Annotated in this window: 106 protein-coding genes, 1 tRNA gene and 2 pseudogenes; 76 read left to right on the top strand and 33 right to left on the bottom strand. The window is 68.4% G+C overall.

The features are described 5' to 3' along the window. Positions 1–141 precede the first annotated feature (141 nt). The 4 genes from ppk2 to ABD206_RS09035 all read left to right on the top strand — a co-directional run bounded on the left by ppk2 (position 142) and on the right by ABD206_RS09035 (position 4102). Entirely contained in the window at positions 142–1047 is a 906-nt protein-coding gene (gene ppk2, locus ABD206_RS09050; RefSeq protein ID WP_344071710.1) for a polyphosphate kinase 2, read from the top strand. 56 nt (positions 1048–1103) lie between these two features. Continuing rightward, positions 1104–1784 (top strand): PhzF family phenazine biosynthesis protein, encoded by a 681-nt coding sequence (locus tag ABD206_RS09045; protein ID WP_344071708.1) that lies wholly within the window; start codon positions 1104–1106, stop codon positions 1782–1784. A gap of 31 nt (positions 1785–1815) precedes the next feature. After that, entirely contained in the window at positions 1816–3036 is a 1221-nt protein-coding gene (locus ABD206_RS09040; RefSeq protein ID WP_344071706.1) for a serine hydrolase domain-containing protein, read from the top strand. A 154-nt stretch (positions 3037–3190) separates the two neighbouring features. Next, positions 3191–4102: a siderophore-interacting protein gene (locus ABD206_RS09035; protein WP_344071704.1), complete on the top strand. Its 912-nt coding sequence runs from the start codon at positions 3191–3193 to the stop codon at positions 4100–4102. Between the two features lie 15 nt (positions 4103–4117). On the opposite strand, the gene add is transcribed toward ABD206_RS09035, so the two are convergent. Genes add through ABD206_RS09020 form a run of 3 tightly spaced genes read right to left on the bottom strand, consistent with a single transcriptional unit; the run spans position 4118 to position 6975 of the window. Then, entirely contained in the window at positions 4118–5152 is a 1035-nt protein-coding gene (add, locus tag ABD206_RS09030) for an adenosine deaminase (protein WP_344071702.1), read from the bottom strand. A 38-nt stretch (positions 5153–5190) separates the two neighbouring features. Then, positions 5191–5871, bottom strand: coding sequence for a DUF4386 domain-containing protein (locus ABD206_RS09025; RefSeq protein WP_344071700.1), 681 nt, complete (start codon positions 5869–5871; stop codon positions 5191–5193). Between the two features lie 48 nt (positions 5872–5919). After that, on the bottom strand, positions 5920–6975 hold the full coding sequence (locus ABD206_RS09020) for an NAD(P)-dependent alcohol dehydrogenase (RefSeq protein WP_344071698.1): 1056 nt from the start codon (positions 6973–6975) through the stop codon (positions 5920–5922). A gap of 70 nt (positions 6976–7045) precedes the next feature. On the opposite strand from ABD206_RS09020, the gene ABD206_RS09015 reads away from it, so the two are divergent. Then, positions 7046–7744 (top strand): TetR/AcrR family transcriptional regulator C-terminal domain-containing protein, encoded by a 699-nt coding sequence (locus ABD206_RS09015; RefSeq protein WP_344071696.1) that lies wholly within the window; start codon positions 7046–7048, stop codon positions 7742–7744. Positions 7745–7747: 3 nt separating this feature from the next. On the opposite strand, the gene ABD206_RS09010 is transcribed toward ABD206_RS09015, so the two are convergent. The 3 genes from ABD206_RS09010 to rhaI all read right to left on the bottom strand — a co-directional run bounded on the left by ABD206_RS09010 (position 7748) and on the right by rhaI (position 12498). Continuing rightward, a complete protein-coding gene (locus tag ABD206_RS09010; protein ID WP_344071694.1) occupies positions 7748–9169 on the bottom strand; it encodes a rhamnulokinase in 1422 nt (473 codons plus the stop codon). Continuing rightward, complete coding sequence (locus tag ABD206_RS09005; RefSeq protein ID WP_344071692.1) at positions 9166–11202, bottom strand: bifunctional aldolase/short-chain dehydrogenase; 2037 nt, start codon at positions 11200–11202, stop codon at positions 9166–9168. Before ABD206_RS09005 ends, ABD206_RS09010 begins: the two co-directional genes overlap by 4 nt. A 129-nt stretch (positions 11203–11331) precedes the next feature. Further along, positions 11332–12498, bottom strand: coding sequence for an L-rhamnose isomerase (gene rhaI, locus ABD206_RS09000; protein WP_344071690.1), 1167 nt, complete (start codon positions 12496–12498; stop codon positions 11332–11334). 136 nt (positions 12499–12634) lie between these two features. Between rhaI and ABD206_RS08995 the strand changes: the two genes are divergently transcribed. Continuing rightward, entirely contained in the window at positions 12635–13753 is a 1119-nt protein-coding gene (locus tag ABD206_RS08995) for a glycerate kinase (RefSeq protein WP_344071688.1), read from the top strand. A 13-nt stretch (positions 13754–13766) separates the two neighbouring features. Here the strand turns inward: ABD206_RS08995 and ABD206_RS08990 are convergent, their stop codons facing one another. Next, positions 13767–13949, bottom strand: coding sequence for a hypothetical protein (locus ABD206_RS08990; protein ID WP_344071686.1), 183 nt, complete (start codon positions 13947–13949; stop codon positions 13767–13769). Positions 13950–14028: 79 nt separating this feature from the next. Between ABD206_RS08990 and ABD206_RS08985 the strand changes: the two genes are divergently transcribed. From ABD206_RS08985 to ABD206_RS08975, 3 genes are all read left to right on the top strand, one after another. Beyond that, complete coding sequence (locus ABD206_RS08985; RefSeq protein WP_344071682.1) at positions 14029–15030, top strand: LacI family DNA-binding transcriptional regulator; 1002 nt, start codon at positions 14029–14031, stop codon at positions 15028–15030. 111 nt (positions 15031–15141) lie between these two features. Continuing rightward, on the top strand, positions 15142–17001 hold the full coding sequence (locus ABD206_RS08980) for an ABC transporter ATP-binding protein (protein ID WP_344071681.1): 1860 nt from the start codon (positions 15142–15144) through the stop codon (positions 16999–17001). Between the two features lie 83 nt (positions 17002–17084). Continuing rightward, the gene (locus ABD206_RS08975; protein ID WP_344071679.1) at positions 17085–18095 is read left to right on the top strand and encodes a LacI family DNA-binding transcriptional regulator; all 1011 of its coding nucleotides are present in this window, start codon (positions 17085–17087) and stop codon (positions 18093–18095) included. On the opposite strand, the gene ABD206_RS08970 is transcribed toward ABD206_RS08975, so the two are convergent. Together ABD206_RS08970 and ABD206_RS08965 are read right to left on the bottom strand one after the other, a co-directional pair. Next, entirely contained in the window at positions 18081–18698 is a 618-nt protein-coding gene (locus ABD206_RS08970) for a hypothetical protein (protein WP_344071677.1), read from the bottom strand. The two genes, ABD206_RS08975 and ABD206_RS08970, sit on opposite strands and share 15 nt — an antisense overlap. Next, positions 18691–19662: a sugar-binding transcriptional regulator gene (locus ABD206_RS08965; RefSeq protein ID WP_344071675.1), complete on the bottom strand. Its 972-nt coding sequence runs from the start codon at positions 19660–19662 to the stop codon at positions 18691–18693. The genes ABD206_RS08970 and ABD206_RS08965 overlap by 8 nt, the downstream gene beginning before the upstream one ends. 136 nt (positions 19663–19798) lie before the next feature. On the opposite strand from ABD206_RS08965, the gene ABD206_RS08960 reads away from it, so the two are divergent. The 17 genes from ABD206_RS08960 to ABD206_RS08880 all read left to right on the top strand — a co-directional run bounded on the left by ABD206_RS08960 (position 19799) and on the right by ABD206_RS08880 (position 35307). Continuing rightward, positions 19799–20455, top strand: a complete 657-nt coding sequence (locus ABD206_RS08960; RefSeq protein ID WP_344071672.1) for an SIS domain-containing protein — start codon at positions 19799–19801, stop codon at positions 20453–20455. After that, entirely contained in the window at positions 20452–21909 is a 1458-nt protein-coding gene (gene xylB, locus ABD206_RS08955; RefSeq protein ID WP_344071670.1) for a xylulokinase, read from the top strand. The genes ABD206_RS08960 and xylB overlap by 4 nt, the downstream gene beginning before the upstream one ends. A 14-nt stretch (positions 21910–21923) precedes the next feature. Continuing rightward, on the top strand, positions 21924–22574 hold the full coding sequence (locus ABD206_RS08950) for a transaldolase family protein (RefSeq protein ID WP_344071668.1): 651 nt from the start codon (positions 21924–21926) through the stop codon (positions 22572–22574). Between the two features lie 49 nt (positions 22575–22623). Beyond that, positions 22624–23679, top strand: coding sequence for an NAD(P)-dependent alcohol dehydrogenase (locus ABD206_RS08945; RefSeq protein ID WP_344071666.1), 1056 nt, complete (start codon positions 22624–22626; stop codon positions 23677–23679). Then, the gene (locus ABD206_RS08940) at positions 23676–25175 is read left to right on the top strand and encodes a sugar ABC transporter ATP-binding protein (RefSeq protein WP_344071664.1); all 1500 of its coding nucleotides are present in this window, start codon (positions 23676–23678) and stop codon (positions 25173–25175) included. Before ABD206_RS08945 ends, ABD206_RS08940 begins: the two co-directional genes overlap by 4 nt. Beyond that, a complete protein-coding gene (locus tag ABD206_RS08935; protein WP_344071661.1) occupies positions 25175–26230 on the top strand; it encodes an ABC transporter permease in 1056 nt (351 codons plus the stop codon). Before ABD206_RS08940 ends, ABD206_RS08935 begins: the two co-directional genes overlap by 1 nt. Before the next feature lie 55 nt (positions 26231–26285). Continuing rightward, entirely contained in the window at positions 26286–27281 is a 996-nt protein-coding gene (locus ABD206_RS08930) for a sugar ABC transporter substrate-binding protein (protein ID WP_344071659.1), read from the top strand. 66 nt (positions 27282–27347) lie between these two features. Further along, complete coding sequence (locus ABD206_RS08925) at positions 27348–27950, top strand: nucleoside/nucleotide kinase family protein (RefSeq protein WP_344071657.1); 603 nt, start codon at positions 27348–27350, stop codon at positions 27948–27950. A 57-nt stretch (positions 27951–28007) separates the two neighbouring features. Continuing rightward, positions 28008–28775 carry an SDR family NAD(P)-dependent oxidoreductase gene (locus ABD206_RS08920; protein ID WP_344071655.1) on the top strand — a complete coding sequence of 256 codons (768 nt, stop codon included), beginning with the start codon at positions 28008–28010 and terminating at the stop codon, positions 28773–28775. An 84-nt stretch (positions 28776–28859) separates the two neighbouring features. Beyond that, positions 28860–29576 carry an L-ribulose-5-phosphate 4-epimerase gene (locus tag ABD206_RS08915; protein ID WP_344071653.1) on the top strand — a complete coding sequence of 239 codons (717 nt, stop codon included), beginning with the start codon at positions 28860–28862 and terminating at the stop codon, positions 29574–29576. Further along, positions 29573–31174 carry a xylulokinase gene (locus ABD206_RS08910; RefSeq protein ID WP_344071651.1) on the top strand — a complete coding sequence of 534 codons (1602 nt, stop codon included), beginning with the start codon at positions 29573–29575 and terminating at the stop codon, positions 31172–31174. Before ABD206_RS08915 ends, ABD206_RS08910 begins: the two co-directional genes overlap by 4 nt. 46 nt (positions 31175–31220) lie before the next feature. Then, a complete protein-coding gene (gene araA / locus ABD206_RS08905) occupies positions 31221–32723 on the top strand; it encodes an L-arabinose isomerase (RefSeq protein WP_344071650.1) in 1503 nt (500 codons plus the stop codon). 48 nt (positions 32724–32771) lie between these two features. Next, positions 32772–33719 carry an aldose 1-epimerase family protein gene (locus ABD206_RS08900; protein WP_344071649.1) on the top strand — a complete coding sequence of 316 codons (948 nt, stop codon included), beginning with the start codon at positions 32772–32774 and terminating at the stop codon, positions 33717–33719. A gap of 43 nt (positions 33720–33762) precedes the next feature. Continuing rightward, on the top strand, positions 33763–34152 hold the full coding sequence (locus tag ABD206_RS08895; RefSeq protein ID WP_344071647.1) for a DUF5684 domain-containing protein: 390 nt from the start codon (positions 33763–33765) through the stop codon (positions 34150–34152). A 2-nt stretch (positions 34153–34154) separates the two neighbouring features. Continuing rightward, positions 34155–34529: a DUF5684 domain-containing protein gene (locus tag ABD206_RS08890; RefSeq protein ID WP_344071645.1), complete on the top strand. Its 375-nt coding sequence runs from the start codon at positions 34155–34157 to the stop codon at positions 34527–34529. A gap of 66 nt (positions 34530–34595) precedes the next feature. Then, positions 34596–35147 (top strand): asparagine synthase, encoded by a 552-nt coding sequence (locus ABD206_RS08885; protein WP_344071643.1) that lies wholly within the window; start codon positions 34596–34598, stop codon positions 35145–35147. 87 nt (positions 35148–35234) lie between these two features. Beyond that, positions 35235–35307, top strand: a tRNA-Arg gene (locus ABD206_RS08880). A 102-nt stretch (positions 35308–35409) separates the two neighbouring features. Here the strand turns inward: ABD206_RS08880 and ABD206_RS08875 are convergent. Continuing rightward, positions 35410–35853, bottom strand: a complete 444-nt coding sequence (locus tag ABD206_RS08875) for a MarR family winged helix-turn-helix transcriptional regulator (RefSeq protein WP_344071641.1) — start codon at positions 35851–35853, stop codon at positions 35410–35412. Between the two features lie 42 nt (positions 35854–35895). On the opposite strand from ABD206_RS08875, the gene ABD206_RS08870 reads away from it, so the two are divergent. Together ABD206_RS08870 and ABD206_RS08865 are read left to right on the top strand one after the other, a co-directional pair. Continuing rightward, on the top strand, positions 35896–37707 hold the full coding sequence (locus ABD206_RS08870) for a DUF2207 family protein (protein WP_344071639.1): 1812 nt from the start codon (positions 35896–35898) through the stop codon (positions 37705–37707). 87 nt (positions 37708–37794) lie between these two features. Further along, positions 37795–39051, top strand: a complete 1257-nt coding sequence (locus ABD206_RS08865; RefSeq protein WP_344071637.1) for an MFS transporter — start codon at positions 37795–37797, stop codon at positions 39049–39051. Between the two features lies 1 nt (position 39052). Here the strand turns inward: ABD206_RS08865 and ABD206_RS08860 are convergent, their stop codons facing one another. Both ABD206_RS08860 and ABD206_RS08855 read right to left on the bottom strand, forming a co-directional pair. Then, positions 39053–40096, bottom strand: coding sequence for an isopenicillin N synthase family dioxygenase (locus ABD206_RS08860; protein WP_344071635.1), 1044 nt, complete (start codon positions 40094–40096; stop codon positions 39053–39055). 309 nt (positions 40097–40405) lie between these two features. Further along, positions 40406–41101, bottom strand: coding sequence for an HAD family hydrolase (locus tag ABD206_RS08855; protein WP_344071633.1), 696 nt, complete (start codon positions 41099–41101; stop codon positions 40406–40408). Between the two features lie 81 nt (positions 41102–41182). Between ABD206_RS08855 and ABD206_RS08850 the strand changes: the two genes are divergently transcribed. Beyond that, a complete protein-coding gene (locus ABD206_RS08850; RefSeq protein WP_344071631.1) occupies positions 41183–41764 on the top strand; it encodes a phosphoribosyltransferase family protein in 582 nt (193 codons plus the stop codon). 12 nt (positions 41765–41776) lie between these two features. Continuing rightward, on the top strand, positions 41777–43063 hold the full coding sequence (locus ABD206_RS08845) for an amidohydrolase family protein (RefSeq protein ID WP_344071629.1): 1287 nt from the start codon (positions 41777–41779) through the stop codon (positions 43061–43063). 9 nt (positions 43064–43072) lie between these two features. Here ABD206_RS08845 and ABD206_RS08840 read toward each other — a convergent pair whose 3' ends face one another. Then, positions 43073–43726, bottom strand: coding sequence for a TetR/AcrR family transcriptional regulator C-terminal domain-containing protein (locus tag ABD206_RS08840; RefSeq protein ID WP_344071627.1), 654 nt, complete (start codon positions 43724–43726; stop codon positions 43073–43075). Positions 43727–43834: 108 nt separating this feature from the next. Here ABD206_RS08840 and ABD206_RS08835 point away from each other — a divergent pair, with 108 nt between their 5' ends. Beyond that, positions 43835–44806, top strand: a complete 972-nt coding sequence (locus ABD206_RS08835) for an NAD(P)-dependent alcohol dehydrogenase (protein ID WP_344071625.1) — start codon at positions 43835–43837, stop codon at positions 44804–44806. Positions 44807–45220: 414 nt separating this feature from the next. Here the strand turns inward: ABD206_RS08835 and ABD206_RS08830 are convergent. Both ABD206_RS08830 and ABD206_RS08825 read right to left on the bottom strand, forming a co-directional pair. Beyond that, positions 45221–46030 (bottom strand): annotated as a pseudogene (locus tag ABD206_RS08830) (RNA polymerase sigma factor); the annotation flags it as partial. Positions 46031–46033: 3 nt separating this feature from the next. Beyond that, entirely contained in the window at positions 46034–46396 is a 363-nt protein-coding gene (locus tag ABD206_RS08825; protein ID WP_344071623.1) for a YciI family protein, read from the bottom strand. Between the two features lie 165 nt (positions 46397–46561). Between ABD206_RS08825 and ABD206_RS08820 the strand changes: the two genes are divergently transcribed. Both ABD206_RS08820 and ABD206_RS08815 read left to right on the top strand, forming a co-directional pair. Further along, on the top strand, positions 46562–47395 hold the full coding sequence (locus tag ABD206_RS08820) for a formate/nitrite transporter family protein (protein WP_344071621.1): 834 nt from the start codon (positions 46562–46564) through the stop codon (positions 47393–47395). 29 nt (positions 47396–47424) lie between these two features. After that, positions 47425–48246, top strand: coding sequence for a Cof-type HAD-IIB family hydrolase (locus ABD206_RS08815; RefSeq protein ID WP_344073516.1), 822 nt, complete (start codon positions 47425–47427; stop codon positions 48244–48246). A gap of 9 nt (positions 48247–48255) precedes the next feature. On the opposite strand, the gene ABD206_RS08810 is transcribed toward ABD206_RS08815, so the two are convergent. Beyond that, positions 48256–49224 carry a DNA-3-methyladenine glycosylase family protein gene (locus tag ABD206_RS08810; protein WP_344071619.1) on the bottom strand — a complete coding sequence of 323 codons (969 nt, stop codon included), beginning with the start codon at positions 49222–49224 and terminating at the stop codon, positions 48256–48258. A 136-nt stretch (positions 49225–49360) separates the two neighbouring features. Then, the gene (locus ABD206_RS08805; protein ID WP_344071617.1) at positions 49361–50050 is read right to left on the bottom strand and encodes a winged helix-turn-helix domain-containing protein; all 690 of its coding nucleotides are present in this window, start codon (positions 50048–50050) and stop codon (positions 49361–49363) included. 340 nt (positions 50051–50390) lie between these two features. On the opposite strand from ABD206_RS08805, the gene ABD206_RS08800 reads away from it, so the two are divergent. The 5 genes from ABD206_RS08800 (at position 50391) to ABD206_RS08780 (ending at position 57258) form a co-directional block, all read left to right on the top strand. Further along, positions 50391–50687, top strand: coding sequence for a GNAT family N-acetyltransferase (locus tag ABD206_RS08800; RefSeq protein ID WP_344071615.1), 297 nt, complete (start codon positions 50391–50393; stop codon positions 50685–50687). A 161-nt stretch (positions 50688–50848) separates the two neighbouring features. Beyond that, positions 50849–52003 carry an exonuclease SbcCD subunit D gene (locus ABD206_RS08795; RefSeq protein WP_344071612.1) on the top strand — a complete coding sequence of 385 codons (1155 nt, stop codon included), beginning with the start codon at positions 50849–50851 and terminating at the stop codon, positions 52001–52003. Further along, positions 52000–54996, top strand: a complete 2997-nt coding sequence (locus ABD206_RS08790) for an AAA family ATPase (RefSeq protein WP_344071610.1) — start codon at positions 52000–52002, stop codon at positions 54994–54996. The genes ABD206_RS08795 and ABD206_RS08790 overlap by 4 nt, the downstream gene beginning before the upstream one ends. A gap of 60 nt (positions 54997–55056) precedes the next feature. Next, positions 55057–56559, top strand: a complete 1503-nt coding sequence (locus tag ABD206_RS08785; protein ID WP_344071608.1) for an MFS transporter — start codon at positions 55057–55059, stop codon at positions 56557–56559. A 90-nt stretch (positions 56560–56649) separates the two neighbouring features. Further along, positions 56650–57258: a hypothetical protein gene (locus ABD206_RS08780; protein ID WP_344071606.1), complete on the top strand. Its 609-nt coding sequence runs from the start codon at positions 56650–56652 to the stop codon at positions 57256–57258. A gap of 97 nt (positions 57259–57355) precedes the next feature. On the opposite strand, the gene ABD206_RS08775 is transcribed toward ABD206_RS08780, so the two are convergent. After that, positions 57356–59422, bottom strand: coding sequence for an NAD(+) synthase (locus tag ABD206_RS08775; protein WP_344071604.1), 2067 nt, complete (start codon positions 59420–59422; stop codon positions 57356–57358). Between the two features lie 83 nt (positions 59423–59505). Here ABD206_RS08775 and ABD206_RS08770 point away from each other — a divergent pair, with 83 nt between their 5' ends. Both ABD206_RS08770 and ABD206_RS08765 read left to right on the top strand, forming a co-directional pair. Then, entirely contained in the window at positions 59506–63087 is a 3582-nt protein-coding gene (locus ABD206_RS08770) for a TM0106 family RecB-like putative nuclease (protein ID WP_344071602.1), read from the top strand. Positions 63088–63097: 10 nt separating this feature from the next. After that, positions 63098–64102 (top strand): magnesium and cobalt transport protein CorA, encoded by a 1005-nt coding sequence (locus ABD206_RS08765; RefSeq protein ID WP_344071600.1) that lies wholly within the window; start codon positions 63098–63100, stop codon positions 64100–64102. A gap of 15 nt (positions 64103–64117) precedes the next feature. Here the strand turns inward: ABD206_RS08765 and upp are convergent, their stop codons facing one another. Beyond that, the gene (gene upp, locus ABD206_RS08760) at positions 64118–64750 is read right to left on the bottom strand and encodes a uracil phosphoribosyltransferase (protein ID WP_344071598.1); all 633 of its coding nucleotides are present in this window, start codon (positions 64748–64750) and stop codon (positions 64118–64120) included. Positions 64751–64813: 63 nt separating this feature from the next. Here upp and ABD206_RS08755 point away from each other — a divergent pair, with 63 nt between their 5' ends. Next, positions 64814–65278, top strand: coding sequence for a nucleoside deaminase (locus ABD206_RS08755; protein WP_344073514.1), 465 nt, complete (start codon positions 64814–64816; stop codon positions 65276–65278). Here ABD206_RS08755 and ABD206_RS08750 read toward each other — a convergent pair. After that, positions 65256–65771 (bottom strand): alpha/beta fold hydrolase, encoded by a 516-nt coding sequence (locus tag ABD206_RS08750; protein ID WP_344071596.1) that lies wholly within the window; start codon positions 65769–65771, stop codon positions 65256–65258. The genes ABD206_RS08755 and ABD206_RS08750 overlap by 23 nt on opposite strands. 77 nt (positions 65772–65848) lie before the next feature. On the opposite strand from ABD206_RS08750, the gene proC reads away from it, so the two are divergent. The 3 genes from proC to ABD206_RS08735 are packed head-to-tail and all read left to right on the top strand — an operon-like array spanning position 65849 to position 68778. Continuing rightward, on the top strand, positions 65849–66688 hold the full coding sequence (gene proC, locus ABD206_RS08745) for a pyrroline-5-carboxylate reductase (RefSeq protein ID WP_344071594.1): 840 nt from the start codon (positions 65849–65851) through the stop codon (positions 66686–66688). A gap of 46 nt (positions 66689–66734) precedes the next feature. After that, positions 66735–68090, top strand: a complete 1356-nt coding sequence (locus ABD206_RS08740; RefSeq protein WP_344073512.1) for a TrkH family potassium uptake protein — start codon at positions 66735–66737, stop codon at positions 68088–68090. Next, a complete protein-coding gene (locus tag ABD206_RS08735) occupies positions 68083–68778 on the top strand; it encodes a potassium channel family protein (protein WP_344071592.1) in 696 nt (231 codons plus the stop codon). Before ABD206_RS08740 ends, ABD206_RS08735 begins: the two co-directional genes overlap by 8 nt. Positions 68779–68804: 26 nt before the next feature. Here the strand turns inward: ABD206_RS08735 and ABD206_RS08730 are convergent, their stop codons facing one another. Beyond that, the gene (locus ABD206_RS08730) at positions 68805–69476 is read right to left on the bottom strand and encodes a potassium channel family protein (RefSeq protein WP_344071590.1); all 672 of its coding nucleotides are present in this window, start codon (positions 69474–69476) and stop codon (positions 68805–68807) included. Then, positions 69469–70905: a TrkH family potassium uptake protein gene (locus ABD206_RS08725; RefSeq protein ID WP_344071588.1), complete on the bottom strand. Its 1437-nt coding sequence runs from the start codon at positions 70903–70905 to the stop codon at positions 69469–69471. Before ABD206_RS08725 ends, ABD206_RS08730 begins: the two co-directional genes overlap by 8 nt. 78 nt (positions 70906–70983) lie before the next feature. On the opposite strand from ABD206_RS08725, the gene ABD206_RS08720 reads away from it, so the two are divergent. Beyond that, on the top strand, positions 70984–71391 hold the full coding sequence (locus tag ABD206_RS08720) for an ArsR/SmtB family transcription factor (protein WP_344071586.1): 408 nt from the start codon (positions 70984–70986) through the stop codon (positions 71389–71391). 38 nt (positions 71392–71429) lie between these two features. Here ABD206_RS08720 and ABD206_RS08715 read toward each other — a convergent pair whose 3' ends face one another. Then, a complete protein-coding gene (locus ABD206_RS08715; protein WP_344071584.1) occupies positions 71430–71873 on the bottom strand; it encodes a hypothetical protein in 444 nt (147 codons plus the stop codon). A gap of 199 nt (positions 71874–72072) precedes the next feature. Here ABD206_RS08715 and ABD206_RS08710 point away from each other — a divergent pair, with 199 nt between their 5' ends. Further along, on the top strand, positions 72073–72171 hold the full coding sequence (locus tag ABD206_RS08710) for a 30S ribosomal protein bS22 (protein WP_003792170.1): 99 nt from the start codon (positions 72073–72075) through the stop codon (positions 72169–72171). 50 nt (positions 72172–72221) lie between these two features. On the opposite strand, the gene ABD206_RS08705 is transcribed toward ABD206_RS08710, so the two are convergent. After that, positions 72222–73457: a mechanosensitive ion channel family protein gene (locus ABD206_RS08705; RefSeq protein ID WP_344071582.1), complete on the bottom strand. Its 1236-nt coding sequence runs from the start codon at positions 73455–73457 to the stop codon at positions 72222–72224. 23 nt (positions 73458–73480) lie between these two features. On the opposite strand from ABD206_RS08705, the gene ABD206_RS08700 reads away from it, so the two are divergent. From ABD206_RS08700 to ABD206_RS08685, 4 genes are all read left to right on the top strand, one after another. Further along, positions 73481–73780, top strand: a complete 300-nt coding sequence (locus ABD206_RS08700) for a glutaredoxin family protein (protein ID WP_344071580.1) — start codon at positions 73481–73483, stop codon at positions 73778–73780. Continuing rightward, complete coding sequence (locus ABD206_RS08695) at positions 73777–74079, top strand: Dabb family protein (RefSeq protein WP_344071578.1); 303 nt, start codon at positions 73777–73779, stop codon at positions 74077–74079. Before ABD206_RS08700 ends, ABD206_RS08695 begins: the two co-directional genes overlap by 4 nt. A 69-nt stretch (positions 74080–74148) precedes the next feature. Continuing rightward, positions 74149–75210 carry a lactate/malate family dehydrogenase gene (locus ABD206_RS08690; protein WP_344071576.1) on the top strand — a complete coding sequence of 354 codons (1062 nt, stop codon included), beginning with the start codon at positions 74149–74151 and terminating at the stop codon, positions 75208–75210. Beyond that, positions 75207–75662, top strand: coding sequence for an ACT domain-containing protein (locus ABD206_RS08685; protein WP_344071574.1), 456 nt, complete (start codon positions 75207–75209; stop codon positions 75660–75662). Before ABD206_RS08690 ends, ABD206_RS08685 begins: the two co-directional genes overlap by 4 nt. A gap of 3 nt (positions 75663–75665) precedes the next feature. Here the strand turns inward: ABD206_RS08685 and aspS are convergent, their stop codons facing one another. Next, positions 75666–77009, bottom strand: coding sequence for an aspartate--tRNA(Asn) ligase (gene aspS / locus ABD206_RS08680; protein WP_344071571.1), 1344 nt, complete (start codon positions 77007–77009; stop codon positions 75666–75668). Between the two features lie 57 nt (positions 77010–77066). Between aspS and ABD206_RS08675 the strand changes: the two genes are divergently transcribed. From ABD206_RS08675 to ccsB, 6 genes are all read left to right on the top strand, one after another. Then, positions 77067–77546, top strand: coding sequence for a DUF6264 family protein (locus ABD206_RS08675; protein WP_344071568.1), 480 nt, complete (start codon positions 77067–77069; stop codon positions 77544–77546). A 72-nt stretch (positions 77547–77618) separates the two neighbouring features. Then, positions 77619–78248 (top strand): histidine phosphatase family protein, encoded by a 630-nt coding sequence (locus ABD206_RS08670; RefSeq protein ID WP_344071566.1) that lies wholly within the window; start codon positions 77619–77621, stop codon positions 78246–78248. Beyond that, a complete protein-coding gene (locus tag ABD206_RS08665) occupies positions 78245–78853 on the top strand; it encodes a TlpA family protein disulfide reductase (protein ID WP_344071564.1) in 609 nt (202 codons plus the stop codon). The genes ABD206_RS08670 and ABD206_RS08665 overlap by 4 nt, the downstream gene beginning before the upstream one ends. Further along, the gene (locus tag ABD206_RS08660) at positions 78853–79608 is read left to right on the top strand and encodes a cytochrome c biogenesis CcdA family protein (protein ID WP_344071562.1); all 756 of its coding nucleotides are present in this window, start codon (positions 78853–78855) and stop codon (positions 79606–79608) included. Before ABD206_RS08665 ends, ABD206_RS08660 begins: the two co-directional genes overlap by 1 nt. After that, a complete protein-coding gene (gene resB / locus ABD206_RS08655; RefSeq protein WP_344071560.1) occupies positions 79589–81280 on the top strand; it encodes a cytochrome c biogenesis protein ResB in 1692 nt (563 codons plus the stop codon). Before ABD206_RS08660 ends, resB begins: the two co-directional genes overlap by 20 nt. Before the next feature lie 46 nt (positions 81281–81326). Further along, on the top strand, positions 81327–82391 hold the full coding sequence (gene ccsB / locus ABD206_RS08650) for a c-type cytochrome biogenesis protein CcsB (RefSeq protein ID WP_344071558.1): 1065 nt from the start codon (positions 81327–81329) through the stop codon (positions 82389–82391). 20 nt (positions 82392–82411) lie between these two features. Here ccsB and ABD206_RS08645 read toward each other — a convergent pair whose 3' ends face one another. Together ABD206_RS08645 and ABD206_RS08640 are read right to left on the bottom strand one after the other, a co-directional pair. After that, on the bottom strand, positions 82412–84517 hold the full coding sequence (locus ABD206_RS08645; protein WP_344071556.1) for a YhgE/Pip family protein: 2106 nt from the start codon (positions 84515–84517) through the stop codon (positions 82412–82414). Further along, a complete protein-coding gene (locus ABD206_RS08640) occupies positions 84514–87279 on the bottom strand; it encodes an MMPL family transporter (protein WP_344071554.1) in 2766 nt (921 codons plus the stop codon). Before ABD206_RS08640 ends, ABD206_RS08645 begins: the two co-directional genes overlap by 4 nt. 149 nt (positions 87280–87428) lie before the next feature. On the opposite strand from ABD206_RS08640, the gene ABD206_RS08635 reads away from it, so the two are divergent. Then, positions 87429–88067, top strand: coding sequence for a TetR/AcrR family transcriptional regulator (locus ABD206_RS08635; RefSeq protein ID WP_344071551.1), 639 nt, complete (start codon positions 87429–87431; stop codon positions 88065–88067). A 17-nt stretch (positions 88068–88084) separates the two neighbouring features. On the opposite strand, the gene ABD206_RS08630 is transcribed toward ABD206_RS08635, so the two are convergent. After that, on the bottom strand, positions 88085–89083 hold the full coding sequence (locus ABD206_RS08630) for an o-succinylbenzoate synthase (protein ID WP_344071544.1): 999 nt from the start codon (positions 89081–89083) through the stop codon (positions 88085–88087). 53 nt (positions 89084–89136) lie between these two features. On the opposite strand from ABD206_RS08630, the gene ABD206_RS08625 reads away from it, so the two are divergent. Then, on the top strand, positions 89137–89934 hold the full coding sequence (locus ABD206_RS08625) for an LLM class F420-dependent oxidoreductase (RefSeq protein ID WP_344071527.1): 798 nt from the start codon (positions 89137–89139) through the stop codon (positions 89932–89934). A 21-nt stretch (positions 89935–89955) separates the two neighbouring features. On the opposite strand, the gene ABD206_RS08620 is transcribed toward ABD206_RS08625, so the two are convergent. Further along, a complete protein-coding gene (locus tag ABD206_RS08620; protein ID WP_344071525.1) occupies positions 89956–90357 on the bottom strand; it encodes a glucose-6-phosphate dehydrogenase in 402 nt (133 codons plus the stop codon). Between the two features lie 133 nt (positions 90358–90490). On the opposite strand from ABD206_RS08620, the gene ABD206_RS08615 reads away from it, so the two are divergent. Genes ABD206_RS08615 through ABD206_RS08605 form a run of 3 tightly spaced genes read left to right on the top strand, consistent with a single transcriptional unit; the run spans position 90491 to position 93585 of the window. Continuing rightward, positions 90491–91411, top strand: coding sequence for a 1,4-dihydroxy-2-naphthoyl-CoA synthase (locus tag ABD206_RS08615; RefSeq protein ID WP_344071523.1), 921 nt, complete (start codon positions 90491–90493; stop codon positions 91409–91411). A 13-nt stretch (positions 91412–91424) separates the two neighbouring features. Further along, complete coding sequence (locus ABD206_RS08610; protein ID WP_344071521.1) at positions 91425–92561, top strand: AMP-binding protein; 1137 nt, start codon at positions 91425–91427, stop codon at positions 92559–92561. A gap of 25 nt (positions 92562–92586) precedes the next feature. Continuing rightward, positions 92587–93585: a 1,4-dihydroxy-2-naphthoate polyprenyltransferase gene (locus ABD206_RS08605; protein ID WP_425561185.1), complete on the top strand. Its 999-nt coding sequence runs from the start codon at positions 92587–92589 to the stop codon at positions 93583–93585. Here ABD206_RS08605 and ABD206_RS08600 read toward each other — a convergent pair. Beyond that, on the bottom strand, positions 93541–93885 hold the full coding sequence (locus ABD206_RS08600) for a DUF4229 domain-containing protein (protein WP_344071518.1): 345 nt from the start codon (positions 93883–93885) through the stop codon (positions 93541–93543). The genes ABD206_RS08605 and ABD206_RS08600 overlap by 45 nt on opposite strands. A 101-nt stretch (positions 93886–93986) precedes the next feature. Here ABD206_RS08600 and ABD206_RS08595 point away from each other — a divergent pair, with 101 nt between their 5' ends. From ABD206_RS08595 to mgtE, 3 genes are all read left to right on the top strand, one after another. Then, positions 93987–94391: a PLDc N-terminal domain-containing protein gene (locus ABD206_RS08595; protein ID WP_344071516.1), complete on the top strand. Its 405-nt coding sequence runs from the start codon at positions 93987–93989 to the stop codon at positions 94389–94391. Further along, positions 94388–96166, top strand: a complete 1779-nt coding sequence (menD, locus tag ABD206_RS08590) for a 2-succinyl-5-enolpyruvyl-6-hydroxy-3-cyclohexene-1-carboxylic-acid synthase (protein ID WP_344071514.1) — start codon at positions 94388–94390, stop codon at positions 96164–96166. The genes ABD206_RS08595 and menD overlap by 4 nt, the downstream gene beginning before the upstream one ends. A gap of 62 nt (positions 96167–96228) precedes the next feature. Next, the gene (gene mgtE / locus ABD206_RS08585) at positions 96229–97572 is read left to right on the top strand and encodes a magnesium transporter (protein WP_344071512.1); all 1344 of its coding nucleotides are present in this window, start codon (positions 96229–96231) and stop codon (positions 97570–97572) included. A 2-nt stretch (positions 97573–97574) separates the two neighbouring features. Here the strand turns inward: mgtE and ABD206_RS08580 are convergent, their stop codons facing one another. After that, entirely contained in the window at positions 97575–98849 is a 1275-nt protein-coding gene (locus ABD206_RS08580) for an isochorismate synthase (RefSeq protein WP_344073506.1), read from the bottom strand. Positions 98850–98907: 58 nt separating this feature from the next. Here ABD206_RS08580 and ABD206_RS08575 point away from each other — a divergent pair, with 58 nt between their 5' ends. The 5 genes from ABD206_RS08575 (at position 98908) to ABD206_RS08555 (ending at position 104400) form a co-directional block, all read left to right on the top strand. Beyond that, positions 98908–99678: a demethylmenaquinone methyltransferase gene (locus ABD206_RS08575; RefSeq protein ID WP_344071510.1), complete on the top strand. Its 771-nt coding sequence runs from the start codon at positions 98908–98910 to the stop codon at positions 99676–99678. A gap of 9 nt (positions 99679–99687) precedes the next feature. After that, the gene (locus ABD206_RS08570; RefSeq protein ID WP_344071507.1) at positions 99688–100743 is read left to right on the top strand and encodes a polyprenyl synthetase family protein; all 1056 of its coding nucleotides are present in this window, start codon (positions 99688–99690) and stop codon (positions 100741–100743) included. A gap of 55 nt (positions 100744–100798) precedes the next feature. Further along, entirely contained in the window at positions 100799–102172 is a 1374-nt protein-coding gene (locus ABD206_RS08565; RefSeq protein ID WP_344071505.1) for an FAD-dependent oxidoreductase, read from the top strand. After that, positions 102169–103374, top strand: a complete 1206-nt coding sequence (locus tag ABD206_RS08560; RefSeq protein ID WP_344071503.1) for a multidrug effflux MFS transporter — start codon at positions 102169–102171, stop codon at positions 103372–103374. Before ABD206_RS08565 ends, ABD206_RS08560 begins: the two co-directional genes overlap by 4 nt. Positions 103375–103467: 93 nt before the next feature. After that, complete coding sequence (locus ABD206_RS08555; RefSeq protein ID WP_344071501.1) at positions 103468–104400, top strand: oxygenase MpaB family protein; 933 nt, start codon at positions 103468–103470, stop codon at positions 104398–104400. 2 nt (positions 104401–104402) lie between these two features. On the opposite strand, the gene ABD206_RS08550 is transcribed toward ABD206_RS08555, so the two are convergent. Continuing rightward, positions 104403–105815, bottom strand: a complete 1413-nt coding sequence (locus ABD206_RS08550; RefSeq protein ID WP_344071499.1) for an MFS transporter — start codon at positions 105813–105815, stop codon at positions 104403–104405. A 141-nt stretch (positions 105816–105956) separates the two neighbouring features. On the opposite strand from ABD206_RS08550, the gene ABD206_RS08545 reads away from it, so the two are divergent. From ABD206_RS08545 to ABD206_RS08515, 7 genes are all read left to right on the top strand, one after another. After that, entirely contained in the window at positions 105957–106655 is a 699-nt protein-coding gene (locus tag ABD206_RS08545; protein ID WP_344071497.1) for an IclR family transcriptional regulator, read from the top strand. A gap of 127 nt (positions 106656–106782) precedes the next feature. Further along, positions 106783–108519, top strand: a complete 1737-nt coding sequence (locus ABD206_RS08540; protein WP_344071494.1) for a bifunctional 3-(3-hydroxy-phenyl)propionate/3-hydroxycinnamic acid hydroxylase — start codon at positions 106783–106785, stop codon at positions 108517–108519. Next, complete coding sequence (locus ABD206_RS08535; RefSeq protein ID WP_344071492.1) at positions 108516–109307, top strand: 2-keto-4-pentenoate hydratase; 792 nt, start codon at positions 108516–108518, stop codon at positions 109305–109307. Before ABD206_RS08540 ends, ABD206_RS08535 begins: the two co-directional genes overlap by 4 nt. A gap of 7 nt (positions 109308–109314) precedes the next feature. Beyond that, on the top strand, positions 109315–110280 hold the full coding sequence (locus ABD206_RS08530) for an acetaldehyde dehydrogenase (acetylating) (RefSeq protein ID WP_344071490.1): 966 nt from the start codon (positions 109315–109317) through the stop codon (positions 110278–110280). Next, positions 110277–111356, top strand: coding sequence for a 4-hydroxy-2-oxovalerate aldolase (gene dmpG / locus ABD206_RS08525; protein WP_344071488.1), 1080 nt, complete (start codon positions 110277–110279; stop codon positions 111354–111356). The genes ABD206_RS08530 and dmpG overlap by 4 nt, the downstream gene beginning before the upstream one ends. Continuing rightward, positions 111353–112228: an alpha/beta fold hydrolase gene (locus ABD206_RS08520; protein WP_344071485.1), complete on the top strand. Its 876-nt coding sequence runs from the start codon at positions 111353–111355 to the stop codon at positions 112226–112228. Before dmpG ends, ABD206_RS08520 begins: the two co-directional genes overlap by 4 nt. Before the next feature lie 33 nt (positions 112229–112261). Beyond that, positions 112262–113209 carry a 3-carboxyethylcatechol 2,3-dioxygenase gene (locus ABD206_RS08515; protein ID WP_344071482.1) on the top strand — a complete coding sequence of 316 codons (948 nt, stop codon included), beginning with the start codon at positions 112262–112264 and terminating at the stop codon, positions 113207–113209. Between the two features lie 126 nt (positions 113210–113335). On the opposite strand, the pseudogene ABD206_RS08510 reads toward ABD206_RS08515, so the two are convergent. Continuing rightward, positions 113336–113550: pseudogene (locus ABD206_RS08510) on the bottom strand (HNH endonuclease); the annotation flags it as partial.

Here is a 113550-nt window from a genome sequence, read left to right as displayed (position 1 = left end):
TTCGGCGTAGCGTGGATCGTTGCCGGTGCAGACACCGATCGACGCCGCGTGCATGATTGTTTCCCTACCGGCTACTTTGCGCAGACAGGATGCTCGCATCGGCTGCTGCGACCGGTGCAGCGAAGAACGGGGAGGCAGGCCATGGAGGACGTACCCGCCGAGGGGATGCGCGAGTACATCGAGCACCTGCGGCACTCCGGATATTCGGTGCGGGAGGGCCACACGGCCGATCCTGACCTCATCGATCCCGAGGGTAACCCGGTGTACACCTGGCAGGAGGGATATCCCTACCCGGTGCGTATGGAGCGTGACGCGTACGAACTCGAGAAGTATCGGCTGCAGGTCGAGCTGCTCAAGTGCCAGTACTGGATGGAGGACACCGGCCGGCGGGCGATCCTGCTGTTCGAGGGACGAGACGCCGCGGGCAAGGGCGGCACCATCAAGCGGTTCACCGAGCACATGAATCCGCGGACGGCCCGCGTGGTCGCGCTGTCCAAGCCGAGCGACCGTGAGCACGGGCAGTGGTATTTCCAGCGATACATCCAGCACTTTCCGACCGCCGGTGAGATCGTGATGTTCGACCGCTCCTGGTACAACAGGGCCGGTGTCGAGCGGGTGATGGGCTTCTGCAGTCCCTGGGAGTACGAGACCTTCATGAACCAGGCGCCCGCGTTCGAGCGGATGCTGGTGGAGTCGGGCATCCACCTCACCAAGTTCTGGTTCTCGGTCTCGCGCACCGAGCAGCGCACGCGCTTCGCCATCCGCCAGCTCGACCCGGTGCGCCGGTGGAAGCTTTCCCCCATGGACATCGCATCGCTGGATCGGTGGGAGGCGTACACCGCGGCGAAGGAGGAGATGTTCAGCCGCACCGACAAGCGCTACGCGCCGTGGACGATCATCCGCTCCAACGACAAGAAGCGTGCACGCCTGAACGCGATGCGCTACTGGCTGAGCCAGTTCGACTACGAGGACAAGGACACGTCGGTCGTGGGAGTCCCCGACCCCCTCCTGGTGATGCGCGGTAAGCAGGAAACGGCAGACGAATAGCCCGATTCCGCTCCTCGGTTCGCTCGACGCTCCCGGTCCTGTGAGAATCAGAGGTTATGAGCGTCATGGCGAGTGTGGTCAACGTCTTCGTGGACGAGGTCGGCGACCACGGCAATCCGCTCGGGATCGTCTGGGCCTCCGCCGCGACCAAGAAGCATGAGGCGGAGATCGCGGCAGACCTCGGGTTCTCCGAGACGATCTTCATCGACGAGATTTCGCAGGATGTCGCTCACGTGCGCATCTTCACTCCGGCCGGTGAGGTGCGCTTCGGCGGACATCCCGTGGTCGGCTTGGCCTCGTGGTTGCACGAGGCCGGGGACGACATCCGCACCATCAGCTGTGCCGTCGGGTCGGCCCGGGTCCGCGTCGAGGGGGAACGCGTGTTCGTGAACGCGATGCCCGAGTGGACCACCAACTTCGTGCTCGAGCGACTCTCCAGTCCTGAGGAGGTCCTCGCCGTCGATCCGGAGGCCTACAGCGAGGGCACGTTCTGCGTGTGGGCATGGATCGATGAGGAGGCGGGGGTGGTGCGTGCGCGCGTCTTCGCCCCCGACCTCGGCATCCGTGAGGATTCGGCCACGGGATCAGCCGCGATCCGCCTCACAGCCGAGCTGGGTCGCGACCTGCAGGTCGTCCAGGGGAGTGGCTCGGTGCTCTACACCCACCGCCGCAATCTCGGCCGCGAGATCGAGGTCGGTGGACGCACCTCCCCGGAGCGGCTGGTCGAGCTGGCCTGAGCCGACCCCGAGGCTCTGCCATGATGGCCGCATGAGGACCCGCCGCAGGATCGTCGCCGCCGCCGCGCTCGCCGCCGCCGCGATCCTGGGGGCCGGGTGCGCCGCGCAGCCGAGCGCCTCGACGTCGCCGGATCCCGAGACGGTGGCGGCGATCGAAGAGACCGTTGCCACGTTCTTCGCAGACCATCCGGTGAACGCCGTCATCGTCAAGGTGACCGCGGGCGAGCAGGAGCTTTACCGCGCGGCACTCGGTGAATCGATGACGGGGGTGCCCGCCACACCGGAGATGCACTTCCGCAACGGCGCGGTGGCGATCTCGTATGTCGCCATGGTGCTGTTGCAGCTGGATGACGAGGGTGTGCTCTCCGTCGACGACCTCGTATCGCAGTACCTCCCCAGCGCGCCCTACGCCGACGAGGTCACGCTGCGCGAGCTGGCGCAGATGACTTCCGGCATCCAGGACTACGTCCCCGTCCTACAGTTCCAGGACGATCTGATGGCCGACCCGTTCCACCTCTGGACCGCCGACGAGCTTCTCTCGTATGTCGCCGACGAACCTCTGTGGTTCGAGCCCGGAACCAACTTCGGCTACTCCCATGCCGGATACGTCATCCTTGGCCACGCGCTGGAGGCGGCCACCGGAGAGACGCTGAGCGCACTCATCCAGGAGCGGATCCTCGACCCGCTCGAGCTGACCGGCACTCACGCGACCCTCACCGCAGAAATCCCCGAGCCGGCGCTGCACGCCTTCTCCTCCGAGCGGCGTGGCTTCTTCGGCGTCGCTGAGGGCGTCCCCTTCTCCGAAGAGAGCTCCTATTGGAGCCCATCGTGGACGATCTCTCACGGCGCGGTACAGACATCCACCATCGATGACCTCAGCACGACCATTCGCGCGATCGGCACCGGCGCTCTGCTCTCGCCCGAGGCGCACGAGGCGATGGTGTCGACCGCGCTGCGCGGATTCGGGGAACCGGTCGAGGGGTGTCCCGGCTGCTTCACGCAGAGCGAGGGGTACACGTACGGGATCGGCCTGGTCAACACCGGCGACTGGATCATGCAGAACCCCCTCTTCAGCGGGTACGCCGCCGTCACGGCGTACCTCGCGTCCGAAGACATCGCCATCTCGGTGGCGGTCACGTTCGCCCCCGACGCCTTCGCCGCCGATGGCTCCTATCCCAACCTCGCGGACACCCTCTTCCGCGACCTCGGCGCGGTCCTCGCCCCCGACGACGCCCCGCCCGTCCGCCGCTGACGTAGTTTTTCGTCGAACCCACACGCTCGTTGCGAACCCACACGCTCGTTGCGAACCCACACGCTCGTTGCGTGATGAACGTGTGGATTCGCACGCAACGTATGGATTCGGCAAGAGTCGGTCCCGGCGCGCGCTGGGCGCCTAGCCTGGAGGGATGGCAGAGAGCGTGCAGGATGCGGCGGGGCGCGGTGGCGCAGGGCGACCGATGGGCGGTGGCCGACCGGGCGGTCCGGGAGGACGACCCCGCGGCGTGCAGCGGGTCTTCGAGGTTGTGCGCACCGAGCGCGTCGCCCCCCAGCTCGTCCGGGTGCACCTCGGTGGTGACGCGTTCGACGGATTCGTCGAGAACGCGGGTCCCGAAAAGCTGGCACTCGCCGACAAGTACGTGAAGTTCCTGTTCGCCCGGCCCGAGCTCGAGCTTGAGCCGCCCTACGATCTCGATGCTCTGCGCGCGAGGCTGGATCCGGCGGACATGCCCGTGCGGCGCACCTACACCGTGCGCGCGGTCGATCACGAGGCGAAGACGATCGCGGTGGACTTCGTCGTCCACGGCGATGCCGGACTCGCCGGTCCCTGGGCTGCCTCAGCCCAGCCCGGCGATCGGGTGGCGCTGTCGGGCCCCGGTGCGAAGTACACGCCGGCGTCGGGTGATGTCTTCCATCTGCTCGTCGTCGATGACGCCGCCATACCCGCTGTCGCGGTGGCGCTCGAAACGATGTCGGCGGATGCTCGCGGCGTGGCCTTGATCGAGGTCGCCGACGCCGACGCCCACGTGGAGCTCACCGCTCCTGCGGGCGTCGAGGTGCGCTGGCTGCACCGTGAGGGTGCGGGCTATGGCGAGCCGCTGGTCACTGCCGTCCTCGCCCTGCCGCAGCCGGAGGGTGAGGTGGACGTCTTCGCCCATGGTGAGCGGGAGGCGATCAAGCGCATCGGCGCGCACCTGCACGAGAGTTGGGGCATCGAACGTCCGGCGATGTCGTTGTCGGCCTACTGGGCGTTCGGTCGCTCCGAGGATGCCTTCCAGGCGGAGAAGCGGTCTCCGGCCGGTCAGATCTTCGCCGACTGAGTCCGCTCCCGCCGTTCAGAGCGCGTCGAGCTTCTGCTGTACCCGGCGCGTGAGCGCCAGTTTGTCGGTGGCATCCAGCCAGGATGCCTCGACGGCGTTCCAGGTGAAGCGCTCGAACTGTGCGCGTCCGTAGCCGAGTGCGCGAGCGAGGGCACGGTAGTCGTTCACGGCATCCGTGCCGAACATGGGCGGGTCGTCGGAGTCGATCGTGACGAGGAGTCCGGCATCCACCATCTGCGCGATGCGACGGTGCGAGCCGTCGCCGCTGCCCGAATAGCGGCCGATGTCGGAGCTGACGGGTGTGCAGGTGAACGGGATGCGCTCTTCGACACACCGCCGGGTGATCCGCTCGTCGTCGACGACGTGATAGCCGTGATCGATGCGCTCGCCGCCCAGCTGATCCAGGATCACCTCGACGTGCGCGGGCGGTCCGGACTCGGAGTGGGCCGTGCGGCGCAATCCCGCGCGTCCGGCCAGCTGGAAGGCCTCGACGAACCGTGCCGGCGGGCCGATCAGCTCGGAGTAGTCCAGGCCGATGCCGATCACCTCATCCATCGGGTTCGCGATGATCTCTTCGACCAGCTCCACCGCAGAGGCCGCCGTGTCGTTGCGGCACAGGCCCACGATCATCCGACTCGTGATGCCGGTGTCGGCCTCGGCTTCGCGCATGCCCTCCCGCACGCCCTCGATGATCGTCCGGTACGGGACACCGGGGTGTCCGGGAGGACTCAGGAAGATCTCGCGGTGCACGACGCCGAGCGCGGCTCCGCCGTCGGTGAGGGTTTCGTAGGCGACCCGGCGGAAGTCGTCATGATCGCGCATGACGGAGCCGGCGACGTCCAGCACCCGGAGGAACTCGTCGAGATCCTCGTATGAGCCGTGGTCGTACAGCGACGCCTCGTCGCGGCCGCCCTCGACGGTCACGCCGTGCTTCTTTGCGAGGTCCAGCACGGTGCGGGCAGACACGGCGCCGATCAGGTGGTTGTGCAGCGACACCTTGGGGATGGCGAGAAGCATCGCCTCGGTTCGCTCATCGAGGGGTGCGTCCATGGCGGCGTGTCTTTCGTTGAGGGGGACTGTCGTGTCAGTCAAGCACGGCGCGCGGCCAGGAGCAGCCAGATCGTGAAGGTCAGCTCAGCCACGATCGAGGGGATCGCCACGATCGCGAGCATGATTCCCGAGACGGCGGCGTAGTCGGTCATCACCACGTGCAGCAGGGTGTCCAGCGCGTACGCGGCTCCAGCGATCATCAGGATGACGCCGATGAGTCGTGGTGCGATCCGAGAGCGCACGATGAGCGCGCCCAGCAGGACGAGGTGGATGCCGAAAGCGAGCAGGCCGACGAACCAGGCGAAGTCGAACGCGGCGAACATCATCAGCGCGACGTCGGGGCTGAGATCAGTGGTGCCGAGGCTGATCTCGAGGCCCAGGAACATGAAGACTGTTCCCACTCCGAGCATCACGGTGTACGCGATGCGGAACCATGCCGCCAGCAGCGAGCGGGCTCGTCCTGCCGGCGCGAACAGCACGTACAGGCCCCATGCCACGGCCACGTCGATCGCGAAGATCGCGACGAACGAGGCCAGACCCAGTCGGAAGAGTCCTTCCTGTGCACGAATGCTCTCGACAGTGGCGACGGCGTCGGTGGGATCGACCATCCCCTGCTTCACGACGAAGTTCGCGAAGATCGCGAGGACGAACAGAGCGAGGTAGCCGATTCCGGCGACGAGGGCCGCGGTGCGGCGGGTGGTGTCGGTGAGGGTGTTCATGGGAGTCCTCCGTGAGGCGGTCGTTGGGGTGTCGGTAGGTGTGGGGGATCAGTCGGCGATGTGGATGACGGCCTTGCCGCGAACGCGACCGGCAGACAAAGCGGCGATCGCAGTGGCGACCTCATCCAGCGGGTAGATGTGGTCGCGATCCACTGTCGAGCGCAGGGTTCCGGCCGCGACGAGATCGGTGAGTTCGGGAAGGAGCGCCCCGGATTCGTCCGAGAGAAAGAAGCCGAGCCGGCGCCGGGTGAATGCGGAGCGCAGTCGTGCGCCGAACTGGCGGTGGATGCCGCCGGTGAGCGATCCGCCGTCCTCGCCGCCGACGATGACGAGCGTGCCGGTGGCGGTCAGGGTGCGCACCAGACGGCCCAGCGGCAGACGGCCGTTGATGTCGATGATCACGTCGTAGCGTTCGGTGAGGGTCGTGACATCTGTCGTCGCGTAGTCGATCGTGTGCGCGGCGCCGCACGAGCGGACGAGGTCGGCCTTGGCGGCGCTGGCGACACCGGTGACCTCGGCGCCGGCGGCGGCAGCGAGCTGGACGGCGTAGCATCCGACTCCGCCGGAGGCGCCCGTGACCAGCACCCGCTGGTCAGCCCGCACCCGACCGTGCGTGCGGACGGCTTCGAGCGCCGCAAGACCCGAGACCGGCAGCGCTGCGGCTTCGTCGAAGCTCACCCCCTCGGGCATGCGGGCCAGCGTGGTCGCGTCCGCGACCGTGTACTCGGCGAAGGTGCCCGCTGCGGTGCCGAAGACGCGGTCGCCGACGGCGAAGGCTGTGACGTCGGTGCCCACCGCGGCGACGGTGCCGGCGACATCCATCCCGGGAACCGGCTGACGCGGGGTGGTCATGCCGAACATGGGGCGAACGATGTAGGGCAGGCCCGCCATGATGTGCCACACGCCGCGGTCAAGGCCCGCGGCGTGGACGCGAACGAGCACCTGATCGGCGCCCGGGGCGGGCATCGGCGCGCGGTCGAGGTGCAACACCTCGGTGTCGCCGTACCCGCGCTGCACGATGGCGGTCATCGTCGCGGGAACGGTCGAGGGGATGTCGCTTACGCGCGGTGCGGATGACGGGGAAGCGGTGCTCGTGCTGGTCATGTGAGTCTCCTGTGCGGTGTTTCGTACTTAGTACGACGATGGAGAGGACTGTATTCTTACTAAGTACGAAATGTCAACTCTTCGGGAGGAGGTGCGCGGGATGCCACAGCAGCCGGGCACGCAACGGGTCTCTCTCGACCGCGGACGGATCATCGCCGGGGCGGTCGAACTGGCCGACGAAATCGGACTCGAACCGCTGACGATCCGCAAGCTCGCCGACCGCCTGGGCGCGCGGCCCATGAGCCTTTACCATTACGTCAACAGCAAAGACGACATCGTCGACGGCATGGTCGGTCGCGTGTTCACCGAGGTCGGATTGCCCGCCCCGGACCTCCCGTGGCAGGACGCCATCCGCGACCGTGCGCGCTCGCTGCGCGCGGCTCTGCGTCGGCACCCGTGGGCGATACCGATCATGGAGTCCCGTCGGACCCCCGGGGTCGACATCCTCGAGCATCACGATGCGGTGCTCGCGATCTGGATGCGCTCAGGTCTTCCCATGCCGGCCATCGCGCACGGCGTCGCGATCATCGACGCGTTCGTCTACGGCTTCGCCATGCAAGAAGCGGCCCTCCCTCTCGGCGAGAGTGGTGGTGATCTCACGGAGGCCGGTGAGGACATCGTCATGCCGCTGTCCCCGGATGCCTATCCCGCGCTCGTGAAGTTCACGATGGAGCACGTCATGCAGCCCGGCTACAACTTCGGCGACTCGTTCGAGGTGGGCCTGGACATCGTCATCGCGGGTGTCCGGGGAATGGTCGACGTGTCCTGATCGTCACGCGCGCGGCGAGTAGCGGCGCGGCGCGTGGGTGCGTGCGACGAGGTCGCGCAACGACTCGAGAGACCCGTCGACCACGCCCACCGCCCGGGCTTGCACAAGGATGTTGCCGAGCGCTGTGGCTTCCACCGGACCGGCCAGAACTGTCATTCCGGCGCGGTCGGCCGTGCGCTGGCACAGCAGCTCGTTCAGTGCCCCGCCCCCCACGATGTGGATCGTCTTGGCATCCACATCGCCGAGCGAGGCCGCGGTATGCGCGGCATCGGCAAAGGCCTGCGCCAGGGACTCCACGATGCTGCGGGTGTACTCGGCGCGCGTGCGCGGGGCGGGCTGAGCGTGCTCGGCGCACCACTCGGCGATGCGCGCCGGCATGTCGCCGGGAGGCGCGAATCGTGGATCGTTCACATCGAACACGGGGACCGCAGTGGTGACCTCGGCAGCTGAGTCGAGCAGGGTGGGAAGGTCGACCTGGTGTCCCTCGCGCTCCCACTGGCGCACGGCCTCCGAGAGCACCCACAGGCCCATGACGTTGTGCAGCAGACGTACCCGGCCGTCCACACCGCCTTCGTTCGTGAAGTTCGCGGCAAGGGCCTCGGGCGTGAGCACCGGGCGCTCGACTTCGACGCCGACCAGCCCCCAGGTGCCGCACGAGATGTAGACGGCCGAGTCGGCCTGCATCGGCACCGCGACCACGGCCGAAGCGGTGTCGTGCGATCCTACGGCGGTGACGGGGATTCCTGCGGGCGCTCCGCTGCGCTCGGCGACAGCGGGCAGCAGCGTACCGATGCGCTCGCCTGGTGCGATCAGCGGGCTGAGGATGCCGCGCGGGAGCCCCAGCGCATCGAGGAGGGCGGCATCCCACTCGACCGCGCCGGCCCGCACGAGACCCGTGGTCGACGCGTTCGTCAGCTCGGTGCGGGTCTGCCCGGTGAGCCAGAACGCGATGAGGTCGGGGATGAGGAGGGCCGTGTCTGCGAAGCCCAGGACATCCGGCGCCTCGGCGGCGAACTGGTAGAGCGTGTTGAACGGCAGGAACTGCAGGCCGTTGCGCGCGAACAGCTCCGCGTGCGAGCGCACCGCGTGCACCGCCTCGACACCGCGCGCGGTGCGAGCATCCCGATAGTGGAATGGGTTCCCGAGCATCCGCCCATCGCGCAGCAGCGCGTAGTCCACCGCCCACGAGTCGATGCCGATCGAGCGGATGTCCTCGCCGGTGTGGAACGCCGTGCGCAGGCCCTCGGAGGCCGCGCCGTAGAGGCTGAGCACATCCCAGTGCATGCCGTCCGCGACATGCACCGGGATGTTGGGGAATCGGGCGACCTGCTCGGCGGTCAGCGTGTCGGAACCGACTCGACCGACGAACACGCGACCGCTCGTCGCCCCGAGGTCGATGGCGGCGACAGCGCCCGAGGTGCTCATCGCAGGAACGCGGCGGCGACGCCCGAGTCGACGGGAATGTGCAGGCCGGTGGTGCGGGAGAGCTCCGGCCCGGTGAGGACGTACACCGCGTCGGCGACGTTCTCGGGGACGACCTCGCGCTTGAGGATCGTGCGGTTCGCGTAGAACTGGCCGAGATCCTCTTCGTTGACCCCGTAGGTCGCGGCACGGTTGGCGCCCCAGCCGGCGGCGAAGATGCCCGAGCCGCGGACGACGCCGTCGGGGTTGATGCCGTTCACGCGTACGCCGTGCTCGCCGAGCTCGACGGCCAGCAGGCGGACCTGGTGTGCTTGGTCGGCCTTCGTCGCCGAGTATGCGATGTTGTTGGGCCCGGCGAAGACCGAGTTCTTCGACGAGATGTAGATGACATCCCCGCCCATGCCCTGGTCGATGAGCGCCTTCGCGGCGGCCTTCGACACCAGGAACGAGCCCTTGGCCATGACATCGTGCTGCAGGTCCCAGTCCTTCTCCGTGGTCTCCAGCAGCGGCTTGGACAGGGAGAGCCCGGCGTTGTTGACCACCAGGTCGATGCCGCCGAAGGCGAGGAGGGTCGCATCGATGGCCGCCTGGACTCCGTCCGCGTCGGCGACGTTGGCGGCGACGCCGATCGCGACATCCGTCGAGCCGAGTTCGGCCGCCACGGCCTGCGCCTTCTCGAGGTCGAGGTCGGCGACAACGACACACGCGCCCTCGGCGGCCAGTCGCGTCGCGATGGCCTTGCCGATGCCGGATGCCGCGCCCGTCACGAACGCGATGCGGCCCTGGTGGGTCTTGGGCCTGGGCATCCGCTGGAGCTTTGCCTCTTCGAGCGCCCAGTATTCGATCCGGAACTTCTCGGCATCCGAGATCGGAGCGTAGGTCGAAAGCGACTCGGCGCCGCGCATGACATTGATCGCGTTCACGTAGAACTCGCCGGCCACGCGGGCCGTCTGCTTGTTCGCGCCGTACGAGAACATGCCGACGCCGGGGACCAGAACGATGAGCGGGTCGGCGCCTCGGATCGCGGGCGAGTCCGCGGTCGCGTGGGCGTCGTAGTACGCCTGGTAGTCGGCGCGGTAGGCCTCGTGCAGCTCCTTGAGCCGGGCGATCGAGTCCTCGACGGTGGCATCCGCAGGCAGATCCAGCAGCATCGGCTTGACCTTGGTGCGCAGGAAGTGATCGGGGCAGCTCGTGCCCAGCTCGGCGAGCGCGGGCGCCTTCTCGGATGCGAGGAAGTCGAGCACCGCGGCACTGTCGGTGAAGTGTCCGACCATTGGCTTGTCGGTCGAGGCGAGCCCTCGGATCGTTGCGGCCAGCGCCGCGGCCTTCGTGCGGCGCTCCGCCTCGGGCAGCGCGTCGAATCCGGGGCGCACGGCGCCGAACGGATCGGCCGCGCCGTGCTCGGCGATGTAGGCGGCGGCGGTCTCGATGATCCACAGCGAGTTCGCCTCGGCCTCATCGGACGTGTTGCCCCAGGCGGTGATGCCGTGACCACCCAGAATCGTGCCGATTGCCTGCGGGTTTTCGGCCTTGATGGCGGCGATGTCCAGACCCAGCTGGAAGCCGGGGCGACGCCAGGGAACCCAGACCACCTTCTCGCCGAAGATCTTCGCGGTCAGCTCCTCGCCGTCCGCGGCGGTCGCGATGGCGATACCCGAGTCCGGGTGCAGATGGTCGACGTGCGCGGCATCCACGAGACCGTGCATCGCGGTGTCGATCGAGGGGGCGGCGCCGCCCTTGCCGTGCAGGCAGTAGTCGAAGGCCGCGACCATCTCGTCCTCGCGGTCGAGGCCGGGATAGACATCCACGAGGGCCCGCATGCGGTCCAGCCGCAGCACCGCCAGGCCCTTCTCCTGCAGCGTGCCGAGATCGCCGCCTGAGCCCTTGACCCACATGAGCTCGACGGGCTCGCCCGTGACCGGGTCGGTCGCGGTGCCCTTGGCCGACGTGTTGCCGCCGGCGTAGTTCGTGTTCTTCGGGTCGGCTCCCAGGCGGTTCGAGCGCGTGATGAGCTCTGTCACGGTCGGGTTCGTCATGTTCGATGTCCTTGGTCTGTGGGGGTGTACGTCTGTGATGTCATGCGCGAGGGGTCGCAACACGCCGTCTCCGAGTCGGGCGCAGCGGCGTGTCGTGGCCCCTCGCGTGGAAGTGCACCTTCGGCGAGGTCAGGCGCCCCAGCCGGCCTGGGCGCCGCCGACGCGGTCCGCGGCGATCTGCTGCTGGTAGCCGGATGCTGCGTATGCCGCCATCGGGTCGGCCGGGAGTCCGCGCGAGAGGCGCCATTCGGCCAGCGCCGGGCGCACGTCGGTGTAGAAGGCATCCATGAACACTGCGTTGGCTGCCAGCACATCGTTGGCGCTCTGCGCGGCATCCAGCGCGGCGCGGTCGACGAGCAGGGCTCGCGCCGTCATCTCCTGAACGTTCAGCACCGAGCGGATCTGGCCGGGGATCTTGTCTTCGATGTTGTGGCACTGATCGAGCATGAAGGCCACGTCGGGGTTGTTCAGGCCGCCGCCGCGGATGACCTCGAAGAGGATCCGGAACAGCTGGAACGGGTCGGCGGCGCCCACGATGAGGTCGTCGTCGGCGTAGAAGCGTGAGTTGAAGTCGAACGAGCCGAGCTTTCCGAGCCGCAGCAGCTGCATGACGATGAATTCGATGTTCGTGCCGGGGGCGTGATGGCCGGTGTCCAGGCACACCATCGCCTTGTCGCCGAGCGAGGCGACCTGGGCGTACGAGGTCCCCCAGTCAGGCACATCGGTGTGGTAGAACGACGGCTCGAAGAACTTGTACTCGAGCACGAGTCGCTGCTCGTCGCCGAGGCGGGCGTAGATCTGCCGCAGCGAGTCGTTCAGGCGGTCCTGGCGTGCCCGCATGTCGTTCTGGCCGGGGTAGTTCGACCCCTCGGCGAGCCAGATCTTGAGGTCGCGCGATCCGGTCTCGTGCATGATGTCGATGCACTCGAAGTGGTGATCGATCGCCTTCTGGCGGATGCGGTCATCGTGGTGGGTGAGGGCGCCGAACTTGTAGTCCTCGTCCTGGAACGTATTGGAGTTCACGGTGCCGAGTGCGACCCCGAGAGATTCGGCGTGGCGACGCAGATCGGCGTAGTCCTCGACCTTGTCCCAGGGGATGTGCAGGGCGACGCTCGGTGCCAGAGCCGTGTAGCGGTTGACCTGCGCGGCATCCGCAATCTTCTCGTAGGGGTCACGGGGTGTGCCGGGGGTTCCGAAGACGCGGAACCGGGTGCCGGAGTTACCGAAGGCCCACGAGGGCAGCTCGATGCCCTGACCTTCGAGCGTCGTGAGGATGTCGGGGGACAACGTCGTCATGGGTGTCGCTTTCACGGGAAGCGCCAGCTGGCGCCGAACTGATCTCGAATCGAGTCAAACTGAATCGTTTCAACACATGGTACGCGAATGTCGGGGACTCCACAACCGTGGGCGCCGCGTCCGTACACTCGCGAGCATGCCCCAGAATCCCGCGAACCGCCGCGTCGTGGTCGCGCTCGACAGCTTCAAGGGGTCGATCTCGGCGCCTGACGCGGTCGACGCGCTCGAGGGCGGGTGGAGCGCCCGGCGCCCGGACGACGACCTGGTGTCGCTCCCGATGGCCGATGGCGGCGAGGGCACACTCGCCTGCCTGGCGCGCGTGTTCCCGGATGCCGCGCGTATCCCCGTCGATGTCGTCGGCCCCGACGGGGTACCCCTCCGCGCGAGCTGGTTGCGGATCGCGGATGGGGACGGGACCACGGGCGTGGTCGAGCTGGCGTCTACGTCGGGCATCGAACTGCTCGGGGACGCGCGCCGGCCGTGGGATGCCGACTCGGGCGGTTTCGGCGCCGCGATCGCCGCCGCCATGGATGCCGGTGTCGACAGGTTGGTCCTCGGGATCGGGTCCAGTGCCTCCACGGACGGCGGGGCGGGCGTGCTGACCGCGCTCGGAGCGCGAGTGCAGGATGCCGCGGGGCGGCCGATTCCGCCCGGCCTGGCGGGGCTCGCACACGTCGACCGAGTGGATGTCGGGACGCTGCGCGCGCTGCCTCCGGGCGGTGCGACGGTGCTCTGTGATGTCACCAACCCGCTCTGCGGGCCCGCGGGAGCCGCCCCGGTCTTCGGGCCTCAGAAGGGGCTTCGCGGCGGCGAGATCACGGCGGCCGACCGGCTGCTCGGGACGTGGGCCGAGCGGTTCGGTGTGGATCCCTCGACGCCCGGCGCCGGCGCGGCGGGCGGCGTCGGCTTCGCACTTCTGGCGTGGGGTGCGCGCCTCGTGCCCGGGGCAGCGGCCGTGGCATCGTTGACGGGCTTCGACGAGCTCGTGGATGCCGACACCGTCGTGCTCACAGGGGAGGGCGCCTTCGACGCGTCATCGGCGCGCGGAAAGGTCCCCGGGCACGTCGCTGCGCGTGCCGCCGCGCGCGGGGCACGGACGATCCTCGTCGCGGGCCGGATCTCGGCGGATGCCGACGTCTCGCCCTTTGCCGAGGCCTTTTCACTGGCGGATCTCGCCGGCTCGTCCGAGGCTGCGCTGGCCGAGCCGGCGCGCTATCTGCGAGAAGCCGGCCGGCTCGCGGCATCCAGCTTGTGAGCACTCGCCCCTGTCAGGCCGGACCGTTCTTGTCCATGTAGCTTGCGGTGCTGGGACGGTGGACCATGAGGATGAAGGCGATGCAGACGCTCAGGATGCCCGCGACGAACACGGGCCCGTTCCATGACTCAAGAGTGAAAGCCAGACCGAACAGGTAGAACCCGAAGAGGAAGAAGATGCCGTACAGGATGATCATGCGCGCCTCCGATGCCGATGAGGTCGAGCCTAGCGAGGCCAGTGTCTGTGCGGAATAGAGTCGAGCGTGAGGTGATCGTGTGGCGGTGGGTGTGAAAGACGTGGCGGCTGCGGCCGGAGTCTCGGTCGGCACCGTCTCCAATGTCCTCAACCAGCCCGAGAAGGTCGCGCCCGCGACGGTCGAGAAGGTCCAGCGCGTGATCGATGAGCTCGGGTTCGTCCGCAACGACGCCGCCCGGCAGCTGCGCGCCGGCCGCAGTCGCAGCGTTGGGCTGATCGTGCTCGACATCGGCAACCCGTTCTTCGCGCAGGTTGCGCGTGGTGCCGAGGCGCGCGCGCAGGAGGCGGGGCTGTCTGTTCTGATGGGGAGCAGCGATGAGTCGACGGAGCGTGAGTCGCGCTATCTCGATCTCTTTCGCGAACAGCGCGTCAACGGAGTCCTCGTGACCCCGGTCGACGAGGGCCGTGCCGCCTACGCCCGTCTCGCGGCCGCGGGCGTCCCCGTGGTCCTGCTCGACCGGGATGCTCCCGACGGGGTGCTGGGCTCGGTGTCGGTGGATGACGTCGAGGGCGGGCACCTCGCCGCGGCGCACCTTCTGGAGCTGGGACGTCGTGCGCTCGCCTTCGTCGGCGGGCCGGACTCGCTCCGGCAGGTCGCCGATCGCCTCGAAGGTGCCCGTCGCGCCGTCAGAGGCTTCGCGGATGCGCGCCTGGAGGTTGTCGGCGTGCCCGCGCTCTCGGTGCTCTCGGGTCGCGAGGCGGGCGAGCGGATCGCCGCGCGGTCCCGCGAGGACTGGCCCGACGCGATCTTCTGTGCCAACGATCTGGTCGCTGTCGGCATCCTGCAGGCCTTCGCGCTGACCGGCGCGGTCCGTGTTCCCGAGGACATCGCGCTCATCGGCTACGACGACATCGATTTCGCCGCGGCCGCGGTGGTGCCACTCACCTCCGTTCGCCAGCCCGCGTGGCAGATGGGCTACACCGCCGTCGACATGTTGCTGCGAGACCCGGACGACGTGCAGGTCGAGCGCCGGGTGCGCTACCGGCCCGAGCTCGCCGTGCGCACCTCCACCACGGGCTGACATCCGCGGACCTTGACCTTTACATGCAACCAGGCATATAAATGTCAGAGTGCATGTAAATAATCGCGTGCACGTCGGACTCGATGTCGCGCGGCGGCGCAGGAGGTGGCGATGAGCCTGGGACGCGGAAACTTCGGCGGCGGCTTGAGCCGGGGCGCGGACGAGCGCACGCTGCGCGAGCAGAATGCGCAGGCGCCCGTGATCCCGCACCTGGGGCGGCGCACGCTGGCACTGTTCGCGCCGTACCGGATGCGGCTGGCCGTGACGGCGGTGCTGGTGATCGCCAGTGCCGCGATCGGCGTCATCCCGGCGCTCCTGATCGAGCAGGTCTTCGACGACGCACTCTTCCCGCCGGGTGGGTCGCCCGACATCCCGCTGCTCTTCCAGCTCGTGGGGCTGATGATCGGCCTGTTCGTGGTGGCGGCGGGACTGAACGTCCTGCAGACGTGGCTCACCTCCGCGGTCGGCAACCAGGTGACCGGCGATCTGCGCGTGCGGCTGTTCCAGCATCTGCAGTCGATGGATCTCGCGTTCTTCACGCGGACGAAGACCGGTGTCATCCAGTCGCGGCTGCAGAACGACGTGGGAGGGGTCGCGAACGTCCTGACCAACACCCTCACGACGATCCTCGGCAACACGGTCACGGTGATCGCATCTCTGATCGCCATGGTCCTCATCGACTGGCGTCTGACCATCGTCGCGGTCTTCATGCTGCCGATCCTCGTGTTCGTGCAGCGCCGTGTCGGTCAGGTGCGTGCACGGCTGGCCGCGCAGGCGCAGGAGTCGCTGTCGGTGCTGACATCCATGACCCAGGAGTCACTGTCGGTGTCGGGCATTATGCTCACCACCTCGTTCAACCGCAGCGCGTACGAGACCGGCCGATACTCGGAGGAGACCGCGCGGCAGGTGCGCCTGCAGGTGCGCCTCGCGATGAGCGGTCAGGGATTCTTCGCCATCGTCAGCGTGATCATGTCGGCCGTTCCCGCGGTGATCTACCTCGTCGCCGGCCTGTTCATCACCGGCGGGGTCGACATCACCGCCGGCGCGATCGTCGCGTTCACCGCCGTCCAGGGCCGCCTGCTCTTCCCCCTCACCGCCCTCATGCGCGTGGCGTTGGATGTGCAGACCTCCATGGCGCTGTTCGCGCGCATCTTCGAGTACTTGGACCTCGTACCGGCCATCACCGATGCCCCCGACGCGATCGAGGTGGCCGACGCACCGGGGCCGCTCGGGCGCATGGAATTCCGCGATGTCACGTTCAGCTACCCCGGAGCAGCGAAGGAGACCCCGACGCTGCACGATGTCTCGTTCGCGGTCGAGCCGGGTCAGCACGTCGCGTTCGTCGGAACGAGCGGTGCCGGAAAGACGACGATCCTCTACCTCGCGCCGCGGTTGTACGAGGCGACCTCGGGTGCGGTGCTGTTCGCAGGAGCGGACGTACGCGGACTCCGCCACTCGTCGCTGCTGGACCACGTGGGAATCGTCGCCCAGGAGACCTACCTCTTTCACGCCTCGATCAGAGAGAACCTGATGTATGCGCGTCCGGATGCTTCGCAGGACGAGCTCGAGGATGCATGTCGCGGTGCGCATATCCACCACGTCATCGAATCCTTCCCCGACGGCTACGACACGATCGTCGGCGAGCGCGGCTACCGGCTGTCGGGCGGCGAGAAGCAGCGCATCGCGATCGCACGCGTACTGCTGAAGAACCCGCCGGTGCTGCTGCTGGACGAGGCGACGAGTGCGCTGGACACGGTGTCGGAGCGGGTCGTGCAGCAGGCCCTTGACGACGCGGCGCGGGGAAGGACCACGCTGACGATCGCCCACCGCATCTCGACCGTGAAGTCCGCCGACGCGATCCACGTCGTCGAGGCGGGCCGCATCGTCGAGTCCGGCACGCACGAGGAGCTTCTGGCTGCTTCCGGTGCGTACGCACGCCTCGTCGAGCACCAGGAGCGTCTCGTGGGCTGAGTTCGCCACTGGTTTCGGCAGGGGGTGGGAGGGGCAACGCCGAGTACGCTGTGCCTCCGGGGCCAGCGTGGAGGGGAGGCGCGATGACGGATGCCACAGCACCGCGCCCGGCGGGGGTGCGAGACGTCGCCCGGGTGGCGGGCGTCTCGACGCAGACCGTCTCACGGGTGATCAATGACCACCCCAATATCCGTGTCGAAACGCGGGAGAGGGTACTGGCGGCGATAGCCGAGCTCGACTATCGCGTGAACAACGCCGCGCGCACGCTCGGGACGGCATCCACGCGCACCATCGGTGTCATCGCCTCGGATGCCGAGCTCTACGGCCCGGCGGTGGCGATCGCGGCTCTGGAGCAGGCCGCGCGCGACGGAGGGCGCTGGATCGCGACCGCGCATGCAGATGCCTCAGACCCGCTCGCCGTGGCCGATGCCGCGCAGAACCTGCTCGCCCAGGGCGTCGACGGGATCATCGTCGTCGCGGCGCACGCGCGCACGCTCCCGGTGCTGGAGGCGGCCGACCTCGGTGTCCCGTTCGCGGCCATGCACGCCGGATCGGGCGCGGACGCGCAGGCCGATGCCGCAGCGACCGTCGTCTCTCATCTCGTCGACCTCGGCCATCGCCGCATCGGCCGACTCGCCGGGCCCGAAGACTGGCTCGAGGAGTCGGCGCGTGCCACCGGCCACACGCACGGCCTCGAGGCACACCGCCTGCGTTCGGCGGCCCTCTGGCGCGGCGACTGGTCGGCGCGATCCGCTGCGCACGTCGCTGCGCAGGTCGCGCTCGCCGTCCGGACGGGTGCGGTGACGGCTGTCGCCGCAGCCAATGACCAGATGGCTCTCGGGCTGATCGCCGGACTGCGCGCGCAGGGTATCCGCGTGCCCGAGGATGTCAGCGTCACCGGATTCGACGACAATCCGGATGCGGCCTACTACGTCCCGGCGCTCACGACGGTTCGCATCGACATCGCAGGAGAGGCGCAGCGCTGCGTTGGCGAGGTGATCAGCGGCACGGTTCCCGTGACGTCGGCGAATGCCCTCTCGGTGGCCGATGCTCCCAGACTGGTCGTGCGTGATTCCACGTCAGGTGCGACGTAGGAGGTCGCTCCAGCGCCTCTCGCCCCCCGGCCCGAACAGATCTCCACCCACCGCGAGCCAGGTGGCACCGGCATCGACGGCGCCCTCCGCGAACTCGCGGCGGATGCCGCCGTCGATGCCGATGGGGCGCGCAGAGTCGCGATCACGAAGCGCCGCCACGCGGGCCAGGGTGCTCGGGTCGAATGCGCTCCCCGCCTGCCCAGGTGTGATGGACATGCACAGTGTCGCGATCTGGTGGGGGACCTGCTCGATCGGCGTCTGCGGAGAAATCGCGAGCCCCGGGCGACTGCCGCGTGCGGTGACCCGGTCGATGCACGCGCGCCAGCCCTCACTTTCCACGTGGACGATCACCAGATCGCAGAACTCCGCCCAGGCATCGACCTCCCGGAGCGGTGTCGTCGCCATGATGTGCGCCTCTGCGGCGCAGCCCGTGGCCTCACTGATGGCGAGAGCGTCATCGGGACCGAAGCCCCCGGCCGCTGCGAACGCGCCGTCGGACATGTCCCAGTGCAGACGTCGCATGCCGGCGGCCGCCAGCCGGGATGCCTCGCTGAGCTGGGTCTCCGGGGGCACCGACCAGAGAGAGCCCGCGACCTCAAGCATCCATGCCCGTGAGGACGGCCTCGGCCAACGCGTGGTCGGTGACGAGCTCGCTGATGAGTCCGCCTCGCGCCACGGCGCGGATCGCGTCTGCTTTGGCCGATCCACCTGCAACCGCGATCACCCGGGGGATGCGCTTGAGCTGATCGAGTGAGATGTTCACGCACCGCTCTTCGAACGTCGGATCGACCGGTGTCCCGTCTTCCTTGAGCAGGATGCCGGCGATGTCAGCGACACACCCGCCCGCGATCGCGTTCGCCAGCGCATCGATGGGGAGGACATCCTTGATCTGGCTATCCGGCGGATCCCACGCGCCGACCGACAGCACCGCGGTGGTGACTTTGGGGAACAGCTCCATGGCTGCCCCGATATCGGGGTGGCTGCGAAGGCCCACGGCCGTCTCTCTGTCCTGGACGTAGAGCGGCGAGAAGATCGGGTACACACGACCGCCGGAACGACGTGACACCTGTCGTGCCACCTCGATGGGCGACGAGCTGATGTCGCCGGCGACCACGCCCGTGAGCTGAACGATCGAGATGCGAGGGACGTGCACGAGCTGGCTGGTGGTGGCAAGGAGCGTGCGTCCCCACGTGACGCCCAGGACTTCGTCGGGCGCGAGCGTGTCGCTCAAGAGTGTTGCCGCGGTCGCACCGATCTGCTCACGGACCGCGTCCTCGTCGCCGTGTGAGCGCACCACGTGGCATGACCGGATACCGAGTGCGGCGCCAAGCCGTGCGGCCAGCGCCGTGTCGGGCAGGCCTCGGTCGTTGATCGTGATCGACACGACCCCCTCATCGCGCGCTCGTGTGAGCAGCCGCGCGACCTTGAAGCGTGAGATCTCAAGCTCGTTTGCGATCTCGACCTGGGATTTATCGTCAAGGTAGAAGGCGCGCGCAACGGCAGCCAGGAGCGCCCGATCGTCTCCCGCTCCGCTCAGATGAGCGTCAAAGTTACGATTCTGTGACATATGAGCACGCGCCTTCGTCGTCCGGTGTCAGCAATGCATATGCTCAAAAGCGTACCGCACCGGCTCATATGAGCGCAGCTGTGCGGGTTCGGGCCTCAATGGAGAGCTCGGGGAAACAAGCAACAAGGGAGTGGCAGTGGGCGTCAATGACGGCATCCTCTCGGTCGCGCGGGAGCGTCTGGCAGCGGAATCCCGTGCCGTTCAGGCCGTCGCAGACATGCTCGATGAGACGTTCATCGCCACGGCATCGCTCATCCTCTCGTGCCGCGGCAAGCTCTTCATCGGCGGTTCCGGAACATCGGGGACCGTCGCGCGACGGATGGCGCACATCCTCTCGGTGAGCGGGACGCCCTCGATCGCCTTCTCTCCCATGGACAGCCTCCACGGCTGGTCGGGTGCGATCGAGTCCTCCGATCTCGTCCTACTGATCTCCAAGGGTGGCGCCTCGGACGAGGTCGTCTCGTCCGCGCGCATCGCACAACAGCGTGGCGCCAAAGTGATCTCCCTGACGGCCGGTCACGGCACACCTCTCGCGCAGATCGCCGATCTGAGTGTCGTCGTCACCGTCGCGACGCAAGCTGAACTCGGCGGAATCGTCGCGACCGGCATCACGATGGCGCAGTCCGCCTGGGGCGACGCGCTCGCCGAGGTCCTGATGCGCGGTCGTGGATACACCTGGTCGGAATTCATGACCACCCATCCCGCCGGCGCCGTGGGGCAGCTCTCCGACCTGCCTCCCGACCCGGAGCCGCTCGCGGTGCCGGTCGTCGTCGAGAGGGCGGCCCAGCGATGAGAGACGTGGTCCTCGGAGTCGACAGCTCCACCCAGTCATGCACCGTCGAGATGCGCGACCTCCAGACGGGTGAACTCCTCGCGACCGGACGTGCGCCGCACCCGGCGACCTATCCTCCCGTCAGTGAACAGGACCCGGGAGCGTGGTGGCACGCACTGATAACGGCCGTCGGCTCGGCGACGAGTGGGCAGGATGTCAGAGTCGTGGGAATGGGCGTCGGCGCCCAGTGCCACGGTCTCGTCGTCACCGACGTGGACGGAGATGTCATCCGTCCCGCCAAGCTCTGGAACGACACCACCTCGGCTGCGCAGGCGCGGGCCATGGTCGAGCGTTGTGGAACCGAATGGTGGGTCCAGCAGATCGGTATCGCGCCGTCCGCCGCGATCACGATCACCAAGATCGCTTGGCTGCGCGAGAACGAACCGGATGCCTACGCGCGGATTCGCAGCATCGGCGTGCCGCATGACCACCTCACGCGTCTGCTGAGCGGTCGCCATGTCACCGATCGCTCCGATGCGTCGGGCACCGGCTACTTCTCCGCCGACACCATGCGGTGGCGCACCGACATCCTCGACGACGTCATCGACCCACGGGACTGGGACAGCATGTTGCCCGAGGTCCTCGGTCCGAACGACGCCGCCGGAACCGTCACTACCGACGCCGCGGCGGCGCTCGGCATCGCCTCCGGAGGAGTCGTCAGCGCCGGTGGCGGAGACCAGCACCTCGCCGCACAGGGCATCGGTCTTCGCCGGGGCGACATCGCCTACAGCCTCGGGACCTCGGGCGTGGTCATCGCCACCAGCCCCGACCCGGTCCGTGATCCTTCGGGGTCCGTCGACGGCGTCGCCAACGTGACCGGTGGATACCTCCCGTTGGTGTGCACCCTCAACTCGACGAAGGTCACCGACATGGTCGCGCGCCTGCTGGCGGTCGACCACGATGAGCTCGGCCGCCTCGCTCTGGCCGCGCCCCTCACCGCGGATCGCCCCGTCTTGGCGGCGTACTTCGACGGAGAACGTTCGCCGCGGATGCCGTGGGCGCGGGGCATGCTCGCCGGTCTCTCGAGCGCCACCAGCCGTGAGCAGCTCGCGCTCGCGGCCTTCGAAGGTGTGGCGTTGGGGCTCGTCCGCGGCGAACGGCTTCTCGCCGCGCACGGGGTTGAGGTGACCGGACGGACGATCCTGCTCGGCGGCGGCGCCCGGTCGGCGGCCTACCGACAGGTGATCGCAGACCTCACGGGCCGGGAGGTCTGCACCGTGGACGCCCCTGAGGGCACTGCTCGCGGCGCTGCGATCCAAGCCGCCGCGGTCGCTCGCGGTGACACCGTCGCGCACATGACGGAGCTGTGGCAGCCCGAGGTCGTCTCCACGACCGCGCCGCGCGCAGACCGCAATGACATCTGGGACCGCTACCTGCAGCTCGCCGAGCTCCAGGCCGACGGCACGAGCTACTGAGAGAGGCCGAGGACATGCTCTACATCGACAGCGCTGACCGCGAGCGACTCGCCCCTCTGCTTCGGACCGGGCTCTTCGCGGGAGTGACGACGAACCCGCTGATCCTGTCGCGGGCGGGTCTCACATCGGCGGATCTTCCCGAGCTGCACGCCTGGCTCGTGTCCCAGGGATGCACCCGGTTCTACGCGCAGGCCACAGGAGCGACTCTTTCGCACGTGCGTGAGAACGCCGCCGCGGTCGCCGCGCTCGGAGCCGACATCGTCATCAAGCTGATGGCGAATCGCGAAGGGTTCACTGTGGCGCGGGAACTCGCCGCGGAAGGCCGCGAGGTGCTCATCACCGGTGTCTATCACCCGTCTCAAATGCTCTTGTCTCACGCCGCGGGCGCCCACGAAATCGCCCCCTACGTCGGACGTGCGAGCGAGCACGGACGTGACGGTCTCGACCTTGTCGCGCAGATGGCGCGCATGTCCGCCCACTCAGATGTGCGGATCCTCGCCGCGAGCATCCGCAGCGTCGATCAGATCGCCCAACTAGCGGCGGTCGGAGCCGACGACCTGACCATCTCGACCGATCTGGCCGAGCAACTCTTCGACGACGCCTTGACCGGCGCCGCCGCCGCAGATTTCGAGACGATCGCGAACGCGATGACGGTCTCCGCCTGATGTGCCGCCGCCCCGCGCCGGTGCGAGTGAACAGAGAGAGGAAATGACGATGAGCGAGACGCCTTCGACAATGACCGTGAGCGTGCTTCGCGGTGTGAAGGACCTCGTGCTCGAGGAACGCCCCGTCCCCGTGCCCGACCGCGATCAGGTGTTGATCCGCGTCGCCAGCGTCGGCGTGTGTGGCTCCGACGTGCACTACTACGAACACGGTCGGATCGGTCCGTACATCGTGGAGTCGCCGCTGATCCTCGGCCACGAAGCCAGCGGGACGATCGTCGCTGTCGGTGCCGATGTCGATCCCGCTCGGATCGGGCAGCGCGTGGCCATCGAGCCGCAGCGTCCCTGCCGCACGTGCGACTTCTGCCGATCGGGGGCGTACAACCTCTGTCCGCAGATGGAGTTCTATGCGACTCCGCCGATCGATGGCGCCTTCGCCGAATACGTGTTGATCCAGGACGACTTCGCGTACGATATCCCCGACAGCATCAGCGATCACGCGGCGGCGCTCATCGAGCCGCTGTCTGTCGGGATCGCAGCCGCGCAAAAGGGCGGCGTGAAGGTCGGTGATACGGTGCTGATCGCCGGCGGCGGCCCCATCGGCATCATCGCCGGACAGGTGGCGCGCGCGTTCGGCGCGGTCGACGTGGTCATCGCCGACATCAACCCGGCCCGCCGCGAGTTGGCCGCCACCTACGGTCTACGGACTGTCGATCCCGCCGCCGAGTCCACGGCCGATCTGGACGCGCACGTCTTCATCGATGCGTCCGGCGCGACGCCGGCGATCGTGAACGGCATCCGGTCGACCCGATCGGGTGGCACCGTCGTTCTCGTCGGCAGCGCCGAGGAGATCCCCCTTTCGGTGCCCGAGGTCGCGATGCGTGAGCTCAACGTCACGGGAACCTTCCGCTATACGGGAACCTGGCCGATCGGCCGCGCCCTCCTCGAGAGCGGGCAGGTCGAGCTCGACTCGCTCGTCACCCATCTCTACGGCATCGAGCAGGTCGAAGAGGCGCTCTCAGGAGACGGTGCCATTGACTCGCTCAAGCGCATCGTCCTGCCCGGCGTCCGCTCGGTCGCCGTCCCGGCCGTTGGAGGTGCCGCATGACGGACGCGTTGCTGTCCGTTCGCGGAATCTCCAAGTCCTTCCCCGGCGTCAAGGCCCTCGACGATGTGTCGTTTGACGTGCGTCCCGGAACCGTGCACGCGCTGTGCGGCGAGAACGGCGCCGGCAAGTCGACTCTGATGAAGATCATCAACGGGATCTACCAACCCGACACGGGTTCGATCTCGCTCTCGGGGCGCGAAGTGCGCATCAAGAACCCGATCGAGGCGCGCGCCCAGGGCATCGCGATGATCGCGCAGGAGCTCAACTATGTCCCCGATATGACGATCGCCGAGAGCTTCTTCGTGGGACGGTTGCCGATGAAGTTCGGCAAGATCGACTGGCGTTTCATCAAGAAGGAAGCCCGCCGACTGCTGAAGGAAGAGGGCCTCGACTTCTCGATCAACCGACGCCTGGGCACGCTCACGGTCTCCGAGATCCAGACCCTCGAGATCGTTCGTGCCGTCTACCACAGCGCCGACGTGCTGATCATGGATGAGCCGACCTCGGCCATCGCGCACAAAGAGGTCGAGTCGCTCTTCCGGAAGATCCGCTCGCTGCGCGAACAGGGCAAGGCGATCATCTACATCTCGCACAAGATGGACGAGGTTTTCGAGCTCGCCGACGACATCAGTGTGCTGCGCGACGGCACGGTCGTCAGCACGCAGGCGGCTGACGCGATCACCCCCGCGCAGGTGATCGCCGAGATGGTCGGCCGTGATCTCGACCACCAGTCGTATCCCAAGGAGGTCGTGGAGATCGGGGAGACGGTGTTCAAGGCGACCGGGCTGTCGGCCGAGAACATGTTCGAGAACATCAACCTCGAGATCAAGGCCGGTGAGATCGTCGGCCTGGCGGGGCTGATCGGTGCGGGTCGCAGCGAGGTCATCCGGGCCATCTTCGGGCTGGACAAGCTGGACAAGGGCGAGATCGAGGTCGACACCCAGACGGTCAAGATCAAGAACCCGACGGAGGCCATCAAGGTCGGCGTCGCCATGCTCTCGGAGGACCGTCGCCTGGTCGGCATCGTTCCTCAGCTGAGCATCATGAAGAACGCCACCCTCGCGAGCCTCGGGCGCATCATCCGTGGCGGGTTCACCCGCAAGCGCGAAGAGGAACGTTTGGTCACGGAGTACTTCGCGAAGATGAACGTGAAGGCACCCAGCATCCAGACGAAGATCGCCAACCTCTCGGGCGGAAACCAGCAGAAGGTCCTCTTGGCGCGCTGGCTGATCTCGAACCCGAAGGTGATGCTGCTCGACGAGCCGACGCGAGGAATCGATGTCGGTGCCAAGTTCGAGATCTACAAGATCATGACGGAGCTTGCCCGCCAGGGGCGCGGCATCCTCATGATCTCCTCCGAGCTTCCCGAACTCATCGGGATGTGCGACCGGATCTACGTGATGTCGGCCGGTCACCTCACTGCGGAACTGACTCGCGACCAGTTCTCGCAGGAAACCATTCTCACGTACGCCATGAACGAATCCGAGGTGTCCTGATGTCCGCGCTGACCAAGCTGAAATCGATCGAAGTGAGCAGGTTCTCGATCTACATCATTCTCGCGCTGGTGGTGATCATCGCCTCGGTCCTGAGCCCGAACTTCCTGAATTCGGACAACATCTTCAACGTCCTGCGCCAGGTCGCGGTGATCACGATCCTCGCCTACGGCGCGATGACACTGATCATCGGCGGAATGATCGATCTGTCCGCCGGTGCCGTCATGGCATTCGCCGGGGTCGTTTCCGTGCTCGTATACAAAGCGACCGACAATATGGTCATCGCGGTGTTGGCCGCAGTTGCGATCGGTCTGATCTGCAACCTGATCAACGCCTTCATGGTCGCGACGCTGCACACTCCCGCGTTCATCGTGACCCTCGGCATGATGCTCATGGCGCGCGGCGCGGTGCTCGAGCTCACGCAGGGACAGAACGTCCTGCAGCTCGGCGACTTCGTTCTGCTGGGACAGGGGAACCTCGGTCTGCTGCCGATTCCGGTGCTGATTCTCGCCGCGATCACGATCGTCATCTGGTACCTCATGAACCAGACACGCTACGGCCGTTCGGTCTACGCGGTCGGTGGAAACGAAGAGGCCGCGCGCGCCGCGGGTATCCCGGTCGAGCGGGTCAAGTACCAGGCCTTCATGGTCAACGGTGCCCTCGTGGGTATCGCCGGTGCGATCTTCATGTCGCGCGTGAACGCGGGTCTTCCCAACGCCGGTATCGGCTACGAGCTCCAGGCCATCACCGCGCCGATCATCGGTGGCACGAGCTTCTCGGGCGGAATCGGAACCGTCATCGGAACCCTCGCCGGCGCGCTCATCGTCGGTGTCCTCGGCAACATCATGAACCTCATCGGCATCGGGTCCTACATCCAGGACATCGTGATGGGCGCCATCATCGTCGTCGCGGTCGCCTACGACGTCTTCAGCAAGCGCGGCAAGGCGAAGACCACGATCCTCAAGTCCGGTTCCACGAAAGCCGGGCCCGAAACGCCTGCGGGTGCACCACAACCCGCATCCGCGATACCCCGGGGAGGTGCGGGCCCGGAACAGTGAACCCCTGCACTCATGACACCGCAATTGCATTCGACCAACCACTAAGGAGAGCACAATGAAGACTCTTTCTCGAAAGATGCTCGCGTTCGGCGTCGCCGCCGCCGCAGCCGTCAGCCTTGTCGGCTGCGCCGTCACGACCGGCAACCCGACGGGAGGTGACGCAGGCTCGAGCGAGGACAAGGATGAGTACCGCGTTGCCTACATCGCACGCGCACAGGCGGACTCCTTCGCCGCATGGCTCGCGAATGAGATGCGTGCCGAGGCGGACAACTACGACGACATCACGCTCGAGGTCTTCGACGGTCAAGCCGACGACGAGATCGAGAACAGCATGATCGAGAACGCCATCGCGAACCGATTCGACGCCATCATCGTTCAGGCAAACAACGCCGATGCGCAGCTGCCCTACATTCAGCAGGCGATCGATGCCGGGATCGTGGTCATCACCACCAACCCCCGCGTAGAGGGCCTGACCGGTGGAAACTCGGTCGACGCGGATCCCTACGAGCAGGGCGCCGTCGTTGCCGAACTGGCACTCGAGGAGATCCCTGAGGGGGCGAACGTCGTCGTGCTCGACGGCCCCGCCGGCAACTTCCACTCCACCGCCCGCCGTACCGCGTGGCAGGAGGTCTTCTTCGACGAGCGTCCCGACGTCACCATCGTGGCCGAAGACATCGCCAACTGGAACAAGGACGAGGCGCTGACGCTGATGGAGGACTGGTCGTTGGCCAACCCCGACATCGACGCCATCATCTCGATGAACGACAACATGGCGGCCGGTGCGCTCGAGGCGGTGCCCGGCGAGGGCGTACTCGCCTACGGCGTCGACGGAACTCCCGAGGCGACTCTGCTGATCCAGGACGGCGTCATGACGGCGACCTCGCTGCAGAATGCGCAGGAACTTGCCCAGCTGAACATGGAGGCCGTGCACTCCCTGCTGACGGGCGAGACTGACGAGGTGAATGTCGACATCGGAAACCCGGTGATCACGATCGACAACGCTGCCGAGTATGTGCAGCTGTACATCGATGCGGGACTGATCGCCGAGTAAGACGCGCGATCATCCGGGCGGGGTGCGGTACTTCCTGCATCCCGCCCGTCGCGCAGGCCCACGATGATGTGCATCACCCATGAGGACGCGATCGCGCGCGTCGACACCCTGTCAGAGCGGGTCAGCGGGCGACCGTTCTTGTTGGGTGTCGTGGGGCCGCCGGGCGTCGGGAAGTCCACGTTCGCTGCCGCGCTGGGCCGGCCGCTCCTCCAGATGGACGGATTCCATCTGGCGAACGAGTATCTCGACGACCTGGGTGCTCGCGATCGCAAGGGAGCGCCCGACACCTTCGACGTCGAAGGGTACGTCGCCATGCTGGCTCGCTTGCGGAGCGGACACGATGTGATCGCTCCTCGCTTCGACAGAGACCTCGACGCGGCGATTGCCGGGGCACTGCCGCTGAGCGGATCGGCGGACCTGATCGTCACCGAAGGCAACTATCTGCTCTGCCCGGACGGTGGCTGGGGCGGCGTGAGGCCGCTCCTGGACGAGGTCTGGTACCTCACCCTTCCGGACGCCGTTCGCGAAGAGCGGCTGGTCGCGCGACACCGCCGGCACGGACGAACGCTCGCCGAGGCGACCGCGTGGGTACGCCAGGTCGACGCTCGCAACGCCGAGGTGATCAACCGGGGCGCCTCCCTCGCTGACCTGCTCGTAGCCGCCCCGTAGCTTCGCCTTCCACGTCATTCGACAACAACATTCCGATATTTCGCTAAGGAGATTTCCATGTCAGTTCTTGACACGTACTCGCTCGCCGGCAGGACGGCTCTGGTCACCGGGGCGACCCGCGGGCTCGGCCGCGCGTTCGCCCGGGCCATCGCCGAGGCCGGCGCTGATGTCGTCGTACACGGGCGGGATGCGGCCCTCGCGGATGAGGTTCGCGCGGAGATCGAAGCGCTCGGGCGGAAGGCGTATGTGGTGCTCGGCGACCTCACCGACCGTGCGGCCGTCGTCGACGTCGTCGACCGTGCGATCTCCTCCGCCGGCCGAATTGACGTTCTCGTCAACAACGCCGGTGCGTGCATCCACCGACCTGCTCTCGATATCCCCGATGCCGAATGGGATTTCGTCATCGACACCAACCTCACAGCCCTGTGGCACATGTCCCAGGAGGTCGGTCGGCACATGGTTCAACGGCGGTCGGGAAGTATCGTCAACGTCGGATCCATCTCGGGGATGATCGTCAATCGACCGCAGATGCAGCCCGCGTACAACGCGTCAAAGGCTGCGGTCCATCAGCTCACGAAGTCGCTCGCCGCGGAATGGGCGCCGTCAGGCGTACGCGTGAACGCCGTGGCTCCCGGCTACATCAAGACGGACATGTCCCCGGTCGATGAGCCGCAGTATCGCCGACATTGGATCGAGGACTCCGCTCAGCAGCGCTATGCCACGCCCGACGAGGTGAGTCCGTCCGTCGTGTTCCTCGCGTCGGACGCGGCGAGTTTCATGTCAGGAACCATTCTCGTCGTCGACGGCGGTTACACGTTGTTCTGATCACTACGAGCCGATGCCCGAAGACCAACGGGCATCGGCTCGTAGGGCTAGCGCTGGACAAGTGTTACCGGTAACATCGGCGCCATGACCGATCTCGAAGAGGCGATCGCCCTGGTGCGCGCCGATGTGGCGCGCCTGCATTCTGAACTCGTCCGCTACGGCTTGGTCGTGTGGACCGGAGGGAACGTCTCAGGTCGCGTGCCCGGCGCCGATCTGTTCGTGATCAAGCCCTCCGGCGTCTCGTACGACGATCTCGCGCCCGAGAACATGATCCTGTGTGACCTCGACGGCACCGTCGTTCCGGGCAGTCCTGGAAGTGACCGGTCGCCGTCGAGTGACACCGCGGCACATGCCTACGTCTACCGCAATATGCCCGAGGTCGGCGGTGTCGTGCACACCCACTCGACCTACGCGGTCGCCTGGGCGGCGCGCGGCGAGGAGATCCCCTGTGTCATCACCGGCATGGCGGATGAATTCGGCGGCCCCATCCCGGTCGGCCCGTTTGCGATCATCGGGGACGACTCGATCGGTCGCGGCATCGTCGAGACCCTGTCGGGGCACCGCTCGCGGGCTGTCCTGATGCAGAACCACGGGCCCTTCACCATCGGCGTCAGCGCGAAGGATGCCGTGAAGGCCGCCGTCATGTGTGAGGACGCCGCCCGCTCCGTCCACATCGCCCGGGAGGCGGGGCCGCTCATCCCCATCCCGCAGGACAAGATCGACGCCCTCTACAACCGTTATCAGAACGTGTACGGCCAGTCGAGCGACGATCGCCGCGACGATGCCGAGGACGCTCGGTGACCGCGCTGGACGCCGCGCGCGACGCGATCACGTCAGGGAGGGCGAGCCTTGGCATCGAGCTGGGATCGACGCGGATCAAGGCATGCCTGGTCGCGGGCGAGGCCGCCGAGGTCCTCGCCGTGGGCAGTCACGCGTGGGAGAACCAACTCGTCGACTCGGTCTGGACCTACTCCCTCGATGACGTCGAAGCAGGAATGCAGGCGGCATTCGCCGACCTTTCCGCAGAGGTCGAGCGCCAGTACGGCGTGCCGCTCGCCACTCTGGCATCCATCGGTGTCTCGGCCATGATGCACGGCTACTTGGCCTTCGACGCGGCCGACGAGCTTCTCGTGCCGTTCCGCACGTGGCGCAACACGTCCACGGGGCCCGCCGCCGAAGAGCTGAGCGCGCTGCTCGGGGTGAACATCCCGCTGCGCTGGTCGATCGCCCACTACCGGCAGGCGATGCGGGATGCCGAACCGCACGTTGCGCAGATCGCGTCGCTGACAACCCTCGCCGGGTACGTGCACTGGCGTCTGACCGGCGAGCGCGTCCTCGGCGTCGGTGACGCGTCGGGGATGTTCCCGATCGATCCTGCGACCTGTGATTTCGACGCCGAACTCGTCGCTCGCTTCGACATGCTCGCAGCCGGGTCGGCACCCGCGCCGTTGTCGACGCTGCTGCCCCGGTCGCTGCCCGCGGGCGCCGAGGCCGGCTCGCTCACCGCCTCCGGCGCTGCATGGCTAGACCCCACGGGCACCCTCGCACCGGGGGCGCTCGCCTGCCCGCCCGAAGGAGATGCCGGCACCGGCATGGTCGCCACCAACGCCGTCGCACCCCGCACCGGAAACGTCAGCGCCGGCACGAGCATCTTCGCCATGGTCGTGCTCGAGCAGCCCCTTGCTGCGGCGCACGACGAACTCGACATCGTCACCACTCCGGCCGGCGATCCGGTGGCGATGGTCCACTGCAACAACGGGGCCTCCGAGCTCGGGGCCTGGGCGTCGGTGTTCGGGCAGTTCTGCGCCGGTGCCGGCCGGACCCTCAGCGGTGACGAGGTGTTCGAGATCCTGCTGCGCGCAGCCCTCAAGGGCGCGCCCGACGCGGGCGGCATCCTCGCCTACAACCACCTGTCGGGAGAGCCGATCGCAGGGATCGACGAGGGGCGCCCGCTCGTCATCCGCACCCCCGACAGCACGTTGAGCCTCGCGAACCTCATGCGCGCACAGGTATACGGCGTGTTCGCGACTCTCGCGATGGGCATGGAGGTTCTCGCCGCTGAGAACGTGGACCTCGACCGCATGTACGCCCATGGCGGGGTCTTCCGTACCGCCGGTGTCGCCCAGCGCTTCCTCGCTGCCGCGCTGGACGCGCCCGTCACGGTCGACCAGAACGCCTCCGAGGGCGGTGCCTGGGGGATCGCGGTGCTCGCCTCCTACGCCGCCGCACGCCGGGCCGGTCTGACGGCGGCGCTGGACACCTATCTCAGCGCCACCGTGTTCGCTGACGCCGAGATGGTCACGGCCGACCCCGAGCCGGCCGATGTCGCCGGCTTCGCTGCCTATCTGGACCGCTACCGCGCCGGCCTCGGCGCCGAGCGCGCCGCCGCAGTTCTCTGACACCGCGGCCCTCTGAACTCGTCACCCACTCAAGAAGGACCCACCCATGTCACACCTCAACACCTTCGCCAGCCGTGAAGTCTGGTTCGTCACCGGTAGTCAGAACCTCTATGGCGAAGAGACGCTGCGCCAAGTCGCCGAGCAATCTCAGGCTGTCGTCGCGGGCCTGGACTCCCTGCCGATCAGGGTCGTGTGGAAGCCGGTTCTGAAGGATGCCGACAGCATCCGTCGCCTGGCCCTCGACGTGAACGCGCGCGACGAGGTCATCGGCGTGATCGCCTGGATGCACACCTTCAGCCCTGCCAAGATGTGGATCACCGGGCTGGATGCGCTCCAGAAACCTCTTCTCCATCTGCACACGCAGGCAAACGTCGAGCTGCCGTGGGCGGACATCGACTTCGACTTCATGAACCTGAATCAGGCCGCCCACGGCGACCGTGAGTTCGGCTACATCCAGACGCGCATGGGCGTGCCGCGCAAGACCGTCGTCGGGCACGTCTCCAGCCCCGAGGTGCTCGCGCAGATCGAGACCTGGGAGCGTGCGGCCGCAGGCCTTGCGGCCATCCGCTCACTCAAGCTCGCCCGCTTCGGCGACAACATGCGCTACGTGGCCGTCACCGAGGGCGACAAGACCGAGGCCGAGATCCGCTTCGGCGTTCAGGTCAATACCTGGGGCGTCAATGAGCTGGCTGAGGCCGTGGCCGCCGCCAGCGACGAGCAGGTCGACGCACTGGTCGCGGAGTACGAGCGCTTGTACGACATCCAGCCCGAGCTGCTGCCCGGCGGGGAGCGTCACCAGTCGCTGCGGGACGGAGCCGCGATCGAGGTGGGGCTTCGATCGTTCCTCGAGGCGGGCGGATTCGGCGCGTTCACGACGAGCTTCGAGGATCTCGGCGACTTGACGCAGCTGCCGGGTCTCGCGGTGCAGCGCCTTATGGCCGAGGGGTACGGGTTCGGTGCCGAGGGGGACTGGAAGACCGCCATCCTCGTGCACGTCGCCGCCGTCATGGGGGAGGGGCTCCCCGGAGGTGCGAGCCTCATGGAGGACTACACCTACGACCTCATCCCCGGCGACGAGAAGATCCTCGGCGCCCACATGCTCGAGGTCGCACCGACGCTGTCGACCGGGCGCGCCAGCCTCGAGATCCACCCACTCGGCATCGGTGGCAAGGACGACCCGGTGCGCCTGGTCTTCACCGCCGACCCCGGACCCGCCCTCGTGGTCGCGATGAGCGACATGCGTGACCGCTTCCGCCTGGTGGCGAACGTCGTCGAAAACGTCGCCGCCCCGGACCTTCCGAAGCTCCCGGTGGGGCGCGCGGTCTGGAAGCCGGCGCCCGATTTCGCGACCTCCGCTGCCTGCTGGCTCACGGCGGGCGCCGCCCACCACACCGTGATGACCACCCAGGTGGGGCTGGAGGCCTTCCGCGACTTCGCCGAGATGAGCGGCACCGAGCTGGTCGTCATCGACGAGCACACAACGGTGCGCGACTTCCAGAAGGAACTGCGCTGGAACCAGGCGTACTACCGCCTCGCCCAGGGGCTGTGACGGCCGCGCCTGCGCGAAGCGGGGCGACCGCGTGCGAGGGTTGATGCCGTGAGTGAGCGCGCAGCGTCCGGCATCCAGCATGAGCTCGTGGCCGGCGGCTACCGGGCCGTGGTCGCGAGCGTGGGGGCGACGCTGCGCTCGCTGAGCTTCGAGGGGCGCGATCTCATCCTGCCCTTCGACGCCGACGAAGTGCGTCCCGGCTTCCGGGGAGCGACCCTCGCACCGTGGCCGAACCGCGTCGTCGACGGGCGGTACGTGTTCGCCGGCGAGGAGCACCAGCTCTCGCTCACCGAGCCCGAGCGTCGTCACGCGCTCCACGGCCTGGCGGGCTGGCAGCACTGGGGAGCGGTCTCGGCCGATGCCGCCCACGTCACCCTGCGGTTCGTGATCGAGCCGCAGGAGGGGTATCCGTGGCGCGTGGCACTCGACACGGAGTACCGCCTCGGTGCGGGCGGACTGACCCAGCGCCTGCGGGCGATGAACATGAGTGCGTCCGTGGTTCCCTTCGGCACCGGACCGCACCCGTACCTCGTCGCGCCCGGGGCGCTCGAGGACTGGGTGCTGCACCTGCCGGCCTCGCGCGTGCTCCTCACGACTGACGACCGGCTCGTGCCGACGTCCCTGGAAAGCGTCGAGGTGGATGCCGCGCGATTCGACTTCCGCGCGCCGAGAACCGTCGGAGACACCCAGCTCGATCACGCGTACACGGGGCTCCTCGTCGGCGCCGATAGTCAGGCGACCGCCACGGTCACAGACGCGACCGGTGTCGGGGCGGGACTGCGCTGGGGTGCCGAGTGCCCGTGGGTGCAGGCCTACACCGGCGACGTTCCGGGCGGCGCGGCGAACCCGCTGAATCGGATCGGCCTGGCCATCGAGCCGATGACCTGCGCCCCCGACGCGTTCAACGACGCGGCGTATGACTGGGACCCGGGGCTTCTCAGCCTCGAGTCGGGCGGATCGGTCGAGGCGTCCTGGACGCTGTTCGCCCTTTCCTGAGAGTTTGCTGGAAGCGGAGCCGAATCTCCCCTAGGGTGAGCGCATGCTTGCATTCGCAGAGATCACAACGACCAGCGTCGACGTCAACGTCGACATGACACCGTTCATCCTCCTCAGCCTTGCCGTCTACGTCCTGTACGTCGTCGCGCTGTGGCGCGTCTTCTCCAAGGCCGGCTACCCCGGCTGGCTCGCGATCATCCCGATCGTGAACATGTTCGTCCTGGTCAAGGTCGGCGGGATGTCGGCGTGGTGGGGCCTTCTCTACTTCGTGCCGATCGCCAACATCGTCCTGGTGATCATCGTCGCGCTGAAGGTCGGTAGGAACTTCGGCCACGGCGCCGCGTTCTCGATCTTCCTGCTGTGGCTGTTCTCCATCATCGGCTTCTGCATCATCGGCTTCTCGAGCGACACTTACAGCAAGGTTGAGGCCTGATCATGGTGCTGGCATCCATCACCGATACCGCGGCGATCACCTCGGCGTGGACCGGCACGATCTTCGCGCTGATCTTCTACGTCATCGTCGTCATCGCGCTGTGGCGCGTGTTCTCGAAGGCGGGCTATCCCGGCGTGCTCGCGATCATCCCGATCGTGAACATGTTCGTCCTGGTCAAGGTCGGCGGGATGTCGGCGTGGTGGGGACTTCTCTACTTCGTGCCGATCGCCAACTTCGTGCTGTCGATCGTGGTGGCGATCAAGGTCGGTAGGAATTTCGGCCACGGCGGGGCGTTCTCGTTCTTCCTGCTGTGGCTGTTCTCGGTCGTCGGCTACTTCATCATCGGCTACGGAAGCTCGAAGTACGTCAAGGTCTGACCCTTCGAGGACCTTCGGCTCTCGCTCCGCGGTCTTGTCCGGGTACCCTCGTTGCGAGGAGATTCGATGGGCAAGACCGCGGATGCGATCGCCGAAGGGCTGATCATCGCGACGGCCGCAGCGCGGCTCGTCGTGCGTAACCACATCCTCGTCGACGCCATCTCCAACGACACCCCGTTCTCGACCGAAGCACTCAAACCCTTCGCGAGAGAGACGCTCGAAGCCCTCGCCGTGGAGCAGGATGTCGCGGCCGAAAGAGCCAAGCATGACTGGCGCCGGGCGTTCGGGCGGCAGTCCGACCCCGGTGGAACCCACGACTACCGCGGACGCGACACCGGCAACCTCCGTCGCCGCGCGCGACAGTATCGTGGCGTCGCGAAGGAGCTGCGCCAACGGGCGGAAGACGATGATGCGCTCGCGGCACTCATCGAGGACGCGCGAGACGCCGCCTGGGGCGATGTGGCCGCCAACCTCGATCAGCGGCTGATCGTCGAGGGAATGCGCCCCGAGAACGACCCCGACTACGAGCTGATGCGCTTTGCGCGGATGCAGTCGATTCGCCTGATCGACCTGCCCAGACTCGCCGCACATCAGCGACGCGCGTCGCATCAGCACTGACGCGCGCGCGTTCGGGCGTCGATTCGCCCTCGGAAACGGCGTCATGTATTCTGGTCGCTGGCCCGCTCGCTTGAGCGAATGGGTCACGCGCCTCTAGCTCAATGGATAGAGCATCTGACTACGGATCAGAAGGTTGGGGGTTCGAGTCCCTCGAGGCGCACACTGTGTTGAGACAGTGCACAAGAAGCCTCGGCGTCACGCCGGGGCTTCTTCGTTTGTCCGCGACGACCGCGCCACGCGCACGGTCGTTGTGTGGTACCCCTCAGCACTCCTCGACGCGGGGGCCGCGGAGCTTCGCGGTGAGGTCCCTCAGGCTCTCGAGCTCCTCATCGCTCAGCGTCGACATCCGCTCGGCGATCGAGCGGCCGTGGGCCGACGCGAGCTTGCGGAACTTTGCTGCACCTTCCTCGGTGGCGCTGACGACGGCGCCGCGCCCGTCCAGCGGGTCGGAGCACTTCGTGAGGAGCCCCGCCGCGACCATCCGGTCCACCAGCCGCGACACGCTGGGCTGGCTGATGAGCATGTTCGCGGTGACGTCCTTCAAGCGCGCCGACATGCCGGGCGCGCGGGTGACGGTCAGCAGCACGTCGTATTCGGACTGGGCGAGGCCGGCGTCCTCGAAGTCGGCGCTGACCTCGGTGAAGACCTCGTGCTGCGCGCGGAACAGGCTTTCCCAGGCATCAATGGCCAACCGGCGGTTCGTCATGCTCCCCAGGGTAGGGCCACGCCGAAGTTCTAGGCTGGTGCCATGCGTGCGCTCACGGTGAAGTTTCGTCTGGTGGGGGCCGTGCTCGCGGTTTTCGTGGCAGTGGGGGCCCTCGTCGTGCTCGGCGCAGGCACCGCACGAGCCGACGTCGACGACTTCACCTTCGAGAGTCTTGACGTCCAGTACACGCTGGGGCGCACCGACGACGGGGTGAGCACACTCACCGTCGTGGAGACCTTCGTCGCGCTGTTCCCCGAGGACGACCAGAACCGCGGGATGCGACGGATCATCCCCGACTCGTACCTGGGGGCGCCGCTGCATCCTCACCTGGTGTCGATCACCGACGGTGACGGCAGCGCCCGGTCGGCGGAGGTCGACACCGACGACGGAGTGTATGTCATGACCTCCCGCGCCGACGACTATGTGCACGGCGCGCAGACCTACGTGTTCACGTACACGCTGGAGAATGTCATCCACTACTTCCCGGATGCCGACGTCGACGAGTTCTACTGGAACGTGAACGGGTTGGACTGGTCGCAGCCCTTCGGAGAGGTGACCGCCACTCTGATCGTGCCGTCCGACCTCGTCCCGGCGCTCACGGGGGAGGCGGCCTGCTACGCGGGCGACCAGGGCGACAGCGGCGACTGCCTCATCCAGATCCAGGACGACGACGGCGGGGCGACCGTCACCGCCTCGACGGCCGGTCTTGCGGCGCAGCAGACCCTCACCATGGCCGTCGGATTCTCGGCGGGGACCTTTGCGGCGTTCGATGCGTCCTACTTCGCGTCCCCCTGGGGGTGGCTGCAGGCCCTGGCGCTCATCGGCCTGACCGCGGCGCTCGTGGCGGCGATCGTGGTGCGCGCCCGGTTCCTGCGCGATGCGCCCGGGCGGCCGACCATCATCGCTGAGTACGCACCCCCCGCCCGCATCGACGCCCTCGAGAGCGCGGTGCTGCTGGGCAAGTCATCCAAAGCGGTGCCTGCCGAAGTGCTCGAGCAAGCCGTGGTGGGGAGCATTCAGATCATCGAGGGTCGTCGCAGGAAGTTCGGCGGCGTCACCCTCACGGCCAAGCTCGTCGATCCTTCCCGGGCCGACGGTGACGGGAGGATCCTCCTGTCGGGACTGTTCCCCGCGCAGCGGATCGGCGAGGAGTACGAGTTCGGAAAGCAGAACTCGCGGCTGTCCTCGGTCGTGCGTCGCCTCCTCAAGGATGCCGACCGAGAACTGGGCCGTCGCGGGATGCGGCGCACAGTGTCGGCGAGGGTTCGTATCTGGCCGATCGCGGGTGCGGTCGTGTTCGGTGCGCTCACGATTCTGTTCGGGCTCGGCGGGATGAATGCCTACGTGGACGGGATCGTGCCGTTCGCGGCAATGTTCTTCGCCGCCGTCTGTGTGGTCGTCATCGTCGCGCTCGCGTCCCGGCGGCCGCTGTCCTCCGCGGGAGCGGAGGCGCGTGATCATCTGCGAGGACTCGAGGTGTTCATCACGTGGGCCGAGGCCGATCGCATCCGCATGCTGCAGTCGCCGACGGGTGCCGAGCGCGTGGCGATCGATGACACGGGGGAGCGCGTCGTCCCCGCCAACCCGCGCCAGATGCTCAAGATCTACGAGACGCTGCTGCCGTACGCCGTGGTGTTCGGCCAGGAGAAGGAGTGGGCGGAGCGCCTGGCGGTGCTCTACGACCAGACCAACAGGCCCGGTTGGTACATCGGAACCACGGGATTCAGCGCGGCCGCATTCTCTTCCGGCATCTCGTCCCTGACCACGACCGCCAGCGCGTCGACCTCGAGCGGGTCCAGCGGCGGCGGCGGTGCCGGGGGCGGCGGAGGTGGCGGAGGCGGCGGCGGTGTCTGACGCATACGGCGCTAGAATCGCCTCGAACATCACTTTTGCGGGATAACGCGCTGTCCGGGTCGGGGGAGGCGCCAGAAAGAGACATTCGTGTCCTCTGAATCCTCTGGACGCACGGCGATCGCCGCGTACCGCGCGCTCCCTGCCCTGTCGGGCTGGGGCTACCTCTTCGCCACCTCACTGGGGCGCCTGCCGCTGTCGATCGTCCCGCTGGCGATCCTGACCCTGGCCACCTCCGCCACCGGCTCCATCGCCGTCGGCGGATTCGCCTCCGCGGCGGCAGCGCTCGGTGAAGCCATCGGCGCCCCGGTCGGGGGAGCGCTCTCCGACAGGTTCGGTCAGCGCAAGGTCCTCATGACCGGTGTCGTCCTCAACGTGTCGGTGATCCTCGCGTTCACGCTCATGATCGGACAGGCGCCGGATGCCCTCGCGGTGCTCTTCGCCGGCCTCGCCGGGCTCACCCTTCCGCAAGTCGGTCCGCTCTCGCGGGTGCGCTGGCTCGCGATGAGCCGGGATGACCTCTCGGCCGCCTTCGCGTTCGAGGGCGTCATCGACGAGATCGTCTACATCATCGGCCCCGCCCTCGTCGGCATCGTCGCCGTCGTGATCAACCCTTGGGCTGCCCTGGTCATGGGGGCGGTCCTCATCGCCGTCTTCGTGACGCAGTTCGCCCTGCACCGCACAGCCTCCCTGGTACCGCGTCGCCGGTCGAAGAACGAGGAGGAGACGGAACCCGACGACGGTGTCGATCGTCCGCAGGGTGCGCTGCGCACAGCCCTCATGGTCATGATCCTCACCGGGATGCTGGCCATGGGTGTCTTCTTCGGCGCGACGCAGACCGGTCTGACGGCATTCGCCGAGGCATCGGGCCTCGGGGCTTCGGGCGCGCTTCTGTACTCGGTCATGGCCGTCGGATCGGCCGTCACGACGGTGGCGATGGTCGCACTCCCCGAGACGATCGGGCCGTGGACGAGGTGGATCCTCTCGGCTCTCGGACTGCTGGTCGGTGCTGTCGGGATCATGCTCGCCCCCAATGTCTGGGTGCTGGTCCCGGTCGCCGTTCTGGCGGGTGTCTTCCAGGGTCCGCTGCTGCTGACGATCTACAGCGTCGCCGGAACCCTGGCCCGCCCGGGACGCGCGGGAGCCTTGATGACCCTCGCGGGAAGCGGGGTCGTGCTCGGTATCGGCGTTGGCGCGGCCCTCGCCGGATCGGTCGCGGCCGTCGCCGGGTCGACGGGCGCGTTCGCAATCGTGGTGGGCGCGACCGTCCTCCTCACACTGCTCGGCGTTATTGCGGCGACCGCCCAGCGCATTCGGGGAGCGGGACCGGCACCCGCCGCGTCATAGCTCAGTAGCGGCTCGCGAGGACACGCGCCCCTTCACGGACGGCCGACTCGTTGCGCACGCCGGCGCGCGAGCCGCCGAGCTTGGCCTGGATGTGCTCGGCGACAGTGACCGGCTCGTAGATCTCCGGGTGCTCGTCGTCGACGAACTGCGGGAGAGTCTCGATGACGTACTCGACGTTTCCGTCGTGGAAGAACGCCGCCGACCGGCGTCGCTCGATCGTGCCATCGATTACTGGCGGCTTCACGCGGTGCAGCGTCGACATCCATTGCTCGTTCGTGAGGTGCGCGGTCACATCCCCGAGGTTGATCAGCAGCGCGTCGTCGGCGGGCGCTGCGTCATGCCAATTTCCCTTGTTGTCGAGAACCTGCAGACCCTTGACCTGGTCTGCCCACAGGATCGTGACGATGCCGTAGTCGGTGTGCTCACCCATGCCGATCAGGTCGCCGTCCAGGGTCACGTCGGTGCCCGAGGGCAGCGCGTAGTTGTTCATCCGCAGCACATCCAGGGAGTGGTCGGTGCGCGGCGCGAAGTAGTCGGGAGCGACTCCGAGGGCGTCGGCGAAGATCCGCGTCATCGTGCGGGCGACCTTTGCCGCCTCGGCGAAGTACGCCTGCACCTGCTGCTCGAAACCGTCCACCTCTGGCCAGACGTTCTCCGCGTAGGCGGGCTGTGGCAGGTCGTCCACGTGCGGGTAGTCCGCCGCACCGGCGCCGACGTTGAACGCCTCGAAGAAGTCGTTCATGCGGCTGGCCTGCTCGACGCCGAGCGACAGGCTGAGGGACTCGGATTTCGGGGGGCTGTAGCCGCGATTGATGTGCGGGGGCGTGCGATAGGCCTTCTTCGCGTCGAGGTCCATCGCGAAGAAGGCATCCATAGCCTCGGTCAGACCGTTCGTGATCTCATCGGGGATGCCGTGACCGACGATCTGCATGAATCCGACCGAACGGCAGGAGGCGTCGATCTGTCGGGCGACCTCGGCGCGTTCGGCGTCCGTGCCGTTCTCGCGGTAGGGCGTGATGTCGATGGTGGGGATGTGGAAAGACATGGGACCTCCTGGGCACAGGCTACGCCCCGCGTGTTTCCGCGGCGTATCGCTCGCACAGGCGGTCTCACGGGCGGCGAGTCGGGCACAGAGTAAGGGCCGGTCGGAAGAATTCCGACCGGCCCTTGTCCCTTGCACCAAGAGTGTCCTGCAATCACATGCCGGTAGCTGCCACAGCAAAACAACTACCGTGCTTGCACTCTATAACGGAAAGGTAACGGAGGGGAAGTGTTCGGCGTTATCTTTTTGTGATTCTTTTCCGGCGCATCGAAAACGTTCAGGAACGGTGCGCGTGTTCCTCGTCCGCACCGTTCATTCCGCGGTGGCTAGAGCCGTCCGCAGGCCGCGTGATTCCGGGCCGTCGCGGCGCACCAGGCCCGCGCGGATGCCCACCGCCCGCGCCCCCGCGACATCCTGTTCGGGGTGGTCACCGATGAAGGCGATGCGCTCGGTCGGCGTGTCGAGTCCGCGCACGAGGGCGTGGAACGCGCGCGCATCGGGCTTGCTGAATCCGATCCCCTCGGCGGTGCACACGACATCGACCAGGTGGTCCAGCCCGGTGGTGCGGAGCTTCTCCCGCTGCTGCGCCTCGGGTCCGTTCGTGAGGATGCCCACCCGCACGCCGCCCTCGCGCAGCTCGCGCAGCAGCGGCGCGGCATCTTCGTAGGCGCGCCAGGATCGGCGGTACCCGATGAGGTAACGCTCGAAGAGCGCATCGGCATCCGCCGGATCGTGCGGGACGTCCCTATCGAGCAGGGCCGAGAACTCGCGCACGCGCGCGCGGCGCTGTTCGGTGAAAGACACCCGCCCCGAGGTCCACGCCTCGAAGTGCACCGTCTCCAGCGCGAACCAGGCCTCGGTGAGGGCGGGATCAGGGTCGCGATCGAGGCTGCGCACGAGGTGCGCGACCCCCGCCGTCGCTGCGCCGCGATGGTCGAACAGGGTTCCGTCCAGGTCGAAGCCGACCGCTTCCCAGCCGGGGTCGGACGAGCCGGTGGATAGGGTCATGACCTCATCCTGACAGGGCGTGCACGTCGGTGCTCCGTCCTGCGAAATCCGGCCGTCATCGAACGGGCGTAGCGTGCAGGCATGAGCACCGAGATACCCGAGAACTATGTCGCGCAGATCGGGAGCCAGCAGGTCACCCTGCCCGTGATCCCCGTTTCCGACACCTTGTCGATCGCGCTGATGATGATCATCGATCACGGGGTCCGCTTCGCCGAGACGGCAGGTCGGGAACTCGCGGCGCACTTCACCGATGCGAAGCCCGACATCGTGGTCGCGCCCGCGACGCTCGGCATCCCGCTCGCGATCGAGGTGACCCGGGCTCTCGGGCTGGACCAGTACCTGATCCTGCAGAAGACCCGCAAGGTGCACTTGGGTGATGCGCTCGAGGCTCCCGTCAAGGCGATCACGAACACGGCCAGCCAGGCGCTCCTGCTTGATCGGGCACGCCTCGGGGACGTGCAGGGAAAGCGCGTGCTGTTCGTCGATGACGTGATCTCGACCGGCTCGTCCTCGGGCGCCGCGCTGGCTCTTCTGGAAGAAGCGGGCGCCGATATCGTCGGGATGGGTGCTCTGCTCGCCGAAGGCGATGGCTGGCCGACCGTGCTCGACGCGTACCACGACCGCCTCTTCGCACTTGGTCGGATCCCCCTGTTCCCGCACTGATCCCGCTCACCGATGTCGCGTCACGGCCTCGTCATCGACAACGCGGTCATCCTCACCATGGATGCCTCGCGCACCGTCGTGCGCGGGTGGCTCGCCGTCGACGACGGTGTGATCACAGGGTTTGGCGAAGGCCCGGCCCCCGAGGCCGCGGAGCGCGTGGATGCCGCGGGCGGCATCCTTCACCCGGGTTACATCAGCGCCCACCAGCACTCGATGGACGCCCTCGCCCGTGGCGAACGCGGCGAGGCGCAAGAGTTCTTCGACTGGCTCTTCGGCACCTACTACGGCACAGTCCTCTCGTACCGACCCGAGGACGCCGCCCGTGCCGTGGAGCTCACGGCGGCGGAGCTGACCCGGGCAGGCATCACGACCGTGCTCGACTGCTGGGGCGTGGGCGACGTCGGCCAGCCCCGGGCGATCGCCGCGCTCGATGCCACGATCCGGGCGGCCGACGTAAGCCGGCTGCGGTGGATCATCGCTCCGATGGTGTCCGACCGTGTCCCGCCCGGCTGGAACTCCCTCTTCGACGCGGCGCCCGAGGGCTTTCGGCCCGAGGCGCTGACAGCCCCCACGGGAGTCGCGCTGGACTTCGCGCGGGACGCGCTCTCACGCGCCCGCGGTCGGGTCAGCGTGTGGGCGAGTGTGGAACTGCCCGAGATGGCAACCGATGCGCTGCTCGCAGGTCTTGTCGACCTCGGCGCGCCCGGGTTCACGACGCATGTCTGCGCGTCAGAGCCGGGAGCGGTCGACGTCTCGGGGGAGCGGGCGATCGAGCGGCTGGACAGGCTCGGTGTGTTGCGGCAGGGGAGTGTCGCGGCGCACCTCACCTTCACCGACGGGGCGGACCGCGCGGCGCTCGCCGCGAGCGGCTGCGGGGGAGCGCACTGTGCGACCGCGACGATGTGGGGCGGGGGCTCCCGGAGCAGCTTCGGTGAGCTCGTGGACGCCGGCATCCCGATGGGACTCGGACTCGACAATGCGACGCTCAACACGCCCGCGGACATGGTCGCCGAGATGCGAGCCGCGATGCTGTTCGACCGTTCCATGGGATCCGGACCTGTCCGGGCTGCGGCCGCCGACCTGCTCGCCCACGCGACGATCGAGGGGGCGCGTGCGCTGGGTCTTGACGACGCGATCGGCTCTCTTGAGGTCGGAAAACGTGCAGACCTCGTGCTCGTCGACACGTCCGGCACGCACTGGCTTCCGCACCGCGACCCGGCGACCGCGCTCGTGCTGCAGTCGCGACAGGACGACATCCGCCGCGTCTGGGTCGAGGGCGAGGCGGTGTTCGCTCGCTGACGACCGGTGCTACGCGCGCAGCCGTCGCTCGAGACCGTCCAGGAGCAGGGTGAGCCCGAAATCGAAGCTCGAACCCAGGTGCGTGCCATGCAGTTCGACGTGCTCGGCGAGCGCGGTCATGCCCGCGGCGGTGAGGAACTCGAGCGCGGCAGCGCGCTGGACCGCCTCGGTCGCCGGGTCCTGCGGCGCGAAGTCGACGGCCTGGATGACATATCCCTGGATATAGGCCTCGAGCACGTGGTGCGCGTGGAAGGCCTGCTCAGGGGTGAAGCCGGCTGTTCGGAGGTGTGCGAGCGAGGCGTTGATGTAGGTCATCCGGGCGGGCCCGCCGCTCGTGGCGCGCAGCCGGTTCGCCCACGGGTGGTGCAGCAGCGTCACGAACACCGATCGCGCCGTGCGTCGGACCGCCCGCCGCCAATCCTCGGCCTCGGGCGTGAGTGTGACTTCCGCCCACACGAGGTCGACGATGCCGTCGATGACCGCCTGCTTCGAGGGCAGGTGGTGGTAAATGGACATCGCCTCGACGTCGAGGGTCTTCCCGAGCGCGCGCATCGTGAGGCCGCCGATGCCCTGCTCATCGGCCATGGCGAGCGCGGCGCCGAGAATGCGCTCCCGGGTGAGGGGCGGGCGCCCCTCGTCGGGTGCATCGTCGGCCACAGGCATGCTCCGAATCGTAAATCGACTTGACCAACTTACGGTGTAAGGCTACCGTGTGTCGGGAACTTACACCGTAAGGCTGTCGATCGAGCGGCCACGACGAAAGGAAGCACAATGCGCGCCATCGAACGACGCGAGTACGGCGGTCCTGAGGCCCTCGCCATCGAAGATCTCCCGATTCCCCACCCCGAGCCCGGCTGGGTGCGCATCCGCGTGCAGGCCTCGTCGCTCAATCCGTTCGAGTGGCACCACATGCGCGGGCTTCCGTATCTCATGCGTCCCGAAGCGGGGTGGCGCGCGCCGAAGAACCGCGGTCTCGGTGTGGATGTCGCGGGCGTCATCGACGCGGTCGGTGACGGCGTCGGGGGCTTCGCGGTGGGTGACAACGTGTTCGGCAGCGCCCACAACGCGCTCGCCGAGTTCGCGACAGCAAAGGCCGAGAACATCACCCGTCTGCCGGAGGATGTCGCGCCTGCCGCTGCGGCCGCGGTACCTCTTGCCGCGCTGACCGCGCTACAGGCGATCCGAGACGCCGGGCGGATGACCCCCGGCGCGCGGGTCTTGGTGCTCGGCGCCTCCGGCGGTGTTGGACACTTCGCGGTGCAGATCGCGAAGATCCTCGAAGCCCGCCGCGTTGTCGCCAGTTGCAGTGCGCGCAACGCTGGCTGGGTGGGGCAGCTCGGAGCGGACCGGGTGCTCGACTATGCCCGCGGCGACGTCGAGCGGATCGACGAGAAGTTCGACCTCATCCTCGACCTCGCCGGCGGTACGTCGATCGCGTACCTGCGCTCACTGCTGGCCGAGGGTGGGTCACTCGTCCTCGTCGGCGGACCCGGCGAAGGGCGGCTCCTGGGGCCGGCGGCCCGGATCTTTGCGGGGATGATCGGCAGCAGCTTTCGCAGTGAGCGCGTCGCCATGGCGAATGTTTCCTGGTCGGGTGCCGACCTGGAGTTCCTCGCGCCCTTCCTGTCCGATGGGCGCCTGCGGCCCGTCATCCATCGGGAGGTCGACCTCGAGTCTGTGCCCGTGGCTCTCGCCGAGGTTGAGGAGGGCCACGTCCCCGGCAAGGTGGTCGTCATCCTCTAGGCGGGGAATCTGACCGCCGAGACGCAGCTCGGCGGCGCGCCGGATCGCGCGGCGCTCGGCGTCGTTGCCGCATCGTGAGAGGGCGAGATCGAACGCTCGACGCGCCTCGGCCCGAGCACCCGCCCGCGCGAGCATATCGGCGCGGGCAAGGTGGAAGTAGTGATAGTCGGACAGGGCCTCCTCGAGAGGCTCCACGAGCTCAAGGCCCACGCGCGGGCTGTCTGCCAGCGACGCGGCGACCGCCTCGTTGAGGAGGACGACAGGTGAGGGGTCGATCCGCTTCAGCACGGCGTACAGCCGTCGGATGGTCGCCCAGTCGGTCTCTTCGAAGGTCGCGGCGTTCGCGTGCGCGGCGGCAATCGCCGCCTGCAGTTGGTAGGGGCCGATCCGGCGCAGGCTCAGCGCTCTCTGCAACAGCGTGCGTCCCTCGGCGATGGCTGACGCGCTCCACTTCTCGCGGACCTGGTCGGCGAGCAGCACCACCTCGCCGTCGGCGTCCAGTCGAGCGGGCCGGCGGGCGTCGGTGAAGGCGAGGAGCGCCGCCAAACCCCATGTTTCGGCGTGCGCTGGCAGGAGATCGCAGACCGCGCCCGCGAGCCAACGCGCCTCCTCGCAGAGGTCGCCGCGCACGATTTCCCCCGTCGGCGCGGCGTGGCCCTGCGTGTAGACGAGATAGATGATCCGCAGAACCTCGCGGAGCGGCTCATCCAATTCGTCCCGATCGGGGACGCGAAAGGGGATGCCTGCTGCGGCGATCTTCTTCTTCGCGCGCACGAGGCGCTTTGCCATGGTCGCCTCCGGGATGAGGAAGGCGTGGGCGATGTCCACGGTCGACAAGCCGACGACATAGCGAAGGGTGAGGGCGACCCGCGACTGCTCGTCGAGGGCCCGGTGGCAGCATCCGAAGATCATCGCCAGGAGATCGTCTTCTATCGTTCCGCGTGAGCGCTGTGGGCGCTCGATGAGGTGGCGCACCTGGTCCTCGCGCTGCGCCCAGCGCGTGTCTCGTCGGGCCTGATCGATCGCCCACCGGCGCGCGACCGTCGTGAGCCACGCGCCGGGCGCATCCGGCGTTCCACGTTCGGGCCAGGTTTCGGATGCCGCGGCGAAGGCGTGTTGCGCGGCCTCCTCGGCGAGATCGAGGTCGCCGAGGTCCGCCCGCAGCGTCGCGACCAGGCGCGGCCACTGTCGGGCGAAGACCTCAGCGACCTCGGGGGAGCGCACCGTCTAGCCGGCCAGAGTGGACACGTCGAGCACAGCGCGGATCTCGACGGACCCGTAGCCGATGTTCGGCACCTTCTGCGCGTAGGTGATGGCCTCGTCGATGTCGGCGACATCGATCACGTAGTAGCCGCCCAGGTACTCCTTCGTCTCGGCGTAGGGCCCGTCGGTGACGAGCGTCTCACCGCCTCGCACCCGGACCGTTGTCGCCGTCGAGTACGGGTGCAGGGCTTCACCGCTGACGAAGACGCCCGCCCGCTTGAGTAGGTCGTCGAACGCGAACCACTCACCCATTTCCGCCGCTTCTTCGGGACTGCCGGGCTGGGGACCGTCCTCGGGGGCGCTGGTGAGCAAAAGCATGTACTGCATGGGGTGTCCTTTCGGTCGTGGATGCCGCGCCGACCGCGGCCTCTACTGAAGCGACGAACAACAGTCGAGCAGATGGACAGCTCTCCTGCACAGATATTTCTCGTGCCGCGCTGCTCGGGACCTTCGCCTCTGCTTGTGGTCTGACCACAGAGATATCGTGCCGGTGTGCGCACGATCGAGCAGACCCTCGCCGTCCAGGCCGACGCCGCCATCCACAAGGTGGACGGGATGCGGCATCCGCTGCGCTTCACCGTCTCGGGAATGCTCGCCGGTGCTTACGTCGGTATCGCGGTCGTGCTGATGCTCAACGCGGCCGGCCCGCTCGCCGCCGCGGACAGCGGGTGGGCCAAGCTCGTCAGCGGTCTGGTCTTCGGTGTCGCGCTGACCCTCGTCGTCTTCGCCGGCGCAGAACTGGTCACCTCATCGATGATGACCCTCACCCAGGGGGCGCTGATGCGCGCGGTGGGAGTCGGATCCGCTGCCGGAGGCGTGGGATTCACCTTCGCGGCCAACCTGCTGGGCGCCGCGGCGTTCGGAACTCTCATTGCCTTCTCCGGAATCCTTCATGCCAACCCCGCCGCAGCCTCCATGCTCGATGCGATGCTCGAAGCCAAGGCATACGAGTCGCCGCTGGAGCTGTTCGTGCGCGGCATCCTCTGCAACGTGCTCGTGTGCGTGGCGATCTGGATGTGCGCACGGCTGACGACCGACGGGCCCAAGCTCGCCGTGATCTTCTGGGCCCTGCTCGCCTTCATCACGTCCGGATTCGAGCACGTCGTTGCGAACATGACGACCTTCACGCTCGGGCTCGCCACGGGCGTGCCGAGCGCCACGTGGGCCTCGTTCGGTACCAACATGCTGTGGGTGGGTCTGGGCAACCTCGTCGGAGGGGCCGTCATCGTCGGCCTCGCCTACTGGGTGGTCGGCGGGTCGCCGCGCGTGTCTCCGGTGCCCGACACGGTCCCTGCCCACGTGGATGCCGCGAGAATGGATCGGTGACCGATTCATTTCCCGCGGCCGTGGACGATCTGCCCGAACTCGATCAGCTCGACGGCCTCGGGGCCGACATCCGGCTGGTCGCCGTCGACATGGACGGCACTCTGCTCGATGAGAACGGGCGGGTGCCCGAGGGACTCTGGCCGCTGCTGGATGTGATGGCCGCGCGCGGCATCCACTTCGCACCCGCCAGCGGACGGCAGTATGCGACGCTGCGCCGCGAGTTCGGCGCACGGGGCGATGCCATGGTCTATATCGCCGAGAATGGCACGCTCGTCATGCGGGGAGATGTCGAGATCAGCTCGGAGCCGATGGACCGTGCCTTCGTCGACGGACTTGTCCACGACGTGCGCGGGTTCGCACACGACGTCGGGGTCGTCCTGTGCGGCACGCGGTCGGCCTACATCGAGCGCACCGACCACGCGTTTCGCACCGAGGCCGACAAGTACTACGCGCGCCTCGAGGAGGTCGAGGACCTCACCGCAGTCGATGACACCATCCTCAAGGTCGCGGTCTTCGACTTCGCGGACGCCGAGCGCGAGACCGCGCCGGCGCTTGCTCGGCACCGCGCCACGCACCAGGTCGTGGTTTCGGGCCATCACTGGGTGGACGTCATGAACCGCGGTGTGTCGAAGGGGACGGCGCTCGGTCGTCTGCAGGACTCGCTCGGAGTCACCGCCGCCCAGACGGCGGTGTTCGGCGACTACCTCAACGACCTCGAGATGATGGGCGCCGCCGATTACTCCTTCGCCATGGCCAACGCCCATCCTGATGTCGCCGCCGCGGCGCGGTTCCGTGCGCCCTCGAATCGAGAGCACGGGGTGGTCCGCGTGCTGGAGCGCCTGCTGACCTGAGCGCGGACCTCAGCGGTCTCGATGGTCCTCGGGATGCAGGCGTGGGGCGCGGCGCGGTTCGCTGATGCCGCTCGCCTCCAGCAGCCGGATGACGCGCTGCCGCTGTCCCGCCCACGGCGCGAGGAGTCGCAGCATCCCATCGTCGTCGGTGCGCGCGCCCGCGAGGGCGAAGCCGACCTCGTGCGCGAGGTGGAAATCGCCCACGCTCACCGCGTCCGGATCCCCCAGCGCGCGCATCCGCGTCTCGGATGAGGTCCAGGCCCCGATGCCGGGCTGGCTCATCAGCACCCGGTCGACCTGTTCGCCGTCGGTCGCGTCGCGCACGGCGCGCTCGAGCGACGCACCGCGGGCGGCGGCGCGCACGATCGTCCTGCTTTGGGGCGGTTCCAGGCCCGCGCGATGCCAGTCCCACGAGGGGATTGCGCGCCAGCCCTCGACGGTGGGTGGGGCGAACATCGGCCGTGGCGTCCGTCCGGGGGCGGGCGTCCCGTGCCATGTGACCAGTCGTCGCCAGGCCGCGAAGGCCTGCAGGCCGGTGATCTTCTGCTCGATGATCGATGAGGCCAGCACGTCGAAGACGAGATCGGTCCGCCCGAGGCGCAGTCCCGGATTCTCGTGGGCCAGACGCGCGATCAGCGGATGCCGGGACGGATCGAATCCGCTCGGATCATCGTCTGCGCCGCACAGCCTCGGCATCTGCTCGAGTGCCCACTGGGCGCCGGGGCCCCAGGCTGCGGCATCCACAGTCCCGTCCGGGCGCTGGCGTAGGGCGAGGGTCGCGACGCCCTCCGGTGTGCGGCTCGCGCGCCACAGCACGCCCGGGCTGCGGGCGAACGCGGGGTCCTTGCCGCCGCGCTGCTGCACGCCGACCGTGAGTGCGAGGTCGAGTGCGGCGCGGGGGCGGTAGGTGGTCTCGATCGGCCGTTCACGGGCACGCGCCGCGGCACGAGTGCGCGGCTCCGGCGCGAGCGAGGTCATGCCGTCACTGTAGGCCGCACGGATGACATCCGCGCTTGCGCCGTCCCCGACCCCGCGAAACCAACCTCCGCTGCCGAGATCAGCCGTGACGTGCGCACGATCGACGGGTTTCGCGCGGACGGACTGGTCTGGTGGGTCAGAAGCGGTCGGGCGACGGGGTGCCGTGACCGTAGCGGATCACGACGTCGGCGTGACGGTCGAAGCGGTAGCCGACTCCGCGGACGGTCCGCACGATGTCCTCGTAGCGACCGAGCTTGGCGCGCAGGCGACGGACATGCACGTCGATCGTGCGCTCGCCGGGTGCCTCGTCGTCCGAGGCATCCGCCCAGAGCGACTCGACGAGCTCCGCGCGCTCGATCGTGCGTCCTTCGCGCAGCACGAGATACTGCAGCAGCTCGAACTCCTTGAAGGTGAAAGCGGCCGAGACGCCGTCGATCAGCACGCGCTTGCGCGAGATGTCGAACTCGACCCCGCGTGCAGCGGCCTCGGTGCGCTCGGTTTCGGCGGCCAGCGCCGCGAGCGCCGACGGCTCTCGCAGTGCGCGGCGCACGACATCCACATCCCGCCCGCCCGCGGCGTCGGAGGCGAGGGCGACCGTCGCGTACGTCTCGGCCTCGGGGGCCAGTTCGGCGAGGGTGCGGCGCAGGGCCGCGACGAGGACGGGCAGCGACACTCCAGCCTCGGCGGCCTTGACCTCATCGAGACCGACGTACAGCGCGAACCCGCGCGCGGCGCGGGTGGCGGGGGCCGGTGATTCGGGAAGTGGCGGCACGGCGTGCAGGTGGCGGTCGGTGGGACGGGCTTCGAGAAGAGCGATGTTCGACATGGGGATGATGATCCTTGCGGCGGGTCCGCGTCAATGCGGACGGAAGTGTGCTGCGGTGGCCCTGGTGGCCGGTGAGGAGCGCGATCCGGTGGATGTGCTCGGGGGCTGAGCGAATGTTTTCGCAGAAACAGCCCGGCGGATGTCCGTGGTCAGCGACGCATTCGACAACACATGACAACGCGGCCGGCCATCATCATGCCGGCAGTTCCGTTCGCCTCCCAGGCGGACAGGACGTGCGTGTTGTCAGTCATGCGGGCGATTATCTCGGATACCGCATGGGCGCGTCAAATTCGGTACCGCGTCCGGCCGACAGGATCGCGGGTGAGCGTAGCCTGGGACGATGCACGACGACCTGCGTTTCGAGAACGAGGTGGATTCCTCGCGCTACACGCTCCACCGGGGCGATGTCCTGGTAAGCGCGCTCGACTATCGCGACGACGGCCGATCCGTCTCGCTCACGAGGGCCTTCACGGTGCCGACCTTCCGTGGCCAGGGCTATGCCGAGATCGTCGTCGAGCGCGCCGTCGCCGATCTCGAGTCGCGGGGCGACCGCACGGTCATCCCGATGTGCTGGTACGTCGGGGAATGGTTCGAGAAGCACCCCGAGCGCGCCGGCATTCTCGCCCCGCGCGGCTGAACCACGCTTTCTGCGCGAACCCACACGTTCGTTGCGAACCCACACGTTCATCGCGCCATTTCGGTATGGGTTCGCACTGAAAGTGTGGGTTCGTCGCTCGGGTGAGGGGTGGGTCCGGGTGTCTCCCCGGCGATGTCGGAGGGGGCACGTAGCGTGATGGCATGCGCATCCTGCACACCTCCGACTGGCACATCGGGCGGTCGTTCCACGGGAACTCGACCCTCGATGCGCTCGGTGACGTGCTGGGGGCGCTCATCGACCAGGTGCGCGAGCACGATGTCGACGTCGTCATCGTCGCCGGCGACGTGTTCGACTCCTCAGCGCCCTCCGCGGGGTGCTACACGCTGCTGACCGACACGCTCCGCGGCCTCGCCGATGCCGGCGCCACCGTCATCGTCACCAGCGGGAACCACGACTCGGCGGCGCGACTCGGCTTCCAAGCCGCGCTCCTGCGCGACGGCATCCACATCGTCACCGACCCCGCCGCCTGTGCCACCCCGATCACCGTCTCCGACGTGCACGGACCGGTCCACCTCTACGGCATCCCGTTCCTCGAACCGGCTCTTGTCCGAGCGGTCTGGCCTGAGGTCACCCTGCGCACGCAACGGGATGTGTTGACGCATGCGATGGACCTCGTGCGCGCTGACATGGGTGTGCGCGGCGGCCGCGCCGTGGCGATCTCCCACTGCTTCGCGGCTGGCGTCGAGCCGACCGCGGGCCTCGAGCGCGACATCCAGCAGGGCGGGGTGGATGTCGTCCCGTTGTCGGTGTTCGACGGCCCCGACTATGTCGCTCTCGGCCACATCCACGGTCGACAGATGCTCTCCGACCGCGTGCGGTACGCGGGGGCGCCGCTGCACTACAGCTTCGGCGAGGCGAACAAGCCCCGCGGCAGCTGGCTGCTCGACCTCGACGCGTCGGGACTCCAGACAGTGACATGGCTCGACCTGCCGGTCCCGCGACCGCTTGCGGTGCTCTGTGGCACCCTCGATGAGCTCTGCGAGGATGCGCGGTTCTCACACGCCGAGGACTTCTGGGTGCGCGCGGAATACACGGATGCCACACCACAGCTCGATCCGATGCGGCGACTGCAGCGGCGTTTTCCCCACTGCGCGACGGTCGTGCACGTGCCGGCGGTCGCCCCCGACGAAGACCGCCGCGACTACCGGCAGAAGGTGCGCGCGGCGGTGCGCCATGAGGACCTGATCGAGGCCTTTCTGACCCATGTGCGCGCGGGCGAGGGCGCATCGGACGAGGAGCAGGGGGTCATCGCCGATCTGGTGGCAGATCATGCGGTCGCCGAGGCCCTCGCGTGAGACTCCACCGTCTCGAGATCGAGGGGTTCGGCCCCTTCCTCGAACGCCAGAGCATCGACTTCGACGCACTGGCCTCCGGGGGCATCTTCTTGATCGCGGGCCGCACGGGAGCGGGGAAATCGAGCGTCCTCGACGCCGTCTGCTTCGCGCTGTACGGTGCAGTGCCGCGCTATGAGGGGACGGACCGGCGTCTTCGCAGCGACCACTGCGCACCGACGCACCTCACCGAGGTCGCTCTGGAGTTCACCTCGGCGGGCGAGCGCTGGCGGGTGACGCGCTCACCCGACTATGAGCGGCAGAAGGCGCGTGGTACGGGACTGACGACGGTGGCCGCCAAGGCGCTTCTCGAGCGGTGGAACGGCGCCGCGTGGATCGGTGTCGCATCCGGTGCGCGTGAGGTCGGTGAGGAACTCCACGGTGTGCTCGGGCTGTCCCAGCAACAATTTCTCCAGGTCATCCTGCTCGCTCAGAACCGCTTCTCGCAGTTCCTGCTCGCGAAGAACGAGGATCGTCAGCGGCTGCTCCGCACCCTGTTCGGCACCAAGGTGTTCGAAGACTACGCGCAGCGGCTCGACGACCAGCGCCGGCAGTCCGAGCAGGCGCTGACGCGGGAGGCCGATCGCCTGGAGCAATTGCTCGACGAGGCTGACGCGCTCGCACAGCGGGTCGGCGTCGCGGACGACGCTGACCTCGAGCCGGAGCGCACGGTGGCTGAGCGCGCGGCGCGGGTGGAGCGCGCGGAGCAGCGGCTTCGTTATCGCACGCAGACGCTCGGCGATCAGCGGGAGCGCGCCGCGCAGGCGCAGGTCGGTGCGGAGGCCGATCATGCGCGGCGCTCGGAATCCTCTCGCGCTCAGGGCGAACGACGCGATGTGCGCGCGGCACTGAGCGCGCTCGAGTCTGCGGAGCCCCGAATCTCGGAGCATCGGCGGGCGCTCGCCGATGCTCGCCTCGCAGAGACCCTGCGCATCCCGATCGAGGCCGTCGAGGTTGCCGACCACGCCGTCCGCACGGCCGACGCCGTACAAGCCGCAGCGGCGGAGGCGTATGCGCGCGCGGGGGGCGACGCCGAGGCTTCCGCGACCGCGCTCGATGAGGACGTCCGGCTGCTCACAGCCGCCCTCGCCCGCGCCGCCGACGCCCGCGACCGTGAGACGCAGATGACCGCGGCGCTCGCCCGAAGGAGCGCGGTGGTGTCTGATCTCGAGACGGCCGCAGCCGCCACGGCTGCGGTGGCTGCGCAACGTACGCGCGATGCCGAGCGCCTGGGTGTTCTCGCGAGCCAGCGCGACGAGTTCGTCGCGCTGGCTGCGGATGCCGATCGTGCATCGCAACACCTCGATCGGATGACGGTGAGGCTGAGCGCCGCGCGCGAGGCGCACGAACTCGACGCCCGCACGAGCGCTGCCGAACGTCACCGTGCGGAGACCGCGGTCGAGGCCGCGCGCGCCGCCGCCGCCGTCTCCGAGCTGGTGCGTCGGCGTCTGGAGGGATACGCGGGTGAGCTTGCGGCCGCGCTCGAGCCGGGGGAGGCCTGCGCCGTCTGCGGCTCCCTCGATCACCCGGCACCTGCCGTCTCGAGCGGCGACCCGGTGTCGGATGAGGAGCTCGAGCAGGCGGAGATCGCCCGCGATGCGGCGGTATCGGCGGACAGGTCCGCCGCCGAGAAGCTCGCGGATCTGCGGTCGAGGTGGGAGGCTCAGGTCTCCATCGCCGACGGATCCGTCGACGCGCTCGCCGAGGAATGTGAGCGCGCGCAGGCGCTGGTGCGGGAGTGTGCACAGGCGCGTGAGGCGCTCGGGGCGCTCGACGCCGACCGGGACGCCCTCCTGGATGCCGTGCAGAGAGCAGACCAGCGCATCCACGACGACCAGGCCGGCGCTGCGGCGCTGCGCCAGGAGATCGCTGTGCTCGACGCGAAGATCGTCGATACCCGGCAGCAGGTGGATGCCGCACGGGGAACGTTCGCGTCGGTATCGGCGATGATCGCCGACGCCGAGGCGCGTCAGGCGACCGCCGAGCAGCTTCGCGCAGCGCGAGCGGAGGCGCGCGCCCGCCGGCGCGCACGGCAGGAGGCCATCGCGACGCGCGACGCCGAACTCGCGGCATCCTCGTTCGACGATGTCGATGAGGTCAGGCGGAGCCTGCTCGATCCCGCGGCCGCCGATGCACTCGAGCAGCGGGTGCGCACCCACGAGGCGGAGCTCGCGGCGGCCCGCGAGCGCCTGCTCGCGCTCGAACTGGTTCTGGCCGATGTCGGGGAAGAGCCTGTCGACCTCGCCGCCTCGCAGGCGACGGTCGCCGCCTCGCGCGCGCACCTGGCGGAGATCATCGCGGCGGAGACCGCGGCCGCAACCGAGCTGCGTCGCCTCACGGAGCTGCGTGCGGCTATCGACGCGCTCGTCGCGGAGACGGCCGAGGCGGATGCGCGCCACCGCAGTCTCACGCGTCTTGCGAATACGCTCGCCGGGCGCGCGCCGAACACCAAGCGCATGACGCTCGAGACCTTTGTCCTGGCCGCCGAGCTCGAAGAGATCGTCGCGGCCGCGAACGTGCGGTTGGCGGAGATGTCGGGCGGACGCTACCGACTGCAGCACACCGACGCGCTGGCCCGCCGCAATGCGGCTTCGGGTTTGGGCATCGAGGTGCACGACGTGTACACCGGCCGCGCCCGCCCGCCCCAGTCGCTGTCGGGCGGCGAGACCTTCCTTGCCTCCCTCGCCCTCGCGCTGGGGTTGGCCGAGGTTGTCACTGCGCGCGCGGGCGGAGTTGCGCTGGACACGCTGTTCATCGACGAGGGGTTCGGGTCACTGGACGCCGAGACACTCGACCTCGCGATGCGCACCCTCGATGATCTGAGGGCCGGAGGGCGCGTGGTCGGCGTGATCAGCCACGTGGAGACGATGAAAGAACAACTTCCGGCCGGGCTCACGGTCGAGGCCACGGCACAGGGGCCGAGCGTTATCCGGCAGCACGTGACCACACCCCACTGAGGCCGCCGCCGGCGCCCGCTCACGGCCCGGGTTTCAGATGTGTGGAACTACAATGGGTGGGTGAGTCACCAGGATCCCGCCGAGTCCGTCCACCCGAGGACCGCGACGATCCTTCTCAGCCAGGCCGCCAAATGGCGCGCGTTCGCGGTCGCCGTCTCGGTCGCGGCGCTGACGATTCTCGATCTGTCGAAGGTCAATGTCAGCCTCCCTTCCATTGAGGCCTCTCTCGGTGCCGATTCGACGCAGCTGCAGCTCATCGTCTCGGGCTACGTTCTTGCGTTCGGCCTCTTCCTCGTGCCGATGGGTCGCCTGGGAGATCAACGTTCTCGCCGCGCGCTGTTCATCGTGGGACTGGCCACCTTCACGCTCGCGAGCCTTGCCTGCGCGCTTGCCCCGACGGCCGAGCTGCTCATGGCCGCCCGCTTCATCCAGGGCATCGGCGCCGGCATCCAGATGCCGCAGGTGCTCGGCATCATCCAGCAGATCTTCGTCGGCAAAGAGCGCGGGCGGGCTTTCGGGCTGTTCGGCGCCGTCATCTCGATCTCCACGGCGATCGGCCCCACCCTCGGAGGACTCCTCATCGCCCTGGGTGGCGACGGCGACGGCTGGCGGTGGATCTTCTGGATCAACCTGCCGCTGGGGCTCGCCGCGATCGCCGCGGCGATATGGGTGCTCCCGACGACCAAGGGTCGGTCGCCGCGACCCGTGACGCTCGACCCGGTCGGCGTCATCCTGTTCGGGCTGGCGATCTTCGCGCTCATGTGGCCGTTCCTGTTCACGACGGGCTCGCCTGACGATGATCCGATGCGGTGGTGGCTGCTTGTCGTCTTCGTCGTTGTGGCAGCGCTGTTTGTCGCATGGGAACGGCGGTATGCGGCATCCGGCAAGGTCCCGCTCATCCCGTTCTCGCTCTTTCAGATCAGCTCGTACCGCAACGCGACGCTGTTGGTCACCTTCTACTTCGCGGGCCTTCCGGCGCTTTTCCTGCTCACGACGCTGTACCTGCAGACCGGACTCGGGCTCGCGCCCGTCTTCGCCGGAATGGTCGGCATCGGTTTCGCTGTTGCCAGCGCCGTCGGTTCCTGGATCGGCGGCAATCTGGTGTCGACGCACGGTCGGGGAGTCGTCGTGTGGGGGCTCATCATCGTGCTCGCCGCCATCGCCGGCCTTGTCGCCACCGCTGTGCTCGTTCCAGCCGAGTGGGCCCCCTACGCGATGGCGGGGGTCATGGTGTTCGCCGGCGCGGGCGGTGGACTCGTGGTCTCGCCCAACCAGACGCTCGCGCTCGCTGACATCCCCGTCCGGGAGGGGGGCCTTGCCGGCTCGCTCGGTCAGCTCGGCCAGCGCATCGGCACGGCGGTGGGAACGGCCGTCGGTCTCGCGCTGTTCTACGCGACGATCTTCCGTGAGAGCGACTCGAAGGCGTCACTCGAGGTCTACCACGACGCCTACATGATCGGCTCGATCTCGGTCGCGGTGTTCATCTCCCTTGCGCTCGTCATCGGTGTCGTCGATATGACCAGGCGCCGCCGGGGCGCGGCATCCGACGAATTCCAGATCTGAGCAACCTCGCCGTGCGGTGACCGAATTTCCCGGCCACCGATGGTGCCGATCGCCGCGCTGAGGCGACAAGATGGACCTCAGGAGGCTGCCATGAAATCTGTCGTGCTGGACACCCCCGCAGGAATCGACGCCCGTCTGGGGTGGGATCCCTCGATGAGCGAACACGACCGCAAGCGTCTGCTCGCGAAAGAACTGGTGGCCGCGCGCCTCAAGATCGATCCGCGCGAGGTGCTCGTCACGCGAGAGGCGCCCGCCCAGTTCGGATTCCACACCGAGTTGTTCGCGAGCGTCGACGGCGAGGAGCTGCCCTTCCTCATCCGCAACGCGAGCTTCCGGGCTGCCACGGTCGTGGCCCTCACCGACCAGCCCTTCGTGGTCGGTCTCGACATCCGTGACGTGCACCCCGACGATGCCACGGTGCGGGACATGCAGCGGCACTCGCACCTGTTCAACGAGGAGAACACGCTCGATCTCATCGACCATTGGACGCGCGTGCAGGCGGTGCGCGAGGCCGACGGGCGCGGGACCCGTGTTCCGTCCGAGGTGGTCAAGCTCGATGCCACGCGCTTGCGCGGCTGGATCCGGGACCGCAAGGCCGAGTACACGATCGTCGACCTGTCGCGCGACGGCTTCGTTGTGACGCTTGCGTTCGCCGACGCGGTGGATGCCGAGACGCCCGCCGACGGATTGCCGCGCTGAACCGAGAGGTGCAACTCGCGCCAGCGAAGTGCAATTCGTCCCAGGCAAGTGCAACTCGGACCTGCGAAGTGCAACTCGGGTGGGCGGCGGGCCTCGGTCAGGACGGCGGGAACTGGGCGTCGAGTTCGGCGAGCCACGCGCGGGCGTTGCCGTCCGAGGGGGCGCGCCAATCACCGCGCGGTGACAGTGAGCCCGCCGGGGAGACCTTCGGGGCGTTCGGGATCGCGGAGCGCTTGAACTGCGCGAAGCCGAAGAACCGCTGCAGGAACACCCGCAACCAGCGCACGATCTCGTCGAGCTCATACCCGTAGCGCTCGTCGACCGGGAATCCCGGTGGCCAGCCGCCGGCCTCCGCGTCCGCCCATGCGTGGTGGGCGAGGAACGCGATTTTGGTGGGGCGGAAGCCGTAGCGCAGCACGTGGAACAGGGTGAAGTCGTGCAGCGCGTAGGGGCCGATCCGGTCCTGCGTGGACTGGATGTTGCCGTCCTGGTCGGCGGGCACCAGCTCGGGGCTGATCTCGGTGTCGAGCACCGATTGCAGCACGGCCTTGGCCTCCTCGGTGAGCGTTGTCGCGCCCTCGTCGGGGCCGGCGGAGATGACCCAGCGGATGAGGTGCTGGATCAGGGTTTTGGGCACCCCCGGATTCACGGCGTAGTGACTCATGTGATCGCCCACGCCGTACGTCGCCCATCCGAGCGCGAGTTCCGACATGTCCGAGGTGCCGACGACGATGCCGCCGTTCTGATTCGCGAGTCGGAACAGCAGGTCGGTGCGCACCCCTGCCTGCACGTTCTCGAAGGTGATGTCGTAGACGGGCTCGCCCGCCGCGTATTCGTGCCCGATGCTGCGGAAGATCTCGGCCGCGGTCGGGCGGATGTCGATCGTCTCGATCGATGCGCCGAGCGCCTCGGCGAGCGCGACCGCATTGCCGCGGGTGTGGTCGCTCGTGGCGAAGCCGGGGAGCGTGTAGGCGAGGATGTCTGAGCGGGGCCGCTCCAGGCGGTCCATCGCCTGCGCGATCACGAGCATCGCGTGCGTCGAGTCGAGGCCGCCGCTCACGCCGATCACCGGCTTCGGGTTGCCGATCGCCCGTAGTCGCTGTGCGAGGCCCGCGACCTGGATGTTGAACGCCTCGTAGCAGTCCTGGGCGAGACGGTCGGGGTCGGTGGGGACGAACGGGAAGCGGGCGACCTCGCGTCGCAGCCCGACGTCCTCGACGGGCGGCGCCAGTCGGAAGTGCACGGCGCGAAAGGCGGGGTCCGCCGTCCGGCGATTGTCATCGAACGTGCCCTGGCGCAGCCGCTCCTGGCGCAGCCGGTCGAGATCGACGTCGGCGATCGACGCTCGCGCGCCGTCCGGGAATCGCTCGGTCTCGGCCAGGAGCGCGCCCACCTCGTAGATCATCGTCTGGCCGTCCCAGGCGACGTCGTTGGTCGATTCGCCGGTTCCGGCGGCGGCGTAGGCGTAGGCGGCCAGGCACCGCAGCGACTGTGAGCGCACGAGCTCGGTGCGGTCCTCCGCGCGCGCGATCGTGATGGGACTGCCCGAGAGGTTGGCGAGGATGGTCGCACCCGCGAGCGCTGCACGTGAGGACGGCGGGATGGGTACCCAGAGGTCCTCGCACACCTCGGCGTGCACCACGAGGCCGGGAACGTCGAGCGCTTCGAACAGCAGGTCGGGACCGAAGGGGGCGTCCGCGTCACCGATGCGGATGTCCTGCCCGGCCTGGTCGTCGCCTGCCGCGTACCAGCGGCGCTCGTAGAACTCGCGGTAGGTCGGGAGTGAGGACTTGGGGACGACGCCGAGCAGTTCGCCGCGGTGGATCACGACCGCGCAGTTGTACAGGCGGTTGCGGTGACGCAGGGGCGCGCCGACGACGAGCACCGGGAAGAGATCCACAGACGCGGCGACGAGGTCGCCCACCGCCTCCTCGACGGCGTCCAGCACGGCATCCTGCATCACGAGGTCGTCGATCGCATAGCCGGAGAGACACAGCTCCGGGAACACGGCGATGGCCACGGTGTCCTCATGACACGCCTGCGCGGCCGAGAGGACGTGCGAGAGGTTCGTGGCGGGATCGGCGATGGCTACCGGAACGGTGCACGCAGCGACCCGCGCGAAACCGTGGCGGTATGCGCTGCGGAACGAATCTGTCGTGCTCACCCCCACAGTCTGGCAGGTCGGCCCCGCGCGCAGGGCGAGGGATGTCGGGCCCGCCAGCTATCGTTCAGAGGCGGAAGGGGAACATGCGCTACATCGAGGAGGAGAACCGGGTCATCTGGAGCGCCAGCGATCTCAAGGCCGCCGCGGAATGCGAGTTCGCCTGGTTGCGCGCGCTCGACGCCAAGCTCGGGCGGGTCGCAGCGGTCGAAGACCCCGAGGATCTGACTCTCGAGCGCGCGGGGCGACTCGGCGGACTGCACGAGCGGCGCGTCCTCGAGGCCTACGGTGAGCGGTTCCCGGGTGGGGTCGCCGAGATCCCCGAGACCCGGTCATCGGATGCCGTGGCGTTGGCCGCTGCGGTCGCGCAGACCTCGGCGGCGCTCGCCTCGAACGCGGAAGTGCTCTATCAGGCGGCGTTCTCGAGCGGGGACTTCGTCGGTTTTGCCGACTTCCTCGTCCGAGACGACGAGGGCCGCTGGCTCGTGCAGGACACGAAACTCGCCCGGCGCGCGAAGGTCACCGCGCTTATGCAGCTCGCGGCATACGTCGACCAGCTCGACGAGCTCGGTGTGCCTCGGGCCGATGATGTCCAGCTGCTGCTCGGCGACGGCGCGGTCAGCACGCACGCGGTGGACGAGCTGATGCCGGTCTTCGAGTTGCGACGGGGGCGCCTGCGCGCACTCATCGACGACCGCCTCGCCGACGACGCACCGATCGCGTGGGGTGACGAGCGGGGGGATCTTGTGGTGACGGCGTGCGGCCGGTGCGCGACGTGTGAGCTGGATGTCGTCGCACAGCGCGACCTGCTGCTGGTCGCGGGCATGCGCCCCTCCCAGCGGCAACGGCTCCGCGCGGCCGGAGTGCGCACGATCGACGATCTGGCAGCGGGTGGGGATGCGGTGGAGGGAATGAACCCCGACACCCTGGCGGGTCTTCGCACCCAGGCGCGTCTGCAGCTGGAGAGCCCCGCCGGAATCGGCATCCCGGTAGCGACCGGGGAGAGAACCGCGGTGACGCAGCCCGACGTGCCGCGCTACGAGGTGATCGCCCCCCGCGCGCTGGCCGCCCTTCCGCGGCCGGACCACGGCGACATCTTCTTCGACTTCGAAGGTGACCCGCTCTACACCGAGCGGGCGGACGGTGCCGGGGCGGCGCTGTGGGGGCTGGACTACCTGTTCGGGTGGGTCGACACGGCCGAGCAGTACTCGGCGCTGTGGGCGCACTCGTTCACCGACGAGCGCGCGGCGCTCGGGGACTTCCTGGACTACGTCGCGTTGCGGCGCGAGCAGTTCCCGGGCATGCACATCTACCACTACGCCCCCTACGAGCCCACGCATCTGGCCGAGATGGCGGCGCGCTACGGCGTCCGGGAGGGTGAGGTGGACCGACTGCTGCGCGACGGCGTGTTCGTGGATCTCTACCCGATCGTGCGGCGGGCGCTGCGGGTTGGCTCCCGGTCGTACTCGATCAAGAAGCTCGAGCCGCTCTACATGGGCGACCAGGTCCGCACGAGCGATGTCCAGCGCGGCGACGACTCGATCGTTCGCTACGTCGAAGCGCGCGCACTCGAGGACGACGGCGACGCTGCCGGTGCACAGGAGATCTTCGACGACCTGGCGGACTACAACCGCTACGACTGCGTGTCCACCCTCCGGTTGCGCAACTGGCTCGTCGATCGCGCTCGCGAGGCGGGGCTCCACCCGTCCGCGAATCCCGAGCCCACCGTGGACGCATACGAGCCGTCGCTGCGTGCCATGGAGCTCCTCCGTCTGGCGGAGGGTGCGAAGCCCGCAGACGCCCAAGCGCTACGCCTGGCAGCCGCCGCGATCGACTACTACCCGCGGGAGGCGAAGTCGTTCTGGGCGACGCATTTCCTCCGCCTGCGCGAGCCGATCTCACTGTGGCAGGACACCCGCGACGTCGTCGTGACGGATGCGCTGCGCTCACGCGTCCTCGAGGACTGGCATCTCGCAGAGGGCGGTCGATCGCGCGTCGAACGCCGCCGGATCGAGATCCGCGGTGAGGTATCCCCGGGAACACGCATGAGCCCCGGTAGCCAGCCGTACGCGCTGTACGAGATGCCCGCGCCGTTCCCCGTCGAGCGTCAGCCCCGCCGCATCCACGAAGGCCACCCCGTCACGGTGATCTCCGACCTGGACGACGGTTTCCTGGTCGAGGAGACGGCGGTCGAGGGCTTCACCTGGCAGGAGCTCCCGGTCGCCCTCACTCCGGCGTCGCCGCCGCGCGCACTGTCGCAACAGACAGCGATCGACGAGTGGTCCGACGCGCTGATCGCCGCCGCTCCCGGCTTCCCGCGCGATCCTGCGGTCGACATCCTGCGCCGCATGCCGGCGCGTCTCCGGCAGGAGTCCGGCAGCGATACCGCGCATGACAACGACGTGGATGCCGTGACCGCAGCGGTGCTGCGACTCGATCACAGCGCGCTGTCCGTGCAGGGGCCGCCCGGAACAGGGAAGACCTACGTCGGATCGCACGTGATCGCACGGCTCGTGGCCGAGCACGGCTATCGGGTCGGCGTCGTCGCCCAGTCCCACGCCGTGGTCGAGCACATGCTCGACCGGGTGGTCGCCGCCGGCGTGCCCGCGTCGCAGGTGGCGAAAGCGCCCAAAGACCCCGAGGCGCAGGGCCTGACCTTCACGACGATACGAAAGAACGGGGTCGCCGCGTTCGCCGCCGAGCACGATCACCACGGCTACGTCGTCGGTGGCACGGCGTGGGACTTCAGCAACGACAAGCGGATTCCGCGGCGTGGCCTCGACCTGCTCGTGATCGACGAAGCGGGCCAGTTCTCCCTCGCGGCCACCATCGCGGTCTCCGTCGCCGCGCCGCGGCTGCTGCTGATCGGAGACCCGCAGCAGCTCCCGCAGGTGAGCCAGGGCACCCACCCCGAACCGGTGGATGTCTCGGCGCTCGGCTGGATCATGGCGGACGAAGACGTCATCCGTCCGGAGTTCGGACGCTTCCTCGCGGCATCCCGGCGCATGCACCCGGCGGTCACCGCACCGGTCTCGCAGCTCTCGTACCGAGGTGCGCTCCACGCGCACCCCAGCACCGCGTTGCGGAGCCTGGAGGGCGTCGAGCCGGGGCTGGTCCCCGTTCCGGTGCCCCACCGCGGCTGCGCCACGGAGTCCGAGCCGGAGGCTGCTGTCGTGGCCGGGCTCGTGCGCGATGTGCTCGGTCGCGCGTGGACGGATGTGCGCGAGACCGAGGCGGGTGATGTCCTGCCGGCGGCTGCTCGCCCCCTCGGCGAGGCCGACATCATCGTCGTCACGCCGTACAACGCGCAGCAGGCTCTCGTCGAGAGCACACTTGCCGCGGCCGGCTTCCCCGAGGTGCGTGTGGGCACCGTCGACCGCTTCCAGGGTCAGGAAGCGGCGGTCGCGATCGTGTCGCTGGCGGCATCCTCGGGTCGGGACGCCCCGCGCGGTATCGAGTTCCTCCTGCTGCGCAACCGGTTGAACGTCGCGATCTCGCGTGCCATGCACACTGCCTACCTCGTCTCGTCGCCGGGGCTCCTCGACGATCTGCCGCGCACCCCCGAGGGGGTTGCCCGCCTCAGTGCGTTCGCGCACCTGGTGAGGCCCGCACCGGATGCTCGCACCCTGCGGGCGGCGCAGCCTCCGTCGGTCACATCGGTCGGCTAGTATCCGGGCCATGCCCGTGGTCGACAACGCGATCTACTCCGAGGGGTCGCGCATCCTCACCCTGTCCACGTTGGAAGAGACGCGTACCCGCCTCGACGAGCATCCCGAGGGATTCGCGTGGGTCGGCCTCTTCCGTCCGACGCCGGAGGAGGCGGACTCGCTGATCAGTCAGTTCGACTTCCACCCGCTTGCTCTCGAAGAGGCATACAAGGGCCACCACCGCGCGAAGATCGAGCGCTATGGACACAACCTGTTCGTCGTTTTGCGCCCTGCCCGCTACGACGACGGCCGTGAGAAGGTCGAGGTCGGCGAGGTCCACCTCGTCGTCGGACCGAACTACGTGATCACCATCCGCGATGCGGAATCTCCCGATCTGGCAGCGGTGCGCCGCCAGCTGGAGCGCCACCCGGATCTGCTCGGTCTCGGGCCGCAGGCAGTCCTGTACGCCGTGCTGGACCGCGTCGTGGACGAGTACGTCCCCGTGCTCGAAGGCATCGAGAACGACGTGGACGAGATCGAGGACCAACTGTTCGCCGAACACGACGACGATCGTCTGTCCCGACGCATCTACGCGCTGTACTCCGAGGTCGCCGACCTCGGTCGCGCGGTGCATCCACTCGTGACCGTGCTCGAGTGGCTGCACCGCGGCTACGAGAAGTACGGCGTCGATCAGGAGCTGCAGCGGCGCCTGCGGGCACTGCACGAGAAGGTCATGTTCGTCCACGATCGCGCCCGGTCTTCGCAGCAATTGCTCGACAAGGCGCTCACGGTGCACGCGACCCTCGTCGCCCAGAACCAGGCGGGCATCGCACAGAGACAGTCGGAGCAGATGAAGAAGGTGTCCGGCTGGGCTGCGGTGCTGTTCGCCCCCACGCTCATCGCGGGCATCTACGGCATGAACTTCGAGATCATGCCCGAACTCAAGTGGCCATGGGGCTATCCCATGGCGTTGGCCGCGATGATCGCCTTCGCGCTCGCGCTCTACGCGATCTTCAAGACGAAGAAGTGGATGTAGCCCCGGGGTCCGGGGTCAGACCGTGCCGTAGAGGCGGTCGCCGGCGTCGCCGAGGCCCGGCACGATGTAGCCGCGCTCGTTCAGCCGCTCGTCGAGCGACCCCAGCACGAGCGTCACGTCGCGCTCGCCGACCTGCTTCTCGATCGCCGCGACACCCTCGGGAGCTCCCAGCAGACAGATCGCGGTGACATCCTGCGCTCCGCGCTGGAACAGGAACTCGATCGCAGCGCCGAGAGACCCGCCGGTGGCGAGCATCGGATCGAGGACGAAGCACTGGCGGTCGCTGAGATCTGCGGGCAGGCGCTCGGCATAGGTCGTCGGCTCGAGAGTCTCCTCGTTGCGGACCATGCCGAGAAAGCCGACCTCGGCGGTCGGGAGAAGCTTCACCATGCCCTCGAGCATTCCGAGCCCCGCGCGGAGGATCGGGACCACGAGCGGTCGGGGCTCGCTGATGCGCACCCCGGTGGTCGTTGTCACCGGGGTCGTGATCTCGACCGCCTCGACCCGAACGTGCCGGGTCGCCTCGTACGCGAGGAGCGTGACGAGTTCCTCGGTCAGCTGACGGAAGACCGGCGACGGGGTGCGCTCATCGCGGAGGGCGGTGAGCTTGTGGGTGACGAGCGGGTGATCGGCGACGTGCAGGCGCATATGGCCCAGGGTAGTGGGCCGCGCCCTAGGCTCGTAGCCGTGAACCAGCCGTGGTCGGAGGTGATGGGCGAGGCACTGGCGCTCGCCCGTGAGGCCGCGCATGCCGACGAGGTGCCCGTCGGCGCTGTCGTCCTCGATACGGATGGTGGGGTGATCGGCCGGGGCCGCAACATGCGCGAGTCCACGGGCGACCCGACATCGCATGCAGAGGTGATCGCGTTGCGCGAGGCCGCTGTCGCTCACGGCTCGTGGAACCTCGACGGGTGCACTCTGGTGGTCACGCTTGAGCCGTGTCTCATGTGCGCCGGCGCGATCCTGCAGTCTCACATCTCCCGCGTCGTCTTCGGTGCGTGGGATGACAAGGCCGGAGCCGCCGGGTCGATGTACGACGTGATCCGCGATCGGCGACTGCCGGTGCGCGCCGAGGTCATCGGTGGCGTGGACGCCGATGCGGCGGCAGCCGTGCTTCGCGAGTTCTTCGCCGCGCAGCGCGCGGACGAGCAGGTCAGTCGGTCGAGCGAAGGATGATCGCCTCGGTCGCCGGCAGTGAGGTGACCGCTCCCGCGAGGTAGCCGATCGCTTCCAGCAACGCGGCGCGGAACTCGGACGGTTGGTCCAGCTCCGCCGGGGTGTGCCCGGACTCCTGCGAGATGAGAGTGATCACCGTGTGCGACTGCGCGTGACGCGCGCCGACTTCGGCATCCGTCGACCAGTCGAGCAGGTGTGCGGCGGCGATCTCGAGAGCCGACAGCGCGTCGTGCAGGTCGTCGTTCTCGAAATCGCGGACGTCGATGGAGACCACGCGCAGGTCGCCGGGCAGACCCTGCATGATCTCCTGCCAGAGCACACCGTGCGATGCATTGTCGTGGACGAACACGATGGTGCGCTCGGCGGGAGTGGCGGGGTCGTCGGTGGGGCGCTCGAGGACATCCACCGGGGTGCGCGGCGTGTCGACAGCGCGGGAGCTAATGCCGTCGATGAGGGTCATGGCGGTTCCTTCGATCTCGGTCGCGGGCAACATGCGCCCGTACCCTGACGATAACCCCGAATCCTGGTGGATCGACAGGAGACAGGCGTGAATATTGCGAGAATGGTGGCATGGCCCAGACCCCCGATTCCCTGACCATCGCCGTGCTCGGCGCCGGCTCGATGGGAGGCGCAATCGCCCGGGGGGTTGCCGCATCCGACCTGCCCGCGCGGATCGTCGTGACCAACCGCACCGCGGCCAAGGCGCAGACCTTCGCGGGCGTCGACGGGATCGAGAGCGTCTCGCTCGACACCACTCCTGAGGGCAATCGTGAAGCGGCGTCGGCGGCCGATGTCGTGCTCGTCGGGGTCAAGCCGGCGATGGTGCCCGACCTGCTCATCGAGATCGCCCCGGTCCTGCGTCCGGACACCATCGTGGTGAGCGTGGCCGCGGGTGTCACCATCGCGACGTTCGAGTCCCGTCTTCCCCCCGGCACGGCGGTGCTGCGTTCGATGCCGAACACGCCCGCACTGGTCGGACGAGGCGTCACCGGTCTTGCGACCGGCTCGCACGTGGATGCCGCAGCGGTCGCGCTCGTGCGTCGGGTGTTCGAGACGGTGGGAATCGTCGTCGAGACTCCGGAGGCGCAGATCGACGCGCTCTCGACCATCTCCGGCTCTGGTCCCGCCTACGTCTACCTGCTCATCGAGCAGCTGACGTTGGCTGCCATGGCCAAGGGGTTCACCACCGAGCAGGCGCGGCTTCTCAGCGAGCAGACGTTCATCGGCGCTGCGGCGCTGCTGGAGGCATCCGGTGAGGACCCGGCGGAGCTGCGCCGTCAGGTGACGAGCCCCAAGGGGACGACAGAACGTGCCGTCGCGGTGCTGCAGGACGCGGATCTCGCCGAGGTTTTCGGCCGCGCCACGGATGCCGCGCTCGCCCGCGCCCGGGAGCTTGCCGCCGGAGCGTGATGTTCCGGCCCGAACGGGCGTAGTGTTCTCGTTCGTGAGTTCGCGAATGGCGATCCTGGCCGCCGGTCCGCGTCGACGTCGGCGCACGCATCCCGCGCAGGTGGTGGTGCTCGGTTTCGCCGGAGCGATCCTGGTCGGGACCGCGCTGTTGATGCTCCCCATCGCGCGCGCCGACGGCGTCGCGACCGACTTCTTCGATGCCCTCTTCACCGCGACCTCGGCCGTGTGCGTGACAGGGCTCACTGTCGTGGACACCGCGACGCACTGGAGCGGGTTCGGGCTGGCGGTCATCCTCGTGCTCATACAACTCGGCGGGCTCGGCATCATGATTTTCGCGTCGATGATCGGGTTGCTCGTCGCGCGCAAGTTCAGCGTGCGGGCGCGCCTGACCGCCGTCGCCGAGTCGGGCGCGCTCTCGCAGCAGGACGTCAAAGGCCTGGTGCGTGGCATCGTCGGCCTGTCACTGCTGATCGAGGCCGTGGTGATGGTGTTCCTCCTTGCGCGGTTCCTGCTCGGCTACGGTTACGCGCCGGGTGAGGCGCTCTGGCACGCGCTGTTCCACGCGGTCTCGGCGTTCAACAACGCCGGCTTCGCTCTCTACACCGACAACCTGATCCCCTTCGCCGCCGACCCCTTCATCTGCCTGCCGATCGCTGCGGCCGTGATTCTCGGGGGTCTCGGCTTTCCCGTGCTCATGCAGTTGCGCAAGGAATTCCGGCGGCCGCTGCACTGGAGCATGAACACGCGCATCATGCTCTGGGGCACGGTCGTGTTGCTCACCGCAGGCACCGCCTACATCACCGTGCTGGAGTGGAACAACGACGACACGTTCGGCTCGTACCCGCCCGCGGCACGCGTCCTGATGGGCTTCTTCCAGTCGGTCCAGACCCGCACGGCGGGCTTCAACTCGGTCGACGTCGGTCAGATGCACGACGAGACCTGGCTGGGCATGGACGTCCTGATGTTCATCGGCGGGGGGCCGGCCGGCACGGCGGGCGGCATCAAAGTGACGACGTTCGCCGTCCTGTTCTTCATCCTGTGGACCGAGATGCGCGGCGAGGCGGCGGTGAACGTCTTCGGCAAGCGCCTCTCACGTGCGGTACACCGGCAAGCGATCACCGTCGTGCTCATCGCCTTGGCCGCGGTGATGCTCGGCACGATCACCCTCATGATCATGACGGGCCGGGGACTGGACGAGACGCTCTTCGAGACGATCTCCGCCTTCGCGACGGTGGGACTGAGCACCGGGATCACCGCGGATCTTCCGCCCGGTGGCGACGTAGTGCTGGTCCTCCTGATGTTCCTCGGGCGGCTCGGACCGCTCACCCTGGGCTCTGCCCTCGCGCTCCGCGAGCGCCGCATCCTGTACGAACTCCCCAAGGAAAGGCCCGCCATTGGCTAGGTTCACGCTCTTCTCCAGCGATTCCCGGCGCATCGCCGAGGCCGATTCGGTCGCCGTCATCGGACTCGGCCGCTTCGGTACGTCCCTTGCGCGCGAGCTCATGGCCGCCGGCACGGAAGTGCTCGGCATCGACCGGGACGAAGACCTCGTGCAGGCTCTCAACGGCGAGCTCACCCAGGTCGTGCGCGCGGATGCGACGAAAGAGGAGGTCCTGCGCCAGCTGGCCGTCGACGAATTCGACCGGGTGGTCATCGCGATCGGGCACGATGTCACGGCCTCGATCCTCGCCGCATCGCTGCTCATCCAGCTTCAGGTGCCGGTGATCTGGGCGAAGGCCGTCGACGACCAGCACGGCCGCATCCTCGAGCAGCTCGGCGTGCACCACGTGATCTATCCCGAGAAAGACATGGGACGCCGGGTCGCGCACCTGGTCCGCGGAGCGGCCATGGACTATCTGGAGATCGCCCAGGGGTATTCGCTCGCCAAGATCACGACGCCGCTGCTCGTGGTGGATGTGCCGCTGGGGGAGTCCACGATCCGGCGCAAGTACGGCGTCACGGTCTCCGCCTTCAAGCACGCCGACGAACCCTGGACCAACGCCGACAACGAGACGGTGCTGCGTGCCGGGGATGAGATCCTCATCGTCGGCCCGAGCGCGCGCGTCGAAGCGTTTGCGCAGCTGCGATAGCGGGATGCGCGAGGGGGCGACCGCGATCAGCGATCCAGCGCGGCGAAACGCTCGATGTCGCTGTTGGTGCCCGAGACGATGATGAGGTCGTGGTTGGTGACCACGGTGTTCGCCTCCGCATAGCGGAAGGGCTTCCCGGGGCTCTTCACACCGACCACCGTCACGTTGTACTTGCTGCGCACGCCCGAGCCTGCCAGATCCACCCCACGGATGAACTTCGGCGGGTACATCTTGGCGAGGACGAAGTCGTCGTCGAAGCGGATGAAATCCAGCATCCGGCCGCTGACCAGGTGTGCGACCCGCTCGCCGGCCTCGCGCTCGGGGTAGATCACGTGGTTCGCGCCCACGCGGGCGAGGATCTTGCCGTGCGACTGCGAAACGGCCTTTGCCCAGATCTGCGGCACCTTCAGATCAACGAGATTCGCCGTGATCAGCACCGATGCCTCGATGGAGGAGCCGACCGCGACGACCGCGACCTGGAAGTCCTCGGCGCCGATCTGGCGGAGGGCATCGATGTTGCGGGCATCGGCCTGCACGGTGTGGGTGACCCGCTCTGACCACTTCTGGACGAGGTCCAGGCTCTCGTCGATGGCGAGGACCTCGCGCTCGAGCCGATCCAGCTCGCCCGCGCACGCGGCACCGAAGCGCCCGAGCCCGATCACCAGGACGGGGGAGTCGCTGCGGATGCGTTCAACCAACGATCGGCCTTTCGACGGGCAGCGAGTAGAGCTGCGATCGGGATGTCGCGGCCACGGCCGCGGCGAGAGTCACTGTACCAACGCGGCCCATGACGATCGTGATCGCCAGGACGTACTTTGCGGCATCCGGAAGAGTCTCGGTGAGTCCTGTCGACAGCCCCACGGTGGCGAACCCCGAGATGACGTCGAAGAGGACGTAGGCGACATCCGCCTTCGTGATCTGCAGGATCACCACGGTGGAGACCGCGACGATGGTCGATCCCCACGCCAGGACCGAGAGGGCCACGCGCAGCACGTCGCTCGGGATCCGGCGACCGAAGACCTGGTTCGAGGTACGACCTTTCGCCTCGGACCACACCGCCAGGGCGATAACGGCGAGGGTGGTGACTTTGATGCCGCCGGCGGTCGATGCCGAGCCGCCGCCCACGAACATCAGCATCATCGCGACGATCAGGCTCGACCCGTTGAGGTCGGTCATATCCATGATCGCGAACCCGCCCGACCGGGTCATGGCCGACAGGAAGAACGACTGCATCGTCGTCTCGGCGGCGTCCATGCTGCCGAAGGTGGCGGGGTTGTTGTACTCCAGGGCGAGGAAGACGAAACCGCCGAGGAAGAAGAGGGCAGTGGTCGTGATGAGGGTCAGCTTGGTGTGGAGTGGCCAGCGGCGCATGTGCCACAGCTCTTTGCGCAGCGCGAAGATCACGGGGAAGCCGATGGAGCCGAGGAAGACGCCGCCCATCAGCACGGTGAGCACCCAGTAGTTGTCGGCGAACGCGCCGACCCCCTCCGCGTTCGGGGTGAACCCGGTGTTGGTGAAGGCCATGCCGGCGTAGAACGGTGCCTCCCACAGTGCGACGTTCCATTGGATGCCGGAGAACAGCATCCCCGGGTACAGCAGGATCGCCACGACGCCCTCGATGACCAGGGTCGAGAGGGCGACCGTCCGCAGCAGCTGACCGATCTGGCCCAGCTGCACCGTCTGGCTCTCGTTGACCGGACCGCCGTGGGTGCGCAACGGGTTGGTGTCGCTGGCCGCCATGAGTTTGGCGCGAAGACCGAGACGCCGGGAGATCACCAGGCCCAGGATCGATGCCAGCGTCAGCACGCCCATGGCGCCGATCTGTGTGCCGAGGAAGATGATGACGTGGCCCAGCGGCGACCACTGGGTGGCCATGTTCACCGTTGTGAGGCCTGTGACGCAGATCGTCGAGACGGCGGTGAACAGTGCGTCGGCGAAATTGAGCACCTGTCCGTCCGCCGACGCGATCGGCAGCGAGTAGAGCGCCGTGAAGATGAGGATCAGGAAGATGTAGACGAGGATCGCGAAGCGCGACGGCGAGCTCTGCGCGAGATCGCGGAACACATCGAAGACACGGTGCGGGATGCCGCGCCAGCCGCGCGCCACGGCGCGTGCGCCCTCCGACATCCGCGTCCTCCTGATGCTCGTCCGGCCGAATCGCTCCCTCATGCTACCCGTGGGCGCGAGCCCCACTACCCTGAACACATGGCGGACATCTTCGACGTGATCGCAGACGGCACACGACGCGACATCCTGCAACACCTTTTGGACCGACAGAACGCAGGCGAATCGGGCACGAGCGTGTCGCAGATCGTCAGTGCGCTCGGGGTCAGTCAGCCCACCGTGTCAAAGCACCTGAAGGTGCTGCGCGAGGCGCACCTGGTGTCGGTACGTGAGGAGGGGCAGCACCGCTACTACAGCCTGTCTCCCGAACCGCTGGACGCGATCGATGACTGGCTCATGCCGTTCCTCACGGTTGAAGAAGACCTGGACGACGAGTTCCTCGCCGCGCTACCGGAGTCCGCGGCGCAGGCCGCAGCGGCGGTGGGTCGCGCTGCCGCGTCTGCGAAGTACGCCGTCACGAACGCATGGAAGAGGCTGCCGGGGCGGTAATCGACACGGGGCGCCGATGTCCTGATCTGAGTCAGAACTCAGGAGGTCTCGCCCGACTCGGTCGAGCTGTCGGACTGCTGACCGGGTCCACCGCCACTCGGACCGCCGCCCTCGAAGCCGCCCTGTGGAGGCTGGCCGTCGCCGGGGAGCTGTCCATCGCCCGGGGTGAAATCTCCCGGCGCGGTCTGTGAGGTGCCGCCGAACGCGGTCGCGCCGACGGCGACACCGCCGCCGAAGGCCAGTGCGAGGGCGAGGACGCTGCCGCCGACGATGGCGGCGATCACGCCACCGCGGCGACGCTTGTCGCCCGCGGCTGGCTCGACGCCGTCGTTCGCAGGCGGTTGCGCATTCTCGGGAGCTGCCGGGTGGGGGGAATCGGCGGCGGGGTAGGGAGTCGTCTGTGCGCTCGGCGGGGCTGCGGGCAGTTCGGGGTCGACGTTGCCCGCATCTTCGTGGGTCAGGGTCTGGGTCTGATTGCTCATGGATCGATGCTCGCCTGGCATCCTTCACGCAACACATGGCGCACCTATGGGGGCGCTATGAGTGTCGACGAGCGGGTGTGCGCGGTGATTCGAACGGGTCGGCTAGACTAGTCCGAGGCATTTTTCCGTCTATGCCCCGTTCCCGGGCTTCGATCGCTAGAGCGAGCGTCGCCCAGACCCCGACATTGTGAGGTTTTCCGTGGGTTCTGTCATCAAGAAGCGCCGCAAGCGCATGGCGAAGAAGAAGCACCGCAAGTTGCTTCGCAAGACTCGCCACCAGCGCCGCAACAAGAAGTAAGTCGCGGCAAGAACACCAAGCGCCTGTCCTCGGACGGGCGCTTCGTGTTTTCAGCGGGGGTCGCGGTCGGATGCCTCGCCATCGGTGACGACGGGGATGGCGCTCGTGTACTGCGCGGCTCGGGCCTCGGCATCGGCGCTACCCGAGAACAGCCCCTCCGTCTGCCCGGTCGGGGTCGGGTCCTCGTGTCGGACGTGGTCACCCGATGCGTCACCCGCCCCGTCGGTGAGCAGCACGCGCTGCACGGGCAGGGCATCCGGGTTGGTGCGGCGTACCCACGCGACCATCTCCTCGCGGATGTGGCAGCGCAGGTCGAACAGCGTCGGTGCATCCTTCGCGGTCGCCAGGATGCGCACCCGGACGTATCCGCCGGTGGCCTCGGTGACCTGCAGCACCACGGTGCGGCCGTCCCACAGCTCGGTCGCCGCGACGACCTCTTTGAGGTGCTCGCGCATTCGCGCGGTCGACACACGCCAGTCGAGGTCGAGCTCGACCGCGCCCAGCAGCTCGCTGCCCGACCGCGTCCAGTTCTGGAACGGCGTCGTCGTGAAGTAGGTGCACGGCAGCACCAGCCGACGGTCGTCCCACAGGTCGAGCACGACATAGCTCAGCGTGATCTCGCCGACCCGCCCCCACTCACCCTCGGCGACGATGACGTCGTCGACCCGCAGCGCTTCGCTGAAGACCAGCTGGACCCCGGCGAACATGTTCGCGAGCACCGACTGGGCCGCAAGGCCCGCGACGATCGAGGCGATGCCGGCCGAAGCGAGCACGCTCGTGCCGAAGGTCTGGACGGCCGGGAACGTCAGCAGGGCTGCGCCGAAGCCGATGATGACGATGATGACGATCGCCACCCGGCGCAGGATCAGCACCTGGGTGCGGATCTTGCGGGCGATGCGGTTGTCGGGCACGTCGATGCGGTAGTGGCCGAGCGCGAGTTCGGTGCCGAAGCGCACCAGTTCGATGAGCAGCCACGTGGCCGCCGCGATCGCGGCGATCCCGCCGGTGCGATCGATGATGGTGTCCCACATCGTGTGGCTGGCGTCGTCGCCGCCCGCCGCACCCAGCGGCAGGAATCCGTCGATCGCGATCCACAGCGCGATGATCAGCACGAATGCGCGGAACGGCCGCCGCGCGTAGCGCACGAACATCTTCCCCCACGGGCGCTTGCGCAGTGCGAGCTTGACGATTCCGGCCACGATGAACGTGAACAAGAAGGCGCCGATCACGGCGACGACGACGGCGATGCCGAATGCGAGCCAGGGTCCCCAGAAAGTCTCCGTCACCTTCCCCAGCCTAAGATGATCGCGTGGGAACGGATGATCACGGGCACGAGCTGACCCTGATCGGCCGTGACGGATGTCACCTCTGCGACGTCGCCCGCGGGGTCATCGACCTCGTCCTCGCCGAGCTCCCCGACGAGTTCGCCGATGACATCCACCTCACCGAGATCTCGGCCGACAGCTCACCCGAGCTCCACGACCTGTGGACCGAGAAAGTCCCGGTCATCCTCATCGACGGCGCTGTGCACTCCCATTGGCGCGTCGACGCCCAGCGCCTGCGTGAGGCCCTCCTCGACACATCCGCCCAGAAACGGAGCGCATCATGACCATCCGCCACATCGTCACCTGGAGCATGGCCGCCGACGACCCGGAGACCCGTGCAGCCCATGCCGCTGAGGTCGTGGCGCGGCTGCGCGCGCTCGAGGGAGTCATCCCGAGCATCCGCGCGATGTCGGTCGGGGTCGACGCCGTATACCCGGAGGCGAACGCGGACGCGGCCCTTGTCGCGGACTTCGACGATGTCGCCGGGCTCGAGGAGTACATCCACCACCCCGCCCACCAGGAGGTCGTGCCCTTCATCCGGTCGGTGGCCGCCGCGCGCATGGCAGTCGATCTCGACGTCTGAGACGGCGATGGAGGGCCTGGCTGCCGCCCCGACACGTGCACGTCACATCCGCGCACTAGCCTGACGCCCATGGATGTCGCAGTCCTCGGAGCCACCGGCGATATCGGTCGGGCGATCTGCTCGGAGCTCATCGAGCGGCGTGTGTTGCGTCCGACCTCGCGACTGCAGCTGGTCGCCCGGCAGGGCGGTCCGTCCGAGCGTGCGGCGCACGGTCTGCGCGTCGACCTCATCGATGCGCACGACGAGCACGCCCCCTTCATCGACGTGGCAGCGTCTCCCCGGGATGTCGTGGCCGATGTCGTCGTGGTCGCCGCGGGGCGGACGATCCCGACCGAGCCCGGTCAGGTCATCGACCGCGACGGGCTCGCCATGGCCAACCTCGGTGTGTTCGAGGAGTACGCCGATGCGCTCGCGGCGCATGGGAGCGGCCACGAGGTCGTCATCGTCGTCTCGAACCCCGTGGAGCTCGCGGTTTCGGTCTTCGCCTCGCGCCTCGGCCGCCACCGCGTCATCGGCATGGGGGCCTGGCTCGACACCCTACGGTTCCGTCGTGAGCTTGCCGCCGCGCTCGGCATCCGGCGCCAACGCGTGAGCGGCTTCGTCGCCGGCCAGCACGGTGACGGGGTCGTGCCGCTGTGGTCGAGCGTGCGCATCCGCGGGCTGGATGTCGACGAGCGGCGCGACACGGTCGACCGGCTGCGCGGGGCCCGCACACTGGACACGTTCGGCGACGAGGTCACGGCGGGGAAGGCCGCTCTCGCCGCGGCCGGCGGGATCGACGAGGCATTCGCGCTCATCGACACCTGGCATCCGGATCTGCAGACCGTCGTGCGTCCGTACCTGACCCATCAGAGCGGCGCGAAGACCGCGTTCGGCACGGCCGCGGCGACCGTGGGTCTTGTCGACACGGTGCTCGACGGGCGCGACATCGTCGTGGCGGGACAGGTCGCGCTCGACGGCGAGATCAGCCTTGAGGGCGCGCCGTGGCAGGGGGTGCTCGGGGTGCCGGTGGTTCTCGGGCCCGACGGCTGGACCCACGTGCTGCTGGATGATCCCGCACCGGACGAAGAGCGACGATTGGCGGCGGTGGCGCGACACGTGAACCAGGCGATCCAGGGGTGGACGTCGTGACCGCCGATGCGCCGCGCGGCGGCATCCACGAGCGGTGGGTCGTGTTCGTTGCGGCAGAGGACCGGTCCGGGGCGCTGACCGCGCTCGCCGAGACGTTCTCCGCGCGGGGGGTGAGTTTCACGTCGTTCACGACACTTCTCGTGCACGACGGCGTCGGCGTCATGTCGATCACCTTCGCCGCCAGTGAGCGGCTGGCGCGGGTGCTCGTGCGCACGCTCGACAGGCTCGCCGTCGTGCGCACGACGACTCTTCGTCATCTGCGCGACGACACGGTGCGCGCGACCGCCGTGGTGTCGGGCGCAGACGCCGCCGCGCGGGCCGCAGGTGCCCAGCAGGTCGCGGGCACGTGGGTCATCGCGGGGGCATTCCCCGATGTCGAGGATGCCATCGCCCGCGTGCGGGCTGCGGGTGGCAGGGCGGACGCGGTGACGATCCTCCCGCCCGCCGACTGATCTCTACGGAGCCAGACGCGTCGGTCCGCGGAAGAGGTAGGTGACCTCGCGGATCGAGTCCTGTCCGAGCAGCAGCATCAGCACGCGGGCCAGACCCATGCCGAAGCCGCCGTGCGGCGGGGCGCCGTAGCGGAAGAAGTCGAGGTAGAACTCGAGGTGCTCGGGCTCGAGGCCCTTCTCCTTGGCCTGTTCGATCAGGATGTCGACGCGGTGCTCGCGCTGGGCGCCGGTCGTGATCTCCACGCCCTTGAACAGCAGGTCGTAGCTCTTGGTGAGCCCGGTCTCCTCGTCGCGCATGTGGTAGAACGCCCGGATCTCGGGGTGGTAGTCGGTGATGAACACGAACTGGTGGCCGTAAGTCTCTTCGACGTACGCCGAGATCTGACGCTCGCCCTCGGGATCGAGGTCACCGTCGGTGCGGGGGATCTCGTAGCCGCGGCTCTTCACGATCTCGCGCGCCTCGGCCAGCGGGATGCGGGGGAACGGGAGCGTGGGGACCTGCACCTCGAGGCCGAACAGCTCCTCGATCTCGGCGCCGTGCTTCTGCTTGACAGCGGCGATCGCCGTGGCCAGCAGTTCCTCCTGCATCGCGGCGACATCCTCGTGCGAGTCGATCCAGCTGATCTCGGCGTCGATCGAGGTGAACTCGGTCGCGTGCCGGCTCGTGAACGAGGGGTCGGCGCGGAAGGCGGGGGCGATCTCGAAGATCTTGCCGAAGCCCGCGACCTGGGCCATCTGCTTGAAGAACTGCGGCGACTGCGCGAGGTAGGCCGTCTTGTCTTCGAAGTAGGGCACCTCGAACAGCTCGGCGTTGGACTCCGACGCGCTGGCCATGAGCTTGGGGGAGTGCACCTCGATGTAGTCCCGCTCGATCCAGTAGGTGCGCATCGCGTGCTCGAGCGTCGTCTGGATGCGGAAGATGAGATTGTTGCGGCGCTGACGCAGGTCCAGGAAGCGCCAGTCCATGCGCTTGTCGAGGCCGCTGTCGGCGGCGATCGGCGTTTCGGGAAGGGCGGCGGCCGCGACATCCAGTCCGGCGATCTTGATCTCCACACCGCCGAGCTTCACGCGCTCATCGTGCTTGAGGGCGCCGGTCACCGTCAGAAACGTGCCGGTCGTGAGCGCCGAGATCGTCTCGGTGAGCGCGAGCGCAGCCTTCGCCGCGTCGTCTGCGTCTTCGGGGAGTTCGCGCGTCGCCGGGTTCACCAGCTGCACGGCGCCGGTCTCGTCGCGCAGGATGACGAACTGCACCTTCTTCTGATCCCGGACGGTCTCGACCCACCCGGACACCGAGACCGGGCCGTCGGGGAGACTCTGCAGCTGCTGGACGAGGACGCGTTCACTCACGGACAATCAGTCTACGTGCCGCTGACTGGCGCGCCCTGCGAACCCTAGGATGGGGCCGTGACCGACCAAAACGAGCCCGTCTTCCGCATGGACCCCGGAACGTTCCGGGTGCAGGAACCCGACTCGACCCCGACTCCGGCTCCGTCCTCCGAAGAACCGGCCGCTGAGCCGGTGACGACCGAACCTGCTCCGGCTGAGAAGCCGGCCAAGCGCCGCATCCGTTGGGTCGACATGTTCGTGTCGATCGTCCTGCTCGTGCTGCTCACGCTCGCCGCCGTGACGGCGTCGATCTTCGCGCTGTTCCTCGCCTTCGCCTCGGACTCCTGCGTCGCGGGCTCGTGCAACGTCGAGGTCATGGCCACCGGCATGTGGTTCGCCATCCTCTCGCCCTGGCTCGTGCTGCTGCTGGCGGCCGCGGGGACGATCGTGCTCATCGTGATGCGCCGGGTGTCGTTCTGGATCCCCATCACCGGCTTCTTCCTGATGATCGCCCTGTGGATCGTCGGCGCCCTCATCGTCTGGGCCTCGACCGCCTGATCCCTGATCCGGGGCGGCACTGCCAGCCGGCTCTCAGCGCGCACCTAGACAACCCCCACGTAGACTGATCCGGTGCCCGCTGACCGCCTCCACCTCGTGCGCCACGGGGAGGTGTTCAATCCCGAGCACGTCCTCTACGGTCGACTGCCCGGCTTCCGCCTGAGCGAGGATGGTCGCCGCATGGCCGAGCAGGCCGCGCAGTGGGTCGCCGCCCAGGAGCGCCCGATCGTCTCGCTCGTGGCATCTCCGCTCCAGCGCACGCAGGAGTCGGCGCAGCCGTTCGTGCAGGCCTTCGATCTGCCGGTGGCCACCGATGACCGCGTGATCGAGCCGACCAATGTGTTCGAGGGCACGCAGATGCGTCGAGCACTCATGAACCCCCTCAACTGGCGTCACCTCGTCCGCCCGTCGGTTCCCAGCTGGGGCGAGCCCTACGCACAGGTCGTCGCCCGCATGGATGCGGCGATGACGGATGCCTGGGCCGCGGCCTCCGGCGGGGACGTCGTCATCGTCTCCCACCAGCTCCCGATCTGGATCACGCACCTCGCCATGGCGGGCGAGCCCACCAAGCACGACCCGCGCAAGCGTCGCTGCTCGCTCTCGAGCGTCACGAGCTTCGAGCGTCACGGCGACACGTGGCGCGAAGTCGGCTACGCGGAGCCGGCGTCGACGGCCGGCGCCGTGGATGTGGGCGCAGTATGACCGCGCCTCGTCTCTCCGGCCGCCTGGCGGCATCCGCCCTGCTGGTCGCGGGGCTCATCGGTCTTGCCGGCTGTGCCGCGGACCCGCTCGCCGAGCAGTATCTTGCGGGCGACAACAAGGGTTTCATCGCTGCCGACGGTCTGCAGACCGTCGAGATCGCCGTCGGCGAACGCACCGACCCGATCGTCTTCAGCGGCACGAGCGACACCGGCACCACGCTCACCAGCGAGGACTTCGCCGGGCAGGTGCTCGTCGTGAACTTCTGGTACGCCGCGTGCGGCCCGTGCATCGTCGAGGCGCCGGAGCTCGAGGCGGCCTACCAGGCCGTCGCCGGCGAGGAGGTCTCCTTCCTGGGGATCAATACGTCCGACTCCGCCGCCACCGCGCGCTCGTTCGCCGCCGACAACGGCGTGAGCTACCCGAGCCTCATCGCGGCAGGCGATGCCGAGCTCAAGCTGGCGTTCACGGCGGCAACGCCCCTCAATGCGACACCGGTGACGCTCGTCATCGACCGTGAGGGCCGGGTCGCGGCCCGTATCATCGGGTCGCTCGCGGACTCCTCGATCCTTACGACCCTGGTGCGCGACACCCTCGCGGAGAGCTGATGGGGGTCGGTGACCTGATCGGCGGCGGCGCGCTGTGGATCGCGATTCCGCTGGCGCTTCTGGCCGGTCTGCTCTCGTTCCTCTCGCCGTGCGTGCTCCCGCTCGTTCCCGGCTACCTCGGGTTCATCGGCGGTGCGGTCACCCCGTCCCGCGACGCGCAGGGTGTTCCCACTCCCACCCGCGGGCGCCTGCTGTGGGGGGTGCTGCTGTTCATCGCGGGCTTCACCACCGTGTTCATGGCGGTGAACATCCTCGGCGGCACGCTGGGGCAGTTCTTCATCCGCTACAGCGACCTGATCACGAGGGTGTTGGGTGCGGTCGTGATCGTTCTCGGCCTCGTCTTCATCGGCCTGTTCGGTTTCGCACAGCGCACGGTGCACCCGCAGGTGCGCGGCAACCTGGGCCTGGTGGGAGCGCCGCTGCTGGGCCTTGCCCTCGGCATCGGCTGGGTGCCGTGCATCGGCCCGACCCTGGCCGCCATCACCGCGCTGTCGTGGAACATCGGTGACCCGGGGCGGGCGGCCCTTCTCGGTCTGAGCTACTCGCTGGGCCTGGGTATCCCGTTCATCCTGCTGGCGCTGGGACTCGGGTGGGCCTCGCGCTCGGTCGCCTTCCTGCGCCGCCACGTGCGCGCGATCAACATCGCCGGTGGCGTTCTGCTGGTGGTGCTCGGCATCCTCATGGTCACCGGAGTCTGGAACACGCTCATGTCATCGCTGCAGGGGGTGATCGGCGGTGTCGAACTCCCCCTCTGAGGCGCCGTCCTCCGACGAGCGGGCGGGTGCCGATCCGCTCCGCCCCTCCGATCACGCGGATGCCGACTCCCCGGTGACCTCCCCCAAGCTCAGTGCGCTCGGATGGCTGAGATGGGGATGGACGCAGCTGACGAGCATGCGCACGGCGCTGCTGCTGTTGCTTCTGCTGGCGATCGCCGCGATCCCCGGATCGATCGTGCCCCAGCGCTCGGCCGATCCCAACGGCGTCACGCAGTACTTCACCGACAACCCGGATCTGGCGCCGATCCTCGATGGGATGCAGCTGTTCGACGTGTACACGTCGGCGTGGTTCTCGGCGATCTACATCCTGCTGTTCATCTCCCTGATCGGCTGCGTCATCCCGCGCACGCAACACCATGCCAAGGCCCTGCGCGCCCGCCCGCCGCGTACACCCGCGCGGTTGCAGCGTCTCGATACGCACCGGACCGAGACGCTCGCGCTTCGCGACGGCGCAGAGGCTTCGGGTGAGGCCGCTGCAGCAGTGGATGCCGCGACGCAGCGTCTGCGGAAGTGGGGCTACCGCGTCGAGCGCTACGACACCCCGGCGCGCGGCGCGTTCAGCGTCTCGGCCGAGCGGGGCTACGCGCGAGAGACCGGCAACCTCATCTTCCACAGTGCACTGGTGGGGCTGCTCATCGCCGTCGGTGTCGGGGGTGGATTCACCTACACGGGCCAGACCGTCATCGTCACCGGCAACACGTTCACGAACTCGCTGCTGGATTACACCTCGTTCAACCCGGGCCGCTTCGTCGACGAGGACACCCTCACCCCCTACGCGATCACCCTCGACGGCTTCGACGTCGACTACGTCGAAGCCGGGGAGCAGGGTGCGGGCCAGGCGGGTGACTTCGTCGCGCGCGTCACCACACAGCTGGCGGGGGAGGAACCGCAGGCCGGCGAGGTGCGGGTCAACCACCCGCTGGAGATCGCGGGGGACCGCGTCTACCTGATGGGCAACGGCTACGCACCGACCGTGACCGTGCGCAACGCCGACGGTGAGGTCATCTACTCCGAGGCGGTGCCGTTCCTGCCGCAGGATGCCAACATGACCTCACTCGGCGTCGTGAAGATCCCCGATGGTCTGCCCGAGCAGCTCGGGCTGGTCGGCTTCTTCTACCCGACGGCGCAGGAGCTGGCATCCGGAGCGCTGACCTCGGTGTATCCCGACCTGATCTACCCGGTCCTGACCTTCAATGTGTTCTCGGGCGACCTCGGGATCGACGGCGGTGTGCCGCGATCGGTCTACACGTTGGACACCACCGACATGACCCAGCTCACCGGTGGTGACACGGGGGTGGCATCCGTGCAGCTGCGCCCCGGCGACACGGTGGACCTTCCCGACGGTCTCGGCTCGATCACGTTCGAGGATGCGTCCTCTGTCGTCGTCGGCGGTGAGACCGTCAAGCGCTACGTCTCCCTCTCGATCCACCGTGACGCCGCGGCGCTGTGGGTGCTCGTGTTCGCGGTCATCGCGGTGGCCGGGCTGCTGTCCGCACTGTTCATCCCGCGTCGACGCATGTGGGTCAAGGCGACGGTCGCCGAGGAGGGCATCCAGCTGGAGTACGCCGGACTTGCCCGCGGTGAGGACCCGACCCTCGCCCGTGCCGTCGCCGACCTCGCCGAGGCACACCGCGCCGACCTCGATCGCTGACACGGCGGCGCCCGAGCGGTGAGGATGCCGACGTAAACTTGGCGTCATGCTCGATGACTCCGCGCTGTCCCTGGACTCTGTCTCGCTTCTGCTGGTCTGGACGGCGATCTCGATCTACGCGCTGGCCTTCATCGCCTACGCGGTCGATCTCGCTTCGCGCTCTGCGGACGCGGTGAGCGCGCGGGATGCCGAGACCGAGCGCGAGCTCGTGGCCGCCGGCTCCGCCACGGAGTCGGCCGAGAGCCGCACGGGCACGGCATCCATCGACCGCATCCGCGAGGAGGAGGCGGCCGCCGAAGCGAACCTCCGCGCGCTGCCGAGCAAGCGTTCGCGCCTGCTGTGGGCGCGCATCGGAACGAGCCTGACCTGGCTCGCCTTCCTCTTCCACGTCGCCGGTGACGTGACCCGCGGCATCGCGGCGGGCCGGGTGCCCTGGTCGAACATGTACGAGTTCTCCCTCACCGGCACGATGCTCATCGTGGCGGTGTACCTGCTCGTGCTGTTCCGCTACGATCTGCGCTTCCTCGGCTCCCTCATCACCGGCATGGTCGTGTTGATGCTGGGGGGAGCGACCCTCGCATTCTGGGTCGAGGTCGTGCCGCTGGCAGACCCCCTCAAGAGCGTGTGGCTCGTCATCCACGTGTTCGTCGCCTCGCTCGCCACGGCCCTCTTCGCGATCGCGTTCGGCCTCTCGGTGCTGCAGCTCATGCAGGCCCGACGGGAGCAGAAGGCGATCGCCGCGCAGACCGTCGAGGGACGCCGCGGCAGCGGACCCGGGTTCCTGCGGACACTGCCGAGCGCCGACGCGCTCGAATCGTTCGCGTACCGCTTCGCGATCATGGGCTTCGTCTTCTGGACCTTCACCCTCATCGCCGGTTCCATCTGGGCCAATGACGCGTGGGGACGCTATTGGGGCTTCGACACGAAGGAAGTGTGGACCTTCGTCATCTGGGTGCTGTACGCCGGCTACATCCACGCCCGGGCGACGCGCGGCTGGCGAGGGAGCCGGTCGGCGTGGCTCTCGATCATCGGGTTCGCCGCGGTGCTGTTCAACTTCACGATCGTGAACATGTTCTTCAAGGGACTGCACGTCTACAGCGGCCTGAGCTGACCAGACGCCTCCCGCCCGCCTCAGGTCGCGGGAGCCTCCGCGAGATCGTGCGCGCTGATCGTGCGCGCCCGCGCGACCGCCAACACGGTTGCGGCGAAGGCAAGTGCGCCCCAGATCACCACTCCGGCAAGGCCGGCACCCACGCCGCTCGAGGACGTGAGCGCGGCGAGCATCGCGTTGTAGGCGGGCGTCGTCGGCATGATGGATGCCAGGGAGCTGAGGAATCCGGGAACCGTCGACACGATCCCCGTCGCCACCGCCAGCACTCCGACGAGCGCTCCGACCCATCGGCCGGCACCGCCGAGCACCGCGACCAACGCCTGGTTGATCGCGGCGAAGGCGACCCCCGCCACGACCGCGACGCCGGCGAACACCGTCCACGCGCCGAAGTCGTAGCCGGCCGCGATCTGCACGATGATGGCGACGAGCAGGCCCTGGACGGCGCCGATCGCGGCGGCCGGCCACAGGGAGCGGAGGGCCAGCAGCGCCGATGGGGCACGCGAAGCGAGTGCTCGCTGGGGCACGGCGCGCAGCGCCACGAACGAGGCCAGCGCCCCGAACCACAGGGCCAATGTCGCCAGCAGCGGGATGGCCGAGGCGCCGAACAGCGAGGTGCCGATGCCCTCTGCGGCGACCGGATCGGCGACGACCTCCGCCAGGTTCTCCGCCTCCTCGTCGGTGTAGGTCGGGAGCGAATCGGCGGCCGTGTGCAGACCGTCCGCGAGTTCGGCGGTGCCCTCGGCCAGCTGCGCGTTGCCCTCGGCCAGCGCGGTCGTGCCCGCGGCCGCTTCTGACGCACCGTCTGCCCACTGCGTGGTGCCCGCTGCCCACTGGGAGACGCCCGAGGCGAGTGTTCCGGTCTCGGTCGCGATGGTCGAGGCGCCGGATGCCAGGGCGGCGACCCCGTTCGCGGCATCGACGGCGCCGTTCGAGAGCCCGTACAGTCCCTGGGTGATCTGGTTGCTACCGTCGGCGAGCTGGGTCACCCCGGCGGTGAGGTCCGGCCCGAGGGTGGAGAGCTCATCGACGCCCTGGGCGATGGCATCCGAGTTGTCGAGGATCTCGTTGACCGTCGGCAACGCGGCGTTGGCGTCGTCGGTGATCTCCTGGATCATGTCGCAGATATCGCTCGGCCAGCCGCCTGAGATGCAGTCGGCGAGCAGCGCATTGAGGTCGGCGACCGCCGTGTTGACGTCGTCGCTGATCTGCGCGCTGTTGGCGGCGAGGGCGTAGGCGGCATCCACGACGTCCTGCGAGAGCGTCGGGATCTGCGAGGTCTGATCAGCGAGGGTGTACAGGCCGTCGGTGAGTTGCTGCGAGCCTCCGGCGAGGGCCGTGGCGCCACCTGCCCAGTCGTTGAGTCCGGCAGCTGCCTCGCCCGCGCCGGCGGCCCACGCCGCCTGACCTGCCGCCAGCTGGGAGGTGCCGTCGGCGATCGTGTAGGCGGCGCTCGAGAGCTCCGAGGCGCCGTCTGCGAGTTGGTTCATGCCGTCAGCAAGCTCGGTGGAGCCGTCCGCCGACTGCTGCATGCCGTCGGCGAGTTGATCGGCGCCGTCGGCCGCCGTGCCGAGTTCGGTGGCCAGGGTCGTGAAGGCGAGCAGCACGTTCTCGAGGTAGACGGTCGTGAGCTCTTGACCGGTGAGGGATGCCGCTGTCGCGGTGATCTGCGCGGTGATGGCGTCATCGACGATCAGGCTGTCGGGGGGCGTGGTGACCTCGATCGTTGCCTGCTCGGGGGTGCCACCCGGCTGGGTCGAGGTCGCGGCGGCCGAGAAGTTCTCGGGGATCGTGACGATGGCCGCGTAGGTGCCGTCCGCCAAGCCGGCGGCGGCGTCCTCGTCATTGGAGATGACCCACGTGATGTTGGTCGTGTCGTCGCCGGAAGGATCGGGTTCGCCGACCAGGCCGGCCGTCAGCTGACGGCCCAGCGGCACGGTCTGTCCATCGATCGTCACGGGGTCGTCGTTGTTCACCACGGCCGCCGTGATGTGGTCCAGGCGCTCCGTGGGGTCGTAGAGGGCGAGGACGAGGATGCCGCCGATGATCGCCGGCAGCAGGATGACGCCGATGACCGTCAGCCAGGTGATGGGCTTGCGGGTGCGGGCGCGTTCCACGGGAAGGCTCATGCGTTCTCCTCCTGCGCTGCCGAGGCGGCGACCGGTGTCGCGTGCGTCGACACCGTGAGCGTCGAGATGTCTGTGCGGTGCGCCTCCGCAAGGAGCGCGCGCGCGGCGGATTCGTGCTGCGTTGAGGCGATGATCGTGACGGACGAGGCAGCGTCGCGCACGAGCGCCGCGGCCTGATCGCGACGGGCGTCATCGAGACGGTCGAGGCCATCGATGACGACGATGCGGCACTGGCCGTGCAGCGCGTGGGCGAGCTCGGCGAGCGGGTCCTCGGCGGCATCCAGCAGCGCCACGCCGACGTGCGTGCGCACCCACGCCGCCCTCTCGGGAAGCAGGTGGCCCGCCACCCGCAGGCGGCCGCCGGTCGGGGTCAGGCGACCGGCGATCGTCAGCAGCAGCGCGCGGGTCGCGCGGGTGGGGCCGGTGACCAGCAGTGTGTCGCCGTCTTCGAGGCGCAGCGAGACGTCGTGGACGAGGTCGATGTCCTGGTCGGGTCGCGCGCCGTAGGCGTGGACGGCGAGGTCGGCCGCGACGACCGCCGCCGTGGTGTGTGGTTCGGGCCAGTCGGCCAGCGACAGCTCGCGCTCGACCGCCTCGCCCTCGATGTCGAAGTGGGGCAGCACCCGGTGCATCCAGCGCGGCATCCACCACGCCTTCTCGCCCAGCAGGGCCATGACAGCGGGAACCAGGGTCATACGCACCAGGAAGGCATCGACCGCGATGCCCGCGGCAAGGCCCAGGGCGATCGGCTTGATGCTCGTGTCACCTTCCGGCACGAACGCCGCAAACACCGCGAACATGATGACCGCGGCTGCGGTCACCACCCGTGCCGACGCGGTGTATCCGCTGCGGACGGCGCTGAGGGCGGTGTCGCGGTCGCCGTGCCCGCCGCGGGCGCGCTTGAGGTGCACGTAGTCCTCGCGCATGCGGGAGACGAGGAACACCTCGTAGTCCATCGCCAGACCGAACAGGACGCCCATGAGGATGATCGGCATGAACGAGATCACGGGGCCGGTCTTCGTGACGTGCAGCAGATTGGCGAACACGCCCCACTCGAAGACGAGCGCGACCACCCCGAAGGCGGCGAGCACCGACAGCAGGTAGCCGGCGGCGGCCTTCAACGGCACCCAGATGGAGCGGAACACGATCGTGAGCAGGATGAGGGACAGACCCACGACGAAGATGCCGAAGGGGACCAGCGCGGCGCCGAGTTGGTCGGAGATGTCGATCGCGATCGCCGTGAAACCGGTGACCTTGAGGTCGACCCCGTACTCCTCGAGCAGACGATCGTGCTGCGCTCGCAGCTCTCGCACGAGCTCCGCGGTCGCGGGGTCTTCGGGCGCCGTCTCCGGCACGATCTGGACGATGCCGGTGTCAGCGGTCATGTTGGGAGTCGACAGCGCCACCTCGGCGACCCCGGGGATCTGCGCGATGTCGTCGGCGAGATCCTCCATCAGCGTCAGCGGGTCGGTGGAGGTCACGATCGTGCCGGTCATGATGAGCGGCCCGTTGGCGCCGGGACCGAAGTTCTCGGCGACGAGGTCGTAGTTCTGACGTGCCTGGCTGTCTTCGGGCAGCATCCCGGCGTTCGGAAGGGCGAGGGTGAGGCTCCCCGCGGGGATGGCGAGCGCGCCGAGAACGGCGACGACCGAGACCGTCGTGACGATCGGATGCCGCGTCACGAGAAGAGCCCAGCGGTTGGTCGTGGGGCCCGAGGTCTTTTCTTCCTTCCTCACCGGCCAACCCGCGACGCGCCCCTTCACGAAGCCGAGGAACGCCGGGGTCAGGGTCACCGAGATCGCGACCGCGATCGCAACGGCCACGGCGGCCGCGATACCCATGGTCGTGAGGAACGGGATGCCGGCGAACGACAGACCGATGAGCGCGATGAGCACCGTGATGCCGGCGAACACGACCGCCGAACCCGCAGTGCCGGTGGCGCGGGCGGCAGCCTCGCCGGGATCGACGCCGGAGCGCACCTGGTCCTGTTGTCTGGAGATGATGAAGAGGGCGTAATCGATCCCGACGGCAAGCCCGAGCATCAGGGCCAGCATCGGTGTGGTCGACGAGATCGTCGCGAAAGCGGTCGCCACGAAGATGAGCGCCATCGACAGCCCCACGCCGAGGAGCGCGGTGATCAACGGGAGCCCCGCGACCACGAACGATCGGAACGTCACGATCAGCACCACCAGTGCCAGCAGCACGCCGAACAACTCGACGATCGACAGGGCCGGCAGGCTCGTGCTGAACAGGTCGCCGCCGATGGCGACCTCCGAGCCGGCGGGAAGCGCGGCGGCCAGCGCGTCGGTGATCTCGTAGAGCGCGTCGGTGGTCTCGGTCGAGACATCCGTTGCCTGACCCTCGAACTGGAATCGGATGAGCGCGGCGGAACCGTCATCGGAGATAAGCCCCGAGACGAGGTCGTCGTACGGATCGCTGACCGCGATGACCCCTTCCATGTCCTCGATCTCGGTGATGGCGGCCGCGATGTCTTCGGGATAGGGAGAGTCTTCGACGCTGTCCCCGGCGGCGGCGACGACGATGATCTGCGCTGACGTGCCGGAGACTTCCGGGAACGTGCGCTGAAGTTCTTGGAGCCCTTCTTGGGCCTCCGTGCCGGGGATGGAGAACGTGTTGTCGGTGCCTTGCTGGAACAGCACGACCCCACCGCCGGCGAGGACAAGAAGCACGAGCCACGAGGCGAGAACCCGCCAGGGATTCCGATACGACCAGCCGCCCAGGGCGTACAGCAGGGTGGACACGTCAGCGCCTCCGGGTGATCACATCGTCACGGTTCTGGTCAGGTGCGGATACAGCGCTGTATCGAATACACGAATGTATCGTAAACGATGGCGCGGCGTGCCAAGCTGGACACCAGGTGTGAGCCAGGCGACGAGCAGGAGGCGTGGTGGTGACAACGGCATCGGGAACCGGTCGCGAACGCACCCGTGAGCGACTGCTCCACGCTGCGTACGAGGTGTTCGCCGAAGTCGGGCCGGACGCGGCATCCGTCGAGGCGATCTGCGAACGGGCGGGGTTCACCCGCGGGGCGTTCTACTCGAACTTCAGCACGAAGGACGCGCTGTTTCTGGACATGATGCGTGTGATCACCGAGGGCAAGCTCGCCTCCGTGACCCGGAACATCGAGGTCATGCGCACACGCGGCGATGTCCTGATGCCGGCCGAGATCATGCAGCGCATTCTCGAGGGCACGATCGACGACGCCCCCGGCGTCGTGTTGATGAGCGAGCTTCGACTGCGCGCCATGCGCGATGATGACACGGCCATGGCGTTTCGTACCTGGGAGCGGGACCTGCATGCGCGCGTGGCCGGCATCGTCGATGTGCTCGTCGACACGTACGGGCTCCGGCTGCGCCTGCCCGCGGAGGATGTCGCACGTGTCGTCCTCGAAGTGTGGGAGGCGGCTCTGAACACCGCGGTCATCGATCGGCTTCCCTACGAGCAGTTGCAGACGCTCGCCGCCACCAGGGCCCAGAAGATCGCCTTCACGCTCGTCGAGTTCCCCGAGGAACCCGCGCGTCCGCAATAGGACGCGGGGTGCGGCGTCTACCCCCGTTGGGCGAGCACCCCGTGGCACCGTTCCAGCCGCGACATCCACCATCCGGTGCGCTCGGGCGACGCCGACCACTCGTCGAGGGCGGCGGGGTCGACATCCACCCGTGTCACCGGGATGCCGCCGTGTTCGGCGCGCAGCGGCGGCACGACGACATCGGCGGAGAGCAGCGACCCCGAGCCGAGGCCGCAGTCGTAGTCCAGTGAGGGCAGTGACGCCGCGAGGGCGGCGCCCATCGACAGGCCCACCGAGGTGTCCAGGGCGCTGGAGACGACAGCCGGAAGCCCCGCCTCGGCGACGATCTGCAGGGCGCGACGGATGCCCCCCAGCGGCTGCGCCTTGATCACGATCAGGTCGGCGGCGCCGGCGCGCGCGACGGCGAGGGGGTCGTCGGCGCGGCGAACGCTCTCGTCGGCGGCGACCGGGATGCCGAGGTAGCGAACTCGTCGACGAAGCTCGACGAGTTCGTCCAGCGATGGGCACGGCTGCTCGACGTATTCGAGGTCGAACTCCGTGAGCGCGTGGATGGCGTGCTCGGCCTCATCGAGATTCCACGCGCCATTCGCGTCGATGCGGATTCGCCCTTCGGGACCGAGCGTCTCGCGGACGGCTCTCACGCGAGCGATATCGTCAGCCAGACTCTGCCCGGGATCGGCCACCTTGACCTTCGCGGTACGGCAGCCGTCGTAGCGGTCGAGGATCTCGGGCACGCGCGCGGCATCCACGGCCGGCACGGTCGCGTTGACGCGAATGCGGTCCCGCCGCGGCGGGGGTGAGGGGTTCCAACCGAAGTCGAGCGCGGCGGCCAGCCACGCGGAGGCCTCGGCATCGGGGTATTCCACGAACGGCGAGAACTCGGTCCAGCCCTGCGGGCCCTCGATCAGCATCGCCTCGCGCACCTCGATGCCGCGGAAGCGGGTGGCCAGCGGGAGGGTGACGACCCTCGCGCTCGCACGGATCTCGTCCAGGCTCGGCAGCGGTGCAGAGGTCATGGAATCATCCTGCCCCGACCTGCGCACTCGTGCAGCGCACCTACGCTGGGAACATGCTTCTCGACACTCCCGTGCGCCTGGGCGTACAGATCCCGCCGCAGCACGTCACCTATCCGCAGATCCGCGACGCCGTGCTGTGGCTCGAGGACTTCGGGGTGGACATCGTCTTCAACTGGGATCACTTCTTCCCGCTGTTCGGCGACCCCGATGGCCCCCACTTCGAGTCGTGGACGATGCTCGGCGCCTGGGCGGAGCAGACCGAGCGCGTCGAGTTCGGTGCGCTCGTGAACTGCAACAGCTACCGCAACGCCGATCTGCAGGCCGACATGGCACGCACCGTCGACCACATCAGTGCGAAGGGAACGGGCGTCGGCCGCTTCATCTTCGGCACCGGATCGGGGTGGTTCGAGAAGGACTATGTCGAGTACGGGTACGACTTCGGGACGGTCGGATCGCGCCTGAACGATCTGGAGCCGAGCCTGGAGCGCATCGAGGCGCGCTGGTCGAAACTCAACCCGGCGCCCACGCGCAAGATCCCCGTGATGATCGGCGGCAAGGGTGAGCAGAAGACGCTGCGCCTGGTCGCACGTCACGCCGATATCTGGCACAGCTTCGTCTCGGCCGAGGAACTGCCGCACAAGCTCGGGGTTCTCCAGGAGTGGGCGCAGAAGGAGGGGCGCGACACCGCGAACCTGGTCGTCTCGAACGAGCTCGCCCGCCGCACCACCGAGGATGCGGACGCGCTCTATGACGCGGGCGTGCGGATGTTCACGCTGTCACTGCCCGGCCCGGACTGGGACTTCCACCTCGTCAAGAACTGGCTGGCCTGGCGCGACGCCAAGAACAGCTGAGCCGGGACATCCCGGCGGGTGTCAGGCGACGCGCTCGCCGCACATTCCGCACACACCCGCCGGCGGAACCTCGACGAAGCAGTTCGGGCACAGTGCCGCCTGACGCTCGGGAATGCTCGGCTTCCGGGGTGCGGTGGTACGCGGTGCGCGCGCGGACCCCGACGCGCGCCGCGCCTTGGTCGCCGGCGGCGCCGGGGGAGCGACCGGCCTCGGACGGTGCTCCAGGCAGTACATGCGCACGAAGCCGGAGGGATTCGTCGGGTGGCGGTGTTTGACGACCCACAGCTCGCTGCGGGGCAGCGGTGCGGCATCCGCGGGGCACCGGTAACACTTGCTCGGATCCCCGGGAACGGCCTCGGCCGCCAGTACCGGGATCTCGAACGGAAGGGCGTCGCGCCAGTCTGCGGAGTTACGGATCTGCATGCGCGATGTGCTCCCAACGGGTGACCGGGTAGGTCGGGTGTGATGCTCGAAGGCCGGGTGGGCCCTCAACAGGGTACTCGCGACGGAGGGGCTCTGGCCCCACGGACATCGTGAAGATTCGTAGTCTGTTCGGGTGAGCGTTTCCGAACTGTTCGACCCGGCCGAGTGGATGCCGGCGCCCGGCTCTGTGGATGCCGCAGGTCAGCCCCTCTACACAGACATCACCGCACACGTCTCCCACGACGGACGGATCGCGCGCATCGCGTTCGCCCGTCCCGAAGTGAGGAACGCCTTCCGCCCGCGCACGGTCGACGAGCTCTACCGCGCGCTGGATGCGGCCAGGCAAGACCCGAAGATCGGTGTCGTGCTCCTCACCGGCAACGGCCCGAGCCCGAAGGACGGCGGCTGGGCGTTCTGCTCGGGAGGAGACCAGCGCATCCGTGGGCGTGACGGATACAAGTACTCGGACGAGGACTCCGCGGTCACCGACCCGGCACGGGCGGGACGTCTCCACATCCTGGAGGTGCAGCGTCTGATCCGGTTCATGCCGAAGGTCGTCATCGCCGTCGTCCCGGGATGGGCGGCCGGCGGCGGCCATTCGCTCCATGTCGTCTGCGACATGTCGATCGCGTCGGCCGAGCACGGGCGGTTCAAGCAGACCGACGCGGATGTCGGTTCCTTCGACGCCGGCTATGGGTCGGCGTACTTCGCCCGTCAGATCGGCCAGAAGTTCGCGCGTGAGGTGTTCTTCCTCGCCGAAGAGTACTCGGCGCAGCGTGCCTACGAGATGGGCGCGGTGAACCGCGTCGTGCCGCACGGCGAGCTCGAGCGCGAGGCGATCGCGATGGCCCGGACGATTCTCACGAAGTCACCGACGGCCATCCGAATGCTCAAGTTCGCGTTCAACGCGGTCGATGACGGCCTCGTCGGCCAGCAGGTCTTCGCCGGCGAGGCCACGCGACTGGCCTACGGCACCGACGAGGCCGTCGAAGGGCGCGATGCCTTCCTGCAGAAGCGCGATCCCGATTGGGCGCCGTACCCCTGGCAGTACTGATGGGCTTGCGCGGATGACCGAGGTGCTGCCGGGCCTCGGCACGGCGTGCGCGGGCACCGGGCCGCCGCTGTGGCTCGGGGGCGAGCCGGAACGGACAGCGGTGTTGCCTGCCGGCACCGCCGCGGTGGTCACGACCTCGGGTTCCACGGGCTATCCGAAGTCCGTCGTGCTCTCCGCCGCCGCGCTCCGGGCGAGTGCCGAAGCGACCGCGGCGCGCATCGGCGAGGGCTCGTGGGTGCTCGCGTTGGAGCCGAGTTACGTCGCGGGACTGCAGGTGCTCGTGCGCAGCATCCTGGCGGGTACGACGCCGACCGTCGTCCCGCCGTCGTTCGCTCCGTCCGAGTTCGCCGATGCGGCCGCCCGGATCCCTGCACCGCGCTACACGTCGCTCGTTCCGGCGCAGGTGGTGCGTCTGCTGGATGCCGCCGACCACGACGGCGGGGTCGCGCAGGCGCTCCGCTCGTTCGAGGCCATCCTCGTCGGAGGGCAGGCGCTCCCGCCTGCCGTGGCCGAGCGGGCCCAGGCAGCGGGAGCGCGGATCGTCCGTACGTACGGCTCGAGCGAGACCAGTGGCGGATGCGTCTACGACGGCGTGCCCCTGGATGGTGTGTCGGTGCGTGTCGTGGACGGCGAAGTGCATCTGGCCGGACCGATGCTGGCATCCGGCTATCTCGACGGCGACGTCCGCGCGGCCGAGACGTTCGTGACCGACGGTGACGGGCGCCGCTGGTACCGCACCGGGGACGCCGGGTCGTTCGATGGCACGCTGCGCATCACGGGACGACGCGACAACGTCATCGTCTCGGGAGGCGTCAACATCTCGCTCGATCGCGTCGAGCGTGCCGTGCGCACCGTGCCGGGTCTCGAACAGGCCGTGGTCGTCCCCGTTCTGGATGAGCGGTGGGGGCAGGCATCCATGATCGTGGTGGCAGAAGCCGATCTCGGTGCGGGCCCGGACGTCGATGTGCGCGCTGTCTCGGCGCGGTTCGCGGATGCCCGTGCGGCGGCCCGCGCGGCGGTGGCTGCAGAGCTCGGCCCGCCCGCCCGCCCCCGCGGCATCCGTGCCCTCGACACGATCCCGCTGCTCCCCTCGGGCAAGCCCGACCGTCGCGCGCTCGCCGCCCTCCTCGCCCGCGACGCCGGGTCATAGGCTCCGCGGCATAAAATTGCTCCTCGTGGCAGCACCATCGCGCAAGAAGCGCCAGCGGAACGGCGGACGTTCGACCAAGCGGAAGGGTGGGCGCCCCGGCACTCCGGCGCAGGGGCACAGGAACCACCACTCCCCGGTGGTCGCCCCGAAACCCGTCGGGCCGGCGGACTGGATCGGCGCGGCGCGACTGCGCACGCTGCCGCTTGCCGTGAGCCCGGTGCTCATCGGCACCGGCGCCGCGTACGTCGTCGAACGCCCGCTGCACTGGGTCATCGCCCTGTTCTGCCTCCTTGTCGCGGTCGCCCTGCAGATCGGCGTGAACTTCGCCAACGACTATAGCGACGGCATCCGCGGCACCGACGACCACCGGGTCGGTCCCGCCCGCCTCACCGCCTCGCGGCGGGTCCGGCCGCGCACGGTGCTGGTCGTCGCGCTCGGGTTCTTCGCAGTTGCGGCCCTCGCGGGTCTTGCGATCGTCATCCGCACCGAGCAGTGGTGGATGCTGGCGGTCGGCGCCGCCTGCATCGTCGCCGCGTGGTTCTACACCGGAGGCAAGCGTCCCTATGGGTACGCAGGGCTCGGCGAAGTCTTCGTCTTCGTATTCTTCGGGCTGGTCGCCACGCTCGGGACGACGTGGGTGCAGGCTTTCGCGCTGCCGCAGGAGGCCTGGTTCGGCGCGGTCGCCGCGGGGCTGCTCGCGTGCGCGGTGCTGCTGGCCAACAACCTGCGCGACATCGATCAGGACCGCCTGGTCGGAAAGCGCACGCTCACCGTGCTGATCGGGCGCCGGGCGACCCAGGTGCTGTTCACGATCTTCGTGCTCGTGCCGTTCGCGATCGCGGCGTTCCTCGCGCTGTTCTACCCCATTGCGTGGATCGAAGCCCTTGTGCTCCTCGCGATCTTGCCGGCGATCCTCATCGTGTGGACCTACCGGCAGCCCAGGGAACTTGTCATCGCCCTCGCGCTGACGTCCCTGTCATCACTGGCCTACGGCGCGATCTTGTTCTGGGCGTTCCTGGGCTGACACATCCGCGCTCAGCTCTTCCGCGCCGGATGCCTCCGCGAGGTCGTCCTCGACGTCCTCGTCGCTCGCGCCGCGGGGTCGGCGAGTGCGGCTGACGCGCCGCTCCGCCATCCCCGTCGTGACGTCGTTGAGGCGTCCTCCCAGCAGCAGCACCGACAGGCTCAGGCCGATCAGTGCCGCGAAGATCGCGGAGAGCCACCAGAATTCCCGGCCGATCGGCAGCAGCATGAGGATGCCGAAGGGGACGGCGAAGAACAGGATCCGCAGCGCCGTGTAGATCCAGATCGAGCGCGCGTTCATACGCCCCATCCTATTTCGCCGCCGAGTTGCACGTCGCTATGCCGAGTTGCACGTGCAGCGCACACCCGGCGCCCTCACAGGAAGCGACCTAGGATGGAAACGTGGCGCGCGTTCTGCTGATCCTGGCGGTGGTGGCGACCGTTTTCTGGGTCTACACCATCGTCGATTGCGCTGTGCTCCCGCCCACACGCCATCGGGGCGTGCGAAAGCCGCTGTGGGTCCTGATCGTTGTTGTGCTTCCCGTCGTCGGCGGACTGCTGTGGCTGCTGATCGGTCGCGGCCGCCGCATCGCTGAGCAGGTTCCGCCCGCCCCCGACGACGACCCCGCCTTTCTCGGCAAGTTCGAGTCGATCGCCGATCAGGACGAGCGCATCCGGCGCCTCGAAGAGGAGTTGGCGCTACTGGATGCCGAGGAGCAGTTCGACCCGCCGGCCGACGCCGATGCCGCGGCCGCCTCGGGCGCCGACGAGGACGACGACACCCGCGGGTCGCGCGGGACCCCATGACCGACGGCGCCTCTGCCGCGCTCGCACCGGCGATGGATGCCGCAGCGGCGCTCTTCGACGAAATGATCGCCCAGGGCATCCGCCATGTGGTGCTCAGTCCCGGTTCGCGCTCGCAAGCCCTCGCGCTGGTGGCCGCGGATGCCGAGCGTCGCGGTCTCATCGACCTGCACGTGCGTATCGACGAGCGTGTCGCGGGATTCACCGCCCTCGGAATCGGGCGCGAGTCGCGGATGCCGGCGGCCGTTGTGTGCACCTCGGGAACCGCTGTCGCCAACCTCGCCCCGGCGGTGCTCGAAGCACATCACGCCGGGGTTCCGCTCGTGCTCCTCACGGCCGACCGACCGCCCGAACTGCGCGGCGTCGGCGCGAACCAGACCACCCGTCAGCCGGGGATGTTCACACCGAACGTCCGCTACGAAGCCGATGCCGCGACGCCGCCCGAGGGCTGCGAGAGTGTGCGCCAGCTCGCGCGCGACGCGGTTCGCGCGGCTCTCGGTGATGACCTCCACCCGGCGGGACCGGTGCACCTGAACCTGCCGTTCCGAGAGCCGCTCGCCGGTGCCCTGCCGTCGTGGGGGGCGTCGCCCGCGGATGCGCCCGACGAGCCCGTCGAGGAAGATCCCGACCAGTCCGGGGCGCTCTATCAGGGCGGCGGCGGAATCGGGGACGCGGACCAGTCGGTCGCGATGACGACGCCGCCGCACGCTCTCCCGCGCGGCATCCGCACGCTCGTCATCGCCGGGGCGGACGCCGGTGCGCGCGCCGAGGCTCTCGCCTGGGAGGGCGGCTGGCCGCTGATCGCCGAGATCGTCAGTGGTGCGCGCTTCGGGCGCTATCTCGTCCACGGGTATCGGAGTCTGCTGCGCGACCCAGAGCTCGCCGAGCCGATCGAGCGCGTCCTGGTCGTCGGCCACCCCACCCTCACCCGTGAGGTCTCGGCGCTGCTCTCCCGCGACGACGTCGAGATCGTCGCCCTGCGCGGCGGGGGTGAGACGGTGAACCTCAACGGTGCGACCCTCGCCGTGTCGGCCATGGCGGTCGAAGCCGCGGGTGAGGCGTCGGACGACGCCCTCGCGGCCGATCGGGCCTGGCTCGGCATGTGGATGCGGGCCTCGCGCGCGGCGGCGGTGGACCTGTCGCCGCCCGCGCCCGATGGCGAGGCGCTGGCCTCGTCCGATCCGGCACGTCGGCTCGGCGCGATCTCGTCCGAGATGGCCGTGCTTCGTGCGAGCGTGGATCGCACAGGACTCGTGGACGCCGTGTGGCGGGCGACGTGGCCGCACGATCGGCTCGTCTTCGGTTCGTCGAGGCTTGTCCGCGTCGCCGACGATGTGCTGGGCGGCAAGAAGGTGGCGGTGCACGCCAACCGAGGCTTGGCGGGCATCGACGGCACGATCGCGACCGCACTCGGGGTGGCTGTGGCCAGCCAGAGCGACGGGTCTCCGGGGGTGACGCGCGTGCTCCTCGGCGACCTCGCGCTGTTGCACGACGTGGGTGCGCTGCTGCAACCCGTGGGTGAGACCGCTCCCCGCATCCAGATCGTCGTCGGCAACGACGGCGGCGGCACGATCTTCGATGGGCTCGAAGTGGCGCAGCTGGCCACCGTCGCCGAGCGCGACCGCGTGCTCTACACCCCGCACCAGGTGCGGATCGAGCAGCTGGCAGTCGCATACGGCTGGGACTACCAGCGCATCACGACACGTGCGGCGCTCGACCAGGCGCTCACCTCACCCGTCGGAGGTCCGCAGCTGATCGAAGTCCCCCTCGAACGCTGATCCGCCGCTGATCCGGCCCCGCGTTCACCGCGCGGACCCGAGCGTCTGCCAGGATGCCGCCCATGGATGACTTCGAGGACTTCCGCACGACGATCACTCCGCTGCTGAAGGAGCGCCGCCTCGACACCCTCCGCGCGCTGCTGGACGCCGAGGATGCGGCCGAGATCGTGCAGCTGCTCGAGCGTGAGGATGCCGGCGACCGCGCCGTGCTGTACCGGCTGCTGCAGCGGGACAAGGCCCTGGAGGTGTTCGAGCTGCTCGACCAGGGCATGCGTGCAGAGCTGGTCGGCGGTCTGCGGGAAGAGGACGTGCAGCGCGTCTTCGAAGAGCTCGACCCCGACGACCGCGCACAGTTGATCGACGAGTTGCCGGCCAAGGTCGCCAAGTACCTCATGCGCGGTCTCTCGCCGGCCGAGCGCGAGCTGACCGCACCCATGCTCGGCTACGACAAGAACAGCACGGGACGCTTCATGAGCACCGAGTACGTGCTGCTCGCCCCGGGATGGACGCTCGGCGATGCACTCTCCCACGTGCGACATCGCGGGATGGACGCCGAGACGGTGTACACGCTGCCGGTCACCTCGGAGCGCCGCGAAGTGCTGGGGGTCGTGGGACTGCGCGAACTGGTCATGGGCCGCTCGGACAGCCTCGTGGAAGAGGTCATGACCGACGCGCGCAGCGCGGTCGCGAGCGAACCGGCCGAGGCGTCCGCGCGCGACCTCGTCGAGTCCGGACACCTCGCAGCGCCTGTCGTGGACAGTCAGAACCGCATCCTCGGGATCCTCACCATCGATGACGCCACCCGCATCCTCGAGGAGGCGGAGGACCGCGATGCCGCGCGCCAGGGGGCATCCGAGCCCCTCGGGCGCCCCTACCTGACGACTCCGGTCTTCGGGATCGTCAAGTCGCGCGTGGTCTGGCTGCTGGTGCTCGCGGTCTCGGCGCTCCTGACGGTGCAGGTGCTCGATATCTTCGAGGCGACGCTGGAGCAGGTCGTGACCCTGGCCCTGTTCATCCCGTTGCTGACCGGTACCGCGGGCAACACCGGATCCCAGGCGGCGACCACGGTCACCCGCGCGCTCGCGATGGGCGAGGTGAGCAAGCGGGACGCGCTGACGGTGATGTGGCGAGAGGTGCGGGTCGGAGCGATCCTGGGAGGACTGCTCGGAATCCTCGGGTTCGCGCTGGCAAGCCTCGTGTTCGGACCGCCACTGGGCGCCGTGATCGGGCTCACCCTGCTGTCGATCTGCACGCTCGCGGCCACCGTCGGCGGGCTCATGCCGATCCTGGCCCAGGCCGTGAAGGCCGACCCGGCGGTGTTCAGCACGCCGTTCATCTCGACGTTCTGCGACGCGACGAGCCTCATCATCTACTTCGTCGTCGCCACCTGGATCCTCGGCTTGTAGCGCTACGCGAGCGCGTCGACGATGGGGCGGAACTTGACCCGGGTCTCCAGCAGCTCGGACTCGGGGTCGGACTCGGCGACGATGCCCGCGCCGGCGTGGGCGACAACGGGGATCGTGCCCGTGGCGTGGGGGACCCGGCCGCTGCTGGTGCCGCCGAGCTGGGCGCAGCGCAGTGCGATCGCCCACTCGCCGTCCCCGTGCGCGTCGACCCAGCCGACGGGCCCGGCATAGCGACCACGGTCGAAGGGTTCCAGCTCGCGGATGAGATCGATGGCGGCATCCGTCGGGGTGCCGGCCACCGCGGCGGTCGGGTGCAGTGCCCGCACCAGATCAAGTGAAGAAGCGCCGTTGGAGAGATGGCCGACGACATCGGTCGCCAGGTGCCAGAGGTTGGGAAGCTCGAGCAGATGGGGTGCGCTCGGCGCGTCGAGGTCGCTGGTGAAGTGCTCGAGCGCCTCGGTGACGCTGGCGACGGCGAAGCGGTGCTCGTCGCGGTCCTTGCCACTGATGGCGAGCGCGGCGGATGCCGACGCGTCGGATTCCGCATCAGCGCCGCGGGCGATGGTTCCGGCGAGCACGCGGGCGGTGACCGTGCCCGTCTGGACGGTCACCAGGGTCTCGGGGCTCGCGCCGATCAGGCCGTCCACGGCGAAAGTCCAGGTGTCCGGGTAGTTGGATGCCAGCGCCCGCACCAGTCGACGAAGGTCGGCCGCCGCCGGGACCGTGCCGACCAGGTCACGGGCCAGCACGACCTTCTGCACCCGGCCGGACGCGATCGCGCTCACACCCGCGCGGACCGCGTGCTGGTATCCCTCCGGGTCGAGCGCGCCCGGGCCCACGGTTGCGGACCAGTGTGGCCCATAGGGGATCGCCGGCGGAAGACCAGCACCGTCCACCCAGGTGGGTTCGTCCGCGCGACGGACGCGCGTGATCCAGCTGCGGCCCTGGCGCGTGCCGACGATCGTGCGCGGGATGACGAGGTGGCCACCGGCGCTCGATCGCGGGTCGAAGGGCAGGATGCCGAACGCGATCAGTCCGCTTCCCGGCATCCCGACGGTGTCGTCGATCTGAGATCGGCCGACGACCTCTCGCCACTGCGTGGCAGCAGTGGCGGCATCCAGCGACAGCTCGATGACGGCGGGACCGACACCCACGATCGCCTCGTCGCGGCGCAGCCAGGCCAGCGGATGGAGCGGATCGGCGTACGAGACGGGGTCGGCGACCGGATCAATGGGTCTGGTCTCCACCACCAGGGGTGGCAGCCGAGACGGTTCGATCACCCGACCAGCCTAGGCTTCCGAGAACCTCACAAGCCGCACCGCCTAGAATTCTCGGGTGACTGCGACCGATGACCGCGCCGACCTCGGCAAGGACCCCGCCCGCGTCAGTGGCATGTTCGACCGGGTCGCGCCCGCCTATGACCGCACCAACACGATCCTGAGCCTCGGCAACGACCGACGCTGGCGCACCGCGACCACGCGGGCACTGGCCCCGATCCCCGGGCAGAAGGTGCTCGATCTCGCGGCCGGCACCGGGACCTCCAGCGTCGCCTTCGCGCAGACCGGGGCGACCATCGTGGCGGCGGACTTCTCTCCCGGCATGATCGCCGAGGGCACGCGCCGCCACGGCGACGTCCCCAACCTCTCCTTCGTCGAGGCCGATGCCACTGCGCTCCCCTTCGCCGATGAGGAGTTCGACGCGGTGACGATCTCCTTCGGCCTGCGCAACGTGCAGGATGCCGACAAGGGCTTGCGCGAGATGCTGCGGGTGACCAAGCCCGGCGGGCGGATCGTGATCTGCGAGTTCTCGCACCCGACCTCCGCGCTGTTCGGCGGGCTCTACGGGGTCTACAACGATTGGATCCTGCCGCCACTGGCGAAACTCGCGAGCTCCGATGCTGCGGCGTACGACTATCTCAATGAGTCGATCAAGGACTGGTCCGACCAACCTGCCCTGGCCGCGCGGATGCGCGCTGCGGGATGGACGGACGTCGCGTGGCGCAACCTCACGATGGGCGTCGTCGCACTGCACCGGGCCCGCAAGCCCTTCGCCGACGAGTCGGGGGCGCAGCCCGGTCCCGAGACCGCCGCTGCCTCGCCCCGGTAGGCTGGGACGGTGAATGCCTCCGCGTCCGGCTCATCTCTCACGAGTCACCTGAGCCTCTCCGACCGCATCTTCGCGGGTCCGCGGGCGCGACGCCTTCTCGCAGCCGTCGAGAAGGGGCTCGAGGGTGTCGAAGCCTCGCTCGACGCCGAACTCCATATGACGGATGCCGTCGCCGACGCCGCCAGTCGCTACCTCTTCGACGCGGGTGGCAAGCGGGTGCGTCCCATGCTCGCGCTGCTGACCGCGCACCTCGGTAGTGGCGTGACCGATGATGTGGTCGCCGCCGCCACCGCCCTGGAGCTCACCCATCTCGGCTCGCTCTATCACGACGACGTCATGGACGACGCGGACAAACGCCGCGGAGTGCCCAGCGCTCACTCGGTGTGGGGCAACAGCGTCGCCATCCTCACGGGGGATCTCCTGTTCGCGCGCGCCAGCCAGATCATGGCGCGTTTGGGTGAAGGGGCCATTCGCCTGCAGGCGGCGACATTCGAACGCCTGGTCCTCGGCCAGATGCGCGAGACCGTCGGTCCGCAGGAGGGTGATGACCGCGTCGCGTTCTACATCCAGGTGCTCGCCGACAAGACCGGCTCGCTGATCGCGGCAGCCGCGCAGGCCGGTGTGATCTTCAGCGACGGACCCCACGAGTACGAGGTGGCCGTCCGCGAGTTCGGTGAGCGTGCCGGTATCGCCTTCCAGCTCCTCGACGACGTGATCGACCTCTCCGCGGACCCCGCCGAGACCGGCAAGGTCCCGGGAACGGACCTTCGCGCGGGGGTCCCCACCATGCCGTACCTGCTGCTGGCGCAGCGCACCGATGCGGATGCCGTCGACCTGTGCGCGCGCATCGATGCGGGTGTCGACGCCATCGCCGAGGGCGCCGATCCCGCGCTGCTGGACGGCCCGCTGGCGGAGCTTCGCGAGAACGAAGCCACGCAGGCGACGGTTGATCTTGCCAACTCGTGGTCGCGTGACGCTGTCGCCGCCCTCGACCCGCTGCCCGATGGCCCGGTGCGCGAAGCCCTCACGCGCTTCGCTCAGGCCGTCGCCGACCGCTCGAGCTGACGCAGGCGTGGGCTTCCGCCCGCTCCTCCCCGCCCGCTCGCCCGAAAGGAATCCCATGACGACGCTCAGGCTGGCCATCGTCGGTGCCGGACCCGCCGGCATCTACGCCGCCGACATCCTGTTGAAGGCCGAGCGCGCCTTCAACGTCTCGATCGATCTGTTCGAGCAGCTCCCCGCGCCCTACGGCCTCGTCCGCTACGGCGTCGCCCCCGATCACCCGCGCATCAAGGGCGTCATCACGGCGTTGCGTGACGTGCTTGATCGCGGCGACATTCGGATTTTCGGCAACGTCGAGTTCGGTCGCGACATCACCCTCGCCGACCTGAAGAAGCACTACCACGCGGTGGTCTTCGCGACCGGCGCGATCAAGGATGCCGACCTCGCGATTCCGGGCATTGACGCGGACGGCTCATACGGCGCGGCGGACTTCGTCAGCTGGTTCGACGGGCACCCCGACGTGCCCCGCACCTGGCCGCTGGAGGCCGAGTCGGTCGCGGTGATCGGCAACGGCAACGTGGCGCTCGACATCTCGCGCATGCTCGCCAAGCACGCCGATGACCTGCTTCCCACCGAGATTCCCGCCAACGTCTACGAGGGCCTCAAGGCGTCGCCGGTCACCGACGTGCACGTCTTCGGGCGCCGAGGCCCCGCTCAGGTGAAGTTCACGCCGCTGGAGCTGCGCGAGCTCGGTGAGCTGAACGATGTCGACATGGTCGTCTACGACGAGGACTTCGACTACGACGCCGCGTCGCTGGATGCCATCGCGAACAACAAGCAGGTCAAGGTGATCGACCGCATCCTGCAGCAGTGGCGCACGCGTCCTTCCGCCAACAACGCCGGAGGCGAGGCATCCCGCCGCCTGCACCTGCACTTCTGGGCGGCTCCCGTCGAAGTGAAGACGGATGATGAGGGCAAGGTGTCTGCTCTCGTCTACGAGCGCACCCGTCCCGACGGCGAGGGCGGGGTCGTCCGTACCGGAGAGATGCGCGAGGTCCCCATCCAGTCGATCTACCGCGCCGTCGGATACTTCGGCTCGCCGCTGGCGGATGTACCGTTCGACGAGCGTCACGGAGTGATCCCGAACCACGAGGGCCAGGTGTTGCGGGCCGACTCGAACGAGCGCGTCCCGGGCGTCTATGCGACAGGGTGGATCAAGCGCGGTCCGGTGGGCCTGATCGGCCACACCAAGTCGGACGCGATGGAGACGGTGCGCCACATCATCAACGACCAGGGGTCCTGGTGGCAGCCGGTCGACCCGTCGGAGGCGGCGATTCCCGCGTTGCTGGCCGAGCGCGGTGTGCGCTGGACCGATCTTGAGGGCTGGCATCGCCTGGACCAGCACGAGATGTCGCTCGGTGAGCCGGAAGGGCGAGCACGCGTGAAAGTCGTGCCCCGGGACGAGATGGTCTCCATCTCGCGCGCGGAGTGACCCGCCCGCAGCGCCTCACCGCCGGGCTCGTTGTCGCGCTCGGCTTCCTCGCGGCCGTCGGTCCGTTCTCGACCGACATGTACCTCGCGTCGTTCACTGAGATCGGCGATGCCCTGCAGACGGATGCCTCGGCCGTCCAGCTGACTCTGACCACGTTCCTCATCGGCATCGCCGCCGGGCAGCTCCTGTTCGGCCCGCTGAGTGACCGGGTCGGTCGACGACCTGTCCTTGTGGTCGCGCTCATCGGATTCGCCGTGTCGAGTATCGCCTTGGTCTTCGTGCCCTCGATCGAGCTGTTCGTCGTGCTGAGGTTCCTGCAGGGCTTTGCGGGCGCTGCGGGTATCGTGCTGGCCCGGGCGATCGCGGTCGATCTCAGTGAGGGGGAGACCGCGGTCAAGGCATTGAGCATGATCGCGATGGTCGTCGGTGTTGCGCCGCTCGTGGCACCCGTGGTCGGCGGGTTCGTCACCGAGCTCGTGGGGTGGCGGGGTGTTCTCGGCCTCATCGCGATCATCGCGTCGGCGATGGCCGTGGTCTCGCTGACCCTCATCCCCGAGTCCCTTCCCGCCGAGCTGCGCCACACCGGCGGCATTGGCGAGACCTTCCGGCGATTCGGCGAGCTTGTCCGCGACCGTGGGTTCGTGCTGTTCACGCTGGCGTATGCCTCGACCTTCGGTGCGATCATGGCGTACGTCTCGGCGTCGCCCTTCGTAGGCCAGGTCGTGCTGGGCATGAGTCCGGTGATGTACTCGGTCGGCTTCGGGATCGGCGCGAGCGCGATCCTGCTGTCGAACTTGATCAACGCGAGACTGGCGGTGAGGTTCGGCCCGCGCACGATGCTGGTGGTCGGCATCATCGGTGCGGGGAGTGCTGCGGCGGCGCTGTTGGCGCAGACGCTGCTCGGCATCCTGACACCGGTCGGCTTCATCGTCTCGGCCTTCTTCCTGACGAGCGGTCTGGGGTTCACGATGCCCAACTCCACGGCGCTGGGTCTGGCCCGTGCCGACAGGGCGCGTGGCGCGGGTGCCGCACTCATGGGCTCGACCCAGTTCCTGGTCGGTGGTCTGATCTCGCCTCTCGTGGGCATCGCGGGCGAGGACCACGCCGAGCCGATGGCGATCGTGATCGCCGTCGCCCTCGCGCTCGGTTCGATTGCGGCGATTGCGGCGCTGCGGGTCACGCGCCGCGGGCGTCGCTCCTGAGCGGTTGCCGACGGTCTCAATCGCGTGCCGGGCGACGCTCGGGAATGTGATCGCTTGTTCACTTCGCGCCTTGAATGCCGTATGTTGCCGCGTGTGAGGCGAGACCACTGGAAGCGCGTGAACACGAAGCTCGATCCTGCCGTCGACTTCGTCGAGATCTACCGCAACATCGTCATGCACGAGTTCGCGTGGGACATGAATCAGGCGCTGAGCTTCGCGCTGTTCCGCACCTACGCCGTTCCCGGAATCGGGGCACTGCTGGATCGCACGGGGGAGTTCGCGAAGCGCACGCAGAAGCGCTACGACGACACCGCGCTTCTGCTCGAGACGCCGACGCGGCTGGGATTCGAAGCGCCCGAGTCCCGCGCTGCGATCCGCCGCGTCAACCAGATGCACCGCTCGTACGACATCCCCGATCATGATTTCGGTTACGTGCTCTCGACCTTCGTTGTGGTACCCAAGCGGTGGGTGGATGCCTACGGCAAGCGTCCGTTCACCCCGGGCGAGCTCGAGGCATCCGTGCACTACTACCGGATGCTGGGGCGGCACATGAACATCCCCGACATCCCCGAGACATACGCGGGCTTCGAGGAGCTCATGGACTCGTACGAGGCCGAGCACTTCGCCTTCGATCCCGGCGGGAAGCGAGTGGCCGACTCCACGCTGGCGCTCATGGTGGCGTTTCGCCCGCGAGTGCCCAAGAGGGTCATGGAGGTCTTCAGCCGTGCGCTCATGGATGACGCGCTGCTGGAGGCGCTCCACTATCGCAAGCCCTCGGCTGCCGTTGTGAAGACCGCCCGCGCGGGGGTGCGTCTGCGCGGGAAGCTCGCGGGGCTGCTGCCGGCGAGCAGGAAGCCGACGCGTGTGGCGGACCTGCCCTGGGTGCGCAGCTACCCGTACGGGTACGACGTCTCACAGCTCGGCACGTTCCCGGGCGGCGGATGCCCTGTGCCTCATGGTGGTGCTGCGGACAAAGCCGAAGCCAGCGCCGACACGTTCATCGGCGCTGGCTCGGATGGGCGCTGAACTCAGCGGGTGGAACCGGCGATGCCGAGCACCTCGGCCTCGTCGGGCGACTCGAACTCGCTGACCGCGGCGTCGTCCGCGTCTGCGGGGGCGCCGGTTCGGAGCGCGAGCTCCTTGTTGTGCGTCTCCTTCGAGAGGAGGAAGGCCAGACCGCTGACCACGCACAGGGCGACGAAGAACCAGGCGATGAGCGACGGGTCGGTGCCGCCGGCCGCGGCCAGCAGGCTCGTCGCGATGAGCGGCGCCAGGCCCGCACCGAAGGTCGTCGCCAGCTGGTACGTGACGGCGGTGCCGGTGTAGCGGACATCGGCGGCGAACTTCTCACCGATCCAGGCGCCCATCGGGCCGTACATCGTGGCCTGGATGATCGGGTTTCCGATGATGAACGCCGCCAGCAGCGACCACCAGGTGCCCATGCCGACCAGCGCGAACAGCGGCCAGATGAGGATGGCGCCGGCGATCGCGCCGACGATCATGACGGGTCGGCGTCCGACGCGGTCTGAGAGCACCGCGAAGGCGGGGATCGTGAAGATGTGGATCGCGTTGGCGATCGTCACCAGCCACAGTGCCTCGGCGCGGGGGTAGCCGCCGACGTTGACGGCGTACGTCAGGACGAACGTCGCCAGGATCGACTGCATGAACAGGGGAGCCAGACCGCCGAGGAGGCCCGAGAGGACCGAGAGCGGGTTGTGGCGGAAGACCGCCAGCAGCGGCGCCTTGGGCTTGGGCTGCGACGCGGCGCGGGCTTGAGCTGCGGCGAACTCCGGAGTCTCGGTGACCTTGAGGCGCAGGACCAGACCGATGATGACGAGGACGGCGCTCAGCAGGAACGGGACGCGCCAGCCCCACGCGAGGAACTGGTCTTCGGGCAGGAGCGAGAAGGGCACCAGCACGAGGGTGGCCAGGACCGCGCCCGAGGGGCCGCCGGAGGCGACGATGGATGCCGCGAATCCGCGGCTGCGGGGCTTGGCGTGCTCCATCGACATGAGCGCGGCGCCGGCCCACTCGCCGCCGACCGCGATGCCCTGGATGAGGCGGAGCGTCACGAGCAGGATCGGCGCCCAGACACCGATCTGCTGGTCGCTCGGGAGCAGACCGATGAGGAAGCTCACCGAGCCCATGATCACGAGGGTCAGCACGAGCATCTTCTTGCGGCCGAGGCGGTCGCCGAAGTGGCCGAAGATGACGCCGCCGATCGGGCGGGCGAAGTAGCCGACCGCCAGGGTGCCGAATGCGGCGAGTGTGCCGATCATCGGGTCGGTGCTCGAGAAGAACAGCGCGGGGAAGACCAGCGCTGCGGCGGTGCCGTAGAGCAGGAAGTCGTAGAACTCGACCGTGGTCCCCAGGTAGCTCGAGACCATGGCGCGACGGCGTGCGCGCGTCGCTTCGACGGTGGGTGCGGTGCTATCAGCCATATGGAACTCCATTGTTCTCCCGATCTGCGTTCGGGATTGTTCAAATAACGAACTTCGATGTGCGTTAGATGACAGAGTGAGGGATGTCGCCCGCCGTGTCAACTCCGAAAGGTGGTGGTCGGCGCCACTAGTGTGGTCCGCATGCCAGAAACCGCCGGTCGCTCCACCGCGGGCGCACAGACTCTCGCTCGCGGCCTCGCGGCTCTGCGCGAGGTCGCAGCATCCGAGGGCGGCTTGACCGTGCAGGAGCTGGCCGAGCGCCTGGACGTGCATCGCACCATCGCCTACCGGATGATCGCGACCCTCGTCGAGGCCGCACTCGTCAGCCGCGGCGAGGACGGTCGCTATCGAGGGGCGGTCGGCCTGCTCGAACTGCGCGCCGCAGGGTACGAAGCCTTCAAGCATGCGGCCGAGCCGGTGCTGCGGGATCTGGCCAACGAGCTCGGCGCGACCGCGTCGCTGCTGGTGCCCGAGCAGGACGAGGCGATCGCGCTGCTGGTGGTGAGCCCCCAGGCGGCGCGCTACCACATCGCGTTCTCGGCGGGCAGTCGGCATCCGCTCGACCGCGGCGCGGCCGGCCATGCCCTGCGTGCGGCGCTGCCCCAGGTCGGTCCGGAGCCGGATGTCGTGAGCACGGCGCGCGCGGTGGGCTACGCGATGACCTTCGGCGAGGTCGAGCCGGGCGCGTGGGGGATCGCAGCGCCGGTGCACTGGGGTGCGGGAGAGCGCATCGCGTGCGTGAACGTCATCACCTATCGGGAGGATGTCGCCCGCGACTCCATCGAGAGTGTCCTCGCCTGCGCGCGTCGGATCGAGGCGGCGGTCGCCGTCCAGCACTGATCTCGCACCGACATCCATCGAACGGCTCCCGCTCTCGGGGGCCGTTCTCGTTTCCCGGATGCCGGACAGTTGCGCTTGCCGTGCGTCTCACCTACTATCCCATCTAACGCACGCAGACGTGCGATAAATGAGACAGCAGGACGATCTGCACGACGAGGAGTCGACGATGACGAAGACCGACCCCACTTCCGATGTCCTGATCATCGGTGCCGGGCCCGTTGGCCTGAGCCTGGCCAACCTGCTCGGGATGCGCGGCGTGTCGGTCACCGTGCTCGAAGCACTCCCCAAGCTCATCGACTACCCGCGTGGGGTCGGCATCGACGACGAGTCGCTGCGGTCGCTCCAGACGATGGGTCTGGTCGAGAAGGCGCTCCCCTTCACCACCCCGTCGCACATCATGCGCCTGGTCAACGGCAAGGGGCGCCGGATCACCGAGATCCGCCCCACGACCGACGAGTTCGGCTGGTCGCGCCGCAACGCGTTCATCCAGCCCGAGATCGACCGGGTGCTCTTCGAAGGGCTCGAGCGCTTCCCCCACGTGACGGTGCTCTTCGGGCACGAGGTGTCGAGCATCTCGGATGACGGCGCCGAGGTCACGGTGTCGGGCACCACGCTCGAGGGGGAGTCGTTCCGCCGCACCGCGAGCTACCTCGTCGGCAGCGACGGGGGCCGCAGCCGCACCCGCAAGCACATGGGCGTCTCGTTCGAGGGGCAGTCGCCCTCGACCCGCTGGCTCGTCGTCGACGTGCGCGACGATCCCATCGGGACCCCGAACATCTACCTCGGCGGCGACCCCCGTCGCCCCTACGTGTCGCTCGGGCTTCCCCAGGCGATCCGCCGCTTCGAATTCATGCTCTTCGACGACGAGCCGGACTCGCTCGTCGAAGACGACGGCTTCGTCGAGAAGCTCCTGGCCGACCACGTGCCCGACCCGCTCACCGTCGACATCGTGCGGGCCCGGGTCTACACGCACCACAGCCGCATCGCGGGCGACTTCCGCAAGGGGCGCATTTTCATCGCCGGCGACGCGGCCCACCTCATGCCGGTGTGGCAGGGTCAGGGCTGGAACAGCGGCGAGCGCGACGCAACCAACCTCGCGTGGAAGCTCGCGGCGGTCGTCACCGGCCAGTGCGACGACCGACTGCTCGACACCTATCACGCCGAGCGCCACGCCCACGCGAAGGCGATGATCGACCTGTCGACGGCCTTCGGACGCGTCGTCAAGCCCACCAACCGCGTGGTCGCAGCGCTCCGGGATGCCGCGGCATCCGCCCTCAACTCGTTCCCGGCGGCCCGCGACTACTTCGCGCAGATGAAGTACAAGCCGATGCCCCGCTACACGACCGGTGCGATCGTGACGGGTGAGCCCACCGACCTGCACGTGCGACGCTCATCGCCCAACAAGACCTCGCCGGTGGGCACCCAGCTCATCCAGCCGAACGTCGTCGACGCCCTCGGTGCGACCAAGCTGCTCGACGATGTCATCGGCTACCGCTGGGCGGTGCTGCAGTGGGGCGGCAACCCCGAGCGTCTCTTCTCCGACGAGCAGCGCGAGACGCTGCGCCGGCTCGGCGCGGTGCTCGTCTCGGTGCGGCCGGTCGTGCAGATGGAGATCGACCAGCCCCAAGATGCCGACGCCGTCGTCGTCGGGGATGTGACCGGACGGCTCAAGGCGTGGTTCGACGACCGTGACACCCCGGTGCTGTTCCTGCGTCCCGACCGGTTCATCGCGGCGACCGCGCTCGCCCAGCAGGCGGGAACGCGGCTGGAGGAGCTCGCCGCCGCCGTGCACCTGCACGCGGACGCCGCGGCCATCGCGGGCGAGCAGATCCCCGCGCGCGCCGAGATCAAGGAGAAGGTATGAGCCCGCCGACACTTCCGACGCGTGTGGATCGCGCCGCCCAGCGACTGCGGATCGCCGCCGTCGCGGGGGTTCCGACTCCGCCGGTGCGCGACCTGCTCGGTGACGACGTCGACGCTGCCTACCTCGTGCAGGAGCGCTGCATCGGACTGGTCGAGAGCTTCGACAACCGCCGCGTCGGCCGCAAGGTCGGGCTGACCTCGCCGGCCGTCCAGCAGCAGCTGGGGGTCGACCAGCCGGACTTCGGTGTCCTCATGGCCGACATGGATGTGACCGGGCTGGCAGAGGTGCCCTCCGCGCGTCTGATGCAGCCGCGCATCGAGGCGGAGATCGCCTTCATCATGGCCCGCGATGTCTTCTCGCCCGACCCCGACGACGTGCTGGATGCCGTCGGATCGATGGCACCGGCACTCGAGATCGTCGACAGCCGCGTGCGTGACTGGGACATCACGATCGTGGACACCGTCGCGGACAACGCCTCCAGTGGACTGTTCGTGCTCGGGGAGGAGCGCCGCACGCTCGACGAGCTCGACCCGCGACAGGTGACGATGACGCTCGAGTGCGACGGCGAGGTCATCTCGCGCGGGTCGGGCGAGGCGTGCCTGGGGGATCCGCGCAACGCGCTGGTCTGGGTCGCGGTCACCGCGCATCGCCTGGGCCGGCCGCTCCGGGCGGGCGAGATCGTCCTGTCGGGCGCGCTCGGTCCGATGGTGCCGTTCGGGCCCGGCTCGTCGGTCACCGCACACATCACCGGACTCGGCAGCGTGTCCGCCACGGCATCGAAGAAGTGACGAAGAAATGACGAGGGACAACGACATGGGAATCAAGGCAGCCATCATCGGCCCGGGAAACATCGGGACCGATCTGATGTTCAAGATCATCCGCCTGAGCGACGTGCTCGAGATGGCCGCGATGGTCGGCATCGACCCGTCCTCGGATGGTCTCGCACGCGCCGGGCGGCTCGGGTACCCGACCACCCACGAGGGCGTCGACGGCCTCATCGCAATGGACGGGTTCGACGAGATCGAGGTCGTGTTCGACGCGACCAGCGCCGGCGCGCACCGCTACAACGCGAACAAGCTCGAGCCGTACGGGAAGCTCCTCATCGACCTGACCCCGGCGGCCATCGGCCCGTACGTGGTGCCGGTCGTCAACCTGGATGCCAACCTTGACGCAACGGACGTGAACATGGTCACCTGCGGTGGCCAGGCGACGATCCCGATGGTCGCGGCCGTGTCGCGGGTGACCCCCGTGCACTACGCCGAGATCGTGGCATCCATCTCGTCCAAGTCCGCCGGCCCCGGCACGCGCGCGAACATCGACGAGTTCACCGAGACGACCTCCAAGGGACTTGAGGTCGTCGGGGGCGCGGCGCGCGGCAAGGCGATCATCATCATGAACCCGGCCGACCCGCCGATGATCATGCGCGACACCGTGCAGGTCGTCGTCGACCGGCTCGATGCCGACGGACGCGCGGCGGTGGAGGCATCCGTGCTCGAGATGGCCGAGCGGGTGAAGGGCTACGTGCCCGGCTACCGACTGAAGCAGAAGGTGCAGTTCCAGGACGAGGGCACCGAGCTCGACGGGCTGCTCCCCGAAGACCGCCGCGGCGGTTCGTACACCCGGGTCTCGGTGTTCCTCGAGGTCGAGGGTGCGGCGATGTACCTGCCGGCCTACGCGGGGAACCTGGACATCATGACGTCGGCGGCGCTGACGGCGGCGGAGACGCTCGCCGTGGCGCGCCAGAAGGAGAAGGTCGCATGACCGCGTCGAACAGCAAGAAGATCTACCTGCAGGACGTGACCCTGCGCGACGGGATGCACGCCATCCGTCACCGCATCACCCCCGAGAAGGTCGCCGAGATCGCCGGGGCCCTCGACAAGGCCGGAGTCGACGCGATCGAGGTCGCGCACGGCGACGGCCTCGCGGGCTCGTCGCTCACGTACGGCCCCGGCTCCCACACCGACTGGGAGTGGATCGAGGCTGCCGCAGGAGCCGTGGAGAACGCGGTGCTGACCACGCTGATCCTCCCCGGGATCGGGACGCTGCACGAGCTCAAGCGCGCGTTCGACATGGGGGTCCGCTCGGTGCGAGTGGCGACGCACTGCACCGAGGCGGATGTCTCGGCCCAGCACATCACCGCCGCCCGCGAGTGGGGCATGGATGTCTCCGGGTTCCTCATGATGAGCCACCTGTCCGACTCGGCGTCGCTGGCCAAGCAGGCCAAGCTCATGGAGTCGTACGGCGCGAACTGCGTCTACGTCACCGACTCGGGCGGGCGCCTCACGATGGACGGCGTGCGCGACCGCGTCCGCGCCTACCGCGATGTGCTGGATGAGGGCACCCAGATCGGCATCCACGCCCACCAGAACCTGTCGCTATCGGTGGCGAACTCGGTCGTCGCGGTCGAAGAGGGTGTCTACCGGGTGGATGCGTCGCTGGCCGGCCACGGTGCCGGCGCGGGAAACACCCCGATCGAGCCGTTCGTCGCCGTCGCCAAACTGCAGGGCTGGGATGTCGGGGCGGACCTGTTCGCCCTGCAGGACGCCGCCGATGACCTGGTCCGTCCGCTGCACGACCGTCCCGTGCAGGTCGACCGCGAGACGCTCACCCTCGGCTACGCGGGTGTGTACTCGTCGTTCCTGCGTCACGCCGAGCGTGCCGCAGCGACCCACGGGCTCGACGCGCGCGAGATCCTCGTCCGCGTCGGCGAGCGTCGCCTCATCGGCGGTCAGGAAGACATGATCACGGATGTCGCCCTTGACCTCTCCGCCATCACGGCGATGCAGGACTCGTCCGATGCGGCCGAGTCGGTGCTCGTTGAGGAGACGTTGGTATGACCACGGCAGAGACCGCGACCGACACGGTCGCTATCCCCGACTACACGACCGACGCCTTCTTCGGGCTCGACGACAAGTGGCTGGTCACGGCTCCCGGTGAGCTGACGCACTACCACGAGCTGGGGGAGGGGACGCCGATCCTGTTCCTCCACGGCTCGGGCACCGGGGTCACGGCCGCCGCGAACTGGTGGCTGAACCTGCCGGAGCTGGCAGACCTCGGCCGTTGCATCGCGATCGACTCGATCGGGTACGGGCAGAGCGTCGTCGCCGAGGGCACGGCGTACGGCATCCGCGAATGGGTGCAGCACGCGGTGCGGGTCCTGGATGCGCTGGGAATCGAGAAGACCTGGATCGTCGGCAATTCCCTCGGCGGGTGGCTCGCGTTCCAGTTCGCGATCGACTTCCCCGAGCGGCTGCTGGGGATCGTGTCGATGGGCACCGGCGGCGCGAAGCTCACGGGTGCGCTGAAGGGCCACTCCAACCCCGTGCTCACCGAGGAAGGCATCCGCAAGACGCTCGAGATGTTCGTCGTCGACAAATCCCTCGTCACCGACGAGCTGGTGTCGCTGCGGTACCAGTCGGCTCTGAACGATACCGCCTCCGACCGGCTCGCGGATGTCGTGGCCGCGCGCGACCGCGATCGCATCGAGCTGCCGCTGGACTTCGACGTGCTCGCGAAGCTCGATGTGCCGGTGCTGCTGATCCACGGCACGCAGGATGTCGTCATCCCCGTCTCCCGCACCTGGGAGCTGCTGAACGTCGTCCCGAACGCCGATGTGCACATCTTCAGCCAGTGCGGCCACTGGTCCCAGGTGGAACGTGCGGAAGAGTTCAACGCCGTCATCACGCAGTACCTGTCCCGTCGACTCTGACACTCACCCGATCCCTGACATTTAGGAGCAAAGATGCCCGTCGCCCTCGCGACCATGTCGCACAGCCCCCTGCTGGAGTACGTCGACCCCGCGCCCGACGTGAAGGCCGCCGTCAACGCGTCCTTCGACGCCGTGCGCGCGTTCGTGAAGGACTTCGACCCGGACCTCGTGATCAGCTTCGGTCCCGACCACTACAACGGTTTCTTCTACGAACTGATGCCGCCGTACTGCATCGGATACGAGGCGATCTCGATCGGCGACTACGGGTCGCAAGCCGGGCCCCTGAACGTCCCGACTGCGATCGCGAAAGACCTGGCGGAGTACGTCCTGTCCGCCGGCGTCGACACTGCGGTGTCCCTCCGCATGGAGGTCGACCACGGCGCCGTGCAGCCGATGGAGCTGATCTACGGCGACATCGCGGCCAAGCCCGTCATCCCGATCTTCATCAACTCCGTCGCCCCGCCGTTCGTGCCGATCTCGCGCATCCGCGCGCTCGGCAAGGCCGTGGGCGAGTTCTTCGCGAACCGCGACGAGCGGGCCCTGTTCATCTCCTCCGGTGGCCTGTCGCACGACCCGCCGGTGCCGCGCATCGCGACGGCCACGCCCGAGCAGCGTGAGGCGCTCCTCGGCGGCGGACGTCACTTGACCGACGAAGCACGTGACGCCCGCCAGCAGCGCGTCATCGACGCCGCGATCGCGTTCGCCGCGGGGGAGTCGGAGATCATGGACCTCGCCCCCGAGTGGGACCAGGAACTCATGTCGATCCTCGCGTCCGGCGACCTCTCGCCGCTGGACGGGTGGACCCCGGAGTGGATGACCGAGATCGCCGGCAACAGCTCCCACGAAGTGCGCACCTGGATCGCCGGCTACGAAGCCCTCGCCGCCTCCGGCCCCTACGCCGTGGAGTACAGCTTCTACAAGCCGATCAAGGAGTACATCGCCGGGTTCGGTGTCACCACCGCCCGCCCGGTAGGCGTCTGACCCCTACGTCGGTTGACGCGCCCCGTCGACTGATCCTTCGTCGAACCATCCCATGCTCAGCGAAACAGCCCGCAATGCGGGATGGTTCGGCAGATTCGGGATGGTTCGACGGACTGTCGGCTTGCGTCAGAAGGGTGCGGGTGGATCGTCGTCGACGGGTCGGAAATGCACCGTTGGAATTGGCGGTTTATCGGTGTAGATATTCCCGGTGGGCGACGTCCATTCGAGTATTCCGTCGTGGAGTTGTTTCACTTTCCATGACGTGAATTGCTTCATCGAGTGATGTCGTTGACACAAGTGACTCAAATTCGAGACAGTCGTTTTCCCGCCGAGGGCGTGGT

The organism is Microbacterium sediminicola (assembly GCF_039531125.1).
GTDB classification, from domain to species: Bacteria; Actinomycetota; Actinomycetes; order Actinomycetales; family Microbacteriaceae; genus Microbacterium; species Microbacterium sediminicola.
Note: the sequence above shows the minus strand (reverse complement) of the source record. Positions and strands in the feature narration are given on the sequence as shown.

Excerpts from the sequence above, each read along its gene's own strand:
- ppk2 (WP_344071710.1), top strand. The coding sequence starts at position 142 with ATGGAGGACGTACCCGCCGAGGGGATGCGCGAGTACATCGAGCACCTG.
- ABD206_RS09045 (WP_344071708.1), top strand. The coding sequence starts at position 1,104 with ATGAGCGTCATGGCGAGTGTGGTCAACGTCTTCGTGGACGAGGTCGGC.
- ABD206_RS09040 (WP_344071706.1), top strand. The coding sequence starts at position 1,816 with ATGAGGACCCGCCGCAGGATCGTCGCCGCCGCCGCGCTCGCCGCCGCC.
- ABD206_RS09035 (WP_344071704.1), top strand. The coding sequence starts at position 3,191 with ATGGCAGAGAGCGTGCAGGATGCGGCGGGGCGCGGTGGCGCAGGGCGA.
- add (WP_344071702.1), bottom strand. The coding sequence starts at position 5,152 with ATGGACGCACCCCTCGATGAGCGAACCGAGGCGATGCTTCTCGCCATC.
- ABD206_RS09025 (WP_344071700.1), bottom strand. The coding sequence starts at position 5,871 with ATGAACACCCTCACCGACACCACCCGCCGCACCGCGGCCCTCGTCGCC.
- ABD206_RS09020 (WP_344071698.1), bottom strand. The coding sequence starts at position 6,975 with ATGACCAGCACGAGCACCGCTTCCCCGTCATCCGCACCGCGCGTAAGC.
- ABD206_RS09015 (WP_344071696.1), top strand. The coding sequence starts at position 7,046 with ATGTCAACTCTTCGGGAGGAGGTGCGCGGGATGCCACAGCAGCCGGGC.
- ABD206_RS09010 (WP_344071694.1), bottom strand. The coding sequence starts at position 9,169 with ATGAGCACCTCGGGCGCTGTCGCCGCCATCGACCTCGGGGCGACGAGC.
- ABD206_RS09005 (WP_344071692.1), bottom strand. The coding sequence starts at position 11,202 with ATGACGAACCCGACCGTGACAGAGCTCATCACGCGCTCGAACCGCCTG.
- rhaI (WP_344071690.1), bottom strand. The coding sequence starts at position 12,498 with ATGACGACGTTGTCCCCCGACATCCTCACGACGCTCGAAGGTCAGGGC.
- ABD206_RS08995 (WP_344071688.1), top strand. The coding sequence starts at position 12,635 with ATGCCCCAGAATCCCGCGAACCGCCGCGTCGTGGTCGCGCTCGACAGC.
- ABD206_RS08990 (WP_344071686.1), bottom strand. The coding sequence starts at position 13,949 with ATGATCATCCTGTACGGCATCTTCTTCCTCTTCGGGTTCTACCTGTTC.
- ABD206_RS08980 (WP_344071681.1), top strand. The coding sequence starts at position 15,142 with ATGAGCCTGGGACGCGGAAACTTCGGCGGCGGCTTGAGCCGGGGCGCG.
- ABD206_RS08975 (WP_344071679.1), top strand. The coding sequence starts at position 17,085 with ATGACGGATGCCACAGCACCGCGCCCGGCGGGGGTGCGAGACGTCGCC.
- ABD206_RS08970 (WP_344071677.1), bottom strand. The coding sequence starts at position 18,698 with ATGCTTGAGGTCGCGGGCTCTCTCTGGTCGGTGCCCCCGGAGACCCAG.
- ABD206_RS08965 (WP_344071675.1), bottom strand. The coding sequence starts at position 19,662 with ATGTCACAGAATCGTAACTTTGACGCTCATCTGAGCGGAGCGGGAGAC.
- xylB (WP_344071670.1), top strand. The coding sequence starts at position 20,452 with ATGAGAGACGTGGTCCTCGGAGTCGACAGCTCCACCCAGTCATGCACC.
- ABD206_RS08950 (WP_344071668.1), top strand. The coding sequence starts at position 21,924 with ATGCTCTACATCGACAGCGCTGACCGCGAGCGACTCGCCCCTCTGCTT.
- ABD206_RS08945 (WP_344071666.1), top strand. The coding sequence starts at position 22,624 with ATGAGCGAGACGCCTTCGACAATGACCGTGAGCGTGCTTCGCGGTGTG.
- ABD206_RS08940 (WP_344071664.1), top strand. The coding sequence starts at position 23,676 with ATGACGGACGCGTTGCTGTCCGTTCGCGGAATCTCCAAGTCCTTCCCC.
- ABD206_RS08935 (WP_344071661.1), top strand. The coding sequence starts at position 25,175 with ATGTCCGCGCTGACCAAGCTGAAATCGATCGAAGTGAGCAGGTTCTCG.
- ABD206_RS08930 (WP_344071659.1), top strand. The coding sequence starts at position 26,286 with ATGAAGACTCTTTCTCGAAAGATGCTCGCGTTCGGCGTCGCCGCCGCC.
- ABD206_RS08925 (WP_344071657.1), top strand. The coding sequence starts at position 27,348 with ATGTGCATCACCCATGAGGACGCGATCGCGCGCGTCGACACCCTGTCA.
- ABD206_RS08920 (WP_344071655.1), top strand. The coding sequence starts at position 28,008 with ATGTCAGTTCTTGACACGTACTCGCTCGCCGGCAGGACGGCTCTGGTC.
- ABD206_RS08915 (WP_344071653.1), top strand. The coding sequence starts at position 28,860 with ATGACCGATCTCGAAGAGGCGATCGCCCTGGTGCGCGCCGATGTGGCG.
- araA (WP_344071650.1), top strand. The coding sequence starts at position 31,221 with ATGTCACACCTCAACACCTTCGCCAGCCGTGAAGTCTGGTTCGTCACC.
- ABD206_RS08895 (WP_344071647.1), top strand. The coding sequence starts at position 33,763 with ATGCTTGCATTCGCAGAGATCACAACGACCAGCGTCGACGTCAACGTC.
- ABD206_RS08890 (WP_344071645.1), top strand. The coding sequence starts at position 34,155 with ATGGTGCTGGCATCCATCACCGATACCGCGGCGATCACCTCGGCGTGG.
- ABD206_RS08885 (WP_344071643.1), top strand. The coding sequence starts at position 34,596 with ATGGGCAAGACCGCGGATGCGATCGCCGAAGGGCTGATCATCGCGACG.
- ABD206_RS08875 (WP_344071641.1), bottom strand. The coding sequence starts at position 35,853 with ATGACGAACCGCCGGTTGGCCATTGATGCCTGGGAAAGCCTGTTCCGC.
- ABD206_RS08870 (WP_344071639.1), top strand. The coding sequence starts at position 35,896 with ATGCGTGCGCTCACGGTGAAGTTTCGTCTGGTGGGGGCCGTGCTCGCG.
- ABD206_RS08860 (WP_344071635.1), bottom strand. The coding sequence starts at position 40,096 with ATGTCTTTCCACATCCCCACCATCGACATCACGCCCTACCGCGAGAAC.
- ABD206_RS08855 (WP_344071633.1), bottom strand. The coding sequence starts at position 41,101 with ATGACCCTATCCACCGGCTCGTCCGACCCCGGCTGGGAAGCGGTCGGC.
- ABD206_RS08850 (WP_344071631.1), top strand. The coding sequence starts at position 41,183 with ATGAGCACCGAGATACCCGAGAACTATGTCGCGCAGATCGGGAGCCAG.
- ABD206_RS08845 (WP_344071629.1), top strand. The coding sequence starts at position 41,777 with ATGTCGCGTCACGGCCTCGTCATCGACAACGCGGTCATCCTCACCATG.
- ABD206_RS08840 (WP_344071627.1), bottom strand. The coding sequence starts at position 43,726 with ATGCCTGTGGCCGACGATGCACCCGACGAGGGGCGCCCGCCCCTCACC.
- ABD206_RS08835 (WP_344071625.1), top strand. The coding sequence starts at position 43,835 with ATGCGCGCCATCGAACGACGCGAGTACGGCGGTCCTGAGGCCCTCGCC.
- ABD206_RS08825 (WP_344071623.1), bottom strand. The coding sequence starts at position 46,396 with ATGCAGTACATGCTTTTGCTCACCAGCGCCCCCGAGGACGGTCCCCAG.
- ABD206_RS08810 (WP_344071619.1), bottom strand. The coding sequence starts at position 49,224 with ATGACCTCGCTCGCGCCGGAGCCGCGCACTCGTGCCGCGGCGCGTGCC.
- ABD206_RS08805 (WP_344071617.1), bottom strand. The coding sequence starts at position 50,050 with ATGTCGAACATCGCTCTTCTCGAAGCCCGTCCCACCGACCGCCACCTG.
- ABD206_RS08800 (WP_344071615.1), top strand. The coding sequence starts at position 50,391 with ATGCACGACGACCTGCGTTTCGAGAACGAGGTGGATTCCTCGCGCTAC.
- ABD206_RS08795 (WP_344071612.1), top strand. The coding sequence starts at position 50,849 with ATGCGCATCCTGCACACCTCCGACTGGCACATCGGGCGGTCGTTCCAC.
- ABD206_RS08780 (WP_344071606.1), top strand. The coding sequence starts at position 56,650 with ATGAAATCTGTCGTGCTGGACACCCCCGCAGGAATCGACGCCCGTCTG.
- ABD206_RS08770 (WP_344071602.1), top strand. The coding sequence starts at position 59,506 with ATGCGCTACATCGAGGAGGAGAACCGGGTCATCTGGAGCGCCAGCGAT.
- ABD206_RS08765 (WP_344071600.1), top strand. The coding sequence starts at position 63,098 with ATGCCCGTGGTCGACAACGCGATCTACTCCGAGGGGTCGCGCATCCTC.
- upp (WP_344071598.1), bottom strand. The coding sequence starts at position 64,750 with ATGCGCCTGCACGTCGCCGATCACCCGCTCGTCACCCACAAGCTCACC.
- ABD206_RS08755 (WP_344073514.1), top strand. The coding sequence starts at position 64,814 with ATGGGCGAGGCACTGGCGCTCGCCCGTGAGGCCGCGCATGCCGACGAG.
- ABD206_RS08750 (WP_344071596.1), bottom strand. The coding sequence starts at position 65,771 with ATGTTGCCCGCGACCGAGATCGAAGGAACCGCCATGACCCTCATCGAC.
- proC (WP_344071594.1), top strand. The coding sequence starts at position 65,849 with ATGGCCCAGACCCCCGATTCCCTGACCATCGCCGTGCTCGGCGCCGGC.
- ABD206_RS08740 (WP_344073512.1), top strand. The coding sequence starts at position 66,735 with ATGGCGATCCTGGCCGCCGGTCCGCGTCGACGTCGGCGCACGCATCCC.
- ABD206_RS08725 (WP_344071588.1), bottom strand. The coding sequence starts at position 70,905 with ATGTCGGAGGGCGCACGCGCCGTGGCGCGCGGCTGGCGCGGCATCCCG.
- ABD206_RS08720 (WP_344071586.1), top strand. The coding sequence starts at position 70,984 with ATGGCGGACATCTTCGACGTGATCGCAGACGGCACACGACGCGACATC.
- ABD206_RS08715 (WP_344071584.1), bottom strand. The coding sequence starts at position 71,873 with ATGAGCAATCAGACCCAGACCCTGACCCACGAAGATGCGGGCAACGTC.
- ABD206_RS08695 (WP_344071578.1), top strand. The coding sequence starts at position 73,777 with ATGACCATCCGCCACATCGTCACCTGGAGCATGGCCGCCGACGACCCG.
- ABD206_RS08690 (WP_344071576.1), top strand. The coding sequence starts at position 74,149 with ATGGATGTCGCAGTCCTCGGAGCCACCGGCGATATCGGTCGGGCGATC.
- ABD206_RS08665 (WP_344071564.1), top strand. The coding sequence starts at position 78,245 with ATGACCGCGCCTCGTCTCTCCGGCCGCCTGGCGGCATCCGCCCTGCTG.
- ABD206_RS08660 (WP_344071562.1), top strand. The coding sequence starts at position 78,853 with ATGGGGGTCGGTGACCTGATCGGCGGCGGCGCGCTGTGGATCGCGATT.
- ccsB (WP_344071558.1), top strand. The coding sequence starts at position 81,327 with ATGCTCGATGACTCCGCGCTGTCCCTGGACTCTGTCTCGCTTCTGCTG.
- ABD206_RS08645 (WP_344071556.1), bottom strand. The coding sequence starts at position 84,517 with ATGAGCCTTCCCGTGGAACGCGCCCGCACCCGCAAGCCCATCACCTGG.
- ABD206_RS08630 (WP_344071544.1), bottom strand. The coding sequence starts at position 89,083 with ATGACCTCTGCACCGCTGCCGAGCCTGGACGAGATCCGTGCGAGCGCG.
- ABD206_RS08625 (WP_344071527.1), top strand. The coding sequence starts at position 89,137 with ATGCTTCTCGACACTCCCGTGCGCCTGGGCGTACAGATCCCGCCGCAG.
- ABD206_RS08620 (WP_344071525.1), bottom strand. The coding sequence starts at position 90,357 with ATGCAGATCCGTAACTCCGCAGACTGGCGCGACGCCCTTCCGTTCGAG.
- ABD206_RS08610 (WP_344071521.1), top strand. The coding sequence starts at position 91,425 with ATGACCGAGGTGCTGCCGGGCCTCGGCACGGCGTGCGCGGGCACCGGG.
- ABD206_RS08600 (WP_344071518.1), bottom strand. The coding sequence starts at position 93,885 with ATGAACGCGCGCTCGATCTGGATCTACACGGCGCTGCGGATCCTGTTC.
- menD (WP_344071514.1), top strand. The coding sequence starts at position 94,388 with ATGACCGACGGCGCCTCTGCCGCGCTCGCACCGGCGATGGATGCCGCA.
- mgtE (WP_344071512.1), top strand. The coding sequence starts at position 96,229 with ATGGATGACTTCGAGGACTTCCGCACGACGATCACTCCGCTGCTGAAG.
- ABD206_RS08565 (WP_344071505.1), top strand. The coding sequence starts at position 100,799 with ATGACGACGCTCAGGCTGGCCATCGTCGGTGCCGGACCCGCCGGCATC.
- ABD206_RS08550 (WP_344071499.1), bottom strand. The coding sequence starts at position 105,815 with ATGGCTGATAGCACCGCACCCACCGTCGAAGCGACGCGCGCACGCCGT.
- ABD206_RS08545 (WP_344071497.1), top strand. The coding sequence starts at position 105,957 with ATGCCAGAAACCGCCGGTCGCTCCACCGCGGGCGCACAGACTCTCGCT.
- ABD206_RS08540 (WP_344071494.1), top strand. The coding sequence starts at position 106,783 with ATGAGACAGCAGGACGATCTGCACGACGAGGAGTCGACGATGACGAAG.
- ABD206_RS08535 (WP_344071492.1), top strand. The coding sequence starts at position 108,516 with ATGAGCCCGCCGACACTTCCGACGCGTGTGGATCGCGCCGCCCAGCGA.
- ABD206_RS08530 (WP_344071490.1), top strand. The coding sequence starts at position 109,315 with ATGACGAGGGACAACGACATGGGAATCAAGGCAGCCATCATCGGCCCG.
- dmpG (WP_344071488.1), top strand. The coding sequence starts at position 110,277 with ATGACCGCGTCGAACAGCAAGAAGATCTACCTGCAGGACGTGACCCTG.
- ABD206_RS08520 (WP_344071485.1), top strand. The coding sequence starts at position 111,353 with ATGACCACGGCAGAGACCGCGACCGACACGGTCGCTATCCCCGACTAC.
- ABD206_RS08515 (WP_344071482.1), top strand. The coding sequence starts at position 112,262 with ATGCCCGTCGCCCTCGCGACCATGTCGCACAGCCCCCTGCTGGAGTAC.